Raw genomic sequence first — 109,494 nt, forward strand, 5'->3', positions numbered from 1 at the left:
TGCCGCGTATCGGCACCGAGACCTTCAGCCGTAAGGGGCTGCTCAATCCGGCCGCCATCCGCGCCTTCGCCGAGGAACAGATCAAGGCCTATGACATACGCTGCCCCGGCCCGATGGTGCGCGCCGGCGCGCTGTCCGGCGGCAATCTGCAGAAGGCGCTGCTCGCCCGCGAGTTGGCCTTCGATCCAAAGGTGCTTATCGTCTCGCAACCGACGCGCGGCCTCGACATCGGCGCTGCCCGCTTCATCCACGAAAAATTCCTGGCCATGCGCGCCAAGGGCTGTGGCATCGTCGTCATCGGCGAGGACCTCGAGGAGTTGCTGATGCTCTCGGATCGCATCGCTGTGATGTATGAGGGCCGCATCGCCGGCACGCTCGACAGCAAGGATGCCACCGTCGCGAGGCTCGGCCTCATGATGACCGGCGCCGGACACCCCGAGGAGGCGGCCTGATGTTTCGCCTCGAAGCCCGCACCTCTACACCCGCCTGGTTCAATCTCGCGCTGCCGCTGTTGGCCATCGCCGCAACGCTCATCCTGTGCAGCGGCCTGATCGCTATCGCCGGCGCCGGCGTGATCGAGGCCTATGGCGTGATGCTGTCCGCCTCGCTCGGCGACAGCTACGCCATCACCGAGACGCTGGTGCGCGCCGCCCCGATGATCTTCACCGGCCTGGCGGTGGCGATCGCCTTTCGCGCCAAATTCTGGAACATCGGCGCCGAGGGCCAGTTGCTCGCCGGCGCGGTGGCGAGCTGCTTCGTCGGCGCGATCCCGATGCCGGGCTACCTCGCCATGCTCTTGATGGCGCTGGCGGGCGCGGCCGCCGGCGCCCTCGTCGCGCTGGTGCCGGCGACATTGCGCGTGAAATTCAAGGTCGACGACGTGGTGAGCTCGCTGCTGCTCAACTCGGTCATCTATTACGCGCTGATGGCGCTGATCGAGGGGCCATGGAAGGATACCTTCAGCGGCTACCCGATCTCGCCGCCGATCGAGGATGCGGCCAATTTCCCGGTGCTGATCGAAGGCACGCGGCTGCATCTCGGTGTCGTCGTCGCGCTGATCGCTGCGCCGCTGTGCTGGTTCCTGATCGCCCGCACCACGCTCGGCTTCCGCATCCGCGTCACCGGCGAGAATCCGGAAGCGGCGCGCTATGGTGGCATCAACGTGCAGCGCGTGCTGCTGTCGACGGCGCTGCTCTCCGGCGCGCTGGCCGGGCTCGCCGGCGTCGGCGAGGTCGGTGGCGTGCACTTCCAGGTGATGAGCGACATCTCGCCGGGCTATGGCTATTCCGGCATCGTCGTCGCGATGCTCGCCAGGCTCAACCCGCTCGGCGTGGTGCCGGCGGCGATCTTCCTGGCCGCGGTCATGACCGGCGCCGAGGCGATGTCGCGCGCGACCGGCGTGCCGGCCTTCCTCAGCGACGTCATCCAGGGCACGGCCCTGCTTGCCATGCTGGTGGCGCTGCTCTTCACCGCCTATCGCATCCGCCGCGTGGGAGCTTCATCATGAGCGCGGTGTTCGAGCAGATCTTCCAGGTCGGCTTCCTTGCCGCCATCATCCGCATCGCCACGCCGCTCGCTTTCGCCACGCTTGGCGAAATGTTTTCCGAGCGCGCCGGCGTGCTCAATCTCGGCATCGAAGGCATCATGCTGTTGGCGGCGATGGCCGGCTTCACCGCCGCCAGCCTCAGCGGCAGCCTCTGGCTGGGCGTGCTGGTGGCCGTGCTGACCGGTGCCCTGATGGGCGCGCTGCATGCGCTGTTCACCGTGGCGCTGGGGCTGAGCCAGCATGTCTGCGGCATCGGTGTGACTTTGTTCTCATCCGGCCTTGCCTATTTCCTCTACCGGCTGATCTTCGGCCAGCAATCTGTGCCGCCCAGCATCGACGGCTTCAAGCCCGTGCCGATCCCGCTTTTCTCCGACATACCGGTGCTCGGCCCTGCCGTGTTCAACCAGTTCACGCTTGTCTATCTGGCGATCATCGCCGTCCCGCTCGCCGCCTTCGTGCTCTACCGCACGCCATGGGGGCTGTCGGTGCGCATGGTCGGGGAGAACCCGCGCGCGGCGGACTCGGCCGGCGTCAGCGTGATCGCCACGCGCTTCCAGGCGGTGATCCTCGGCGGCGCGCTGATGGGGCTTGCCGGCGCCTTCCTCACCATGGCGCAGTTCAACGCCTTCACCTTCGGCGTCGTCTCCGGGCGCGGCTGGGTGGCGATCGCACTGGTCGTGTTCGGCCGCTGGGATCCGTGGCGCTCGGCGGGAGCGGCATTGCTCTTCGCCTTCGTCGACGCGCTGCAGCTCAGGATGCAGGCCAGCGGCCTCGGCCACATCCCCTACGAAGCCTTCCTGATGCTGCCTTTCATCTTCACCATCGTCGCCATGGCGCTCATGTCGCGCAATGCGGTGGCGCCCTCGGCGCTGCTGAAGCCGTTTCGACGGGAGGAGCGGTAGCAAGGATTTCCTCGCCCCCGCAACGCGGGGGAGAGGTGGCCGCGAAGCGGCCGGAGAGGGGGCTGCGACGCTGATGATTTTCGCCGATCAACGCGAAGGCCGAGCCTTTCCCTCTCCCGTCTCGGCTTCGCCGAGCCACCTCTCCCCACTTTCGTGGGGCGAGGAACGCAGCCCGGAACGCCGTCAGATCGCCGTAAACGCGTTGTCCACAAACAGATGCGCGCCGTTGACGAAGCTGGATGCGTCGCTGGCCAGGAACAACGCGGCCTTGGCCACTTCCTTCGGCTCGCCGATGCGCCCCTGCTGCGCGGCCATCGCCGGATCCGAGACATCGACGCCGAGCTTGCCGAGGTCGGCCACCTCGCGCAGCCCGTGCGGCATGCGGATGAAGCCGGGGCAGACCGCGTTGCAGCGGATGTTGCGGTCGCGGAACTCTACTGCGATGGCGCGAACAAACATGTGGCAGGCCTGTAACGAAGGATTTTCAGCGCCTTGACCGGATCGCGCGGGTTCGGGCGCCAGCTGCGTCACGCGGATTTTGAGTATGAGAAACCCAGATCCGCCAAATTCTGAAAACGCATTTCCACAAATCGCCGAAAAATAGCAATCGACAAAGTCTACTAACTTTATAGATTAATGGCCGAGATGGAGGCCGATATGTCCTATATCCAGAACGCTCAGACCGTCCGCAAGGGACAAAGGCTGACTGCCGACCAGAACTGGAGGCCCGCCTATGGCGGCACCTTCGCTTATCTCGTCTTCGCGCTTGCGTTCGTGTTCACCGGCGCGGTGGTGCTGGGGCTGATCCCCTGACCGCAGATCCCTGACCTAATGGCGGCCGAGACCCGCCGTCAAAACAATCTGAGTTTGAGTAATCGGAGTGGAAAACTGGCCGGGCGCCAGGGTGCCGTCGTGCGCCTGCGTCTTGGATTGGTTCGAAGGCTTTGGAGCGGGGCAAGCCAACGTGATGGAGGAGATGGCAATGCCGATCGAGTTCACGCATGTTCCCGGGAAGCCTGCAAACAGCAGCTTCTTCTACGATTTCGCCGAAACCGCGACCAGATTGTCGCTGATCGAGGACGCCGGTTTCCGCAGGCTGGTGGTGGACGATCCGGCCGGACTGCTCACCAATATGGACATCGCCGCCCAGACGCTCGACCGCACCGGCTCGCTCGAAGTCGTGCTGACGCATTGGGCTGGCGTGATCGAGCCGACGGTGGCTGCAAGGCAGCTCGCTGCGCTCGATCGCAAAAGCGGCGGCCGCCTGTCGCTGCGCATGCTGAGCGAACCGCTGGAAGACAGCGACGCCGAGGCGCGGCCCGTCGGCCACGGCGTGGTGTGGCAGCGCATCGACGAATATCTGGTGTTGCTGAAGCGGCTGTGGTCGAACGATAGGCCCTTCGACCATGAAGGCGCCTTCTACAGCGTCCGCGGCGGCTTCGTGCCGCGCAAGGGCCCGCATGGCGCCGACCTCGCCATTCGCCTCGGCGGGCAGTCCGGCACGGCCTTGAAGGTCGCCGGAAAGCATGCCGATGTCTTCGAGCTGGCCGCCGGCTCGCCGGACGAGGTTGCGCAATTGATGCAGCGCGTGCGCGGCGCCGCGGCGGAGCATGGCCGCGCCGGCAGGTTGCGCTTCGCGCTGCCGGTCCGCATCCACCCGGACGGCTGGACGGGCACACCGGATCACAAGGCGGTCGAGATAGCCGGGTCGCCGCCGCGGGTCGCCCTGGCGCTGCTGCCCTACGCGGCGCTTGGCATCGAGGAATTCATGATCGGCGGCATCGACCGCGCAAGCGAGATCGCCCGTATCGGGCGCGAGACGATCACATTGGTCGCGAATTCGCTGGCGCGGCGCGAGGCTGAGGTTCGGCAACCGGGCGCGTTCGCCTCGCGCTCCTTTGCGGAACACCGCGCGGGCTGACGCGATTCCAGGAAAAGTATGAAGCGACAGGCTCGGCGACTTCGCCGTAGCCCTCCGTGCGGAATTGCGCCACGGCAGGGTCATCCCGCATCGGAGTAATCCAGGCCGTCCATCACGTAATCCGCGAACAGGAAGTCGCGGATGCCGGCGATCCGGCCGTTTTCCCAATCGATGAGGATGAAGTAGCGCGGCGGCCCGTCCGGGCGCTCCGGACTGGTGACCAGGATGGCGGGCCGGCCTTCGACAAGTCCGGTCGTGAAATGCCAATGCGTTTCGTCGGCATAGCGGCCGAAATAATTGCCGACATAGTCCTTGCCGTCGGCGCGCAGGCGGTTGACCAGTTCCAGCTTGACGTCCTCGGCCAGCAGGCCGCGCAAGGCATCGAAGTCCCTGGCGTTGAAGGCGGCCACATAGTCGCCGAGGCGCCGCATGTCCTGCCGGTCGAGGGCCGGGCGGGGCGACGCCATACGCGGCGCGGCTGCCAGCTTGCGCAGGCTCTCGCGGCCCCGCTGCAGCGCGCCCTTGATCGCCGTGTCGGAAGTTTCGAGGATTTCGCCGATCTCCTCCAGGCTGTGTCCGAGCACATCCTTCAGCACGACCGTGCACCGTTGCGCCGGCGGCAGTTGCATCAGCTCGGCAAGGCTCGCCTCGGCGGCGATGCGCGCATCCAGCGCCGAATTCTCGTCGGCGATCGTGTCGAGCTCGACCTCGCTTTCGCGCCCTCGCAAGCGGGCGCGCTTGCGCAGGAAATCGAGGGCCGCGTTGTGCGCGATGCGAAACAGCCAGGGCTCGGTCTTGTCGGGCATGTCGCCATTCCTGATCGCCACGAAGCCCTTGGCCAAAACCTCCTGGACGATGTCTTCGCCATCGATGACCGATCCGACCATCCGCGAGCAGTAGCGGTGCAGCTTGGCTCTCAGGCCGGCGGCCTCGCGCTCGAAGGCGCGAAGCCTGGCTTCCGTGGCCGCAACGGGATGGTCATGCGAACCGGTCACGCAGCCTCCTGGTCCTCGATCCCGCCAGTGTGGGAATAGGCGGTGTGGCCCGTCACGCTTTCGGTGGTCGCAATCTCCATGATCGTTCTGATGTAGCCGGCGAAGCGGGGATCACTGCGGAAGGCAGCGATGTCCTCGGCCGAGCGCCACCGCGAGATGTTGACCACCTTGCTGCCGTCGTCGCCGACGACCACGGACGACGACAGCGACCCGGGCTGCTTGCTGAAGAAGGTCCTTGTGCCCTCGGCGAGCGCCTTTGCCAGATCCTGCTGCCTGCCGGGCTTGGCGGTGAAGACGTTGATCAAGGTCACTGCGGTCGACATGGCTTGGCTCCGTTTGTCCTGATGGCGCAGGCCCTCGCGGCTCTCGCACCCGTTACGCCCCTCAAGACGAAGCCGGAACCGAAAACGGAACGGTGGCGCGAAAAAATTTCGATGAGACCCAAAATAGCTTCAGCGCGCAGCGCCTGCGAACTGCCGCAGCGCCGCGATGACGGCGGCCGAATCCGCCAGCGCGCCGAAGACGCCATCCTCGACCGTCACCATATGCAGCGCCGCTTCGTGCGCATACTGGTCGCCGCTGGCGCAGGCATCCGAAATCGTCAGGCACTGGAAGTTGCGGTCGCAGGCCTCGCGCAAGGTGGTGTGCACGCAGACATCCGTCGTGCAGCCGATGAACATCAGATGCGTGATGCCGCGCGCCCGTAGCACCAGTTCGAGATCGGTATAGGTGAAGGCGCTGTTGCAGGTCTTGTCGATGATGATGTCCTCAGGCTTCACGTCGATGTCGGCGCAGATCTGGAAGCCCGGGCCGGAGCGCAGCAGCACATCGGTGCCGTCGAGCCCTGCCCGCTTGCGGCGCCATTTCTCGTAAGGCGTCATGTCGGCCATGTCGGCGCGGTAGCCCTGCCTGGTATGGATGATGGTGAGACCGGCGGCGCGGGCCGCCGCGATCAGCCGGTTGACCGCCGGCAGGATGGCTCTCAGCGGCGACGGATCGTAGCCATTGCGGGCGAAGTAGCCGGTCGGCGACAGGAAATCCTCCTGGAGGTCGATCGCCAGCAGCGCCGTATGCTGCAGCTCCAGCCTGCCGTCATAGGGAAAGTCGAATGGTATCGCCTTGATCATCCGCGGTCTCCTTCTTCGGCATCGAGCATAGCCTGCCGCGCATGCGGCGAAAGCCCTGTGGTGGCCGCCGGTGCGCGCCCCGGAGCGATTGAACAGCGGCTTCGCCGGATTTGTTGGTCTGGATTTCGATCTTAATCTTGACTATCAAAGTCATGTTTTATACTCAGTCGGCAACCCTGGCGGAAAGCCGTGACCGAGGTGCGCACCAGCCAGCCGACAACCTGCCGGTTCGTGCCATGACAAAGCGAGGACGAGACTTGTCCCGGAGCGTTCTGTTCGCGGCGCTGGCCGCATCCGTGATTTTTTCGACTGGGATAGCCCTGGCACAGCAGCAGCCGACAGCACCGCCGGCGACTGGTCCGGCCGCGCCCGTCGCAGCCGCCACCAATCCATCGGTCACGGGCCGGACACTGGATGGAACCGCACCGGCGGAACAAGGCATCCAGCCGGCTCCGAGCGGCGCCACCGGCGAAGAGCCTTCTATCTCGCTGACACTGCCGCATGACCTGTCGCCCTGGGGCATGTTCATCAATGCCGACATCGTCGTGAAGGCGGTTATGGTCGGGTTGGCCTTCGCTTCGCTCGTCACCTGGACGATCTGGCTCGCCAAGTCGCTGGAGGTTTTTGGCGGCAAGCTGAAGGCCCGTCGCGCCGCCGATGCGATCGGCAACGCCGCGACGCTGATGCAGGCCGGCCGGGAACTTGGCCACAGCGGCGGGCCCGGCGCGCTGCTGGTGCGGGCGGCGGAAGAAGAACGGGCGCTTTCGGCCGGCGCGCTCGACCATGCCCCCGGCGACGGCTTGAAGGAACGCGTCGCCTCTCGGCTTTCGCGCATCGAGGCGGCAGCATCCCGGCGCATGTCGCGCGGCACCGGCCTGCTCGCGACCATCGGCTCGACGGCGCCCTTCGTCGGCCTGTTCGGCACCGTATGGGGTATCATGAACGCCTTCATCGGCATCTCGCAGGCGCAGACCACCAACCTCGCCGTCGTGGCGCCCGGCATCGCCGAGGCGCTGCTTGCCACCGCCATGGGCCTTGTCGCGGCCATTCCGGCGGTCGTCATCTACAACGTCTTCGCGCGCTCGATAGCCGGCTACAGGCAGATCCTCGCCGACGCCTCCGCCGGCGTCGAGCGGCTGGTCAGCCGCGACCTCGATTTCCGCACGGTGCCGCCGGCAACGGCCATGGTGGCGGAGTAACGGCGGTGGCGGCGCGCATTCGCGAGACGGTCGGAGACGATCTCGAGGAAAACCACGACATCAACGTCACGCCGTTCATCGATGTCATCCTGGTGCTTCTGATCATCTTCATGGTCGCGGCGCCGCTCGCCACCGTCGACGTCAATGTCGACCTGCCCGGATCGACGGCAACGCCGGCGCCACGGCCCGAGACGCCGCTGTTCCTGACGCTGAAAAGCGACCTAACGCTGGCGATCGGCAATGACGACGTGCCGCGTCAGGCCTTTGCCCCTGTGCTCGACAGCCGTACCAAGGGCGACAGGCAGACGCGCATCTTCCTGCGCGCCGGCAAGACGGTCGGCTATGGCGACCTGATGGAAGTCATGAACCTGCTGCGCAGCGCCGGCTATCTCAAGGTCGCGCTGGTCGGCCTCGAAACGACTGGCAATGCCGGAGGGCAGGCCACGTCCGGAACGCCTGCGACCGGCGCGAACCCCTCCCCGGCACGGGGTGGAAGCACGGCGCCATGACGGTCGCCGCCCTTTCCCACATGTCCCAGCTGCGCCGCGGCCCGCGCGAAGCCGGCCTGTGGGTGAGCGCCGCCGCGATCATTCTGGCCGCGCATGTGGCGGTGGCCTATGCGGTGCAGAACCTGAGTTTCGCCGAGACGCAGGATGGCGGCCCGCCGCCGGCGCTGGCGGTCGAGATGGCGCCGCTGGTGATCGCGCCCGCCATGCCGGAAGAGGCGGCGATGCTGGACACGGTAACGGCCGAGCCGCCCGATGCGGCGGAGGAGACGGAAAAGCCGGTCGAGGTAAAACCGGTGACCGATCCGGCGCCGGCGGTGGAACAGGCCGAGCCCGCCACTGAACAGCCAGCCGTTGTCGAAGACATGCAAGAAGCCGAGCAGGCCGAGTCGACGGAACAGGCCGTTGCCGCGCTGAGCGAGCAACCACCGCTGGACGAGGTCGTGCCCGACCCCGTCGAGGCGATCGCGCCGGATGTCGTCATCCCGTTGCCGCGGCCGAAACCGGTGGAAGCGGAGACGAAGGTGCAAAAGCCGGCCGAACCCAGGAAGAAAGCCGACAAGAAACCGGTCGAAAGCCCAAAGGAACGGGTCAGCAAGGAAAAGGCACCGCCACCCAGGGTCACGACCACCGCCAGCATCGACGCCAAGGCGGCGGCGAAGGCGGCCGCGCCACTCTCGTCGAATGCGGCGGCGCGTTCGAGTGTCGGCCCGTCGCGCTGGAATTCCAGCCTGGCGGCTTGGATCAGGCGGCACACCCGCTATCCGAGCGCGGCGCGCTCGAGACGGGCCGAGGGCACCCCGAGCGTGACCTTCACGGTCGATACGTCCGGCAGGGTGGTCTCTGCCCGGCTGGCGCGATCCTCAGGCGACGGCGATCTCGACCGCGCGGCCCTCGGCGCCTTGCAGGGCGCGTCGGTGCCGGCCCCGCCGGCCGAACTCGGCGCGCGCGTCACCCGCACCGCGCCATTCGTCTTCAGCCTGCTGGACTAGAGCAATTTCAGGAGAAGTGTGAGCGGTTAAGTTCGGCGCTTCGCCGTAACCTTCCGTCCGAAATTGCGTCAAAACAAGGAGATAATGCGGTTCGCCGTTTCCGTGAAACGGTGAAACGCACTAGGCCGGCGCGCCGGATGGTGATACGCGGCTGAACCGTTCAACTTTGCCGTGGCGTCCTGCCGCCGAAATCAGATCACGATGCTAACCCGCCGCAGTCTCCTCAAAACCGCCGCTGTCGCCGGTCTCGCCGGAACCGGCGCGGCAGCCATTGGCAGATTGACCGGCTGGGCGGCGCCGAAGCCCGAGCCGCTGATCCTGAAGACCGCAAGCATTCAGGCGCAACTGATGGAAGGCGCGCCGACGAAAAATGCGCTGACCTGGGGCGAGGCCGGCATGCCGCCGGTGGTCAGGATGAGAAAGGGCGAGCCTTTCGCCGCCCGACTGGTCAACGGCATAGACGATCCGACGACCATCCACTGGCATGGCATCCGCGTTCCCAACAAGATGGACGGCGTGCCGTTCCTGGTGCAGCCCTATGTCTATCAGGGCGACCATTTCGACTACGCGTTTTCGCCGCCCGACGCCGGCACGTTCTGGTACCACCCGCACTGCAACACGCTGATCCAGATGGGTCATGGCCTGACCGGCGTGATCGTGGTCGAGAATCCGAACGATCCGGTCTTCGATGTCGAGATGATCGTCAACCTGCGCGACTGGCGGCTGGGCGACGACGGCCAGTTCATCGAGCCGTTCAGGCCGCGCGACGCGGCCAAGGCCGGCACCTTCGGCACGGTGCGCACCGCCAATTGGCTCGACCAGCCGCAATTCGATGCGCCCGCCGGCGGTCTGGTGCGGCTGCGCGCGGCCATCACCGACGTCACCCGCATCTATGCCTTCCGCGTCGACGGCGCCGAGGCGACGGTCATCGCGCTCGACGGCAACCCGGTGCCGCAACGGTTCACGCCGGATGCCTTGCAGCTGGGACCCGGCCAGCGGCTCGAGCTTGCCATCCGCATGCCCGACGAGGAAGGCGCGATCGTCAGCCTGCGCGACGTCCGTGGCACCAAGCCGAAAATCCTGGCGACGCTGCGCTCGGTCGGCAAAACGCTCAAGCACGAATTGCGCGATGTCGGCCGGCTCGAAGCCAATCCGGTGGCGGAGCTCGATGTCGCCGGCGCCAGGCGCATTCCGCTGGCGCTGAGCGCCACGGCCGAGAACGTTGCGGCCGACAGCGTTTGCGGCTCGCTCGGCTACAGTTTCTGGGCGATCAACAAGGTGCCGTGGCCCGGCGACACGCCGGACCCGACCGCGCCGCTCGCCGAACTGAAGCTCGGCCAAAGCTACATAATCGACATGGAGAACCTCACGCCGCACGCGCACCCGATCCATTTGCACGGCATGAGCTTCAGGGTGCTGTCGTCATCGACCAGGGCCGTCCAGCCGCTGGTTTCCGACACCTATCTGATCCAGCCCAATGAGAAGGTCCAGCTCGGCTTCGTCGCCGACAATCCCGGCGACTGGCTGCTGCACTGCCACATCATCGAGCACCAGAAAACCGGTATGACGAGTTACTTCCGGGTGGCGTGAGCGTCTCATCACAACATTTTCGTGAGCGGCTTTGCGGGTTGATCCCGCTGCTCGATTGCCTAAGTAGGCAACTGGGCAGGCCGGGCGACACGCAACCCTAATCGACGGCATGACATCTTCGCGCATTCGAAAACTTGCCCTTCTTGCGGCAGGCATCCCCATCCTGTCATCCTGCGTCATCCCCGACGATACGTCGCGGCTCGCGAAGGAGGACGTCACCACTGCCGCGGCCCGCAAGGAATTGGTCGGACTGAGCGAAGCCGACATTCGCATGTGCGCAGGCTTTCCGAGCGCAACGGCCGACGTGGGGTCATCCGGCCAGATCTGGACCTATCAGCGCACCGTGCAACGCGGCAATCTCAGTATTGCTGTGCCGACGATGGCAGTGGGTGCGATCCCCGCGGTCGGAGGGTCGGTCAACGTCGCTCCGGGCGGCTATTGCAACACGCAGATCCGCATGCTCAACGGCCACGTCGCCGAGGTGGCCTATGCCGGTGACAACAACCTGCCGAACAGCCGCGATGCGCTGTGCGTCAGCACGGTGGACGCCTGCGTGGCTTACGCGCGCCAACACCGCCACAGCGCGCCGGCAGTCTCAAGATAGGCGGAGCACCACGTCGGGCGGATGCTTGCGGCGAAGCGTCAGCTTGGCTCTCGCCCGGCGCGGCGTCAATCGACGGCAGGATTCAGTCAGGCGCCGGAAGCATGTATGCTCAACGATACTGATTCTTCCGATCGTTTTTGGCTGGTCGATGTGAGAAAAATCGTCGCTGCACTCACCGTAGCTGTTGTTCTTGTCGTCGGGCTGCTCTTCCTTCTGCCCGCTCTTGTTTCAACCGACTGGGTTCGTGCCGAATTGAGCCGGCAACTGTCATCCGCGACCGGAATGACCATTCGGTTGGACGGGCCAGTCCGATTGTCGCTGCTGCCCAAGCTGGCCGTGGTCGCTGACGATATCTCGCTCTCGACCGGCACGGGCGACATCGCGATATCCGCTCCACGGTTCTCGACGTCGATAACGCTGTCGTCGCTATGGTCGAAGAAGCTTGAGATACAGTCTGTCGCGCTGGCGGATCCGACAATCGCGCTCAAGGCTTCGGCGAACGCGGCGGCGCCTTCGGAACCGAAGGTTCAGGCTGATCCGTTCGCGGCGATAGTCGATACGCTCGAGCGGCTGGCGATCAACCAACTGACGATAACGAATGGCAGCCTGACCTCAGGCGCGTCGACCGGCAACATCGCCACGGTGACGGCAATCGACGCCGATCTGAGGGTCCCGGATCTCGACCGGGAGACCTCGTTCTCATTGGCCGGCACCAGCAACGGCCGCCGCATCGAAATGAGCGGGAGCCTTTCCGCGCTGAGGCCGATCCTGAAACGGCTGCCGGCCGAGATCGCCATCGAGGCGCGGCTCGACCCGGCGCCGGTTCCCAAATTCTCTTCCTTGCACGCGAGCGGCGAGATCCAGCTCAACGGCAATGGCAGCTATCAGATCAAGGGCGGAAAGTTCGATATTGGCGACCAGAGCTTTCAGATGGACGCGCTCTTCCAGCCTGGGGCGCGGCATCACTTCTTCGCCGACCTGGCGGCGAAGCGCGTCGATATCGACGCCTTGAGCGATATTGGCAAGGGTGGCTCCAGCGCTGGCAAACCGGCCGGTTCCGCAGAGCCCGACCTTGCCATGCTGGCCGCTTTCGACGCCGACATCGGCGTTGCCATCGATGAATTGGTCGGCGGCAAGATACGGGCTTCCGACGTCCAGCTCGGTGCAACATTGCGCGACGGGCATCTCGAGGCAAAGCTGGAGCACTTCGGCCTCGACGCGGGAAACCTCACCGCGAAAGCCTCGACGGATGTCGGCCAAACACCTCCGACCATACGCGGCAATATTGCGAGTTCAGGGCTGGATATCGGCTCGATAGCGAAGCTGGCCGGACAATCCGTGCCGTTGTCCGGCAAGCTCACGGCCGATATGGGGTTCGCGTTTCGCGGACTCACGGCAGAGCGCATACGCAGCAGCGCAAATCTGCAGGGAACGATCGGGATTCGAGAGGGCAAGCTTCCGCTTGCAGCGCTCGCTGATGCGCAGGACCGAACGGCCAACGACATCACCGGGCTCAATCTCGACGCCAAGGTTCGCGATATCGGCAAGCCTGTCGATCTGACGGGCAAGCTCGCCTGGCGGGGACAGGCCGTGACCTTCAAATCCCAGCTCGCGCCCGCATCCTTTCTTGGCCGTGCCTCTGTTTCCGACGCATCCGGCCCGATCAGCCTTTCGGTTTCCTCCAAATACCTCGAAGGCAGCATAAGCGGCGTTGCCGGGGGTGGCGGCACGTTCAAGGGCCAGGTCTCGGCCACGTCGCCCTCGCTCGACAAGCTGATGCAATGGTTGGGACAAAGCGCGTCCCGCAGTCTGCAGGACTTTGCCTTCAAGGGCGATGTCGATGCCGGCCCGCAGCAATTCTCCTTCCAGAAGGCCACCGTCGCCTTGAACGGCGTCGAGGCGTCAGGGCAAGGCTCGGTGAAACTGGGGGAGCCTGTCACCATCCGCACGTCGCTCAATTTCGCGAAACTCGACTTTGCAGCGCTCGCCGGCGGCGGCGGGGCCGCCGCCGCCGGCAAACAGAAACCGGGCGGGGCAACCGACGCGCCGATCGATCTCTCCTTCCTCAAGGGAATTGACGCCAGGATCGAGGTCGCGGCGGACAAGCTCGGCTATGGCAAGGTTTTTGCCGGGCCGGTCGCAACCGTCCTGACGGTGGCCGACGGCAAGGCTCACCTGAGTGTGCCGCAAAGCCCCTTCTACGGCGGCACGATTGCCGCGGAAATGACCGCCGACGGCTCCGGCGACGCCGCTTCCCTGGACCTGAACACCGCAATCGCCGGCACGGCCGCGGCCCCCTTGCTCCACGATGCGGCGGCTTTTGACCGCATCGAAGGAACGCTTGATGCGACGGTCGCGGTTTCGGGCTCGGGAAAGACCACGAAGTCGCTTGCCCGTTCCCTCGGCGGCAAGGCGGCAACGAAATTCAGCGACGGCGCCTTCCGCGGCATCGACATAGCGGAGGTCTACAACAACCTGGTCGGGCTGCTCGCCGGAGGCTTCAAGCAGGATCAAGCCAAGAAGACGACATTCACGGAACTCGGCGCCTCATTCGCCATCGAGAACGGCATCGCGCAGACGACCGACATCAGCCTGCTGGGCCCGCTGGTGCGGATGGACGGCTCGGGCAAGATCGACCTCGCCGACCAGACGCTCGACATGTATCTCAACCCGCGTGTCATCGCTTCGCTCGCCGGACAAGGAGGCGACGTCGCGGTGAAGGGCATCGGGGTGCCGATTGTGGTCCAGGGTCCGCTGTCCGCCCCCCGTGCCTATCCGGACCTGAGCGCGTTGGCCAAGGACCCGCAGGGCGCGCTGGATATGTTGAGCCGCCTCGGGCTGCCGACCGGAAAACTGAAACTCGACAAGCTGCTCCAGGGCCAAACGGGCTCGAATGGCGACGGCTCCGGCAAGGGAGCGGCCGATCTGATCGACGATCTTCTGCACAACGCCGCACCCCGGCCCAAAACCCCGCCCGCCGCTCCGGAAGCAGTCGTGGCGCCGGACAACGGCAATACGGAAAACGCGGCGCCGCCGCCAACAAGTTCGGACGCCGGTGGCGGGACCGAAGCCGAGGCCGCCGCGCCGGCGGCGGAACCCGCCCCGGTCGACCCGCAAGCTACCCCTGCTTCGCCCGAAGCCCCAAAGAAAGGGGAAATAGACACGCTTCTCGATCAGCTGGCGAACTAGTTCCCTGACACAGAGGGGTGAAGCCGCCTCAACGTCGTCATTCTATGGCGGAGCAAGGAGCGAAGCGACGCGGCGCAGACCATAGAATCCATGCCGTGACTTGGAAGCGCTGCCACGGTACAGAATTTTGCTCCGTTGCACGCCTTGGCGAAGGTAACGGCATGGATTCCAGGGGCTTCGCGACGGAGCTTCGCTCCTGCTCCGCCCTAGAATGACGATCGCGATGGACGTTTCGGCCAATCGCCAAGGCATGCCACCTGCCAACGCAAACGGAGCCGACCGGTCAAAATCCCTGTGCAGTGCCACCTCCGCTCGCGGGACGGTATGAAAGACAGCACAGGCTCTCGTGACCTCAGCCTGACGCCGGCGCAAGACATGATCTGACGCTTATATGTGCAGCCGAAAATCAAAGTGATCTCGGCTGCCGCAAATCGCCCTCAAACAGGACGTTCTTCCGGCTTTTACCTGGAGACCTTGGAGAGGCTGATGAAACTGTCTGTTCTTGCCCTTGCTGGGACCATGCTGGCGGTGATGCCAGCGGTCCAGGCGGCGCCGATGATTGGCGTGCCGGCTCGAAATAGCTTGGTGCAGGAGGCGCACGTCACATGCGCCTATTTGACCGACGACGGCTACTGCGTGCGACCGCATAAGAAGCACAAGCACTGGAAGCGGGAGCGTTACTACCGCCCCGCTTACCGCACCTATGAGCCGCAGCCGCCGGATGAGGATTACTGGCGCTATCAGCGTCCTCGGCGGATTATCCGGGTCGTTCCAGACTACCCGCCGCAGGACGAAGACAATTGGGATGATTGGGACAATTGAGGCGTCCCGAGGCCGGGAGCCCTTCGCGGGCCGAGGCCTGCTTGCACGCCTCTCGACTTACAGTGGCCGGCATTCGGCGCCCAGGCGGCGCCTTTGCCGGCCCTCCACGAAGAGCGTTGCGCCCTACCGCTTCAGCGCGATGCTGATGCCGCTGAGATCGGCGTTGACCTGCAGGCCGACCTGCCTGCCGGTAAGCTCGAGCTGGGCGCCCTTGTCATTGGTCATGACGATCACCTGGGCGCCCTTGCCGAGCGCGCCGCCGCCGCCCGCAGCCCCATAGACTCCCGTCACATCGCTGGCGCGGCGGATGTGGCGCACGGTGCCTTGGAAATAGGTTTTGGACGCCCCGAAGGCGAGGCCGCCCGAGACGCCGCCGACCGAGATCGGATAGCGCTTGCCGTGGAAGGTCAGCGTGCCCTCGCCGCCGGAGCCGCCGATGAAGAAGGCGGCCTTGTAGACGGAAAAGCGGATCGTGCCGCTGTCGGCATGCGCGGCGCCGGCAATGCTCACGCCCGCGGCGGCGATTGCCGCCACCGCGACTGAACGGAACCTGGACAAAATCTGCATGATGAAAACTCCTCGAGCATCGCCGCTTACCCAGCCGGCGGGGGCATATCAGCTTCAAAAGTATAGCTGAACCGTCTTGCCCCGCCATTGGTTCCAAGCACGCGGCCCGAAATCCGGCGGTCACAAAATGCTGAGCGAGGAAGATTGAAGCCGACGAGGAGCACAAGCGTGTGCTGGCTGGTGGAGCTGAGGGGGATCGAACCCCTGACCTCATCATTGCGAACGATGCGCTCTCCCAGCTGAGCTACAGCCCCGTTCCAGCGGATGGGCTTGTATCGGTCGCGGCCGTTTGATGTCAAGGCGAAACGATGGCTTCGCGCCATGCGCCGAGGCCGGCGGGCCTTGCCGGCTCGCCGAGCCTGCGGGCTTGCCCGCTCGCCAAGGCCGGCGGCCCTTGCCCGCTCGCCACGCAATGGCTACATGTCGGCGACAATTTGGAGACCGGCATGATCGCCCTTATTCAGACCATCGTCATGGCGCTTGATATCTACTGGTGGATCATCATCGCCTCGGCGATCTTTTCCTGGCTCTATGCCTTCAATGTCGTCAACTCGCGCAACCAGTTCGTCGGCAGCGTCGGCAACATGCTCTACCGGCTGACCGAGCCGGCCTTGCGCCCGATCCGCCGCTTCATGCCCGATCTCGGCGGCATCGACATTTCGCCGATCATTCTCTTGCTGATCATTTTCTTCATCCGGCAGTTCCTGGTCACCACCGTCTGGTCCTGGGTCGTGACCGGCGGCTGATGAGCACGTCGTTTCGGCTGCGCGAGAACGGCATCGACCTTTACGTGCGGCTGACGCCGAAAGCCGCGCTCGACCGGATCGAAGGTGTCGAGACCACCGCCGACGGGCGCAGCCATCTCAAGGCCCGCGTGCGCGCCGTGCCGGAGAACGGCGCCGCCAATCAAGCGCTGGAACGGATGATCGCCAAGGCGTTGGGTGTTTCGGTGTCGACCGTTTCGGTGGTCGCCGGCGGCACATCGCGGCTGAAGACGCTGCGAATCCTGGGAGATGCGGCTGAGCTGGCGAAAGGCGTCGAGGGTATGATCGAGTAATCCAGAGTTTGAGATGCAGGCGGGACAGCGGCCCCCTCTGGCCTGCCGGCCATCTCCCCCGCTTGGGGGGAGATTGGCAGCTTCAACGCCGGCTCTTCTCAATCCCCCAGCGGCAGCTTCGGATCGTCGACCTTCAGCGTGTTCACGCTCTGCTTGATGCGGCGCAGATTCTCCAGCACTTTCGGCCCGCGCGATTCCGCCACCGTGGTGGCGATCATGTCGACGATGGCCAAAAGCGCGTAGCGCGACGAGGTCGGCTTGTAGATGTTGCCGTCCTCGACAGGCTGCAGCAGGATGACCGTGTCGGCGACCTTGGCCAGCGCCGAGTCCGGCGCAGTGATGGCGACGGTGGCGGCGCCATATTGCTGCGCGACCTCGACCGCCTCGATCACCGAGCGCGCATAGCCCGACACCGAGAAGGCGACCAGCGTCGTCTCGGGCGTCGCCACCGCGGCATACATGCGCTGCAGCTGGCCGTCGATCTGGGCGAGCGCCGACAGCCCCAGCCGGAACAGCCGGTTCTGCATCTCTGTCGCCATCATCGAGGAAATGCCGCCGGAGCCGATGCACAGCACATTGCCGGAACCGGCGATGCGCGCGGCGACATCCATCAGCGTCGTCATGTCGAGATTTTCGCTGGCGCGCTGGATTGCGGCGATCGCCGCCTCGGTAATCGCCGAGGCGATGCGCTGCTCGCGCGCGTCGCGGCTGAGCGGTTCCGGCGACAGATACTGGCCGCCGATGGCGATCGCCTGCGCCAGGTAGAACTTGAAATCGCGCAGGCCCTCGCAGCCGAGATTGCGGCAGAAGCGGGTGACGGTCGGCTCGCTGACGCCGACGCGCGCGGCAATCTCCGAAATGGCGGCCTTGGAGGCGAAATCGAGATCGGAAAGCACCAGCCCGGCCAGCCGGCGGTCCGACTTGGTGCCGTCCTGCGACATCAATTGCAGGCGGGTGATGATGTCGGCCGGGGTCTTCATCTCATCATCTCAGAGCGGCAGGCCCGTCGCCTTGTCGAACAGGTGGATGTTGCGCGGGTCGACGCTCACCGGCAGCCGGTCGCCCGGCTTCACCTGCAGCCGGTCGCGGAACACGGCGCGCACCGTGTCGTCGCCGACCGAGCCGTAGACATGCGTTTCCGAACCGGTGGGCTCGACGACATCGACCTTGATGGCGATGGCGTCGTCACCCGCGCCGACCATGAAATGCTCTGGCCGGATACCGGCCTCTACCGTATCGCTGCCGGACGCCGCCTTGCCGGCAAGCGCCAGCCGGCCACCGCCCTTAGTCTCGAACCAAGCCTTGCTGTCGGCGCTCTTCAGCGCACCGGAAACGAAACTCATCGACGGCGAGCCGATAAAGCCGGCGACGAATTTGTTGGCCGGCCGGTCATAGAGCTCCAGCGGCTGCCCGACCTGCTGGATGCGGCCGCGATCCATCACCACGATGCGGTCGGCCATGGTCATCGCCTCGATCTGGTCGTGGGTGACATAGACGATGGTCGATTTCAGCCGCTGGTGCAGCGCCTTGATCTCGGTGCGCATCTGCACGCGCAGCTGCGCGTCGAGATTGGAGAGCGGCTCGTCGAACAGGAAGACGGAAGGCTCGCGCACGATGGCGCGGCCCATGGCGACGCGCTGGCGCTGGCCGCCCGACAATTGCCGCGGATAGCGGTCGAGATAGGAGAAGAGGTTGAGCACGCCGGAGGCCTTCTTGACCTTGTCGTCGATCGTCGCGCGGTTCTCGCCGCGGATCTTCGGGCCGAAGCCGATATTTTCCGACGCCTTCAAATGCGGGAACAGCGCATAGGACTGGAACACCATGGCGATGTTGCGCTTCTGCGGCGGCAGCTCGTTGGCGCGCGTGCCGCCGATGACGAGGTCGCCGGAGGTGATCGTCTCCAGCCCGGCCAGCATGCGCAGCAGGGTCGACTTGCCGCAGCCGGACGGACCGACCAGCACGACGAACTCGCCGCTTTTGATATCGAGGTTGATGTCCTCGAGGATTTTGTGCTGGCCGAAGGATTTCGACAGGTTGCGGAACTGGACGTCGGTCATGGTCACGCTCCCAATATGTCGTCGATGAAAGGCAGGTAGCCGGCTGTCAGGCCGGCGTCCACGGGCAGCACGGCACCTGTTATGCCGGAAGCGCGCTCGGAAGCAAGGAAGGCTATCGCCTCGGCCACTTCGGAAGCGTTGACGATGCGGCCGAGCGGATAAAGCCGCTTGAGCCGGCCAAGGATCTCGGGGTCCTTGGCCAGGCGATGGTCCCAGGCGGCGGTGCGGATCGAGCCCGGGCAGACGACATTGGCGCGCAACCCGGCGCGGCCAAGCTCGACCGCGATCGATTTGGCATAGGCGTTGATACCGGCCTTGGCGGCGGCATAGGCCGGGTTGCCGAAATGCGCGACGGCGTTGACCGAGGAGACGAAGACAACGCTGCCCGAACCGCGCTTGGCCATCGCCTTGATCAGCGGGTCGGCGAAAGTCATCACGCCGGTCAAATTGAGGTCGAGCTCCTGCTCGATCCTATCAGCCGTCAGCGCCTTCAACGTTTCGGCCCGCGTCCAGCCGGCATTGTTGATCAGGATGTCGGGAACGCCGTCTTTGTCGAGCAGCACGGGGATAGCCGCTTCGATCGAGGCCCGGTCGAGCAGGTTGAAGACATGGCGCGAGGCGATGTGCGGACTGGCCAGCGCTTCCATCGACTGGTCGCAGCCAACGATGCGCGCGCCGCGCTCGGCCATGAGCTCGACGATCGCCGAACCGAGGCCGCCGCCGGCTCCGGTGACGACGATTGTCTTGCCTTCGAACTCGGCTTTCGAACCCACGCTGCCCGCTCCTCCACCCCTCATTTTAGGACGACAGGCTAGTCAAGCAAATGTAATTTAGCAACATGATTATCCGCTTGCGCGGCGTGAAATGATGGATAATGTAGGAAAGTAACATAAATCCTGTGCTCACAAGAGCCAGGCGCCAACGTGCATCAATGGGAGAAATAAGATGAGCCTCGCGAAATGGACTGCCGGCCTGTTGGCCGGAATGAGCATGCTGGCTTTTGCAGCACCCGCCGATGCCGGCGAGGTGCGCGTCACCGTCGCCGAATACAGCGCCAAGACCGGCCCCTATTTCGAGGAAGTGAAGAAGGAATTCGAAGCGGCCAATCCCGGCATCACCATCAAATATGAAGTGGTGCCGTGGGATGTGCTCTTGCAGAAACTCACCACCGACATCACCGCCGGCACCAATGCCGACCTTTCGATCATCGGCACGCGCTGGTTGATCGACTTCGTGCAGCAGGATGTCGCCGAGCCGCTCGACAGCTACATCAAGCCCGAGTTCAAGGACCGCTTCATCGACACCTTCCTGAAGCCCTCGATCATGGACGGCAAGACTTACGGCCTGCCGATAGCGGCTTCCGCGCGCGCCATGTACTACAACAAGGAATTGTTCGAGAAAGCCGGCATCGCCAAGCCGCCGGCGACCTGGACCGAGCTGCAGGAAGACGCCCGCAAGATCAAGGCCCAAGGCGCCTTCGGCTACGGCCTGCAGGGCAAGGAGATCGAGACCGACGTCTATTACTACTATGCGATGTGGTCCTTCGGCACCGAGATCCTCAACAAGGACGGCACCTCCGGTCTGAGCACGCCCGGCGCGCTCGAAGCCGCCAAGCTCTACAAGTCGATGATCGACGAGGGCCTGACCGAGCCAGGCGTCACCTCCAACAACCGCGAGGACGTGCAGAACCTGTTCAAGCAGGGCAAAGTCGGCATGATGATCACCGCGCCCTTCCTGTCCAACCAGATCAAGGACGAAGCGCCGAACCTGAAATACGGCGTCGCGGCCATCCCTGCCGGCCCGACCGGCGCGCGCGGCACCTACGGCGTCACCGATAGCATCATCATGTTCAAGAACTCCAAGAACAAGGATGAGGCCTGGAAGCTACTCGACTTCCTGTTCACCAAGGAGCAGCGCGCCAAGTTCACGCAGGGCGAAGGCTTCCTGCCGGTGAACAAGGAAGAGGCGAAGATGGATTATTACGTCAACAATGCCGACCTCGCCGCCTTCACCGCGCTGCTGCCCGACGCCCGCTTCGCGCCGGTCATTCCGGGCTGGGAGGAGATCGCCCAGATCACCTCCGACGCTATGCAGAAGATCTATCTCGGCGGCGACCCCGAGGCCGGCTTGAAGGATGCGGCGGCCAAGGCCGACGCCGTGCTGAAGAAGAAATAAGGGCGTATCTCCCTGCGCCCGTGGCGCGCTCCACCCCGTCGGGGCGCGCCACATCTTTCCCGATACCCGCAATCCGGAACGCGCGTGGCTATTCCGCGCCGGGCAAGCCGCAGCCGGATTGAGCCAAGCCGGCAAATCGGCGAAATTCATCCGCAAGTCCTATCCATCGCAACACGGTGCCATCCAGCCGATGCAAAGCCGGATCCTGCCTTACCTGCTGACGCTGCCCAGCCTGCTCCTGGCTGCGGTGGTGATCTTCTGGCCGGTCTGGGATCTTGTGCAGATCTCGACGCATGACGTGAACCGCTTTGGCCAGCTGCGCGATTTCAGTGGCCTGGCCAATTTCTGGGCGCTCGCCGTCGATCCCGATTTCGTCGCAGCACTTTGGCGCACCGGCCTATGGACCGTGCTGGTGGTCGGCGGCGCGCTGCTCTTGTCTATCCCGGTAGCAATCATCCTCAACACCGACTTCTACGGCCGCGGCATCGCCCGCGTCATCATCATGCTGCCCTGGGCAGTGTCACTGACCATGACGGCGGTGGTCTGGCGCTGGACCCTCAACGGCGAAAGCGGCATGCTGAATTCGGCGCTGATGAAGCTCGGCCTGATCAGCAAGAACATCCAGTGGCTGGCAAGCGCCGAGACCGCCTTCCCGATGCAGGTGCTGATCGGCATATTGGTGACGGTGCCGTTCACCACCACGATCTTCCTCGGCGGCCTTTCCTCGATCCCCGACGATCTCTATGAGGCGGCGGCGCTCGAGGGTGCGACGCCCTTGCAGCAGTTCCGCGAGATCACCTTTCCGCTCTTAAAGCCCTTCATCAACATCGCCATCGTGCTCAACACCATCTATGTCTTCAACTCCTTCCCGATCATCTGGGTGATGACGCAGGGCGGGCCGGCCAATTCCACCGATATTCTGGTCACGCATCTCTACAAGCTCGCCTTCCGCATCGGCAAACTGGGCGAGGCGTCCGCGGTGTCGCTGGTGATGTTCGCCATCCTGCTCGTCTTCACCATGATCTATGTGAGGCTGGCCATGCGGGAGCAGCGGGCATGACAAGTACGCTTACGACGGGCAAGCTCAAACGCACCATCATCGCCTGGCTGCTGCTGGCTCCATTGATCGTGGTGACGATCTTCCCCTTCGCCGTGATGTTCCTCACCGCCGTCAAGCCGCGCACCGAGGTGCTGACCCCCACCTGGTGGCCGAGCGAATTCCGCTGGTCGAATTTCGCCGACATGTGGGTGGCGACCGGCTTTGGCCAGGCGCTCACCAATTCGCTCTATGTCTCGGCGCTCGCCACGATCGGCGCCATCCTGATCTCGGTGCCCGCGGCCTACGCCATGTCGCGCTTCCGCTTTGCCGGCTATGGCGCGTTCCGCCAGTTCCTTTTGATCTCGCAGATGATCTCGCCGATCGTGCTGGTGCTCGGCCTGTTCAGGCTGATGGCCGCCTGGGGGCTGGTCGAGAGCACCACCGCGCTCGGCTTCATCTACATGGCCTTCAACGTCGCCTTCACTGTCTGGATGCTGCAGAGCTATTTCGACACCATTCCGCGCGACCTGGAGGAAGCGGCCTGGATGGAAGGCGCCGGCCGCTGGCTGACGCTGCGCAAGGTGTTCCTGCCGCTCTGCCTGCCGGCCATCGCGGTGACGGCGATCTTCACCTTCATCAACGCCTGGAACGAATTCGTCGTCGCGCTCACCATGCTGCGCAGCCAGGAAAGCTACACACTGCCGATCCAGGTCTTCTCGCTCGTCGCCGGCCGCTACACGATCGAATGGCATCATGTCATGGCGGCCACGCTGCTGGCCACCCTGCCGGTGGCGATCCTCTTCATCTGGCTGCAGCGCTACCTTGTCCGCGGACTGGCGCTTGGGGCCGTAAAATAAGCATCCACTACGGAGCGTTCATGCGCATCTTCACCGCCTCGCTGGCGACGGAAACCAACACCTTCTCGCCGGTGCCGACCGACCGGGCCTCGTTCGAGATGGCCTTCTATGCCGGCCCGGGAAAACATCCGGAGACGCCGACGCTTTGCTCCTCGCCGATCGTGGCTTTGCGCAAGCGTGCGGACAAGGAAGGGCTAACGGTTATCGAAGGCACCGCCACCTGGGCGGAGCCCGGCGGTCTGGTGCAGCGCCAGACCTACGAGGCGCTGCGCGATGAGATCCTCGACCAGCTCAAGGCCGCCTTGCCGGTCGATGCGGTGATCCTCGGCCTGCACGGCGCCATGGTGGCGCAAGGCTATGACGATTGCGAAGGCGACCTGCTGGAGCGTGTGCGTGCCATCGTCGGGCCGAAAGTGGTGATCGCCTCGGAGTTCGATCCGCACAGCCATTTGACGCCGAAGCGCGTCGCGGCTTGCGATGTCATGGCCTATTTCCTCGAATTCCCGCACACCGATTTCTACGAGCGCGGCGAGCATGTCGTCGAGCTCGGCCTTGCCGCGGCGCGGGGCGAGATCAAGCCGGAGATCTCGACCTTCGACTGCCGCATGATCCAGGTGCTGCCGACCAGCCGCGAGCCGATGCGCTCCTTCGTCGACAGGATCAAGGCGCTGCACGGCAAGGATGGCGTGCTGTCGGTCTCGGTCATCCATGGCTTCATGGCCGCCGACGTGCCCGAAATGGGCACGCGCATCCTCGTCGTCACCGACAACGACAAGGCGAAAGGCGACAAGCTCGCCGAAACGCTGGGGCGCGAGCTTTACGCCTTGCGCGAAAAGACCGCGATGACGATGCTGTCCGCCTCAGCCGGTATCGAACAGGCGCTTACCGTGCGCGCCAAGCGCCAGGACAAGCCGGCGGTGATCGCCGACATCTGGGACAATCCCGGCGGCGGCGTGCCGGGCGACGGCACCATCGTGCTGCGCGAGCTGCTTTCGCGTGGCGTGCGCAATGTCGGCGTGGCGACGATCTGGGATCCGATCGCGGTGACCTTCTGCCATGCGGCCGGCGAAGGCGCCGTCATCGACCTGCGCTTCGGCGGCAAGGCCGGCCCTCAGGCCGGCGAGCCGATCGATGCCCGCGTCACGGTGCTGAAGGCGGTCGCCGAAGGCTGGCAAAGTTTCGGCCCGAGCCGGGTGACGCTGGGGCCATCGGCGGTGGTGCGCATCGAAGGCACCGAAGTCGATGTCATCCTCAATACCAACCGCACCCAGACCTTCGAGCCGGACATCTTCTCCAACATCGGCATCGATCCGCTGTCGAAAGACATCCTCCTGATCAAATCGACCAACCATTTCTACGCCGGCTTCGAACCGATCGCCGCCGAGATCATCTATGTCGCGGCGCCGAGTTCCTATCCAAGCAATCCGGCGAAGACGGACTACAGGAAACTGAAGCGGGCGATATGGCCAAGAGTGGCGGATCCGTGGAGCGCTTCCCCTTCTCCCCCTGTGGGGTGAGAAGCGGTCCGCGTTAGCGGACGAAAAGCCAATTGCTTGGCTTTTCGAGCTTCGAACGCCCTGAGCCTGCGAAGGGCCGGGCGATGGCCGCGAAGCGGACGGATGAGGGGTGCTCCAGCGGAGTGAGGCGCTGGCGTTCCCTGGAACACCCCTCATCCGTCTCGGCGCTGCGCGCCGATCCACCTTCTCCCACAAGGGGAGAAGGGAGAAGGCCGCGCTACACCAGCCCCCGCTTCACCATCATCGCCTCGGGCGAGGGCATCTTGCCCCGGAACGCCGTGTACAATTCCTCCGGATCCTTGGACCCGCCCGCGGCGTAGATGTTCTTCCTCAGCCGCTCGGCCAGCTCGGGATTGAAGGCATCGCCCGTCTCCTCGAAGGCCGAGAAGGCATCGGCGTCGAGCACTTCCGACCACATGTAGGAATAATAGCCGGCTGAATAACCGTCGCCGGCGAAGACATGGCCGAAATGCGGGGTGCGGTGACGCATCGCGATCGTGTCGGGCATGTGCAGCTTTTCGAGCGTCTCGGCCTCGTAGCGCAGCGGCTCGGCCGGCGCGTCCGGTCGCGCGTGATAGGCCATGTCGATCAGCGCCGAGGCGGTGAACTCGACCGTGGCGAAGCCGGCGCCGAAGGTGCGGGCGGCGAGCATCTTGTCCAGCAGCGCCTTCGGCATCGGCTTGCCGGTCTTGACGTGCAGCGCGTGCTTTTCCAGCACCGCCGGCACCGTCAGCCAATGCTCGTAAAGCTGCGAGGGCAGTTCGACGAAGTCGCGGCTGACCGAGGTGCCCGAAACCGACGGCCAGGTCACGTCGGTCAGCATGCCGTGCAGGGCGTGGCCGAACTCGTGGAACAGCGTCTTCGCCTCGTCGACCGACAGAAGCGCCGCCTCGCCGGCCGGCGGCTTGGCGAAATTCATGATGTTGTAGATGACCGGCGTGGCCCCGTTGCCCAATTTGTAGCCGGACCGCAGCGCGCTCATCCAGGCGCCGGAGCGCTTGGAAGGGCGCGCGAAATAATCGGCCAGGAACAGGCCGCGTTCGCTGCCGTCGGCGTTCTTCACCACGAACGCGCGGGCATCTGGATGCCAAACCGTGACGCCCTTCTTCTCCTCGAAGGTGATACCGAACAATTTCGTGGCGACGTCGAAACAGGCGTCGATGACGCGCTCGAGCTGCAGATAAGGCTTCAGCTCCGCCTCGTCGAAGGCGAATTTCTCGGCGCGCAGCTTCTCCTGGTAGAAGCGCCAGTCCCAGGCGGCGAATTTCTCGTTGCTGCCGGCTTCGGTCGCCAGCCGCTCCAGCTCCTTCTGGTCGGCGGCAGCCTTCTCCAGCGCCTTTTCCCAGACCGGATCGAGCAGGTCATGCACCGCCTTCGGCGTCTTGGCCATCGTGTCGTCGAGCTTCAGCGCCGCGAAGGAGCCGTAGCCCAGAAGCTTCGCCTTCTCGGCGCGCAGCTTCAGCATGTCGCGCACCACATCGGTATTGTCCGTGGTGCCGCCGTTCTGGCCGCGCATGATGAAGGCGCGGAAGGCCGTCTCGCGCAGGTCGCGACGCTCGGAGAAGGTCGAGAACGGCTCGTAGATCGAGCGTGACAACGTCACCGCGTAGCGGCCCTTCTGCCCCCGCATCTCGGCGGCTTCGGCCATGGCGCTCTTCAAAAAGTCCGGCAGGCCGGCGAGATCGGCCTCGTCGAGGAACAGCGCCCAGTCGCGCTCGTCGGCGAGCACATTCTGGCCGAATCTGGTGCCGAGCGAGGAGAGCTCCTCATTGATGGCCGCGAGCCGCTTCTTGCCTTCGGCATCCAGTTTCGCGCCCGAGCGGACAAAGCCCTTCCAGGTCTTTTCCAGCACGCGCAGCGTCTCGGGATCGAGCTTGAGGCTGTCGCGCCGCTGATAGAGGTCGTCGATGCGGGCAAACAGCTCCTCGTTCATCGAGATCGCCGAGAAATGCCGCGACATCTTTGGCGAGATGTCGCGCTCCATCGCCTGGATCGTGTCGTTGGTGTGGGCGCCGGCCCGGCACCAGAAGATCGAGGACACGTGGTCGAGCGCCTCGCCGGCGAGCTCCAGCGCCGCCAGCGTGTTCTCGATGGTCGGCGCCTCGCTGTTGCCGGCGATCGCGTCGATCTCGGCCCGGTGCGCCGCCAGCGCCGCGTCGAAGACCGGGCCGAAATCATCGTCGCCGATGCGCGAGAAATCCGGCAGGCCGAGCGGCCCTTGCCAGACGGTCAGCGGATGGGCGGCGAGGTCGACGGTTTTTGACATGGGCAGATCCAACTGGGAGTTCGGTGAATTGAGAGGCGGGGCTGCCCCGGATGTAGGGCGATGCCGCGCATCGCGCAACTCGGGCCGCCCCCGAATATATTTCAGTAGGCGCTGCAATCCTGCGCGACCGCCGTCTGGGTGCTGGCGGCGATGCGGCCGCCGGCGACGGTGAAGGTCTCGCGCATCAGCGTGTCGTTGCTGGGGAAGTCGTAGCAGGCGAGCACCGTGGTCTCACCGTTCTCGCTCTTTTCGATGCGATGGCGGATCACGGCGCCCGCGACCGCGCCCTGCCATTCGTCGATCGAGGCGATGAAATCCCGCTTGGTCTGGACGACGCCGATGTCGTCGAGGTTCAAGCGCACATTGTCGGCAAGCAGCTCGGAAAGTTCGGTGCGGTCGGCGACCAGCAGCGCCGAATACCAGCGGTCGATGATGGCGCCGTCATCGGCGCTGGCGCGAACGATCGTGGACGCCAGCAACGCCGCCGCGAGAAAGAACCGCCACCAGCTCCGGTGCATCGCCCCTCCGTTACAGCTCCGGCCTCTCGAAATCGCCGGTTTCCTTGTTCATCACCCAGAGCTCCCCGGACGAGATGTCGAACCAGGCGCCGTGCAGCGTGAGCCTGCCCTTGCCTTCAAGGATCGAAACGCAGGGAAAGGTCCGGAGATTGGCGATCGAGTAGCGGACGGAAATCCGCTCCAGGGCGGTCTGGCGCTCGGTTGCCGTCATCATCGTGCTGGCGGCCACGGTCTCGGCGGCCGGCGCGATCAGGCTCATCCATTTGCCGATGAAGTCGCCGGGCGACAGTGGCGCGGAGTTGGTGTCGAGCGCGGCGCGGATACCGCCGCAGCGACCGTGGCCCATTACCACGATGTTTTTCACCTTGAGGCTCTGCACGGCGAATTCGAGCGCGGCCGAGGTCGAATGGAACTCACCGTCCGGCTCATAGGGCGGCACCAGATTGCCGACATTGCGCAGCACGAAGAGCTCGCCCGGCCCGGCGTCGAAGATTGCTTCGGGGGCGGAACGGGAATCGCAGCAGGCGACGATCATCGTTTCCGGCGCCTGGCCTTCCCGCGCCAGCGAGCGGTAGCGTCCGCTTTCGGCGGGATAGCGGCCGTTCATGAAGTTCCGATAACCGTTCAGCAGATGTTCGGGAAGATGGGGCATGGGCGGCTAGAGCCTTTCCGGGGTTGGAGACGGCAGCTCGTTGCGATCGAAAAAGGCTCTAACGGCAAAAGCCGGTCGCGGGCAATGCCGAATTGCGGATCGCCCGGTCGCAATCGCGATGCGACGAGAGCATGGTGCCGAAAAGTGTGAAGCGGTTTCGGGCGACATCATGCTCTATCTCTTTGACGCAGAGCCGGATGATTTCGGGTCGATTCGACCTGAAATCATCCGGCTCCAGCGTGGCTTGACTACGCCCAGATAGCCACCGGAATGCCGAACCGGTCGGTCAGCGGCGGATCGGGCGAAGGCCGCGCCTCCCCGCTGGCGATACGCCCGGCAATCAGCATCATGGCCGCGGCGTCGAGGAAGTCGTCGCTCGCCGCGCCTCGTGGCGGCGCCTGGTCGAGAAAGCGCCTGTCATAGCCACGCCGGCAAAGCAGCGCCTTGCGCTCCTCCATGCCGGCCGGGTTGACCGCGCCCTTGATCTTTTTCGGCAGCGCCATCGCCGTGCCGCCATTCAGCCGGCAGAACGCCACTTCCGGATGCGATTCGAAGATGCGGTGACGCAACTCCGGTCGCGCGATCAGCAAAGAATCGATCTCGCGGATCTTCGAGAAAATGCCGAAGGCCTGGATGGAAACGCCGCGCGGCGGGTCGGAGGTCTCCATCGCCACGGCGCTTGCCAGCCGATGCGCCGCGTACCAGGCCTCGATCGTGGTGAAGTCGCTGGTATCGGCATAGAGCGCCGCCCGCGAGGGAATGGCGAACACGCTCGATTGCCGCGCCCCGAGCAGCGGCCGCACCAGCGCCTCCGGTCCGCGCCCGCCTCTGCTCGAAAAATCCGGCAGGCCGATTGGCATGTCGACGGCAATCGTGGCATCGGGCAGCGCGTCGAGCAGCGCCTGGAAGCTCGGGAAGACCGAGACCGATGGCGGCTTGTCCAGTTCGCGATGGACGGCGATCCAGCCGGCCTTGCAGCCGTCGACGCCTGCGAGAGCGGGATGCAAATTAGTAGACGTTAGCATCCCGCTCTGTCTGTTTGCTTGGCCGCATTTCTGCGACGCCAAATTCCATTTGGCTGCAAAATGCTCGGTTCACGCCCGCTTGTCCCGCCCGGGATGCAGGAGATGGCGCAGTTGCACCATGGCCATCGGGTGCGACAGGCTCTGCGCATCGGTTTCGAGCTGCAGCTCGTCGCCGCCGCGCTTGGCGGTGCGGGCGAGGATTTCGTAGACGGCGGCGGTGGTCGATTGCAGCGCCTTGACCGGCGCCTGGCCGGAGAGAACGCGCGCCAGATAGACGGCGGCCGTCAGGTCGCCCAGCCCATTCGGCGGCTTCTCGATCACACGGTGCTCGGCAAGCAGCGCCTGGCTGCCGTCGAGCAGGAAGTTGCCGATGCCGCCCGCCATCATCGCGGGCGCCGAGGTCACCAGCATGGTCGAAGGGCCGGCATGCAGCGCCGCTGCCGTCACCGCCTTGATGTCGGGCAGCGGCGCGCCCGCCATCCATTCCAGCTCATAGCGGTTCGGCGTCGCGATATCGGCGATCGGCATCAATTTGTCGCGCATGGCGACTGCCGTCGGTTCCGGCACGTAGAGCCCGCCGGAATCGCCCATCACCGGGTCGCAGATGTAAAGCGCGTTCGGCGTCCTTTCCTTGACCGCGGCGACCAGCGAGGCGACCGCCTCGGCCTGGCCAGCTTCGCCGAGATAGCCCGACAGCACAGCCCGGACCTCGCCCAGCCAAGGCGCTCGCTCGAGATCGGCCATCAGCGCCTTGAACTGGTCGAGCGGTGGCACGATGCGCGTGGCCCGGCTGTGGCCAGGATGCCAGGGCAGGATGACGGTGGGCACCGCCCAGACCGGGAAACCCAGCGTCTCCAGCGCGAAGACGGCGGCGCGGTTGCCGACCGAGCCGCGGGCGACATGGCTGGAGATGACGATGACCGCGCGCGGCGCGTCGGTTTTTTCTGCGCTCATGAAATTCGGTTCCTAACCGCCAAGCGTGGCGGCATACACCAGCCAGGCCAATAGCCCAATGGCAATGACGAAGCCGAGCGTTCGGCCAATGCGGGTTCCCCAGTATTCGATGGGATCGGTGCGGTCGGCGTCGGCGGCGGTGACACGGTCGCGCGCATCCTTCGCCGTGCGGACGATGAACGACGCGCCGCCCGGCGCCGTCTCACGCGCCACGCGTTCTAGGATGCGGCGCGATTCGGTCTCGTCGTCCCGGCGCTCGGCCATGGCAATTGCCCTTTCCTGCCCGCAGCTTAGAGCAATTCCAGGAAAAGTGCGAAGGGTTAGGTTCGGCGGCTTCGCCGTATCCTTCCGACCCGGAATTGCGTCAAACAAAAAGACAGATTCCTGTTCGCTCGACCATTCACAGTGGCTCGCGGCCGAGCCGGAGCAGCGTCATCAGCCGGACATTTTCTTACGCGTGGATTGTGGTAATGCTTCGCCTGCAACTTCTATCGAGGGACCAATCATGATCACCGAGCGCCTCTCACTGCCCTCCCCCTTCCGCAGCCTGCCCGCCTTCCTGATGATGGCTTTCGTGCTGCCGCTGCTTGCCGGCTGCGGCTACAACACCATTCCGACCGCGGAAGAGAACGCCCATGCGGCCTGGAGCGAGGTGCTCAACCAGTATCAGCGCCGCTCCGACCTGATCCCCAACCTGGTCGAGACGGTGAAGGGCTACGCCTCGCATGAGAAGGATACGCTCGACGCGGTCGTGGAGGCGCGCGCCAAGGCAACGCAGATCACGGTGACGCCGGAGACGCTGAAGGATCCCGAAGCGCTGAAGAAATTCCAGGATGCCCAGGCCGGGCTGACCAGCGCGCTGTCGCGGCTGATCGCGGTGTCGGAAGCCTATCCCGACCTCAAGGCCAACCAGAACTTCCTCGCGCTGCAGGCGCAGCTCGAAGGCACCGAGAACCGCATCGCCGTTGCGCGCCGCGACTACATCCAGGCGGTCAGGGACTACAATCTGACGCTGAAGACCTTCCCGTCGGTGTTGTGGGCGACCTTCTGGTTCCGCGGCAACGAGCCCTTCGCGAACTTCACGGTCGATGAGGACAAGATGCAGGTGCCGAAGGTCGATTTCGGCACGAGCACCACGAAGCAGGGCGGCTGAGCCTCGGCTGAAATTTAATCGAGCCCATCAGCGTTGCGTTCCTTCGCCCCCCTCTCTGTCCTGCCGGACATCTCCCCCTCTAGGGGGGAGATTGGCAGTTCCGCCGACGGCGCACACCCTGCGACGCTGACGATTGGCGAAGGCCAAGGTGCCGTCCAATCTCCCCCCTTGAGGGGGAGATGTCCGGCAGGACAGAGAGGGGGGCCTCGCACCAACCTTTCCTTCGTCGGCGTTTTGCTCGCCCTTCTCCTCCTCCCCCTCACCGCCCTCGCCGCCGACCTTCCCGCGCTGACCGGCCGCGTGGTCGATAATGCCGGCATCATCGATGCCGGCACGCGCGCGGCGCTGACTCAAAAGCTCGCGGACTTCGAAACCAAAGGCTCCGACCAGATCGTCGTCGCCACCATACCCAGCCTCGGCGGCGAGGAGATTGAACCTTACGCCAACCGGCTGTTCCGCTTCTGGAAGCTCGGTCAGGCCAAGGAAAACAACGGCGTGCTGCTGCTCGTTGCGCCGAACGACCGCAAGATGCGCATCGAGGTCGGTTACGGGCTGGAAGGCACCCTGACCGACCTGCACACCAAGCTGATCATCGAGAACGACATGGTGCCGGCCTTCCGCGCCGGCGATTTCTCCGGCGGCATCACCAAGGCCGTCGACGACATGATCATGGTGCTGGAGGGCAACCCGGAGGAACTGGAGGCGCGCGGCAAGCGCAACGAGCAGGCGCCGTTCAACTCCGACGATCTGTTCTTCGCCATCTTCATCACCATCTGGGCGCTGATCTTCTTCGGCGGCATCGCGATGACGGTGCTGCCGCCGATCTTCGGCCAGAAGATTGGACCCGGCCGCTACCGCTGGCTCGGCATGACCTTCGAACCCGGCCGGCGATCCTCCTCGTCGAGTGGCGGCGGCTGGTCGTCGGGCGGCGGAGGTTGGTCGTCAGGGGGTGGCGGTGGCGGGTTTTCCGGCGGCGGCGGCTCGTCCGGCGGCGGCGGCTCTTCGGGAAGCTGGTGAGGCACCATGGCAACGCGACCGATCAGCGCCGAGGACCATGACCGCATCGCCGAGGCGATCCGGACGGCCGAATTGAAGACCGGCGGCGAGATCTACTGCGTCGTCGCTCGGGCCAGCGACGGCTACTTCTTTCCGGCCGCGTTCACGGCGACGATCGGCCTCTTCGTCGCCAGCCTTGCCGTCGCCTATGGGCTGGAGGCCTGGTGGCTGTCTATCCGCGTGCCGCATTTCGTGCTGGCGCAAATGCTGGCGCTGGCCTCGATGCTCGCCTTGCTGTGGCTGTGGCCCACCTTGCGCATTCATTTCGTGCCGCGAAGGTTGCGCTATCAGGCCGCGCACGCCAATGCGATGAAGCAGTTCCTGGCGCGCAACGTCCACCGCACGCAGGCCCGCACCGGCGTGCTCATCTTCGTCTCCATCACCGAACGCTATGCCGAGGTCGTCGCCGACTCCGGCATCGATGCCAAGGTCGGCCAGCATGTCTGGGACGGCGTGGTGCGCGAGCTGACGAGACATGCCGGCGACGACCGACTGGCCGACGGCTTCGTCAAGGCCATCGGTACGGTCGGCGCGGTGCTCGCCGAGCATTTCCCGGTCACCGAAGGCGACACCAACGAACTCGACGATCATCTCGTCGAAATCTGACTAGTTCCCGCATTGGGATCTCTTGACCGGTCGGCTCTGTTGCGTCGGCAGGCGGCATGCCTTGGGGATTGGCCGAAACGCCCATTGCGATCGTCATTCCAGGGCGGAGCACGAGCGAAGCTCCGTCGCGAAGACCCTGGAATCCATGCCGTTACCTTCGCCAAGAAGTGCAGCGGAGCAGAATTCTGCACCCCAGCAGCGCTTCCAGGTCACGGCATGGATTCTATGGTCTGCGCCGCGTCGCTTCGCTCCTTGCTCCGCCATAGAATGATGAGGTTGGGATGGCTTCAATCAATCTCCGGCGTTTGCGCTGATTTCACGGAAATCAACGCCTTGTCCGCCTACGCCCTTCGGCTGTGCGAAAGCGTCGAAGGGCCATGGCTGACTCTTTGCAATCGGGCGATGCGGGTTTATGGTTAACCAATCATGAACACGCTGACGATCGATATCCGGAAGGCAGAGCCGCGCGACGCGAGCGCCATCGCCGAGGTGCACCAGCAGGCCTGGCGCGGCGCCTATTCCGGCATCATCCCGCACCGCACGCTGACCTCGATGATCAACCGTCGCGGCGTCGACTGGTGGGCCAACGCGATTCGCCGCGCGGCCACCGTGCTGGTGGTCGAGATCGGCGGAACGGTCGCCGGCTATGCCACGATCGGCAAGAACCGCGCCCGCGAGCTCCGCCAGCAGGGCGAGATCTATGAGCTCTATCTGCGTCCCGAATATCAGGGCATCGGGCTCGGCAGCCGGCTGTTCAAGGCGGCCAAAGCCCGTCTGGCCGACCACGGCCTGCGCGGCCTTGTGGTGTGGGCGCTGGAAGACAATCACAACGCCCTGGCCTTCTATGCCGGCAATGGCGGCCGCGATATCGCCGAGGGCGTCGAGGTCTTCGAGCAGAAGGCGCTTAAGAAAGTGGCTTTCGTCTGGAACGACTAGCGTCGCCTAGGTTACAGGCCATCACAAACTGTGCTCTTCCATTAGCGTCCCGCACTATTCGACGCATTGCACCATGACGTTTCGCCCGCTATCGGTCTTTTCAATCGAGAGAGGGATTTAGCCATGCGTATCGAAGCGATTGCCACCGGGAAGAACCCGCCTGACGACGTCAACGTCATCATCGAGGTGCCGATCGGCGGCGAGCCGATCAAATACGAGATGGACAAGGAGGCGGGCACGCTCTTCGTCGACCGCTTCCTGCACACCTCCATGCGCTATCCCGGCAACTACGGCTTCGTGCCGCACACGCTGTCGGGCGACGGCGATCCGATCGACGTTCTGGTCTGCAACACGCGCGCGCTGGTGCCGGGTTGCGTCATCAATGTGCGGCCGATCGGCGTCTTGATCATGGAAGACAATGCTGGCCAGGACGAGAAGGTGATCGCCGTTCCCTCGCCCAAGCTGACGCTGCGCTACGAGAACGTCACCGAATACACCCACCTGCCCGACATCACGCGCCAGCAGGTGCAGCACTTCTTCGAGCACTACAAGGATCTCGAGCCCGGCAAATGGGTCAAGATCGAGGGCTGGCACGATTCCAAATACGCCAAGAAGATGATCGTCGACGCGATCGAGCGGGCCAAGGCCGCTAAATAGCGCTACCGAATAGCCTTCTCGCCGCCGGCCGCCGTGATCACGCCCACGATGATCAGCCCGGTCAGCAGCAGCCGCACGCCGGCGCTGACGCCGAAGGTGTTGAGCATGGTCAGCAGCAGCACCAGGAACAGGCCGGCGCCCCAGACGCCGGGCACATTGGCCTTGCCGCCGGCGACCGAGGTGCCGCCGATGACCACGACCGCGATCGAGGCGAGCAGGTATTCGTTGCCGATATCGACATTGGCGCCGCGGAAATAGCCGGCAAGCAGCGCCCCGTCGATGCCGCCGAGCGCCCCGCACAGTGTGTAGGTGAGGAAGCGGATGCGGCCGACATGGACGCCGGCAAGCCAGGCAGCGCGGATGTTCTGGCCGATCGCCAGCACCGAGCGGCCGTAGATCATGCGCTGCAGCGCAAGTGCGGCGCCGATGGTGAACACCACCGTCAGCATTGCCAGCACCGGAATGCCCAGCACCTGCCAGTTGGTGAAGTCGGCAAAGCCCGGCGGCGGCTTGATCTGCAGGCCGCGGCCATAGCTGATATCGACCGACTGGATGATGAAGCTCGCCGACAGCGTCGCGATGATCGGCGGGATGCGCAGCGCCCAGATCAAAAGGTAGTTGATGGCGCCGATCGCCGCGCCGCAGGCGAGTGCTGCAAGCAGACCGACGACGATCATCGAATCGCTGCCGCCCATCACCTTCATGGCGACGGCACTGGCCAGCCCGATATTGGCCGGCAGCGACAGGTCGACATTGCCGGGCCCCAGCGTGATGACGAACATCTGGCCGACGCCGACGATGACGGTGAACACGGCAAGCGAAAGCGCCGCCGTGACCATGCCGCCGGCGCCGTAGCCGCCGGTGAAGGCGATCGTCGCCAGCCAGACGACCAGCGCGCCGACGAAGGACCAGATCCAGGGTTTTTCAAGCAGCGTCCGCACGGAGGTCATCGCTTACCGCTCCCTGCGGCTGATCAGCACGCGCGCCGCCAGCACGATGATCAGGATCGCGCCGTTGGCGGCCACCTGCCAGTCGGGAGGAATGTGCATGAAGGTCAGGAGCGGCGAGGCGGCCAGCGCCAGCGTCAGCGCGCCAAGCACGGCACCGATCGGCGACACCCGACCGCCGACGAACTCGCCGCCGCCCAGGATGACGCCGGCGATCGACAGCAGCGTATAGCCATTGCCGATATTGGCGTCGGCCGAGGTGGTGATGCCGATCAGCGCCATGCCTGAAAGCACGCCAAACAGCCCGGTCAGCGCGAACAGCGCGATCTTGGTCCTGAGCAGCGACCAGCCGGCGCGCCTCAGCGCCGCGGCGTTGCCGCCGGAACCGCGCAGGATCACGCCGTAGGAGGTGCGCATCAGGCCGAAATGCACGACCGCGGCGATGATCAGCGCGGCAAGGATCGGGAACGGGATATAGGGCGGCTTGAAGGACATGATCGAAAGCAGCCAGTCCGGCGCCTTGCCGCCGGGCTTGGGCAGGACCAGGATCGCAAGCCCCTGCCAGACGAAGCTCATGCCGAGCGTCACCACGATGGACGGCAAATTGCGCAGGTGGATCAGCGCGCCGAGCAGCGCATAAACGCCGATCGAACCGATTAGCACGACAATGCCGAGGAGCGGCGCATCCCTCAGCCATGTCGCGGTAACGCAGCCGACGAAGCCGACGAAGGTCCCTATCGACAGGTCGAGCTCGTTGCCGGCGATGACGAACATCTGCGCGATCGTCGCCAGTGCGATCGGGATCGCCAGGTTGAGCATCAGGTTGAAGCCGAAATAGCTGATGGCGCGCGGGTTAAGCCAGGCAATCGCGATCAGCACCAATGCCAGCGACAAGGCCGGCAAAAGACCGCGCAGCATGCGCGCCCGGGCCGCGCTGCCGCGTGGTGAGGATTTCGGGAGCGTGCCGGGAGCGATCGCGGTCATCTCAGGCCGCATCGCCGAACGAGGACTGGATGATCTTTTCCTCCGTCAGCTCGTCGCGCCGCAGATTGGCGACGATGCGGCCGTTCTTGAAGACATAGACGTGGTCGCAATTGTCGAGCTCTTCAGTCTCGGTGGTGTACCAGAGAAAGGTGCGGCCCTTGGCGGCCTCCTCCCGCACGAGGTCGTAAACTTCGAGCTTGGTGCCGATGTCGACGCCACGCATCGGGTCGTCCATCAAGACGATCTCGGCGTCGGAGCCGAGCGCGCGGGCAAACAGCGCCTTCTGCTGGTTGCCGCCCGACAGAGAGAAGATGTTGTTGTTCATGTCCGGCGTGCGGATGCCGATCTTCTGCTTCCAGAACTCGGCGAGCTCGGCCTCGCGCTGCGGCGAAATCAGCAACCCGTTGCGCAGCCGGGCCAGCGAGCGGATGCCGATATTCTGCGCGATCGACCATTGCGAGAAGATGCCGTCCGACTGGCGGTCGCCGGCGACCAGCGCTACCGGCGCGGTGACCTCGATGCCGGCCCTGACGCGGGCGGCGGCCGCAAAGATCGCCAGGAGCAGGTCCGTCTGGCCATGCCCGGCAAGGCCCGCGAGGCCGATGATCTCGCCGGCGCGGGCGACCAGCTCCTTGTCGTCCTGCTGCCTGGCGGGGCGAGCGCGAACCCGCAATGCGCCGCCCTCGGCCTTCCGGATTTCGGCCGCGGCCTTGTGATGTCCCTCGGCGCCGCCCATGGCGGCGACGAGCTTGTCGCGATCGAAGGCATTGGCGGCATCCGCCGCGACCACCTTGCCGTCGCGCATCACCACGATGCGGTCGGCGTTCTGCAGCACCTCGCCCAGCACATGCGAGATCAGGATGCAGCTGCCGCCGGCCGCCACGAAGCGGCGCACAAATGAAAGCAGCTGGCCCGCCGTGTGCGCATCGAGCGAGGAGGTCGGCTCGTCGAGGATGACCAGATGCAGCGGCTCGCGGGTCAGCGTGAAGGCGCGCGCCACCTCGACCATCTGCCGCCTTCCGATTGATAGGTCGCCGGCAATGTCGTCCGCCGAAATGCCGTGGTCCGGAAAGATCTCGTCGAGCTTGGCGCGGATGAGATCGGCGGCCTTGCGCCGCCAGCCGAAACCGGTGAGCGAGGGATGGTTGATGCGGGTGTTCTCGGCGATGCTGAGATTGGGGCAGAGCGACAGCTCCTGGAACACGCAGCGTATGCCGAGTTCGAGCGCGCGCGCCACCGAATAGCTTGCTTCCTGATTGCCGCGCACCGCGATCTGCCCGCCATCCGGCCGCAGCGTGCCGGCCACCATATGCATGAGCGTCGACTTGCCGGCGCCGTTGTGCCCGACCAGCCCGACGCATTCGCCGGCGCCGACATGGAAATCGACGCCGTTAAGCGCTCGAACGGCGCCGAAATGTTTTTCGGCGCCGTTCAGTCTGACGATGTCTGCAATAGCCTGGAGCATCCTCAACGATATCCGGTTGGCGATGCGGCTGGCAACGTCACGCCGCTACTGCTTGATGTTGGCCTTGATCGCCGCGATAGCCTCTTCCTGCGTGTATTCGTGGGTGGCGACGCCGCCTTCCTTGATTTTCGGCAGCGCGGCCTCGAAATCATCCTGGGTGAAGGCGAGATAGGGCACCAGGAGGTCGTGCGGGATGTCCTTGCGGCCGTCGAGCACCTGCTGCGCCACCCAGAAGGCCAGCGTCGACACGCCGGGCGCGATCGAGGCCGACCAGGTCTTGTAGCCGTCCTTCTCCTTCTGCTCCTTCCACCACTTCAGCTCGTCCTGCCGGTTGCCCATGATGATGGTCGGGCGCGGCTTGCCGGCGGCGGCGAAGGCCTGGGCCGCGCCATAGCCGTCACCGCCCTGGTCGACGATGCCGACGACGTCCGGCAGCGAAGGCAGGATGGTCGCCACCGCTTTCTGCGCGGTCGTCTGGTCCCAGTCGCCCGTCACCGAACCCACGATCTTGAACTCGGGATGGGCGGCGACGCCTTCGAGGATGCCGGCATGGATGGCATCGTCGATCGAGGTGCCTGCGAGACCGCGGATTTCCAGCAGGTTGCCGCCCTTGGGCTGGAACTTGGCCATCTGCTCGACTTCCTGCTTGCCCATGTCCTTGAAGTCGACGACGACGCGGTAGGCGCAAGGCTCGGTCACGATGCCGTCGAACGAGACCACAACGATACCGGCATCGCAGGCCTGCTTGATGGCGCCGTTGAGCGCATCGGGCGAAGCGGCGTTGATGACGATGGCGTCATAGCCCTGCAGGATCAGGTTCTGCACCTGGGCGGCCTGGGTCGGCACTTCCTTGTCGGCGGTGGTGAAGACGTCCGCCGCGGCGACGATCTTGTCCGCGACCGCTTTCTTGGTGACGATGCCGTAGCTGTCGAGCATCGCCTGGCGCCACGAATTGCCGGCATAATTGTTGGAGAAGGCGATCTTCTTGCCGCTGGTGTCGGCAAGCGCGGTGCCCGAGGCGAGCATCGCCGCGAATGCACTCAGTACGAGCAGTTTTTTCATGTCGGTTCCTCCCGAGGTTGCTGGTCTTGACGGATGGTCGTAACGCGAATTGCCTGTTTTTTATCTATTGTCAGACAAATTCAGAGGAACCGCAAGCTGTCAACTGCAAAGCATTGGCGCTGCCCGATCAACTTGCGGTGGGGCGATTGAAAAGACGGCGACTCCTGGTCTAGGAACGCGGCAGGAGAGAGAATTTGATGGCAGTGACGCCGACCGTTGCTAAAGGCGCGCCCGGGATTCCGGCGCGTTGGACGTCGAGCGCCAAAAGCGGCGCCGGCACCGCGCTTTCGGCAAAAAGCCCGCTCTGGTTCACCATCAGCCACGGCATTCTGAACGAGATCTATTATCCGCGTCTCGACAGCGCCTGCACGCGCGACCTGGGGCTGATCGTGACCGGTCCCGACGGCTATTTTTCCGAGGAGAAGCGCGATGCGGCCCACACCGTCGAACCTTTCGAGGACGGGGTCCCCGGCTACCGGCTGACCAACACCGCTTCCGATGGCGCTTACCGGATCGAGAAGCGCATCGTTACGGATTCGAAACGACCTGTCCTGCTGCAGGAAACCAGTTTCACACTCCTCAAGGGCCAGGCTGCCGATTACCGCGTCTACGCGCTGCTGGCGCCGCATCTCGTCAACGCCGGCATGGGCAACACCGCATGGATCGGCGAGCACAAGGGGCAGCGCATTCTTTTCGCCACCGGACGCGGCGTGTCGCTCGCGCTCGCCTCCTCCTTGCCCTGGGGCGCCAGCTCGGCCGGCTATGTCGGCTTCTCCGACGGCTGGCAGCAACTCCATGACAATGGCGCGCTCGATGCCTCCTGCCAGGCGGCCGAGGACGGCAATGTCGCGCTGACCGGCGAGATCGGTTTTTCGGCCGGCAACACCACCGCCTTGCTGGCGATCGGATTCGGCGCTTCGCCGGAAGAAGCCGCCGACCTTGCGCTAGCAAGCCTGGAACAGGGTTTCGAACCGGCGACGAAAACCTATGTCGAGAACTGGCGGAAATTCCAGGCGGGGCTCGAAAAACTCGACCGTCACGCCGCCTCCGGCCTGAACACCTACCGCGCCAGCACGGCGGTGCTGGCAACGCATCTGTCGGTCGCAAGGCCCGGCGCCGCCGTCGCCAGCCTGTCGATCCCCTGGGGTTTCAACAAGGGCGACGACGATCTCGGCGGCTATCACCTCGTCTGGCCGCGCGACCTGGTCGAGACGGCGGGCGGTTTCCTCGCCGCCGGCGACGGCAGGCAGGCGCTGCAGATCCTCACCTATCTGCGCTCGATCCAGCAGCCGGACGGTCATTGGCCGCAGAATGTCTGGTCCGACGGCACCGCTTACTGGCCGGGCATCCAGATGGACGAATGCGCCTTTCCGCTGCTCTTGGCCGACGCCTTGCGCCGCGCCGGCCATCTGCCGCGCGCGATGCTCGCCGACTTCATGGCCATGATGGAGAAGGCGGCCGCCTATGTCGTGCGCAACGGTCCGGTCACCGGCGAGGATCGCTGGGAAGAGGATGCCGGTTACAGCCCCTTCACGCTCGCCGTGGAAATAGCCGCGTTGCTCGCCGCCGCCGACATGCTGGACGCCTGCGGCAAAAGTGAGCCGGCAAATTATCTGCGCGAGACCGCCGATTGCTGGAACGACCAGATCGAGCGCTGGACCTATGTCACCGGCACCGAGGCAAGCGCCAAAGCGGGCATCGAAGGCTATTATGTCCGCATCGCACCGCCCGATGAAGGCGGCGCTGCATCGCCGAAGGACGGCTTCGTGCCGATCAGGAACCGGCCACCTGGCGATACCGACAAGCCGGCCGAGGCGATCATCAGCCCGGACGCCCTGGCGCTGGTGCGTTTCGGGCTAAGAGCCGCCGACGATCCGCGCATCCTGAACACCGTCAAGGCGATCGACGCCGAGCTGCGCTGCGACCTGCCGCAAGGACCGCTCTGGTACCGCTATACCGGCGACGGCTATGGCGAGCATGAGGACGGCGCGCCCTTCGACGGCACCGGCCGGGGACGGCCGTGGCCGCTGCTAGCGGGCGAGCGCGCCCATTACGAACTGGCCGCCGGCCGCAAGGACAAGGCGGCGCAACTGCTGGAGACTTTCGAACGCTCGGCCGGCGTGGGCGGCCTTCTGCCGGAGCAGGTCTGGGATCGCCCCGACATACCGGACCGCGAATTGCGGCTGGGCGCCCCTTCCGGCAGCGCCATGCCGCTGGTCTGGGCGCATGCCGAGCACATCAAGCTGTTGCGCTCGCTGCGCGACGGCGCCGTCTTCGACCTGCCGCCGCAGGGCGTCGAGCGCTATATCCAGGGCAAGACGGTCTCGCCGCTGCGGATCTGGCGCTTCAACAACAAGATCCGCTCCATCCCTGCCGGCAAGGCGCTGCGCGTCGAATTATCGGTGCCCGGCGTCGTTCATTGGAGCAGCGACAAATGGCTGACCGTGCAGGACAGCAGGACGGCCGAAAATGCGTTCGGCGTCCATCTGGTGGATTTGCCCGTTAACCGGCTGCGGCCGGGATCCACCGTCGTTTTCACTTTTTTCTGGCCCGAGGCGATGCGTTGGGAGAATGTCGACTTCAGCGTCGGCATTGACGCCCAACCGTGATCCAGTAGGGCCATTATACTTCTCTTTCCTCAAGCAATCGGGATGAAACCATGCAGATCGGAATGATGGGACTGGGCAGGATGGGCGCCAACATGGTGCGGCGCCTGATGCGCGACGGCCATGAATGCGTCGTCTACGACATCAATTCGGCAAGCGTCGCCGGCATGGTCAAGGACGGCGCTGTCGGCGCGGCCTCGCTGGAGGAATTCGTCGGCAAGCTCGCCAAGCCGCGCTGCGCCTGGCTGATGCTGCCGGCCGCGATCACCGGCAAGATCGTCGACCAGGTCGCGGCGCTGATGGAGCCGGGCGACATCATCATTGACGGCGGCAATTCCTATTATCACGACGCCGTCGACCAGGCGGCGAAGCTGGCTGTGAAGGGCATCAACTTCGTCGATGTCGGCACCAGCGGCGGCGTCTGGGGCCTCGAGCGCGGCTACTGCCTCATGATCGGCGGCCCCGACGAGGCGGTGAAGCATCTCGATTCGGTCTTCGCCACGCTGGCGCCGGGCGCCGATGCCGGCGCCAATCCGCCCAAGGATGCCGGCACCGCACCCTTCGGTTATCTGCATTGCGGGCCGAGCGGCGCCGGCCATTTCGTCAAGATGGTGCATAACGGCATCGAATACGGCGTCATGGCCGCCTACGCCGAAGGCATGAACATCCTGAAGTCGGCCAATGCCGGTAAAAGGCAGCGTACCGCCGATGCCGAGACCAGCCCGCTGGAAAACCCGCAATACTACCAGTTCGACGTCGACTTGCCCGCGGTCGCCGAGGTCTGGCGACATGGCAGCGTCATCGGCTCCTGGCTGCTCGACCTTACCGCCGGCGCGTTGAAGAGCGATCCGGCGCTGGTCCAGTTCGGCGGCCGCGTCTCCGATTCCGGCGAAGGCCGCTGGACGCTGAAGGCAGCGATCGACACCGGCGTTCCGGCGCCGGTGCTGTCGTCGGCGCTGTTCGACCGCTTCTCATCGCAGGGCGAATCGCAGTTTGCCGACAAGCTTCTGTCCGCCATGCGCTATGCCTTCGGCGGCCATCTCGAAAAGAAGACCGGCGCGTGAGGGGAGAGACGGCATGAGCCAGGAGAGGTCCGACACGCTGGTGCTTTTCGGAGCGACCGGCGACCTTGCGCACAAGAAGATTTTCCCGGCGCTCTACCAGATGGTCTCCAAGGGGACGCTGACCGAGCCGGTGATCGGCGTCGCCTTCGATCCTTGGGAACTCCCCAAACTGGTGGACCGGGCCCGCGACGGCATCGTCACCGCGCTTGGCAGTGTCGACGACAAGGTCTTTTCCAAGCTCGCCTCGCTGCTGCGTTATGTCAGCGGCGACTACCGCGACGGCGCGACCTTCGAGAAGCTGAAGACGGCGCTGGGTTCCGCGCAGCGGCCGCTGCATTACATGGCGGTGCCGCCGACCATGTTCGAGACGGTCGTGCAAGGCCTGGAGCAGTCCGGCACCGCGCGCGGCGCGCGGCTGATGGTGGAAAAGCCGTTCGGCCACGATCTGCAGTCGGCGCGCTGGCTGAACCGCGTGCTGCATCTGGTGTTCGACGAGCAGTCGATCTTCCGCATCGACCACTATCTCGGCAAGGAAGCAATCCAGAACCTGCTCTATTTCCGCTTTGCCAACTCCTTCCTCGAGCCGATCTGGAACCGCAACTTCGTTGAGAGCGTCCAGATCACCATGGCCGAGGATTTCGGCATCGAGGGCCGCGGCAAATTCTACGACGATGTCGGCTGCATCCGCGACGTAATCGAGAATCACCTGCTCAACATCCTGCTGCTTTTGGCCATGGAGCCGCCCGTCGGCCGCTCGGCCGACGATTTGATCGACGAGAAGGTGCAGGTGCTGCGCGCGATCCGCACGCTGACCAAGGACGATGTCGTGCGCGGCCAGTTCGATGGCTATCTGGCCGAACCGGGTGTGCGGCCGAACTCGCCGGTCGAGACCTTCGCCGCGGTGCGCTTCTTCGTCGACACCTGGCGCTGGCGCGACGTGCCTTTCTTCATCCGCGCCGGCAAGAACATGCCGGTACATTGCACCGAGGTGATCGTGCGGATGAAGCGGCCGCCGCTCGACGTCTTCGATCCGATCAAGCCGGACGACGCCAATTATGTGCGCTTCCGCATCGACCCGCAGGTGGCGATCTCGATCGGCGCCCAGCGCAAGGTCCCCGGCGACGACATGATCGGCGAGCAGGTTGAGCTGACCGCGCTCGACGACACCAAGGGCGACATGCCGCCCTATGAACGGCTGATCGGCGACGCCATGAACGGCAACGGCCAGCTCTTCACGCGCCAGGACGCGGCCGAGCTTGCCTGGCGCATCGTCGGCCCGGTGCTCGGCGACACCGCGGCGCCGGCAATCTATGCGCCCAAGACCTGGGGGCCGGCCGATGCCATGAACGGCTTCGGCCCGCCCGACGGCTGGATCAATCCGACGAAGTAGTTTCGGGAGGACAAGATGGCGAAAGCAGCAAAAACCGCCGCGGCGAGCAGCGATCCGATCGTGCTCGCCATCGATGTCGGCGGCTCGCATGTGAAGATCCTCACCAGCGCCGGCGGCGAGATGCGCCGCACCCCGTCAGGGCCGAGCCTGACCCCGGACCAGGTCGTCGCTTCGGTCAAGAAGCTGGCCGAGGGCCTGGACTACGACGTTATCTCGATGGGCTATCCCGGTCCCGTGCGCGACAACAAGCCCTCGCTCGACCCCTTCAATCTCGGCAAGGGCTGGAACGGCTACGATTTCAGCGCCGCCTTCGGCAAGCCGGTGAAGCTCGTCAACGACGCGCTGATGCAGGCGATCGGCAGCTATGATGGCGGCCGCATGCTCTTCCTCGGCCTCGGCACGGGCCTTGGCGCCGCCATGATCATCAAGAATGTCGGCCAGCCCATGGAGCTTGCCCACCTCCCTTACAAAAAGGGAGCGAGCTTCGAGGATTATGTCGGTGAGCGCGGGCTGGAGAAACGCGGGAAGAGGAAGTGGCGCAAATACGTTTTCGACGTGGTCAACAGGCTTCGCGCCGCCTTGCAGCCCGATTACATCGTGATCGGCGGCGGCAATGTCGACAAGCTCGATGAATTGCCTGAAAAATCCCGGCGCGGCGACAACACTCGCGCTTTCGAGGGTGGATTTCGTCTATGGCGCGACAAGGCGCTGATCGTCTGATATTGTTACATTTCAGTATAATTGTTCAAAACAGCGTGTATTGACACGACAAAACGTTGCGTCGCGCAGGTTTGCCGACTAGGAATTCGCCGGCCTGTGGCCCCCGCGGCTTTCCGAATTCGCAAACAATGCCCGCAGCGCCTTGACATTACACACCGCGAAAACCGGATCGTTTTCGCAGCCTTGCGGCAGAAATGGAGGGACTACGTGGACGAGGACACCAGCACAGCCAAGGAAATCGACCTGCTCGAGCTCACCGCTCACATCGTATCGGCCTATGTCGCGAAAAACCGCTTGCCCGCTGCGGACCTGGGCGGACTGATCGCCAGCGTCGCCTCCTCGATCGGCGGGATCAGCCAGCCGGCGGAGCCCGCGGCGCCCCCGCCGGTCCCGGCCGTCAATCCCAGGCGCTCGGTGACACCGGACTACATCATCTGCCTCGAGGACGGGAAGAAGTTCAAATCGCTGAAGCGTCATATCGGCGTGCATTTCGGCCTGACTCCCGAGGCTTATCGCACCAAATGGGGCTTGCCGGTCGATTATCCGATGGTCGCTCCCAACTATGCGGCCTCGCGCTCGCAGCTGGCCAAATCGATCGGCCTCGGCCGCAAGGCGGAACCGGAACCGGTGAAGCCCGCCAGGGGCAGGAAGGCCAAGGCGACGGTCTGAAATAGCGCGCCTGCACCAATGGTTTAAGGAAGCCTGCCGAGGAATCGACCTTGGCAGGCTTCCTGCTTTTATGGCTTGGTTACTACCGGAGATTGGGGGGCAGGCCATGAACTACGCCAGGATGCTGATCGAGAAGGAAGCGCCGGAGGAATACGGCTACGACCGCATCCGCTACAACCTCTCCGAAAGCTCCATCGCCGACCAGAAACTCTCCAACATCGGCCTGGCCTTGCCCGACCTCACCCTCTTCTATGGCGAGCATCGCGGCGACAAGGCGTTGCGCGCGTTGATCGCCGGGCAGGACAAGGGCGTTTCCCTCAACGATGTGCTGGTGACCGCCGGCGCGGCCGGCGCGCTGTTCATCATCGCCACGTCACTGCTCTCACCCAGCGACCATCTCGTGGTCGTTCGGCCGAACTACGCCACCAACATCGAGACGCCGAAGGCGATCGGCTGCGCCATCTCCTATGTCGACCTCGATTTCGACCAGGGCTTTGCCGTCGACATCGAACGCGTCACGGCAGAGATACGGCCGAACACCAGGCTCATCAGCGTCACCTGCCCGCACAATCCGACCGGCACGATGATGACACGCGCCGACCTCGACGCGCTGATTGCGCTTGCCGAAAACCGCAAATGCCGATTGCTGGTCGACGAGACCTATCGCGACCTCTCCTATGGCGAACGCCTGCCCGCGGCGGCCTCGCTCAGCCCAAGCGCGATCAGCGTCTGCTCGCTGTCCAAGGCGTTCGGCATTCCGGGCATCCGCATCGGCTGGCTGATAACCCGCGATCCGGAGCTGCAGGAAACATTCCTCGCCGCCAAGGAGCAGATCGGCATTTGCGGCAGCGTCATCGACGAAGCGATCGCCCGCACCGCGCTCGAACGCCGTGACGCCTTTCTCGGCTCGCTGCTGCCGGACATGGCCAGGCGCCGCGACATCGTGCAGGCCTGGATCGACGGCGAGCCTCTGGTCGACTGGGTGCGGCCACAAGGCGGCGTCGTCGGCTTCCCGCGGCTCAACGTCGATGCCGGCTTCGACCTAGACAAGTTCTACACCAGGCTGCTGGAGGAACACGGCGCCTATGTCGGTCCCGGCCACTGGTTCGAGATGCCGAAACGCTTCTTCCGTCTCGGCTTCGGCTGGCCGAAGGAAGCGGAGCTGCGCGGCGGGCTGGCGGCCATCTCGGCCGCATTGAGGGGCTGAGCAGCCATCCGGGAGAAAATTTCGATTTTCTTTGATCCGGCGCGGATTTTTTGCGCGCGCTGGAGGGCGAACTGGGCTAAAGGGTTGCGGCCGGACCAGCGCCCACCGTGGAAGTGCCCCGCCGGCCATTGTCGCAAAGGGGCCCTTGAATCATGACCGTCGAAGCAACGTCTCCAGACCCGCGTTACGCAGCGTTCCGGCACCGGCCGTACCTCAGCTACTGGACGGCGCGCTTCCTCACGACTTTCGCCACCCAAATCGTCTCTGTCGCGGTTGGCTGGCAGATCTATGACCTGACGCGCAATCCCTTCGACCTGGGCATTGTCGGCATCGTCCAGTTCCTGCCTTCGCTGCTCCTGGTGCTTATCACCGGCGTGGTCGCCGACCGCTTCGGCCGCCGTTTGATCATGACATTGTCGTCGTTCGTCGAAGCCGGCTGCGCGCTCACGCTCCTGTTGCTGACGCTGCGCGGCCTTGGCGGCCCGCTGCCGATCTTCGTCGTGCTCGCCGTGTTCGGTGTAGCCCGCGCCTTCTACGGGCCGGCATCGTCCTCGCTGGTCGCCAATCTCGTGCCGCAAGAAGACTTCGCCAACGCGATTGCCTGGAATTCTTCCGCCTGGCAGACGGCGACCATCGTTGGCCCGGTCGCCGGCGGCCTGCTTTATGGCCTTTCGGCTGAAATCGCCTACGCTACCGCGGCGGTCCTGATGCTTGTCGCGGCGCTGCTTGTCTTCACCATCCCGAAGCCCGCGCAGCAGACTGCTACTGACAAGCCGACAATGCAGACACTGTTCGCCGGCTTCGGCTATATCTGGGGCGAGAAGATCGTGCTCGGCGCGATCTCGCTCGACCTCTTCGCCGTGCTCCTGTCCGGCGCCTCGGCGCTGCTGCCGGTCTACGCGCGCGACATATTGGAGCTTGGCCCCTGGGGCCTCGGCCTGTTGCGCTCGGCGCCGGGCATCGGCGCCATCTGCGTCGCCGTCTGGCTCGCCGGCCATCCGATCCGCGACCATGCCGGCAAGATCATGCTGGGCTTCGTCGCCCTGTTCGGCGCCTTCACCGTGCTGTTCGGCGTCTCGACCATCACCTGGCTGTCGATCGCAGCACTTGCCTTGCTCGGCGCCACCGACATGTTCAGCGTCTATATCCGCGAGACGCTGATCCAGCTCTGGACGCCGGACGAGGTGCGCGGCCGCGTCAACGCCGTCAACCAGGTCTTCGTCGGCGCCTCCAACGAGGTCGGCGAATTCCGCGCCGGCACCATGGCGGCGCTGATCGGCACGGTTCCCGCCGTGGTGATCGGCGGCATCGGCGCCATCGCCGTCGCCGGCCTGTGGGCCTATCTGTTCCCGGCGCTGCGCCAGGTGCGGCACCTCAACAGCCGCAACTGATCGAGTTCTTAATCTGGGCCGCTGGATTCGACGCAGTCGGCCCAGGCGGCTTACGCCGACATCCGTTGACGGATCGCCACGCCCGCCAAAGTTTCGCCCGTGGCAGCGTGAATGGCTTCACGGTTCGAGCGCTCCCGTTTGTTACTATTCGCCAGCCTGACGATCAGGCGACGATTGGGGGCAATTGCCATGTTTCGTTCCGGACGCACGTTCTGGTCAGATCAGGTTTTGGCTAGGTTGATCATCCTGCTTGTCGCGCTGACTGCCTCGCCGATCGGCGGCGCCAGGGCGCAGGAAGTCGAGACGGTTCGCGTCGCGACCTTCAACGCATATCTGCTCTCGCCGATCTTCAAATGCGCCAACCCGAACTTCGCTGACTGCCTCGTGCAGATTCAGGGCCAGACCGAAAAACAGGCCGAGCATCTGGCCGACACGATCCTGAAGGACACCGACCGCTTCGACATAATCGCGATCAACGAGGCATGGGACGAGGATGCCAAGCAAATCCTCATCGACAAGCTCAAGCCCGTCTATCCGAATTATGTCCGCAAGATCGACGCTGCGCTGCTGAAGGTGCGGCCGCAGGCCATTGTCGACGCAATCACCAGTCTCGATCCGGCGGCTGCCGTGGCGATCTATGGCGAGCCGGTCGAGAAGATCGACGGCGAGGACAGCGGCCTGATGCTGTTCGCCAAGAGCGATTTCAAGTTCATGCCGCTGCCCGACGACAGCTTCAAATGGGGCAAGCACGACGGCGAGACACTGGATGCGGCGACTGACGAGGTCGGCTTCACCCTCTACGACCATTGCGGCGGTGTCGACTGCCTGTCGGGCAAGGGCGCGGCGATCGTGCGGCTGCTGCATCTGCCTTCGCAAAGCAACTATACGGTCGTCTTCACCCACATGCAGGCCGACTATTTCGAGAAGAGCCCGGCCGAGCTGCATGCCGACGCGCGCGATGCGCAGTTCGACCAGATCGAGAAGCTGATCGAGACGACGCTGTCGCCATTGACGCCAGCGCAGCGCAAGCGCGAGCGCGTTCTGGTGATGGGCGACATGAACGTGCCGCTGTTCCACCCGCCGACAGGCGAATGGGCGCGCCGCTTCGCCACCCCCGGCACGTACTGGACGTCCCAGCACTATGACAGCTGGGCGGCGACCAACAGCGCCGATCCCGGAATCTCCAACTACATCGACGGCGAGCGCTACGATTACATTCTCGCCGCGCCGAAGCCTTATCTGAGCGGCGGCATCGAGGGACCGATCTGCGTTCAGCACGTGACCATCCCGGTCGATTTTGTCGACCTCGAAAGCGACCACAATCTTCTGACCGCCGACCTCAACCTCGGCAATAATTTCTGCAGCCCGTCGATCGCCTATCCGGTCAATCTGACGACAAGGAAGGGCCCGGACGGCAAGCCGCAGGCCGAAGAGCTGATCGACTTCAGGAACGGCCAGGACGTCACCCAGATCCGCTATCCGGGTTCCATGCAATGGTTCCATGTCGTGCGCCAGGACGCCGGCAGCTATTCGATCGGACCCGACAATCCGGACGTCAACATCGACATCTACCAGCCGTCCAACATGACGACGCCGATCTCCAGCTACTATGGCAGCACCAGGACCGTGCAGGACGGTGAGCACATTTTCACCGTCCATACCTATGCCTTGCCCAAGGAGTTCTTCATCCGCGTGACTGGCAAGGACCGCAGATGGCAGGGCAACTATGCGCTGCTGGTGCGCCGCCACACCTGCGCGACCAAGGAAGAGGCCTGTCCGCTGCAGCCGGGCGAGCCGCCGCAATTCGCCTCGCTGACCGAAGCCGGCAGCCTGCTGGGCAGCCAGGACGAAGCCTGGTTTCGCTTCGACGTCGTCGGCCAGGCCGACAGCGGCGCCGACCAGACCGTGACGCTGACAGCCGATGGCCTGCCCGATCCGAGCCGCTACAAGGCGACGCTGGAGGAGTTCGACAACCCGCATGGCGGCGAGCCGCCGATCGCGGTCTCCGGCACCAGCCGCATCGTCAGCGACGCCATGGGCGACGGCACGCATGGCTATCTCGTCATCCATCAGGCGGCCGCAGGAAGCCAGGCCGTGCGGGTGCGCGCCTCGATGCAGACCACGGTGCGCAATCTCGAGCTCAAGGCGCTGATCTGCGAGGACGAGACCAATCCCGAATTCGGCTCCGACGACATCTTCACGCAATTGTCGATCGACAGCCGCACCATCCGCTTCCCGCCTGGGGGCGAGGTCGAGTTCGACTGCGACGACTCCGCCGACCAGAAGGACTGGGCGCGCTTCGGTAGCACGAACCTGACCTTTGTCGACCACGCCGGGATGAAGGTGTTCGAGCAGGACGACACCAGCCCCAACGACCCCAGTCATGCCAACGAGTTTCCCGACCTGCCGCCCGGCGCCAGTTCGCTCGACGGCGTGCGCAACCCGCTGATCTGGAATTTCGAAGGCGGCCGCTATCGGCTCAACTACGAGCTGACGATGAGAAGGAACGAACCGGTGGCGGCAGCGCCGTAGTGGGCGCTTCGCTTGCGGTTCGGCTAATCAGAAAAGCTGACGCTCACGCCGCGCTGCCGAAAATACGCCTGCATCAACTTGCGACCGGCGCGGTTGTTCTGCACCAGCCTGGTCGGATCGAACACCGCCTGTTTCTTCCCCTCGCGTGCCAGCGCCGCCTTGAGTGTCGCGATATGCGCGTCGATGTCGGCATTGTCCGCTCGGAGTGAGGCATAGATGCTTTCGGTCGCATCGGCCACGGTAAGTTCGCTCACAGCTGTCGTCCTTTGGTTGGTTGGGCGGCGCATAACACAGATGGTGGCTGCGCCGATACGATTTTTGTTCCTCGCGTTTTGAGGGGACGGTTCTATTTTGGACAGGCCTAACAGGAGGGTTACGCTGTGAAAATACGCACGACGACGCACAATCATCCCGGAGAACCAGGCGTCATTCTGCTGGATCAGCCATTGGCGAGCATGATCGTGGCTACCGACATTCGCGATGGCAAAACGACGCTGTTCGGAACGGTCGATCTGCAGGTGAACTATTCCGGCAAGTACGACATCAGGGTTGAATTGTCGCCGGACGAGCTCACGCGCGTCTACCAGCTGCTCGTCAAAAATCTCCTCGAGAAAATACAGAACCTGACCGCTGAACCGACTCCTTGAAGTTCTTTGACCCCCAGGGGAGCAGCGCGGAGTTTGCCGTGGCGGTATCACCTACCCTTTGACGATCTCCGTCACGCAGTGGACATAGTCCATCCGATGGCCTTCGGGGGCGCGCGCGACGTCGGCTTCGTACGCGCTGTAAAGATCATCGACGATCGCGGAACGGTCGGCCGCGGGACGCGAAGGATCGAGCGCGTTCGCAAAGACGGTTTCCGACCAGGAGCGGAGCGTCGGCACATAGGCCCTGGCGAAGGTCTGCGCATTGCCATGGACCCGGAAGGCCTCGGCATAGGGGCACGGCGTCACCATGGTGAAGATGTTTTCCAGCCTCAGTCCGGCCTGCGACACCGGCGAAGCGGGATCGCGGAAGGGTGCCGCGAACTCGTCCGGCGTCTTGTAGAATTGCTGGAACGTCGCGTTGACATATTCCGTCTCGCTGATCCGCCCTGCCCGGGCCAGATCGCGCCAATGGCGCGCGAAGCCGTCGAACATGTCGACCCCGGTCGTGTGTCCGAGATAGCGCCCTTCCTCGTCGACGCAGAAATTGGCCAGCGCCAGCCTGCCGCCGGACCTGAGCTCGCGCGCCCTGGCGAGCAGGATCGTCTCCCAGTCGCGCAGCCCCTGGGCGCGAAACTGCGCGCGCTCGGCCTCGGTCGCGCCGACCGCCTGGACGTGATCGGCGATCATGCAGGGCCGCTTGCTGATCCAGTGCATCGCCGTGGCGGAAAAGCCGAACGAGAGCGAATTGTCCGGTAGGATCTGGCGGTAGAAGCTGGTGCCGCTGCCGAAGATGTAGAGCCCGGGCGTCTCGGCCAGCGGGACCTCCGTCGAGGTGCCCAGCAGCCCCTGGCTCAACCTGAACAGGGTCGAGAAGTCATTGTGGGGCAGGTCGGTATAGGTGATCGATATCGCCCGGTTCGGCTCCCTCTCACGAACGGCGCCGACCAGCCGCCGCATCATGTCCATCGAGGTGCCGCCGTCGGCCGCGCCGAAATCGGCAACGGCGAATGGCTGGCCGTCGGCCAGCCGGGGCATCCCGGCGACGGCCTTGACGACGAGATCGCCGACCTTGTCGATGACGTATTTGGCGCCCACGGTGTTGGCCGAGTAATAGCCCGCCCCACGCATGGCGATCTTCTGGCCGTCGGCTGCACTCATTTTTTTCTCCCCTTATTCGTCGTCCACCCGGCCGCCGCCGGCACCACGCACGCGCGATCGCTCGCTTTCCGGCACATAGGTTTTGCCGGCGAAGGAATTGAGCGCCGCGAGCGTCCGCTCATTGGTCGCGCCGCGCCGGCCCGTGGCCGGCTGCTCGATCTCGGCCCGGTGTTCGACGACGACATCGGCGCGCGTCACCGGCCCCACGGGCTGCGCGACGCGCATCGCCGAACGGCGCAGCATTGCGTCGAGCCAGACAGGCAGGCCGACATTGATGATCGTCAGCGGCAGCGCGCTCGCCGGAAGCGGATCGTCAAGCAGTAAAGCCGCGGTGCGGATCGGGCAAAGCGGCGTTTCGGCAGGCATGTCCGTCTCGCCTTTTCGCCAGCGCGCCGCGCGGGCAGGATCGGGCGCCGCGAAGGACTGCGCGTTTTCGGCGAGGCTCAGCATGGCCTCGCCCCAATTGTCGTTCTCGGCCGCGATCCGGCGCGCCGCGCGGCCGATATCCTCGGCCAGTCCCCATGAAAATCCGGCGCCGCGCGCCGCCTTGGTGCTCAGCGTTTCCACCTCGTTGAGCGACAGGTCGATCACGCGGCCTCTCCTGCCGGCGCCATCGTGGCGACATCCTCGATCAGCGGCTCGCCGCTGAACAGCGCGATCCGCAGCCAGCGGTCGGAGCGCGGATCGAAACTGCGCGCGCCGAAGAAAGCCAGCTTGGCGCGCAATATGTCGACGGGCCGCAAGTCGGCGCCGATCAGATTGTCGTGGATCTCGGCATAGGGGAATTTCGCGACGATCTGGGCGCGCCGCACCGCGTGGCGCCATTCCGGCCGACGCAGCAGGAAGTCGGCGACACTGGCCGAAGCTGGCTCCTGCGCCAGCGCGGCCGCAAGGCTGAGCGCGTCGCGCGCGGTTGCGAGCGGCTGTTCGAGCTCAGCGCCGTCCTCCTCGAAACGCTCGCCGAGCCGGGGCTCGAGCTTCTCCGCCGACACATACCAGAAGCGCGCATTGGCGGACGGTTCGGCGAAGTCGACTTTTCCCGCCCAGGAATAGCTATCGAGAAGCGCCTGGCGAAGCGAACCGCAGGTGACGCTGCCGTCGATCGCATGTCCAGGCGTCTCGTCGGCCTTCATCGTGTCGCCGAGTTCGTCGACCAGCGCGCCATGCGGCTCGAGGATCAGCGAGACGCAGGCTTCCTGCCCTTCGAGCGAAAACTTGTCTTCCGCGAAGCGATAGACCGCATCCCAGGGCGGTGCTTTCGCCAGAAGCCGGTCGAGGTTTTCGGCCAGCGCGTCGAGATCGGCGGCCAGCGACCGGGTTGCGGCGGCCTGGCGGTCGTCGTCGCTGTGCCAGCGGGCCACGCGCTGCCGCAAATCGGCGAGCGCTTTCGAGAAAATGTCTCGTTCCGCCGCACCGGCATGCGGTTCGGCGCGAACCCGCGCGAGCGCGGTTTCGCGGGCGAGGAACCAGCTATGCGTCAAGAGCGGATGGCGAACGAGGAACGGAGCCATGCCAAGCCCCGTCGCATTGCCAACCCCGAGCGCCCGGCGCAATTCCGGCGCCAGGCTCGCCGCGCCGGCCGGATTGCGGCGACAGGCGATGTGATCGACCAGGTCGAGCGTGAAGGACCGTATCAGCCAGACGGTGAGCATCTCGGCCTGAAAGGATCCGGCAAGCTCCGGGCGTGCGGCGATCTCGTCGCGGTCGGCGATGCCGAACTTGCCGTTGCCGTAGACGGCCGTGGTGCGCAGCAGATAGCCGACACCGAGCAACTGCTCCTCGTCCGGTTGTCGCCCTTGCGCCAGCACCGCCACGACGTCCTCGAACAGCCGCACGCTTTTGTTGGCACGCGCCAGCACGAGTTCGCTTCTGGTGTAGCGGCCTGCCTCCTGCAGCGGCGCATTTGCCTCCAGCCGCGCGACTTCGGCGGCGTCCGGCAATCCGTCGTAAAGCACGTAGCTCGTGTCCCAGGCTTGCGCGATCACCCGGTCGGACCGCTTCTCGTCGTCGAGCGGCGTCGAGAAGGCGACCAGGCTGTAGGTCCTTGCCGGCGTCTCGACCGCATAGACCGCGCGCCCGAACCCATTGTCGTCCAGGTCGAACCGGTCCTTGCGCACCCGCCATTTCTCCCGGGTGGCGCGGCGGATCAGCTGGCGCAGAAAACTGAGACGTGTCGGATGCGCGGCGCCCAGCCGCTTAAGGCGCATGACGACCTCTGGCGGGCGCAGCGCGATCGCCGTCATGCGGCGATCCCGGCCAGCTTTTCGAGCGCGGCAAGCGTCTCGGCCGCCACCTCGATGCCGTCCTTGGTGTTCTGTTCGCGCGCGCCAAAGCGTCTTGTGCCCGGAAGCCTCGCTTCGCCGACAAAGGCGCCGGCAATGGTTTCCAGATTCCCCGCAAATGCCCCGGCCGAGGTCGCATCGGGCGAGATTGCCAGGAAGAACTGGCCGGTTCCAGGCGGACCTCCGGCGGTGCCGGAGAAGGGGCTGGCGACAAGCCCGGGATTGGCTCCCGTCAGGCATGCGGCGAAGACCTCCACCAGCAATGCTGAGCCGACGCCCTTGTAGCCGCCCGCCGGCGCCATCGTGCCCTTCAACGCCTCGCCGGCATCGGTGGTCGTCTCGCCGCTCGCGTCGAAGGCCCAGCCGGGAGGGATCGGCTCGCCGGCGCGGGCGCGCTTGATGACCTCGCTCTTGGCGACGACGCTGGCGCTCTGGTCGATGACGAAGCGCGCGCCGCCCTGCCCGTCCGGGACCGCCAGCGACCAGGGATTGGTGCCGAGCGCCGCCTTGCGGCCGCCCCAGGGCGCGATCGAGGCCGGCGCGTTGGTGAACCCCAAGCCGACAAGGCCGGCCTGCGCGATGTTTTCGGTGTGATAGCCGAGCGCGCCGCAATTGTAGGAATTGCGGACGGCAAGCGCCGCGACACCTTGCGTGCGGGCTGCCTCGATCAGCGCCGGCAGGCCAAGGGCGATGGCCGCATGGGCGAAGCCGTTGCCCGCATCGACGGCAACGACCGCCGGAGCCGGCCGCGTCAGGCGCGGCTCGGCCAGCCCCAGCACCTTGCCGCAGGTCAGATGCTCGCAATAGGTCGGCAGATACATCAGCCCATGCGATTTCAGCCCGTCGCGTTCGGCAGCCGCGACGGCTGCGGCGAGCGCACCAGCTTGGCGCTCACTGGCGCCGTGCCGCACCAGCGCCGTACGAGCGAGCGTTTCGATGCTGGCTTGCGTCAGGCGCGTCATCCCCTCACCCACCAATCATGCCGCCGCATAGCCGAACTCTCTCTCGCCGGCCTGCGCCTGCTGACGAATGCATTCGATGAAGCGCAGCGACGCCGGCTGCAGATTGCGGCCCTCCTTGGCGATCCAGCCGACGGTCCGGCTCGAACGCGGGTCGGCAAGCGGCACGAAGCGCACGTCGTGGCTGCTCTTCCAGCGGCAGAGCCGCGGCAGGATGGTGACGCCGAGCCTCGCCTCCACCATCGCCAGGTTGGAGCTCACATTGGTCGCGGTGAGTTTCGAGCCGGCGGCAAGCGCCTCGGTCTCGGCAAGCCCGAGTGCCGCGGCCGCGCCATTGCGGATGAAGCTTTCACCTTCGAGCTGCGCCCATTTCAGCGGACGCTTCGATTTTGCCAGGGGATGATCGGCCGGGCAGACGAAATCGAGCGGCTCGTGGAACAGCGGCTCGAAACTGAGCTGCGGCCGCTTGCTGGCAAGCACGCACAGCCCGACCTCGACCATGCCGTTTTCGACCGCGTCGACGATGGCGCTGGAATCGCTGTCGCGGATGTGGATGTCGAACCGGCTGCCCTCGGCGCGAAGCTGGGCGATGGCGCGCGGCAGCAAGGTCACGGCGACCGAAGGCACGCTGGCCACGTCGCAGCGTCCCTGCCGGTCCGCCGCATAGCTGGTCATCGCCAGGCAGGCGCGGTCGTAATGCGCGATCATGGCGCGCGCCTCGTCGAGCACGATACGGCCGACTGGAGAAAGCGCGCCCTTGCGTTCGCTCTCGAACAGCGGCGCGCCAATGTCGTCTTCCAGCTGCTTCAGGGTCATCGACACCGCCGACGGGGTACGGCCGATCTGATCGGCGGCGGCGCGCACGCCGCCGGTCTCGCAGACCGCGACGAAGCTGCGCATGCCGGTCAGGCTGATCGTTTTCGTCACTGTTAAGCTTGCCTGAACATTTGTGCCAAAAATTGAGCTTGATTGAAGTTCACAGCATTGATTAGGTCGTTGTCAACCGAATTTGATGCAGGTCGAACCCGATGCTGAACGGTCAGAACTTCGTTGCAGGCGAATGGCGCGACGGCGCCGACTGGGTCGAGGACGTCAATCCGTCGGATGTGACCGACATCGTCGGGCGTTTCGCGCAGGCGCGGCTGTCCGACATCCATGACGCCGTGGCGGCCGCGCAAAACGCGCAACGGGAGTGGGCGGCGGCCGGGCTCGAAGCGAGAGCCGCCGTTCTCGACGCCATCGGCCGCGAATTGATGGCGCGCTCGAGGGAGCTTGGCGAACTGCTGTCGCGCGAGGAGGGCAAGACGCTTCCCGAAGGTGTCGGCGAGGTCTATCGCGCCGGCCAGTTCTTCACCTATTTCGCCGCCGAGGCGCTGCGTAATCTGGGCGCCTCGGCCGATTCCGTCAGAGCCGGCGTGGATGTGCTGATCGAGCGCGAGCCGCTCGGCATCGTCGCCGTCATCTCGCCCTGGAATTTCCCCATCGCCACCGCGTCCTGGAAGATCGCGCCGGCGCTGGCCTTCGGCAACGCCGTGATCTGGAAGCCGGCCAGCATCACCCCGGCCAGCGCCTGGGCGTTGACCGAGATCATCAGCCGGCAGGCACTCCCGAAAGGCTTGTTCAACCTCGTCATGGGATCGGGATCGACGATCGGCCGCGAGCTTGCCGCCAATGCCGACATCCAAGGGCTGAGCTTCACCGGCTCCGGCGCCGTCGGTTCCGGCATCGCGGCGCTCGCCGCCGCGCGCTTCGTGAAGCTGCAGCTCGAAATGGGGTCGAAGAACCCGTTCGTGGTGATGGACGATGCCGATCTCGACCGTGCCGTCGACCTTGCCGTGAACGGCGCCTTTGGCGGTACGGGCCAGAAATGCACGGCGGCGTCGCGGCTGATCGTCCACCGGCCGATCCATGACGCCTTCGTCGAGAGGCTGCTGGCGAAAACCGAAGCCCTGAAGGTCGGCCATGCGCTTGAGGCCGGCGTCCAGATGGGACCGGTCGTCAGCGCCGAGCAGCTCTCGGCCAATCTCGATTATATGACGCTCGGCATCAGCGAAGGAGCAGAGCTTGCGACCGGCGGCGAAGCGCTCGATCTCGCGCATCGGGGCCATTACATGGCGCCCGCCGTGTTCCTCAACGGCCGCTCCCGCACGCGCATCAACCAGGAGGAGATGTTCGCGCCGATCACCTGCGTCATTCCAGCCGACGATCTCGACGAGGCGATCTTCCTTGCCAATGACACGCCCTACGGGCTGACGGCCGGCATCGCCACGCGCTCGCTGGCGCGTGCGACGAAATTCCGCCACGCCTCGCGCTCCGGCTGCGTCATGGTCAACCTCGCGACAGCCGGCACCGACTATCACGTGCCGTTCGGCGGCGTTCGCGCCTCGAGCTACGGCCCGCGCGAGCAGGGCCGCGCCGCGGTCGAGTTCTATACCCAGGTCAAGACGTCCTACATCCACGCGGGCGCGCCCGAATGACCAACGCTGCGCCGCAAGTGCTCATCGACGGGCTGCAATACTGCAACTGGTCGCGCGAAATTTTCGAGGAGATGCGCCGGGGCGGGCTGACCGCGATCCACGCCACGGTCGGCTATCACGAAGGTTTTCGCGAGACGGTGCGTCACCTGGTCGACTGGCGCACTTGGCTTCGCGACAATGAGGACCTGATCCTCCTGGCGCGCGATGCCGGCGACATCGAGCGGGCGCGGGCCACCAACCGGACAGCGATCCTGCTTGGCCTGCAGAACCCGATGCCGATCGAGGACGACATCGGCCTGATCGAGATGCTCTTCGATCTCGGCATCCGCTTCATGCAGCTCACCTACAACAACCAGTCGCTGCTCGGCTGCGGATGGATGGAACAGGAAGACAGCGGCGTGACGCGGATGGGGCGCGAGGCGATCGCCGAGATGAACCGGCTCGGCATGATCATCGATCTGTCGCATGCCGGCGAGCGGACCGCGCTGGAAACGATCGCGCTGTCGCAGCGCCCGGTGGTCATCAGCCATGCCAATCCGCGCTGGCTGCGCGACAGCAACCGCAATGTTTCGAGGGCCGTCTTGCAGGCGCTGCGCGAAAAGCAGGGATTGCTCGGCCTGTCGCTCTACCCGCTGCACCTTCCGAACGGCTCGGACACGACGCTGGAGCAGTTCGGGCAAATGGCTGCCGAAGCGGCCGGTATCATGGGAGCGGATCATCTCGGCATCGGCTCGGATCTTTGCCAGGACCAGCCCGACAGTGTCGTGCGCTGGATGCGCGAAGGCCGCTGGACCCGCGAGCTCCAGGCGACCGCGAGCTTTCCGCCGCAGCCGTCCTGGTTCAGATCGAACCTCGATTTTCCGAAACTCTCGGCAGGCCTTCTCTCGGCCGGATTCGCCGAGGCCGAAACCACGCTGGTCCTCGGCGGCGCCTGGCACCGTTTTCTCCAGGCCAGCCTGCCTTCGGCCCGGGATTCGCAGGCAGCGAGCAGATAGGCTCGCGGTCAGGTAGGCGCAGGCCGGGTCAAGCTCAGCCGTTCAGGGCAATCGGGCTTCGCTCTTCCGACGGCCCCTAGTTCGGCGCCTCACCGTGCTTTTCGGCGTCTCGACCCTCGCTTGGCTGTCGATCGTGGCGGTCGCTCGGCATGATCGAAGATGGGCTGCAGCAGCTTAATTTCATGGTAAAGTGGCGATGCTTCTGGGGAAACTTTGATGGATTTTGACGACCTAGTCGAACAAGTTGCCGCTCCCGAAAAGAGAGCCAGCAAGGTCGCCGATGGCATCGAGCATAAGATGCACGAGGGTGCCGTGATGGTGGCCTATGCCACCCACCTCCTGCGGACGACGGAAGCCAACCATGTCCGCATCCATCCAGATGGAGAGCACGGCAAGAGGTTCGACTTCACCGGTTGGTTGGCTCGACGCGGCTTCGATAAGGCAACGTCCACCGGTACGACAACATACGGCGGCGAGTATCGGCACGAGAACGGATGGAGGATCACCATCCATCCCAGTTCTGGAAAAGGGGACGTTGTAGCCGAGGTCGGCAACCATACCGTCTCGGCCGAATGCAAGGGCGGCATAATAAATACCCGCCACGCCGGCCAGGTGTCTCGGCTTTACAAAGGGCTTTGCGAGACTGTTGGCTTACTGATGGCAAGCGAAAACCCTGGTCGCCAAGTCGCTGTTGTCCCCTATACGGAGAACACTCTGAGACTTGCGACCAGGATGGCACCGCGGTGCGCACGAGCAGGCATCGAGATCGCGCTAGTCGGTAGTCGAGGCGAGGTCACGGACGTGGTGGCCACCAGTGGTAGGTAATGAGATCCCTGAAAACCTTGCCTTCCTGCATTCTGGCGAAGAAGTCGCGCGAGGTAAATCTATCGATTTCATCGAGAGACAGGAAGACCTTTTGCGGCACGTTGGCATGATCGAGACGATCATGGACCTCCTGCAGTTCTATCGTATGGACTACGCTGAAAAGGACGAGAACCAGCTTATCATAAAGCTATTGGGCGCTCGGATTTTTAATGCACAAGGGGCTGCCCTGAAGCTCATCCTGAGCGGCTACTATCAAGCTGCCGGCCTCCAAATCCGAGACATTCTTGAGACCGCATTTCTCCTTGATTACTTCAGCACTGATGACGCGTTGATCCAGCGCTGGAAGTTGGTGTCAGAGCAGGAGCGGACGAAAGAATTTGGTCAAGCCAAAATCCGGCAGGTGCTGGACGATCGTGACGGCTTCACCGAAAAAAGGCGTATGGAGCACTACAAGCTCCTTTCCTCGATCGCTGCGCACCCAACATTTGCAGGTTTCGCGATGCTTCGGCCGACACCTGAAGCTGACGCGCATATGGGACCATTCTATGTGCCCGAACTTCTGACGGCGACCCTCCAGGAATTGGTCAAAGTGACCGTGGCAGCGTGGGAGAATTTCAAATGGTTCTTCAAGCCCGAAACGATCCCGCAATACCGCGCCACTCTTCGATACCTTGAGACCAGCATGGAGTGGATCGAGAAGACCTACGAAAAGAAGGTGGACCGACGCGACATTGAGGCCGTGCGGTCTATCTTGGAAGCTCTAGAACGCCAAGAAAAATAGCTCGAGTTCTTGGATCACTCGTGAGGCTTATCGGCTGCGACGCCTGGAAGCCGAATTCCGAATCACGTCCATAGGCCCGCGCAGCGCGAACGGCTGTCCACGCCTTGGCTCCCATTCAGGTAATTAGGGTTTACCCTACCCCACGGCCGGCTTGCCGAAGATCAGTCCCAGAAATTCGCTCAGCCAGCGCTTCAGGTGAATGTCCCAGATCAGCCGGCCGCCCAAGTGGTCGCGGCCGGGCTGCGCGCCGGGCAATTCGAAGCGATGCGCGCCGCGCACCACCCAGCGCTGCATCATCACCCGGGTCAGCTCGCCATGGAACTGGATACCCCAGGCATTCTCACCGTAACGGAACGCCTGGTTGGGATAGGTCTCCGCCGTGGCCAGCAACGTCGCTTCCTTGGGCAGCGAAAAGCCCTCGCGGTGGAACTGGTAGACCATCTCCGGCCAGTGCAGCAGTTTCTTGCCGGCGTCAGTCGCCTTCAGCGGATACCAGCCGATCTCGACCAGGCCCTCGCCATGGCCCTCGACCCTGCCGCCGAGATGGTTGGCCAGCATCTGCGCGCCGAGGCAGATGCCGAGGAACGGCCGATTCTCCTTCAGCGGGATTTGCAGCCAATCGGTCTCGCGGCGGACGAACTCGTCCTCGTCATTGGCGCTCATCGGTCCGCCGAAGATAACCGCGCCGGCGTGATCATCCAGCGTGCAGGGCAATTCGTCGCCGAGCGGCGGCCGGCGGATGTCGAGATCGAAACCTTCTTCCAGCAGCATATGGCCGACGCGGCCGGGGCTCGAATTCTCCTGATGCAGCACGATCAGGATTTTGGGTCTCGGCCTCGGTCTGGGTGGCATGGAAGGCGAAGGGTCCTGTTATTCGTCGCTCGACTTGCCCCGTGCGCCGGGCACCTCGGCCGCCGCCTTGCGGCGCGCCTCGATGCGGTCGTGACGCTCGACGCCGATCAGTTCGGCGACCCGCCAGACCGTGTTGTCCTCCAGTTCGTCAAGCTCGCCATCGGCATAGACGATTTCCCACATCAGGCCGATAAAGGCCTTGCGCGCCTCCGCGTCGAGCTCGCGCTTGAGCACGCTGGTGAAGGCGTAGAGGTCGATCGCCTCATTGTCGGCGCGCTCGCCGGCCGCGGCCAGTGCGTCGAGCTCCTCGCCGCTCACCGAATAGGTCTCGGCCAGGATCTGCTTGAACCGCTCCCATTCCACGTCCTGGCGCACGCCGTCGGCGTTCATCACATGGTAGAGCAGCGCCGAGGCCGCGACGCGCGGATCGTCGGCGCTCGGCCTGGTCTCGCCGCCGGCCGGCAGATCCCTCAGGAAGGACAACACACGCTCGAACATCGACACCTTTTCCCTGCCCACCAAAACCCGGCCCCAGAACACAGCTTTAGAACAAACGAAAGCGGCGCGGCGATTTATCCGCTTCTTCTTCCGGCGCGACGCCTGGATCGTCCGGCAGAGGCGGCAACTCCGAACCCTGGCCTATGGTTTCCGCCTCACCGACGGTTTCGGCCACCGCCTTATCCTTCTCGCCGCCATTCGCCGATACCGGCTCTTCGACGGGCGCGTCGGCAACGATGTCGATCGCCTTTTCAGCGGGTTCGGCCGGCGGCGCGGCGGTGATTGCCGGCACGGCAACATCCGTGTCGCTGTCGATCAACTGGCCAAGCCGCTCCATCGGCGCGCGCCAGGTGAAGGCGTCGAGCTTGCCGGTGACCGGCGACACCGGCGCCCAGCGCTCGGAGATGACGCCGTCCGCCACCCAGGCCGGATCGCGCGGCGCGCGCACGGCTTTGGACAGCAGCTGCCGCACCTTGCCCTGGTCGCCGGTCTCGGCTTCCTCGATATCGGCGAGCAGAAGATAGGCGCCCTCGCGGCGATCCATGCGGATCGCGGCCTCCGCTTCGCGCCGCGCGGTGGCGAAATCCTGCGCGTCGAGCGCCGCGCGCGCCACGGCCATGGACGATTCGGCGTGGTTCTTCTTCAGTTCCTGTAGCTTCCTTGCCCGGTTGAGGCGATCGAGCACGGCGTCGCCCGGCCTGGCATGGGTGTAGAGCTCGGCGATGTCGGGATGCGGCTCGGCCTTCCACGCGGCTTCCAGAATCTTGGAGCCCTTGCGCACGTCGTTTTGCCGGATAACCAGATCGGCGGCGATGACCGCCGCCGGCGCGAAATCGGGCGCCAGCTTGTTGGCTTCGAGCGCCGCGGTGCGGGCCGCGTTCGGGTCGCTGTCGACCAGCGCCTGCGCCTTGGCGGTGAGCAGCACGGCGCGGCGGCGGTTGGCCGCGTCGCGCTCGATCTGCCGCGTCGATTTCTGCGCCTCGACCAGCTTCAGCGCGCCGTCCCAGTCGCCGCGTTCGGTCAGCTCTTCGAGCGTCGATTCCGCTGCCCAGGCGAGCTGCGGCGCGACCGCCGCCGCGCGGCCGGCATAGTGGCGCGCGGCATTGCGGTCGCCGAGGCGCTCGGCCTCGAGATAAAGCCCGCGCAGACCGAGCAGCCGCATCTCCGGATCGTCGAGCATGCGCTCGAATTTCTCGCGCGCGCCCTTGTGATCGCCTTCGAGCAGCGAGGCCTGGGCGTCGAGCAGGTTGATCAGCGGCTCCTGATCGGAGCTGATCAGCTTCACCGCTTCCTTGGTCTTCTTGCGCGCCAGCGCGCCGTCACCGGCGCCGGCGGCGATCATGCCCGTCGACAGCGCCTGGTAACCGCGATCGCGGCGGCGCACGCGGAAATAGCGCGAGATCGTATAGGGGCTGTTCCACAGCGACTTGATCAGCCACCAGACGATCATCACTGCCGCGACCACGGCGACGATCGCCACCGCCGCCACCATCAGCGTGACCTGGTACTGGTAGCCGTTGAAGGTGACGAGCATGTCGCCCGGACGGTCGGCCAGCCAGGCAAAGCCCAGTCCCAGCGCGAAGACGACGGCGAGGAAGACGAGGAGGCGGATCATCTTTTCGTCCTCACGCCTTCGTCGCGCCGGCAATCAGCGCTTCGAGCTGCTTCTCGACCTCCAGCCGCGCCTTCAGTTTGCCGGCAAAATCGGCGCCGGCCGCCTTTGCCGCGTCGGGCAGCGTGTCATACTCGCTGAGCGCCTTGGCGTAGTCGCCCTGGTTGATCGCCACTTCCATGCGGGCCACGGTTTCCGGCGCGCCCTTGCCTTCGACGGCGCCGACCGGCCGCACTTTGACCAGCGATTCCGCGCTCGACACCAGGCTCTGGAAGAACCCGGCATTCTGGTCGACGGGCTTTGCCGCCTCGATCATGGCATTGGCGGCGGCATCGGCTTCCGAAGCGATGGTGGCGCGGGTCGGCACGCCCTTCTCGGCATAGGAGCGCAGCGCCGCGAGCTCAGGCGCATCCGGCGCGATCGCAGCGAAGGTGTCGAGTTCGGTCGCGAATGGCGCGCCGCGGTCGAGAGCCGATTTCAGCGCCGAGGCGGCAATCGCCAGTGCGATCTTGGGCTGCGCGGCCTGCGCCTCGACCTTGCCGGAAAGCTGCGACACGGATTGCTCCAGCGCCGTGACCCGGCCGTCCTCGGCCTTGGCCGCGTCACCGGTCGATTTCACCAATGCGTCGAGCCCGGCGATCTTCTCGTTGAGCGGACCGAGATCGACGGGCGCCGCGTTACCGTTCTTCTGCAGGTCGGCGAGGGTCGTCTCGATCTGGCCGACCTTGTCGCCGAGCGCCTTGAGGGCCGTGCCGTCGCCGCTCTGTCCTGCGGTGGATTTCAGCGCCGCGATATCGGCCTTGACCTGCTCGAGCGCCGAGGAAAGACCGTCGACCTTGGCGGACGCCCCGGTGTCGCCGCTTTCCTTCAGCGCCGCGATTTCGCTCTTCAGCGAAGCGAGCTCGCCATTGACGCCGTCGAGCGATCCGCCGCCCGACCCCGGCGCGCCGAGCAGGCCGACCGACTGCAGCAGGCCGGCGCCGGCAAGCGCGATCACGCCGCCAATGACGCCCGCGGCGATGGCGTTGACGCCGGTCTTGCGCGATTGCTGCAGCACGCGATCCTCACCCCGTGTCTCGCTTGATTTCGTTGCCGAAGCGGCAACGCCGGCAGCGGACGCGTCCTCGAAATTGTACTCGAAGCCCTTGGCCTGGCTCTTCGGGGCATCGGAGCCGCCGGGATACGGCGCCTCCGGCTCGTCCTTGCCGGCCTCGGGCTTGTCGGCCGCTGCCTGCGTGGCGTCGCTATGCTCCCACGGCTCGATATCGGCCTGCTCGGCATGGATCGGCTCTTCTGGCGCCTCCGGCTGCGAAGCGACGGCGGCCTCTTCAGCCTTCGCCTCGTCGGTCTGCGCGGCATTGGCCTCGGCCTTGGCGGCATCCTCGTCGGTGATTCGCGAGACGGCGCCGGGCTCGAGTTCGATGGTCACCGGCTCGCGCCGGGTCTTCGAATGTCGCATCTTCGGCGTCTTGACCATGCTTGGGCTCCGCGAACTGGCTTGAGGATGGTTCAAAGGGTCCAGGGGATGCTCTAGCACATCACCAAGCGGTGAAAAGGGGCGGTGTGATGACGCGGCCTAGCGCGGTTGCGACAAAAGCGCGAGAAGCGCATCCTCATCCGGTTGCAGCGCGATCTGGATCCTGCGCCCAGCGACCCTGTCTAACGGCTCGGCGACGCGCGCGGAGAGCATCAAAAATTCCGTTTTTTCAAAAAGATGCTGCAAAGCCGGCCGGGTTATCAGCTTGACCAGCGCGGCGCTGGCCTTGACCGAATAAAGCAGCGCGGCCTCGACCGGATGGTCCGAGAGGCGGGCGACCACGTCGGCATCGCCATAGTCGATCCCGACCGTGTCGTAAGTCTCGATCGCCTGGACATGCGCGCCGGCCGCCGCCAGCCGTTGCTCGAATCCCGGGAAGCGGATGCGGCCGCACAAATACACGATTGCCTTGCCGGCAAGGCCGCCGGCGATGGTGTCGGCCAGCGCCTCGGCATCGCCCGGACCATCCGTGACGGACACAAATCCCGCTGCGCGGCAGGCTTCGGCCGTCCTTTTTCCAACCGCGTGGCAGGGCAGGTTTGCAAGCGCCGCGATTAGCGCCGTCGGCGCATGCCGCACCGCATTGGCGCTGGTGACGGCGACCGCGACGGGATCGCCGCCGATGGTCACCTCGGCAGGCAATGCGCTCGTCTCCGTCAGCGGCAGCAGGACGGGCTGAAATCCCAGGGTTTCGAGGCGTCGTGCCGTGCGCGACGCGCCGGGCTCCGGCCTCGTCACCAGGACGCGGACCATGTCAGGCCCAGCCGTCGAAGAATTTAGCACCAGCCCTGGCGCGAACCGTCCGCGCGGCATCGAGGCCGATCTCGGCAGCGTCCGCGGCCTCGCCTTCCAGCCGGACCTCGTGCGATTCCGTGCCGTCGGGTGAGATGATCAGCCCGGTGAAGGACAGTTTCTCGCCCGATACCGTCGCATGGCCGGCGATCGGCGTGCGGCACGAGCCGTCGAGCGCGGCGAGGAAGGCGCGCTCGCACGCCAATGCCTGGCCCGTCGGCACGTGATGGATCGCCGCCAGCATTCTCTCGACATCGCGGTCGCCGATGCGCGTTTCGATGCCGATCGCGCCTTGCCCCGGCGCCGGCGGAAAATCCTCCAATGACATCAGGTCGGTGACGACATGTTCGAGCCCGAGCCGCTTCAGCCCGGCATAGGCGAGGATGGTGCCCTCGGCGACGCCCTCGTCCAGCTTGCGCAGCCTGGTCTGCACATTGCCGCGGAACATCACCACCTCGAAATCCGGCCGCATGCGGCGAAGCAGCGCCTGGCGGCGAAGCGACGACGATCCGACGGTCGCGCCATGCGGCAGGTCGGCGATTCGCTTCACGGTCTTGCCGATGAAGGCGTCGCGGGCGTCCTCGCGCGGCAGGAAGGTGGTAAGCTCCAACCCGCCGGGCAGCACGGTCGGCATATCCTTCGACGAATGCACGGCGATGTCGATGCGGCCGTCGAGCAGCGCTTCCTCGATTTCCTTGGTGAACAGGCCCTTGCCGCCGGCCTCCGACAGCGGCCGGTCCTGGATGCGGTCGCCGCTGGTCGAGATCGGCATCACTTCGAATGCCTGCTCGGGCAGCCCATGCGCCTGCATCAGCCGCGCCCGCGTCTCATGCGCCTGGGCGAGCGCCAGCGGGCTGCCGCGTGTTCCGATTTTCAAAGTTTGCATGGCGCGCGGTCCGTGATAACCCCCGTCGTTGACCGAGGTCTGTCGAGATTCAGGTCAGGCCGAGCCGAAAGTGGTGGCTTCCGAGAACCGGAGCGGAGCGTACTTAAGTACGTGAGCGCCGGAAGCGCAGAAAGCCGCCACTTGCAGGCCGGCATCACCTGAATATCGACAGACCTCCGGTGACACAATCTTTATGGACAGCGACCAATTGATCCGCGTTCTGGGCATTGAGACGAGTTGCGACGAGACGGCGGCCAGCGTGGTGGCGCTGGACGGCACCGCTGCGCCCGAAATCCTGTCCAATATCGTGCTCAGCCAGATTGAGGAGCACGCGGCCTTCGGCGGCGTCGTGCCCGAGATTGCCGCGCGCGCCCATGTCGAGGCGCTGGACGGCATCGTCGAGGCAGCACTTGCCGACTCGTCCGTCTCGCTCGACGAGGTCGACGCGATCGCCGCGACGGCGGGACCGGGTCTGGTCGGCGGGCTGATCGTCGGCTTGATGACCGCCAAGGCGATCGCCGCCGCCGCCGGCAAGCCGCTGATCGCCATCAATCACCTCGAAGGCCACGCGCTGACGGCGCGGCTGACCGACGGTCTCGACTTCCCCTATCTGCTGCTGCTCGTCTCCGGCGGCCACACCCAGATCGTCGCGGTGCGCGGCGTTGGCGACTACCAGCGCTGGGCGACCACCATCGACGATGCGTTGGGCGAAGCCTTCGACAAGACCGCCAAGATGCTCGGCCTGCCCTATCCCGGCGGACCGAATGTCGAGAAGGCGGCCACCAGCGGCGATCCCCGTCGTTTCGCCTTTCCGCGTCCGATGAAGGGCTCGGCGCAACCGGATTTCTCCTTCTCGGGCCTGAAGACGGCGGTGCGCCAGGCGGCAACCGCCATCGCGCCGCTGAGCGACCAGGACGTCGCCGACATCTGCGCCTCTTTCCAGGCGGCGGTGGCCGACGCGCTGGGCGACCGTGTCGGCCGCGCCCTTGCCCGCTTCCGCCAGGAATTCCCCGGCCAGGCAAAGCCGGCGCTGGTCGTCGCCGGCGGCGTTGCCGCCAACCGCACGATCAAGGCGACGCTTGAAACGCTTTGTTCTGAAGCCGGCTTCGCCTTCATCGCGCCGCCGCAAAAACTCTGCACCGACAACGCGGCGATGATCGCCTGGGCCGGCATCGAGCGGCTGCGCGCCGGCATCGCCGACGAGAACACCGCCGATTTCGTGCCGCGTTCGCGCTGGCCGCTGGACAGCGTTTCGGCACCACTGGTCGGCTCTGGCCGGCGCGGTGCCAAGGCATGACCGCGAAGAGATCCGCAAGCTGCTGGCGCGTGGCGGTGCTGGGCGGCGGCGCCTGGGGCACGGCGCTGGCGCTTGCCATGCTGCGCGCCGGCCATGATGTCCGGCTCTATGCGCGCGACACCGAAACCGTCGCCGCCGTCGCCCGCGGCGAGAACCCGCGCTATCTGCCCGGCATCAGGATCGCGCCCGGCATCGCGGCCACCAGCGATATCGCCACGGCGCTCGACGGCGCCGACTGCGTGCTTGCGGTCACGCCGGCGCAGTCGCTGCGCGCGGTGCTGGCTGCCGCCGCCGGCCACGTGCCGAAGGGCGTGCCGCTGGTGCTTTGCGCCAAGGGCATCGAGCGCGATACCGGCGCGCTGCTCTCGGCGATCGTCGCCGAAAACCTGCCCAACAATCCGGTCGCGGCGCTGTCCGGTCCGAGCTTCGCCAGCGACGTCGCGCGCGGCCTGCCGACGGCCGTGGTGGTCGCTGCCCGCGATGGCGATCTGGCGGCAGAGCTCGCCGCCCGCTTTTCGGCGGAAAACCTGCGCTGCTATTCCAGCGACGACCTGATCGGCGTCGAAATCGGTGGCGCGCTGAAGAACGTCTTTGCCATCGCCGCCGGTGCCGTCACCGGCGCCGGGCTTGGCGCCAGCGCCCAGGCTGCCATGGTGACGCGCGGCTTCGTCGAACTGCGCCGCATCGGCGCCGCCTTCGGCGCCAGGCCGGAGACGCTGATGGGCCTTTCCGGTCTCGGCGACCTCTTGCTCACCTGTTCGTCAGCGCAGTCCCGCAACTTCGCCTACGGCCTGGCGCTCGGCCAGGGCAAGCCGCTTGCCGGCCTGCCTCTGGCCGAAGGCGTGCCGACGGCGGGCATTGCCGCCCGCATCGCCGCCGAGCGCGGCATCGAAGCGCCGATCATTTCCGCCGTCGCCGCCATCCTCGACGGCAAGGTGACCATCGGCCAGGCCGTGACCGCGCTGATGACACGCCCGCTCAAGACCGAAACCGACATCTGAACCCTCGGAGTGAAAAAATGCTGTTTGCGTTGATTTGCAAGGACAAGCCCGGCAGCCTGCAGCTGCGCGTCGACACGCGGCCGGCGCATGCGGCGTTCCTGGAAGGTCTGATCGGCGAAGGCAGGCTTGCCTTTGCAGGTCCCTTCCTCGACGCCGACGGCAAGCCGGATGGCAGCCTGGTGATGATCGAGGCGCCCGACATGGCTGGCGCCCAAGCCCTGGCTGCCGCCGATCCTTATGCCAAGGCCGGCCTGTTCGAAAGCGTCCAGATCCGTCCGTGGAACTGGGTGTTCCAGAAGCCCGCCGGCGCATGATCGTTCGCTGCTCTCGCCGCGGCAAGGGCGAGAGGGTAAGCATAGATGGGAACGCCATGCGTGGCGGCAAGCGATGGGACAAGAGATATGAACTACTGGCTGTTCAAGTCCGAACCTTCGGTCTTTTCCTTCGAGGGGCTGAAGGCCAAGGGCAAGGCCGGCACGCAATGGGACGGCGTGCGCAACTATGCCGCCCGCAACAACATGAAAGCGATGCAGATCGGCGATCTCGGCTTCTTCTATCACTCCAATGAGGGGCTCGACATCGTCGGTATCGCCGAGGTCTGCGCGCTAGCGCACCCCGACACCACCACCGACGATCCGCGCTGGGAATGCGTCGACATCCGCGCCTTCAAGGACGTGCCGAAGCCGGTGACGCTTGAACAGGTCAAGGCCAATCCCAAGCTCGCCGAGATGGCGCTGGTCCGGCTTGGCCGGCTTTCCGTGCAGCCGGTGACGCCGGCCGAGTGGAAAGAGGTCTGCCGCATGGCCGAGCTCAACCCGGCACCGTGACGAAGCTCACGCCGAAGAGCGCGAAAAAGTTCATCCTCGACAACACGGCGCTAATGGCGCCGCCGCATGTGCCGGAAGTCATTTTGCATCTCGCCGACGAGGCGCATGAATTGTGGCTGCGCACCGAGGAGGAGCTGGCCGCAATTGGCTTGCCCCCGCCCTTCTGGGCTTTTGCCTGGGCCGGCGGCCAGGGTCTCGCCCGGTATGTACTCGACCATCCCGAAACCGTGCGCGGCAGGCGCGTGCTCGATTTCGCCTCCGGTTCAGGCCTCGTCGCCATCGCCTCAATGAAAGCCGGCGCGAAGCAGGTGATCGCCGCCGACATCGACCCGTTCTGCGAGACGGCGATCGCGCTCAACCTCGAAGCCAATGCCGTCGAAGGGCAATTCCTCGGCGCGGATCGCGTCGGCTCCGACGACGGCTGGGACGTCGTGCTTGCCGGCGACGTCTTCTACGACAAGGCTTTCGCCGACAGCTTGCTGCCCTGGTTCGCCAGCCTGCGGGCGCGCGGCGCCGAGATCCTCGTCGGCGATCCGGGCCGAGCCTACCTTCCCAGGGCCGGGCTGGAATCGCTCGCTGTCTACCACGTTCCGGTGACGCGGGTGCTGGAGGATGCCGAGGTCAAGCGCACGACCGTCTGGCGCCTTGCTTGACGGGATGAGCGAACAAGCGTTCCATCGCATTTCGATCTGGAGGGGAAAGCATGGATTTTTCGGTCGTGAACTGGCTGGCGGTGGTCGCCGCCGCTGTCGTCGCATGGTTGTTCGGTGCCGCCTGGTACATGGGCTTGAGCAAGCCCTGGCTGAAGGCGGCCAAGCTCGACCCGGCCACCATGAAACGCTCGACCGTTCCGTTCGTCGTCAGCTTCGTCGCCGAGCTGATCATGGCGCTTGTCCTGACACTGGTGGTGGGTGCGATAACCGGCGGCGAGCCGAACCCGATCGCGGGATTGCTGTTCGGCTTCGTGCTCTGGCTCGGCTTCATCGCCACCACGCTCACCGTCAACCATCGCTATGAAGGCTTCGGCTGGGCCCTGACGCTGATCGATGCCGGCCACTGGCTCGGCGTGATGCTGATCATCGGCGCCGTCATCGGCTGGTTTGGCGCGCCCGCCGCGCCCGCAGCTTGAGGCGGGTTGAGATTCAGGTCAGGCCGAGCCGAAAATGGCGGTTTCTGAGAACCGGCCTACGCCGGCCGTAGCCTTCATGGAGCGGAGACCCTTATGAGGGCTTCGGCCGGCGAAGGCCGGAGCGGAGCGTACTTAAAGTACGTGAGCACCGGAAGCGCAGGAAACCGACTTTTGCAGGCCGGCCTCACCTGAATATCGACGCGCCTTCACGTCGGCGTCCTTGCCGCTTCCTCGGTAAGCCATTCGCGGAAAGCGACGACGCGCGCGTCGTCCTTCACGGCCTCGGGATAGACCAGGAAATAGGCAAAGTCGGGCGCCACCTTGATGCCGAGCTCGAAAGGCTGCACCAGCCGTCCTTGCGAGAGGTCGCTGGCGACCATGGCGAAATCGGCCAGCGCCACCGCGTTGCCGTCGAGCGCCGCCTGCGTGGCGTCGGTCGAGGACCTGAACACCAGCGTGCGGCTGTCGTCGAAATCGTCGACGCCGGCCGCCTGCATCCACATACGCCAGTTCGGCCATGTCACGCCCTGCCGCGACCATTCGATGTGAGCGAGCGTATGGTTGAAGAGATCGCGTGGCTCCTTCAGCGGCGGACCTGACGCCAGCAGCGCCGGGCTGCAGACCGGGATGATGATGTTTTCGAACAGCCGGTGCGCGGCGAGCCCCGGATATCTGCCGGTGCCGAAGCGGATGCCTACATCGACGTCGTCGAGGTCGAAATCCCGGACATCGTAGGTGATGTCGAAGCGCAGCTCGATGCCCGGCTTCTGCTGGCGGAAGTCGTCGACCCGCCGCATCAGCCATTTCGTCGCGAACTGCGCGTCGAGCGTCACCTTCAGCAGTGCCGTGCCGCGCGTCATCTTGCGGGCGCGGCTGACGGCGCGGTTGAGCAGGTCTAGCGCATCGACCGAAGCCTCCAGCAACACGTTGCCCGCTTCGGTCAGCCGGATGGTGCGGCTGGTGCGCGTGAACAGCACCAGATCGAGCTGATCCTCGATTTCCTTGATCTGGTGGCTGACCGCCGCCGGCGTCAGGCCGAGCTCGTCGGCGGCGCGGGTGAAGTTGAGATGCCTGGCGGCCGCTTCGAACGTCCGCAGCGCACGCGTCCCGGGCAGCAGCTTGGCCATGCGATCCCCAAATAAAACTTGATGATCAGAAAAGAACTACTCGTTTCCCGTTTGTTTTTCAATCCGGCATGATGGCTTCATCGAAACACCATCAAACCGGATTTGACATCCGGAGAAACACGGATAGAGCCATGTCTGATATCGCCCTGAAGTCCTGCACCCCCCTGGAATCCCCCTCCGGCCTCACCCTTTGGCTGCGTTCGGCGCGCGATTGGCTGCGCCAGGCCCGGGTCGCCGCCCGGCTGCCCCATGAGTCGGTCGAAGACCTCTCCGACAGCCAGTTGCGCGACATTGGCGCCGAACACCGGGACGTCTCAAAGACAATGGACCGGGAGCTTCGCGAGATCGGGCTGCTCGGCACGGGTTGGCAGAAACCGGGAAAGAGGCAGTAGGGATTAGGCAGTAGGCAATAGGGACTAGGCAGTAGGGCAGGCGGACGCATCCCCCTACTCCCTACTCCCTACTCCCTACTCCCTACTGCCTATCTAACCACCCTCACCACCGTCCTATTCGACAGCAACGGAAGCAACCTCGCCATGGTACGCGCCGTCACCGCCACACAGCCTTGGGTCGGGGTGAAGCCCGGCCGGGCCAGATGGAAGAAGATCGCGCTGCCGCGCCCGCGCCGGCGCGGCGCGATGTTCCAGTCGAGCACCAGGCAGACATCGTAGAGCCGGTCGTCGCGCTTCATCCGCTCATGGCTCGCGCCATAAGGGATCTTCACCGGCCGATTGTAGTTGCGGTCGTCCGGCACCTCGCACCAGCCGAGATCCGGACCGACCGGCGCCATCGGCACCTTTGTCCTGCGCCCGCCCGGAAAATGATCGCCCCGAAAATAGCCTGACAGGATGCGCATCGACGCCAGCGGCGTCGCGCCATCCCCTTCATGCTTGTTGGCGGTGACGCCGCTGCGCCCCAGGGCGCAGGGAAACACCGTTTTGCCGGCTTGCAGGAAGCCCTGCGCGGGGTTGCCGGGCCGTGCGCGCACGACCAAAACCCTCAGGCCTTTCGGCAAAAATGCGCCCGCCTCATTGCGCGCGCGTTTTTTCTTGTATGATTGTGTCACGGAACAAATCACTGTGATCGGCTGTTGCGCCGGTGAGCTTCCGCATAAATGGGGGGAGGTCAACTGAATATTCTTTTTAAAACAACGGATTGATCCATGACATCACGCACCATCCTGATCGTCGATGACGACGACGACCTGCGCGCCACCCTGGTTGAGCAACTGGCGCTCTACGAAGAATTCGACGTCCAGCAGGAATCGACCGCCGCAAAAGGCGTTGCCACGGCGCGCGGCGGCGTCGTCGACCTGCTCATCATGGATGTCGGCCTGCCCGACATGGATGGCCGCGAGGCGGTGAAAATCCTGCGCAAGGGCGGCTACAAGGCGCCGATCATCATGCTGACCGGCCATGACACCGATTCCGACACGATTCTGGGTCTCGAGGCCGGCGCCAACGATTATGTGACCAAGCCTTTCCGCTTCGCCGTGCTGCTTGCGCGCATCCGCGCCCAGCTTCGCCAGCACGAGCAGAGCGAGGACGCCACCTTCTCCGTCGGCCCCTATACGTTCAAGCCCAGTCAGAAGCTGCTGATCGATCCGCGCGGCGCCAAGGTGCGGCTGACCGAGAAGGAAGCCTCGATCATCAAGTATCTCTACCGCGCCGACCAGAAGGTGGTGACGCGCGACGTGCTGTTGGAAGAGGTCTGGGGCTACAATTCCGGCGTCACCACGCACACGCTGGAGACCCACGTCTACCGGTTGCGCCAGAAGATCGAGCGTGATCCTTCCAATGCCGAAATTCTTGTGACAGAAAGCGGCGGCTACAAGCTGGTTCCTTAAACATTTCATGATCTAGAGCAATTCCAGGAAAAGTGTGAGGCGGTTTTCCGTCCGGAATTGCGTCAGAACCAACAGAATGAGCGGTCGGGGCGGGACCGCTTCGGGTACGATCCTGATACTGGAGGGTGATGGATCGGCTCGATGGATGCCTCGCACGGTGTGCAGGCTGTTAGTGTTGGAGCGTTTCTCGCGCGTCCTTTTAGAACGCGCCGCTCCAAAGGAGGGACTGGACTGACCGCTCGGGGACACAGCTAGGATGGCGCTGGATGACGACATCCAAATCCTGTCCAGCGTGAAGCTTTTCCAGGGCTTCACGCAGGAACAGCTGCGCCTGCTCGCCTTCGGCGCCGAGACCACGGTGCTCCAGGCCGACCATAAGCTCTACCGCGAGGACGACGTCGCTGACTCTGCCTACATTGTAGTCAGCGGCTTGATCGCACTCTATCGGGAGCTGGGCGGTGAACGCGTCCCGATCGGTACGGCAGGCCCGGGCACCATGCTGAGCGAACTGGCGCTGATCGCCGACACCAACCGGCTGACCAGCGCCTCCGCCGCGGTCGATTCGGAAGTGATCCGATTGAGCCGCAAGATGTTCCACCGAATCCTGGAAGAATATCCGGAGATCGCTGTGCTGCTGCATGAGCGCATCCTGGAGGAGTTCCAGCAGATGATCGCCCGCATTGAGAAACTGGCGCCGCGATTTACGGGTTAAAGCATGTCTCCCGAAAGTGGGCCCGGTTTCGGGACAAAGACATGCTTAAAATCAAAAACTTAAAGCAGGTCGCGTGAATTCTTTTTCACGCGACCTGCTTTAGGTCGACGCCAAGTACCGGTCCAGGTGGTCGGCCGTCTCACGTCCTCCCGCACGAAGACCCCGGATCGGGCGACCCGGGGTCTTTCGCGGAGGGGTTATTTGTTCAATTTCGCCTGCAGCGCGTTGACGTCATCCGTCGTCATCTCGCCGTCGGTCGTCACCTTGCCGTCGACGATCTTCCACAGCCGGAATGGCCCGGTGATGTCGCCATATTTGTCGAAGGAAACCGGGCCAATGACGCCTTCATAGCGGATCGGCTTGCCATCCTTGATCAGGCCGAGTGCCTTGGCGAATTCCTCCTTGCCGGCATAGATCGGCGTGCCCGTCGGATCGACCGCCTTGTAGATGGCGTCCTTGATCTTGGCCGGGTCGTCCGAACCGGCGATGGCGATGGCAAGCCCGACAATGGCGCCGGCGTCGTAGGAGCGATCGGCGGCCGGGTTCGACGGCTCGATGCCGGAGAACTCCTTGTAGTTCTTGTTGAAATAGTCGGTCGACGCGGTAGGGCTGGTGCCGGAGGAGGTGCCATAGGCGTCCTTGAGATAGTCGGCCCCAACGGAATCGATGAAATCGGGGCTGTTCATACCGTCATTGAGCAGGAACTTCTGCACGCCGCCCTGCGAGATCCAGGTGCGCGCAACGGTGGCGCCGTCGACCGGCGTGCTGACGAGATAGAGCCCGTCCGGTTCGCCGGCCATCGCCGCCGTCACTTCCGAGGCATAGCTCGACTGCTTCTCGTTGTAGGGCGTGTCGGAGACGATGGTGCCGCCGAGCGCCTTATAGGCGCGCGAGAACTCGGCCACCATGTTGACGCCGAAATCGTTGTTGACGTGGATGATCGACAGCTTCTTGAAGCCCTTGTCGATGGCGTATTTGGCGGCGGCCACGCCCTGCAGCGCATCCGAGGTGATGGTGCGGAAGAAGATACCGTTGGTCTTCCCGTCGCGGCCGAGCGCGGTCAGCGTCGGCGAGGAGGACGCAGGCGACACCTGGACGATCTTGGCCGGCGCGGTCACCGAAGTGAGGATCGGGATCGAGACCGAGGAGATGATGCCGCCGATGATCACAGGCACTTTCTTGACCTGCACGAGCTGGGTCGCGGCGTCGACCGCGACATTGCCCTGGCTCTGGCTGTCGCGCGTGTCGGTCGCGAGATCACAGCCGCGCACGCCGCCTGCGGCATTGATGTCGCGAAAGGCCATCTCGACCGACTTGGCGCCGGCCTGGCCGTACTCGCCGGCCGGGCCGGTCAGCTCCATGACAAGGCCCACGGTGATCTTGCAATCGGCGGCGTGAGCCACACCCGCCAACGTGATGAGAGCGAGCGCGCTGGTGAGTTTCAGTATCGTGTTTCTCATTGTTGTTCCCCTTGAGTTACTCGACTGTGGTTTGATCTCTTGAGCCTGTTCAGTGTTCCGGCACCTGCAGCCAGGTCTCATGCAGATGTCGCCATTCGACGCCGTTGGGCGCCGATGAACTGGTAGTGAAGACGGCGCTCGACTGGCGGCGGCTGCGCTTGCCGTCGCGAAGCTGCGCCTCGACATAGAGGACGACGATCGTGTCGTCGGTCTGCCAGCCGGGTTGGATATCCTCGATCGAAATCGCAAAGCCGTCGTCGCAGGTGGCGCGGCTTTGCCTGACATGGTCGACGACGGCGTCGCGATCGAGGACCGCACCGCTCGGCGCGACCATGGTCAAGCCTTCGCCCATGACGGCTTCGAAACGTGCGAAGTCGACAGTGTCGGCGCGCGCGGCGACGAACCAGTCGACGAAGAAGCGGTGCAGGTCGACGATCTCGGTGCTGGCGCGGGAAAACAGCGAGGCCTCCTGGCTCATGGCGCTCATACCCGGCCTGCGTTCAAATTGTAGTGCATGATCGAGCCGTGGCGGCCATAGCGGTCGCGCTCCAGCGTGTAGACGTCGCCTTCGAGACCGGGGCTTTGCGCGATCACCGCCCCGATCGCCGCCTTGTCTTCAAGGCTCAGTTGCACGTCCATGATTGCCGCATTGGCAAGCGCATGCGCCTGGTTGCGGGCGCCCACGATGACGGCCGCTACCTGCGCTTGTTCCAGCACCCAGGCGCTGGCGATAGTGGCGATGTCGACGCCATGGCGATCACCGACAGTCTTCAATGCCCGCAGCAATTGCTGGAAAAGGTCCCAGCCGCCGAAATCATCGATGATCAGCTTGTATTTGACCAGCGAACGGTTTTCGAGCGGCGTCGCCGGTTCGGCAGCGCCAAGCCATCGATCGCTGAGGAAGCCGCCGGCGACGGAACCGTAGCAGAGGAAGCTGACGTCGTTCCTGGCGGCAAGAGCTGCAAGGCTGCCCGCCGGCCGCTGATCGAGCACGGAATATTGCAACTGCTGACTGACCAGCGGAATGCCCGCCGCGAGAATCTCGGCGAGCCGCGGCGTGTCGAAATTGGTGGCGCCGAGATTGCGGACCTTGCCCTCGCGGCGCAGTTCGTCGAGCCAGGCCATAGCCTCGACATAGCGAGGTTGCGCATAGTCCCACCAGTGGAACTGCACGAGGTCGATGCGCTCGGTCTTCAGCCTGCGCAGCGACTGGTCGACGATTCCCCTGATATAGTCGCGGCTGATGCCGGCCAGCCGCTCAAGGTCGGGCACCAGCTTGGTGTGCACCTTCATCCTGGCGGCGGCATCGAGGCCGCGTTCGTTGGCAAGCCGCAGACGCGTGGCGCCGATCAGTTCCTCGACGCCGGTGTAGATGTCGGCGCAGTCATAGGTGAAGATGCCGGCGTCGAACGTGGCGATAAGATCGGCCACCGCCTGCTCACGGTCTATCGCGCCATGGCCGCCGGCCAGTTGCCAGCCGCCGCGAATGACGCGCGAGATGGTGTAGCCCGAGGCGAGTTCGAAAGTCTTGGCGGTCATTTGTGCTCCGTCTCCCCCGGCAGCGGCACAGCTGTCGTTTCGGCATGGCTGAACCGCCGCTTGGCCACCCTGACGATCCTGAGCCGGCTGGCGCAGTTCGGATCGGGACAGGCGATCTCGGCGTCCGACGTCATCCAATCGTTGGCGTGTGTCGGCCGCTGCTTGGCCGCGAGCAGCGGCAGCACGGCGGCAATGGAATAGATCGAAAAACCCTGCCCCGCCGGCAGCGACAGCATCTCGCCCTTCAGTTCGAAATAGTCGCCGGCCTTGGCACCGCAATAGATCGGCTTGCCCTCGGGGATGACTGCCTCGACGCGAAGGTCGAAGAGCTCGAAACTGTCGTCGCGCCCGGCCATTTTCAGGTCTCCACTCGCGTGAAGGTGACGTCGCAGGCGCCATTGCGGCGAATGACGCCGCAGGCGGCAGCGAACTGTTCCCGTTGCTCCGGCAACACCTGTGCTACGACGCTTCCAGCGAGCCACCCGATCGGAAACAAGAGCCGCGCGCCCTGCCCGTAGAACAGGCCGATGTCGAAGATCGCGTCAGGATTGCCGCCCCACATGCGCGGCGGCACATAGGAGAGCACGATGTCGCCGGGCTGGGGCGTCAGCGTCGCATTCTCGGCCGGCAACGGCTGGGCATAGAGCTGGCCTTCCAGATGCGACGGCGGCACCGGACAGGAGATTTCAGGACCGGTCCACATCGCGTGGATGCCGGCGACCACGCGCGGCTCCTCCAGATAGCTCCAGAGAAAGGCAGCATTGCCCGGCGCCTTTTCCGGCAGCAACAGCGCCGTCGCCGACAGGCCCGAACGTGGCTCGGTGATTTTTATGGCGCGCTTCGTCATGTCACTCCGTTCGGGCCTTGGATTGCAGCTTGTCGCGAAGGAAGGCAAAGGGCCGACTGATGTCGGCCACCAGTGCTTCGCGCGCGGCCTGCGCGTTCTGCGCCGCAAGCGCGGCGACGATGCTGCGATGGTAGTGCGCGGTGTCCACTTCGCCGGCTTCGGAAAAGGCGTAGATGGCGACGCGAATGCATGGGCCGGATTGCAGCCAGAGACTCTCTATCATCGGTATCAGCACTGCAGACCCGCAGGCACGGTAGATTTCGAAGTGAAAGCTCTGGTTGAGCGTAACCTCGCGGTCGACATCCTTCTTGTGCTTCAGCGCCCGGACCTCGTCCCATTCGCGCAGCAGGGCCTCGACGGTCGCGATTCCACGCGGCCCCATCCGCGTTGCGGCGAGCGAGATCGCCTCCCCCTCGATCAGGATGCGCACGCGCAGCAGGTCGTCGATCCGCTCCAGCGTGATAGGCGGCACGCGCACCGAGCGGTTGGGCAGCGCCTCGAGCGCTTTTTCCGTGATCAGCCGTCCGAGCGCCTCGCGCACCGGCATGGTCGAGGTGACCAGCGCATCGGCAAGTCCGCGAATGGTCAGCACCTGGCTTGGTTCGAACAGGCCGCCAATCAGAGCGCGGCGCAGCTCCGAATAGACGCGATCCTGCACAGTCTCGCGGCCGACCGGCGCAAGTTGCGCGGCGAAAGCGTCATTGTTCCGCTCCACGGCTGCCTTGTGCATGCGCTCCCGACTCCAGCCTTTTTGGCCGACCTGCCTGTTTTCGGCTTGCGGAGAAAATTAAAGCTGATTAGCGTGATCAAAGCAAGTGTGATCACATATCAAAATCAGGAACGATAAACGCTTCCGGCCCGAGGGACTGATGGGTGAGACAGTGAAACGGCACGGGCCTGGAACTCAGGAGCCGGTGCTGGCGGCAAAAAACGTCGTCAGGCGCTTCGGCGGGCTCGTCGCCGTGAACGATGTCTCGTTCGATGTCCGCCCTGGCGAGATTCTGGGCCTGATCGGCCCCAACGGCGCGGGGAAGACGACAATGTTCGACCTGCTTGCCGGCAGCATCCTGCCATCCAGCGGAGAGATCTATCTGGGCGGTCTGCCCGTTTCCGGCGAGGCCGCGCACCGCCGCATCGGACGAGGCCTCGGCCGCACGTTCCAGATCCCACGGCCGCTTCCCAACCTGACGCTGATCGAGAACGTCATGCTTGCCGCGCAAGGGCAGACCGGCGAACGGCTGCTTGCCAATTTCCTCACGCCGTGGCGGGTCGCCGCCGAGGAGAAAGCCGCTAAGAAGAAAGCCGCCGAGCTGCTGGAGCTCGTCTCGCTGACCCGTCTGGCGTACGAGCCGGCTCGGGTGCTTTCCGGCGGCCAGCGCAAGTTGCTTGAGCTCGCCCGTGTGATGATGGCCGATCCGGCGATCATCCTGCTCGACGAGCCGGCTGCCGGCGTCAACGCGACACTGCTCGAAGTCATCATCGACCGTATCCGCGATATCAACGAGAGTGGCATTACCTTCCTGTTGATCGAGCACAACATCGACATGGTGACGCGGCTTTGCCACCGCGTTCTGGTGATGGCGAGCGGCGAACTCCTGTGCGAGGGCACCGCCGACGAGGTGGCGCGCGACCCACGCGTCATCGAGGCCTATCTCGGGGGTGTGGCATGACCGAACCCGTGCTTGACGTCAGCGATCTCGAGGCCGGCTACGAGCCTGGCGTGCCGATCGTGCGCGGCGCCTCGATCACCGTCAACAAGGGCGAGATCGTCGTCGTCCTCGGCCCGAACGGCGCCGGCAAGTCGAGCCTGATCAAGGCCATCGCCGGCCTTGTCCCGATCAGCCGGGGCAAGGTGCTGCTCGACGGCAGGGACATCACCACGGCGCCCGCCCACACCATGGTCCGCCTCGGCCTTGCCTTCGTGCCGCAGACCGAAAACGTCTTTCCGCGGATGTCGGTGGAGGACAATCTGAAGGTCGCCTGCGGGATCCTCGAACGACGCCAGGCGCCCGCCCGCATCGACGAAATGTACGCGGCCTTTCCCGACCTTCTGCGCCAGCGGTTGACCCCTGCCGGCAACCTCTCGGGCGGACAGCGGCAGATGCTCGCGGTGGCGCGGGCGCTGATTGTCCATCCCAAGGTGCTGGTGCTGGACGAGCCCTCGGCCGGGCTGTCGCCGAAATTCGTGTCGACGGTGTTCGAGATGCTTTCGGCCATTCGCAAGTCCGGCGTCACCATCCTGCTGGTCGAGCAGAACGCCAAGGCAGCGCTCGCCATCGGTGATCGCGCCTATGTGCTGGTCGAAGGCAAGGAACGGCACGAGGGGGCTGCCTCGACGCTGTGGAACGATCCAGTCGTCGCGGAGCTCTATCTCGGCCAACGGCCGCTTCAGAAGGACAGCGCAAGACGCACCGAGACGGGAGGCGCGGCATGAGCCTGCAATTCGTCGTCGACGGGCTGCTCACCGGTTCGATGATCGGACTTGGCGCCATCGGCGTGACGCTGACCTATTCCATCCTGCGCTTCTCCAACTTCGCCCATGGCGATTTCATGGCCTGGGGCACCTATGCGACCTTGGCCGTCGTCGGCGCCATTGCCGCCATGTTCGGCAAGGTGGCGCCGATCGCGCCCTTGTCCTTCGGCTGGCCGCTCATCGTTGCGCTGGTCGCCGGCATGGCATTTACGGCCCTGCTAGCGCTGCTGCTCGACAAGGTGCTGTTTTCGCGACTGCGCAAGCAGGAGCAGGCGATCATCGTGGTGATGGGAAGTTTCGGCGCCTCGATGGCTCTCAGAAGCCTGCTCGAATTCATCTTCACCTCGCGCCCAACCTATTTCAGCCGTGCCATCCAGATCGCGATGCCGGTCGGCTTCGGCATCCGCATCACCCCCGATCAGATCGCACTGCTGCTGCTGACCGCCGTGCTTGTGCTTGGCGTGCACCTTTTGACGACACGCACCCAGACCGGCCGCTCCATGCAGGCGATGAGCCAGAACCCGGCGCTAGCCCGCATCGCCGGTATCGACGTCGCCAGCGTCGTGCGTGTCACCTGGGTCATCGGTGCCGCACTCGCCTGCGCCGCCGGCGTGATGATCGGCGTCCTGGTGCAGATCCGCCCGCTGATGGGCTTCGACATGCTGCTGCCGATGTTCGCCGCCGCCATTCTTGGCGGCATCGGCAGCATTCCGGGCGCCGTGCTCGGCGGCCTGATCATCGGCCTCGCCGAAGCCTGCGCGGTACAGTTGATCGGCGCTGAGTGGCGCGCCGCCGTTTCTTTCATCATCCTGATGGCAGTGCTGATCGTGCGCCCCATCGGGCTCTTCGGGGTGCGCGAAAGATGATCGATCTGGTGGGCTACGGCGCCTTCTTCCTGACGACGGCATTGATCTTCTCGCTGATCACGCTGGGCCTCAACCTGCAATGGGGGCTGACCGGCCTGTTCAATGTCGGCCTCGCCGGCTTCGTCGCCATCGGAGCCTACACCTCGGCGCTACTCACCACGCCCGACGACCCCGCGCGGCTGGGCGGCTTCGGCCTGCCGATCCTCATCGGCTGGCTGGGGGCGATGCTCGTTGGTGGGGTTGCCGCGGCGCTAACCGGCATCGCCACGCTGCGGCTCAGATCGGATTATCTGGCTATCACGACTTTCGGTGTCGCGGTCGTCGTCCAACTGGTCGCGCTCAACGCGCAGAAGCTCACGGGTGGTCCCTTCGGCATCGGCTTCATCCCGCGACCCTTCGGCGACCTCGCCGAAACGCCGTTGCTCTTCAATCTGTCGAATCTGGCTATCATCTCAACCGTGACGCTCGCCGCATATCTGGCGCTCGAACATCTGACGCGCAGTCCGTGGGGCCGCGTCCTGAAAGCCCTGCGCGAAGACGAACGCGCCGCAATCTCGCTCGGCAAGAGCGCGCGCTTCTATCGTGTCCAGGCCTTTGCCGTCGGCGGCGCGATCATGGCGCTTGCCGGCGCGCTCCAGGCGCATTTCATCGGCTTCATCGCGCCCGACAATTACCTGTCGATCCTCACTTTCCAAGTCTGGGTGATGCTGATTGTCGGCGGCTCCGGGAGCAATGCCGGCGCCGTTGCAGGCAGCGTGCTGGTCTGGGCGATATGGGCAGGCTCGGGCGCGCTCACCAGCGTGATCTTCGCGCCGGAGCAACAGGCACGAGCCGCATCTCTGCAAATCGTCGCCATCGGCGTTATGCTGTGCGTCATCCTGCTGGTTCGGCCAAACGGCCTGTTCGGTCAACGGCCAGGGCAGGTTCGTTTCGGCAAAAAGGCGAAGGTCATCGCCGGCGAGAGCGGGTCCTGAACGCAATGGCGCGGCAGGAGGCGCTTTCCCTGTGGCACGCGGTCAGCCGCGATCGCCATCCCCGGCCAATGCTGGAAGACAGGCTCGATGTCGACCTTGCCATTGTCGGCGGCGGTTTCACCGGCCTGTCGAGCGCGCTGCATGCCGCCGGCAAAGGCCTTTCGGTTGCTGTCCTCGAAGCCGAAATCATCGCCTGGGGCGCGACCGGCCGCAACGCAGGCTTCGTCGTGCCGAACTTCGCCAAGATGGATCCGGACGCCATAGTGGCGCATCTCGGCGCGCAGCTCGGCGAGCGGCTGATCGGGTTCGCCGCAGGCAGCGCCGACCTCGTGTTCAACCTGATCGAGCGCCATGGCATCGCCTGCGACGCCGTGCAGAACGGCTGGATACAGGCGGCGCACTCACAGGCTGCTCTCGGAACAATACAATCCCGCGCCAGGCAGTGGGAGGAGCGCGGCAGGCCGGCGGTGATGCTGGACAGTCAGCAGACCGAAGCGTTGACCGGCGCGCGAGGCTATGCCGGCGGATGGATGGATCGCTCTGGCGGCGTGCTCAATCCGGTTGAATTCGCGCGCGGCCTGGCCGATGCGGCCGAAAAAGCCGGCGCGCGGATTTTCGAGCGCGCGCGCGTCACCTCGATCGACCGTGCGTCCGATGGCTGGACGCTGACGACGCCGTCGGGTCCAGTCCGTGCCGGCAAGGTGCTGATCGCCACCAACGCCTATGGCGGAGCGCTCAACCCGACACTTCAGCGGACCTATTTTCCGCTGAAGGTTTTCCAGATCGCGACACGGCCCCTGCCGTCGAAGATGCGTCAGCGCTTGCTGCCTGGAGGGCAGGGTTTCTCCGACACCCGACGCAATCTCATCACCTTCCGCTTCGATGCCCGAAATCGGCTGATCAGCGGCGGCATGCATGTGGTGGGCGCGGGCGCCGACACGCGAGTGCCACAGACAATCTGGCGAAGACTAGCGCGGTGTCTGGAGCTGCCTGACTTGCCGCCGCTCGAGTATAGCTGGTCGGGGATCGCCGCCGTCGAACCGGATTTTCTGCCGCATCTGATCGACCTCGGCCCAGGTCTGATGGCGGCCCGCGCCTGCAATGGGCGCGGCATTGCCATGACCACGGCCATGGGCAAGGTGCTGGCCGACTGGGCGGCTGGGACAGAAGGCCGCGACCTACCGCTGCCATTCGCGCCGCCGGCGCCGATCCCGTTCCACAGCCTGTTGCGCTACGCGCCCAACATACTGCTGCCTTGGAGCATGTTGCGCGACCGGCTGGATCAGGCTGGTTAGGGCAGGTTCCGACCAAAAGATCGCTGGATTGTGTTTCAGGGCCAAATTCAAACCATCGCCTCATTTCGACAGATGGAAAGGCAGATGGTCCGCGATACCTCGAAGGACGGACAGTGAGGGAAATCGGCTCGCAGCGAAGTTCAGGCTGAAAGCCGGTCCAAGTTGGAGCCGGCTCTTTATGTCTGTCCGATGACCGTTATTGGGCGGCTTGTTTCTGACGACTAACGTCCACTTGGCGGCGCAAAGCAGCCGTTCGCTTCGCGGAAAACGTACGTCGACAACGGGGCAACCATACCGTTCCCTGGTCTTTTGTAGATCCGGGACAGGCCAACTCGTGGAAAATATCAAAGCGTTTCCGAATGTACGAAAACGCTCAGGCGGCCGACGAGACCATTTCTCCGGATCATCTGCAGCGTCAGGCGGATGCAGCACCCTACCCGGCCAAGCAGGCCGGCCGCAACCGGGTGGTGCTTCACAGACCGGAGTCTGTCGCGCCAAAATATTCGGTCGACACGATGATGCCTCGATTAGGCCGCGGGCGCGTAAATCCGCGCGGCGTTAACCACGACAGCATCCAGTAGCGAACTCCCACGCCGGTTTCCCGTTTCTGAACCATGGAAGGTCGCGGAAAAGCTGGATTCCATTACCGTTCTGAAACATCTGGCACACGAAGATCGGGGAACGTACCTGCGAGCTTTGTTGGCCGCACTTGGCGGCGCGCCAAGATAGCTTGCCTGAAGCGCTTTTATGGCACCGGCCGGAGCTCGATCGTCGGAAGCAGCATGAAACCATCGGTCGAGCCGGCAGACCGCGTCAGCGACCTCATCAAATCCATTCGTAAGGGGCGATTGGAAGGCAGCGGAGACTGCAAACCACAATCCTCGTCTCGAGAGAACCTTACGAGTCCGTAAGGTCGTTTTCCATAAGCCGCAGTCACCGGCTTAGGTTCCTCGGGTGATCTTATCCAACCCTAGCCGTATGCGCTGGCCTTCCGCGAAAGCCAACGCATACGATTCCAGTTCGAATGAGCGGGTGAGTTCTTGCTGGTCTTCCACCACGAGGACGAGCCATTCGTCGCTGGCTTTCACCACCTCGACGCGAGCTGACATCTTGGGTCTTATCGGAATGACGTTATCCATCGCATGCTTCCCGAGAAAGCAATGGGAACGTCATGTTTTATAAGTCGGGAAAATTGGGCATTTCAACTGAATTTTTCGTGCGTGTGCTGCGCAATGAAAGAGCCCGCTCTTCTGGCGTGGGGCGGGCTCTTTGTCGGGACCTCCTAAGGAAAGCCGGCGTCTCCCATCTTTGCGGTGAAAGGCGACAATCCATCCCGACGCGGCGCGCTCTAGGTTGGAGAGAAGATGCGCCGTCCAATGAATCAACATGAGCTGAGAACAAAGGTTCCGACCCCATCAGCTCACTCATGCAGAATCGCTAAAATAGCTTGTGCAAATGACTCCTTTGAGGTCGCCGAGTTCGGCCTGTCGGTTCATTCTGATCGCGCGGCGAACTCCGATTCGCCGGGCCGGCGCCAGGACACTCTCCCAACAGGCAACAGGCGCCGGTCACCTATCAAGGGCTCTCCGGCGCGGCGGCCCTCATTGGCCGGTTGCTTGAAGCTGGAAGTCCCGCATCCAATATCTTCCGAATGGCGCCGCGAGCGCTATTCGACACGTTGTGGATGTTTGCTTCTAATGCATGTCGCGCAAAAGTGACCTCGGTTTTGCGGCAACGACATGCATCAAACAAAGGACCTAAAGCGCGTCGCCTGAATCCGTTTCAGCGCGACGCGCTTTAGCCGCCGCAGAGCGGCCGAAACTAAGCGGAGGAAAGTATGGCAGACATTTTTGAACCGCCGGTGCTGGTGGACGACCCATCTTTCGGCATGAGGGCGATCCGGAATGCGATGGACGCGATCGAGTTCCTCGAAGAGTGGCCTTTCGAACAACGAAGCAAGTTGCATGCATGCGCCTGCGAGGCCTGCTGCGCCGCGTATGATGGACGCGGTGAGGCCGACGTGGCTCGGAAAGCGTTTATTGCATGGGCACGCTGGGCGGGCATCCGCGCCTGTGGATCGGCGATGTTCGATGGGGTGGAACGGAGCGGCGTCGTCGAATTGTTCTGAGAAAGACCTCGGCCTCAAACAGCCACTCCTGTTTGGGCCCGGCTGGGCAGGATAATCCGGCAGCACGTAAGTCGTATCCCCGGCAATACCGAGATAGCCCTTATCTATTTCGATGCCGATAAAATAAGAGGACCTGCTTCACAAGCCACCACCGGACCTGCCCGAGCCCATGACAGAGTCTAGCGACGTCCCTCCCCGGCAGGAGGGTGAGGCGAGGCAAAGCGCTACCCCCGGCCCCAGAACTGGCGGATGATCACCTCCTACTGATCCATGGGACTTTAGTCCGATGGCTGCGCGCATTGGTCTCAATCGACCTTCGCAGTGAAACATCAAAGCCGGAACGACATTGCTTTGGTGGATCGCTGAGAACGGCCCCTATCGGCGGCTCTGCCGGTCTCGCATCGGCATTGGGCAAGGGGCACATATAATGGAGGTATCGAATGAAGACGATGATCACCAATTCTATCGCCGGCCTGTTGCTCTTGTCAGGCATCAGCGTCGCAATAGCGGATACGGTGGTTCTGGCACCTGAACAGGAGACGACCATCCGCGAGTATGTGAAGAAGGAGCCTCTTGCCTCGATCAAGTTGCCAGGCGTGGAGTTGAAGATCGGGAGCACGGTGCCGGAAAAGGTCGAGCTGCATAAAGTACCCAACGTGACGTACGAATACACCGTGATCGACAATCGGACCGTGGTCGTCGATCCGAAAACCCGTACCGTCGTCAAAGTTCTCGACTGAAAGGCGAACCCTGGCGGGAGCGCAATTCGGCGCCCCGCCATTTATTCGGAGTTCGCAACATGTTTGGAACTGACGCTCCTACAAACTGAAGGGCAAGCGCAGGATAAATCTCCCCGAACATAGGTGCGATTATCGATCGCAAGCTCTTCAAGCGGGCGCAGGCATCTGGGGCACGCAGTTTGCGCGCCCGAGCTGGATACAGGCTGAGCAGAGAGCTGCGGCTGTGGAGCGACGTGGGTCACGACTGGGGTTATGGCACCTGATTGGGCCTCTACCCGGACGACCAGCTTCCAGAGACCGTCAACGAAGTCGCCCGGGCTGCGGCGTGCGGGCCGCAACCCAGGCGTCGATGCATCAACTCTTGATGTCAATGCGCTTGACTTGCGACTGTGCCTTCTCGCTCTTCGGCAAGGTGACAGTCAGCACGCCATTCCTGAAGCGCGCCTCCACCTCGTCTTCCTTGACCTCGTAGCCGACCGGGATGCGGCGCTCGAACCGGCCATAGTAGCGTTCGGAGAACTGCCTATCCTTGTCGTCCGTCTCGGAGCGTTTCTCGCCCCGCAGCGTCAGCACGCCGTCGTCGAGCAGGACCTCGATGTCTTTCTGTTCGAGGCCCGGCACCTCGGCGGTGACCTTGATCTCCTTCTCTCCGTTGGAGATCTCGACGCTCGGCCAACCGGCGCCGAGGGCGGAGACACCGCCGAAAGACGGCAAACGGCTGTCGAAGCCGCGGAAAACATCGTCGAACAGGCGGTTTACCTCACGATGCAGCGACAGGAACGGATCGCGTTCGCCGTCGTGGAACACGCTTGGAAGCTGGTTGCCGTTGCTCCGGCCCCAGGGGATCAGATCACGGACACTCATAATTTCCTCCTCTCTGTTGAAAAGGCTTCCTATTGCGCCGGGCAATGTGCCCGGCGCTTGCGCGAGTGCGCCGACAAGAGACACTCAGGCGGCGTGCTTTTCGGCTTCGATCTTCTTCATCGCGCCTTTGGGCATCGCCTTGTCGGCTGCGATCTCGATCCGGCGCGGTTTCATCTCTTCCGGAATCTCACGCTTCAGGTCGATCGTCAGCAGGCCATTCACCAGGCTGGCGCCGACGACCTTCACATGATCGGCAAGCTCGAAGCGGCGCTGGAATGCGCGACCGGCGATGCCTCGATGCAGGTATTCACTCTTATCCTCGCCGGCTTTCTGGCCTGAGACCATGAGCATGTTCTGCTCCTGGGTAAGGTCCAGTTCGTCCTGCGCGAAGCCGGCCACCGCCATAGTGATGCGGTAGGCGTCTTCGGCGGTCTTGGCGATGTCGTAGGGTGGCCAATTGTCGACGGTTTCGATGCGGCTCGCCGTTTCGAGCGCGTTCAACATTCGATCGAAACCGATGCTCGACCGGAACAGCGGAGTGAAGTCAAAATTGGTTCTCATAGCTACATCCTCCATTGAGCAACATAGATACGAGGCGCGCCAAGGAAGCGGCGCCCCTTGACCTTGCCAGTCTCTCAAGCACCGGCAAAATCGATCTGGGAATTCAACACCGGAACGTCAAGACCCGGCCGCGAACCCGCCTTCAAGGTCGTGAAAAAGTCACCCTTTTCGTCTGCATCCAGGCGAGCAAATGATGAAGTGAAGGCGGCCGCACGACACGACCGCCTTGCGGCGCTGATCTTCACTGGAGCGCGATGACCCCGTCGACAGCCCGCCATTCTGAGGGCCTAATGAGCCGATGGTGGGCGACCCGGACGGAATGCAAGGCGCCCGCCAGTTCGCGTTCCCAAAAGCCTAGAAAGCCCCTCAGCGCGGGGAAATCCGGGGCGAGATCATAATCCTGCCACACGTAAAGCTGGAGCAGGCCGGGATGGTCGGGCAGATGATAATGGATCTCGGCAGTGGTCAAGCCGTAGCCGTTCATCTGCAAGCGGAATTCCCTGCTGACCGCGTTCGCCATCGCCTTCTGCGTCTCACGCGCTCAGCCGATCGATCAACTGCGGATGGTCGTCATCGGCAGCGCCGCTGGGCGGCGGGGCGAGCGCATCAAGCCGGCGCAACGCATCCATGATGTCGTCGAAGGAGACCGGCCGCCCGGTGCCCGGCGGCTGGCGCAGTGCCGGCATCGATTCCACGGCGCAGGCGTCGGACGCCCAGGACGAAAGGATCGCCCGCTTTTCCCATATGTCGAGCGAGCCGTCCTCCAGCACATCCCGCGGGTGCTGAAAATGGCTGGCCGGCGACAGCAGCCGATCGAGGGAAAGGTCTGATATTTCGGGAGCAAGGGAAGGGATGATCGGCGAAAGCGTCTGTCGGTTCATTTCTGTCCTCCGTCTCCAAAACTCCTTGTTTCGGGGTGCAACTTCTCAGCGGCCCCGGCGGTGCCGATAATTTTGTTCAGCTCAATCGCGAATTCAAGTCTCTCATTTCGTCGACGCGACCCGAATTTACCGCATGTTTTCAGAGCAGTAGCACTCAACATTCGAGAGTGCCAAAAAATTTTCACCCCCCTCTTGAAAGTGAACGGAGGCAAAATTAGCTCGACATGCGCGCGACGCCGAAAGGGTCGCGTGAGCCCCGCTCCGGTCCTACCGGCCCGGAGCGGAGGAACCTCAAAAATCTGTTTGTCCTGAAGGAGAACGATATGACGTTCCGTCCATTGCATGACCGTATCCTGGTCCGCCGCATCGAAGCTGAAGAGAAGACCGCCGGCGGCATCATCATCCCCGACACTGCCAAGGAAAAGCCGCAGGAAGGCGAGGTTATCGCCGTGGGCCCGGGCGCCCGCGACGAGAGCGGCAAGCTCGCGCCCCTCGACGTGAAGATCGGCGACCGCATTCTGTTCGGCAAATGGTCCGGCACCGAGATCAAGCTCAACGGCGAGGACCTGCTCATCATGAAGGAAAGCGACGTGATGGGCGTGATCGAGCAGGTCGCGACGCTGAAGAAAGCCGCCTGACCGGGGGCTTCGATCGAACCGCAACCCAGTCAAAGACAACTGCCTAGAAAAGGAGTGATCCAATGGCTGCCAAGGAAGTCAAATTCCATTCCGACGCCCGCGAGCGCATGCTGCGCGGCGTCAACATCCTCGCCGACGCGGTGAAGGTCACGCTTGGTCCGAAGGGCCGCAACGTCGTCATCGACAAGTCGTTCGGCGCTCCGCGCATAACCAAGGACGGCGTCACCGTCGCCAAGGAGATCGAGCTCGAGGACAAGTTCGAGAACATGGGCGCGCAGATGGTCCGCGAAGTTGCTTCGAAGACCAATGATCTCGCCGGCGATGGCACGACCACCGCTACCGTTCTCGCCCAGGCGATCGTTCGCGAGGGTGCCAAGGCGGTGGCTTCCGGCATGAACCCGATGGACCTCAAGCGCGGCATCGACAAGGCGGTGGACGCGGTCGTCACCGAACTCAAGACGAATGCCCGCAAGATCACCAGAAACGACGAGATCGCTCAGGTCGGCACCATCTCGGCCAATGGCGATGCCGAAATCGGCCGCTTCCTGGCCGAGGCTATGGAAAAGGTCGGCAACGAGGGCGTCATCACCGTCGAGGAAGCCAAGACCGCCGAGACCGAGCTGGAAGTCGTCGAAGGCATGCAGTTCGATCGCGGCTATCTCTCACCCTACTTCGTCACCAACCAGGACAAGATGCGCGTGGAGCTCGACGAGCCCTATGTGCTGATCCATGAAAAGAAACTTGGCAACCTGCAGGCGCTGCTTCCCGTGCTCGAGGCCGTGGTGCAGGCCGGCAAGCCGCTGCTGATCATCGCCGAGGACGTCGAGGGCGAAGCCCTGGCTACGCTCGTCGTCAACAAGCTGCGCGGCGGGCTGAAGGTTGCCGCCGTCAAGGCTCCGGGCTTCGGCGACCGTCGCAAGGCCATGCTGGAGGATATCGCCATCCTAACCGGCGGCACGGCCATCAGCGAGGATCTCGGCATCAAGCTGGAGAACGTAACGTTGGCGATGCTCGGCCGCGCCAAGAAAGTGGCCATCGAGAAGGAGAACACTACCATCGTGGACGGCGCCGGCAAGAAACAGGAAATCCAGGGCCGCGTCACGCAGATCAAGGCGCAAATCGAGGAGACCACCTCCGATTACGATCGCGAGAAGCTGCAGGAGCGGCTGGCCAAGCTCGCCGGCGGCGTCGCGGTGATCCGTGTCGGCGGCGCGACGGAAGTCGAGGTCAAGGAGAAGAAGGACCGCGTCGACGACGCGCTGCATGCCACGCGCGCCGCGGTCGAGGAAGGTATCCTGCCTGGCGGCGGCGTTGCCCTGCTCAGGGCGGCCAAGGCGCTCGACGCCGTTGCGGTCGACAATCCCGACCAGAGATACGGCGTCGACATCGTGCGGCGGGCGATCGAGGCTCCGGCGCGCCAGATCGCTGAGAATGCCGGATCGGAAGGCTCGATCGTCGTCGGCAAGCTGCGCGAGAAGACCGACTTCGCCTTTGGCTGGAACGCCCAGACCGGCGAATATGGCGACCTCTACACGCAGGGTGTGATCGATCCAGCCAAGGTAGTGCGCACCGCGCTTCAGGATGCCGCTTCGGTAGCAGGACTGCTCGTCACCACGGAGGCCATGGTGGCCGAAAAGCCGAAGAAGGAAGCCGCCCCCGCCATGCCCGCCGGCGCCGGCATGGACTTCTAAAACGCAGACGTCGCCCGCTCCCGGTCCGGGGAGCGGGCGCTTGCGACGGACAAGATGGGAGAAATCTATGGACACGATAAGCGGGTCGGTTCCGGGACCGACGCATCCGGCAAGCGAATTCCTCGCCTACGAAGCCGAATGCCGCAACGCGCTGAAGCCGCTACTGGCAGGCTTGCTGGACACCGCCGAATCCGTCGGATGGAACCGGCGTACTGTCGCCTCGACGTTGATGTTTTTGGCGGCGCAGCATGTGTCAGCGGAAACGTCTGGACGAAGTTGACCGGGACGGGCCAGCCTCGGCTTCTATCGCCTCGGGACGACGTTTCATGATCGCGGATGGAGGAGGATAGCCATGATTGCGGGACGATTGCGCGAATGCCTGAAAAGACTGAGATGGGGCGCCGCCGACTTGGCAGAGGAACTTGACTATCCGCCGAGCGAGGTGGCTCGCTGGCTGGACGGTAGCGCCCAGGTGCCGCTTGCCGTCGCCGCGTGGCTCGAGGCATTGGTGAAGGCTCACAAGGCGCTGCCGCCGCCAGGACTGGCCCAGTCGGGATCCGTGTTGCTGGCTTGGCCAATGGAGCGGTTGGCTGTCCTGAGTTCTGAGACCGACACAACAAAGCATGAAGCGTCGAAAGGGATTGTCCTTCGACCTTCCTATCCGCGTCGCCACGCCGTCGCAGGTAACCGTCGCGCCGGCGGGATGGCGGCACAGTCGAAAGGAGCTTCAGACAATGAAACACGACCACTTTAAGGAAGCGGTTACCATCCTCGTCGGCATGGGCCTGCCGGTGAGACTTGAGACGGTGATGCAAGCCTATGCCGTGCTCCAGGACTGGCCTGCCGCGACCAGGAGCAATGCCCATGCCATTGCTCTCAATGCCTGCAAGGCTGGCCTTGCCGGCGATATCGAGCCCGAAACAGTCAGAGCAACCCTCGTTGCCTTCGCCCGTCGTCACGACATCCTGGTGCCGGATATCGTTTCGCTGGCGCCGGCGGCACTGGCGGGCAAACCTGCCACCACAAGCAGCAACAGCTGAAAGACTGGAAACGCAGCACCCAAGGCAACCCATATGCTCCGTGTGATCTCATATGGCCTTGCGAACCGTAGCCGAACGGAGGGACCACGCCGCATGCTTTGGCAGCGTCGCGCCACCACGTCCTTCCATTCAAGTCTTAGCTGACGTTCGCCGTCGCCAGAGCCGGTCTCGTGTCGACGATGCAGCGATAACCGCTTCCGCCGTCTGGCAATTCAGGCTGTCAGCCATCGGCCGCTGCTGTGGCCGATTCAGGCGAAAACCGCACTCCAAGAAAATGTCTGGAACGGGCCGGAAGCGAACTGGCAGCATAGCGTGCGAAACCGGCCCGAAGGTGCTCTTCTATCCTAGTGGTCCGCGGCGCCTTACCCAAGCGAGGCGCCTACGCCCTCTGAACGCGGCGAATCCGAATACTCCGCCTCCTGGCGGTTTGCGATCGAGACGATCCAGGCGCGAAGCTCCGCGCCATGAGGCTTTTGCAGCGCCGATCGATCCCAGGCAAGGAAATAGGGATCGGGCAGTCGAAGGGGGACGTCGAATGGCACAACCAGCCGACCGGAGGTAATGTCGTCCTTCGCCATCGACAATTGCGCCAGGACGAAGCCGCGACCGTTGATGGCTGCGTCGATGGCCGCGCTAGACAGCGAGAATGCAACCTCGCCCGATGTCTTGCGGTATTTCGCGCCGATGCTTGCCGCCCACTCGCTCCAGGTCGGCGGCGAGCGATGCTCGCGTGCCCATTCGATCGCCAGCAATGGCCGTTCGAGGATGTCGACCGGCTTGCGCAAAGGTAGCCGCTCCAGCAGCGCCGGCGAGCAGGCCGGCACGACCCAGTCGGTGAATAGTTCGACATAGTGGTCGTAGCCACGATTCTTCGCGCCATAGGAAATGCGAAAGTCGAGCTGCTCGTCGCCGAAGCGCGCCTCGGCCTCGGCGCCGATCAGGCGCACTGTGGCGCCCAAATGATGCGCCTGCCAGTCGAAAAGCTGAGGCGCCAGCCACTTGCTGGCGAGCGAAGGCAGGCACGAGACAGTCAGCGCGCTCTCGGTGCGCGCCCGTTCGAGCAGTTCTCCGGCGCCCCGGATGCGATCGAAGCCCTCTGACACCGCCGAGTGGTAGAGCCGTCCCCAAGAGGTCAGCGTGAGTATCCTGCCGCGGCGCTCCAGAAGTTGCACACCGAGAAATTCTTCCGTCTTGCGGATCTGCTGGCTGACAGCGCCGGGCGAAACGCCGAGCTCGTAGGCAGCGCCCGTCACGCTGCCCAGACGTCCGAAGGCTTCGAAGGCCTGTATCGCGCGCAAGGGTGGCGAGGTTCTCACGATATATGTTTCCGAGGCTTTGTTTTAGTTTTTCTAAAATAGAAGCCAGCTGCAAGCGCTTTTTGCACCCCCTCCGCGACACTAGAACTTTTCCCGAAGGATCGATATCTCGGAGAGGAAGCGGCCATGTTTCTCAGGAATTGCTGGTATGTCGCCGCTTGGGATCACGAGGTTGGCTCCAATGAGCTGAAGCCGGTGAAGGTCCTCGGCGAGGACATCGTCCTGTACCGCAAGACCGACGGCGCCGCCGCCGCCCTCGAAGATGCCTGCCCGCACCGCAAGCTGCCGCTGTCGATGGGCCGTATCAAGGGCGACGATGTCGAATGCGGCTATCACGGCCTCACTTTCGATTGCACCGGCACCTGCACCCGCGTTCCAGGCGCGGAGAAGATTCCGCATGTGGCACAGGTGCGCAGCTATCCGATCGCCGAGCGCTACGGCCTGCTCTGGATCTGGATGGGCGAGGCTGGCAAGGCCGATCCGGCCAAGATCTTCCAGGTCGAGCATTGGGGCGACCCAGCATGGGGCGTCAATCGCGGCGAGTCGATGATGCTCGAATGCAACTACCTCTACATGACCGACAACCTGCTCGACCCCTCGCACGTCGCCTGGGTCCACCAGAGCTCGTTCGGCAATGCCGCCGCCGAGGAGGCCCCACTCGAAACGACCGTCGGCGAGGACGGCGTCACCGTCTGGCGCTGGATGGTGGATGTTGAGCCCGCGCCATTCTACGCACCCTATCTCAAGTTCCGTGGCAAGTGCGACCGCAAGCAGCATTACGAGGTACGCTATCCAAGCCACGCCATCATCAAGGCGATCTTCGTGCCAGCCAACACAGGCGGGGAGGACAAGCCCCTTCATGAAGATGTCTTCCTCATGGACAGCTACAACTTCATGACTCCTGTCGATGGGAACCACACCAGGTACTATTGGTTTCAGATGCGCAATTTCGCGCCCGACGACGAGGAGATCTCGCGCCAGTTCGCCAAGTCCGTGCGTGGAGCCTTCGACGAGGATCGCGTGGTGCTCAACGCCGTGCACAAGGGCATGGCCGACATGCGCACCCCGAATCTCGACCTGAAGATCGACGTCGGTCCGCTGCGCTTCCGCCGCAACCTGGCGAGGCTGATCGCGGCTGAGGAACAGCAGCTGGCGGCCGCCGAATGAACGCCTACGCCGCGCCCGTCAGCGCAGGCCGGAGCGGGTTTCGCGAACTTAAGGTGGTGGCCAAGGTGCGTGAAAGCGCAACCATAAGCTCCTTCCACCTGGAGCCGCTGGAACCAGCAGGTTGGCGGCCTTTCGAGCCTGGCCAGTTCCTTGTCTTCCGCATACCAGTCCAAGACGGCAACGCGTTCGTGCTCAGGAATTACAGCGTGTCGTGCTCGCCGCGGCGGCAGGGCAGCTACCGCATTACCGTCAAGCGCGAGGCTGCACCGAGCGCCGATGTGCCCGACGGCGTCAGTTCCTGCTATTTGCATGATCATGTCGAGGTCGGTGACGTCCTGCTGGCCGAGGGGCCGCGCGGCGATTTCACGCTCGATGGCGAGAGCAAGCGGCCGGCGGTGCTGCTGAGCGGCGGCGTCGGACTGACGCCACTGGTCGCGATGCTGCATGCCCTGGCCGCCACAGAGCGGAAGGCGTTCTTCATCCATGCCAGCGACAATGGCGTCGTGCACGCCCTGCGCGACGAGGTCGAGGAGGTCGCCGCTTCTCGATCAGATATGACGGTGCATTTCTGCTACCGCTTCCCGACCGAAAAGGACAGGATCGCCGGCCGCCACCACAGCGAAGGTGTGGTGACGCGAGAGCTATTGCAGCGGCTGCTGCCGCTCGACGACTACGATTTCTATCTTTGCGGCCCTTCGCCCTTCATGCAGGCCGTGTATGGGATGCTGCGTGGGCTCGGGGTTCCCAAGCAGCGCATCAGCCACGAGTTCTTCGGTCCGGCAACCCTGCTGGAAACACCAGCCAAGGCGGCGCCGGTCGAGCTGCAGCCGACGGCACGGGCGGTTTCGGACGAAGCTCCGACGGTGGAGTTTCGCAAGTCGCGCCGCACTGTGGTTTGGGACGCGACTGCCGAATCGCTGCTCGCTTTTGCGGAGGATCAGGGCCTTTCCCCCAAATTCAGCTGTCGCGCCGGCGTATGCGGCACCTGCAAGTCGCGCCTGATTTCCGGCGAGGTCGATTACTTCGAGGAGCCGTTGGACGAGCCGCCTGCCGGCGAAGTCCTGTTGTGCTGCTCCAAGCCAAGAGGATCGGTCATCCTGGACATTTGACCGGGCGGAAGCCCGTTAAAGTACGCACTCCCTCAGAGAACGGAAGCTTCGGCGTGGACAATTCGGTCAAAAGCGGCTCGCAAAACGGCTTGGCATTCAACCCCAACGTCGCTGCCCTGCCGCCCTACAATGCCGGCATGAATATCGCGGTCGCCCGTTCGATCTCGGGGCGCAACGACATCGCGCGTCTGGCCAGCAATGAAAATCCGGACGGGTGCTCGCCGGCCGTCCTCGCGGTGCTCGCCTCGCCGACGCTCGAGCCATGGCGTTACGCCGACCCCGCCTGCGCAGCTCTGCGTGCCGCCCTCGGGCAGAGGCTGTCGATCCAGCCGGACACTATCGTTGCCGGCAACGGTTCGGAGGAACTGATCGCCGCGGTGTCGCGCGCCATGCTTGTTCCAGGTGTGGGCGTGGTCACTGTGGTTCCGAGCTTCGGGCTGCACGAGATCGAGCCGCTGGCGCAGGGCGCGGTCGTGACAAAAGTAGCGATGACCGACGATCTCAGCTTCGACATAGCGGCACTCGAGCAGGCTGTCGCCAGCGGTCCCCGCGTTGTCTTCCTGTCCTCACCGTGGAATCCCGTCGGCCCTGCGCTCGATCGCAAGTCGCTGGATCGGCTGATTGCAGCGGTGAGACCCAGCACGTTGTTGGTGCTGGACGAAGCCTATTTCGAGTTCGCTGACGGTTCCTGTCCCGACGGGCTCGAAGTGCTGCGCTCAAGCGACATTGCCTTCGTCGTGCTGCGCACCTTCTCCAAGGCCTACGGACTGGCGGGACTACGCGTCGGCTATGCCATCTGCTCCGACGCCGAACTGGCGCGCGTTGTGGCGGCGGCCAAGACGCCCTTCAACGTCAACGCCGCGGCGCAGGCTGCTGCCATCGCGGCACTCAGCGACGAGGCGTGGATGCGTGCATCGGTCGCTCGCCTGCGCAGCGAGCGAGCTCGCGTCGGCGCCGCCCTCGAAGAGCTTGGTTTCCGTGTCGCGTCCTCCCAGACGAATTTCCTGTTCTTCGATTGCGGCCGCGACAGCGCGGCCCTGGCGAGCGCCTTGCTTCAAGAAGGCATCATCGTCAAGGCATGGCGTGAAAGAGGCTACGAAGCCTATACACGCCTCACCATTGGCTCACCCGCCGACAATGACCGCCTGATCGGCGCGCTGGCAAGGATCGCGCGTCAATGAACGGCCAACACGTCAGCCAGGCGAGATTGCAACATGCTCCTCGGGCAGTCCCGCATGCGCTTCTCGACGACCTCGGCGCCGTCGTCGGCGCGCAGCACTTGCGAACCGGCGCAGCCGCGGATGTCGATCCCGGCACCAATCTTGAGAATTTGGCCGCCGGCATCATCGTCGCACCCGCCACAACCGACGAGGTTGCCGCAGTGATGCGCTTGTGCAGCCAGTATGCGGTGCCGGTCGTTGCCCAGGGGGGACGCACAGGATTGGTCGGCGGCAGCATTTCAAAGCCCGGCGAGATCGTGCTTTCGCTTGAGCGGATGAACCGCATCGAAAGGCTGGACGCCGTCGAGCACACGGCCGTTGTGCAAGCCGGCGTCGTTTTGGAAAATCTGCAGAAGGCGGCTGCCGAACACAGGCTCGAACCGGGCATCGATCTTGCGGCGCGCGGTAGTGCCACCATCGGCGGCATGATCTCGACCAACGCCGGCGGGGTCATGGCCTTCCGCAACGGCGTCATGCGCCACCGGGTGCTCGGCCTTGAGGCGGTCCTGCCGGATGGCAGCGTCTATTGCGATATGACCCGGGTGGTAAAGAATGCCGCGGGCTATGACCTGAAGCATCTTTTCATCGGCGCGGAAGGCACGCTCGGCGTCGTAACGTGCGCGGTGCTCAAACTCGATCCCATGCCGTGCGCGACGGCAACGGCGCTGTTCGGCCTGCCGTCGGTCAAGGCGGCGCTGGACCTCATCCGCTTGGCGCTCGACTGCGAAACGGGCGAGCTTCGCGCGGCCGAGGCGTTGTGGCCGTCTTTCATCGATCTCACAGCTGCCGCGCGTGGCTGGTCGGAGCCCGACTTCGAGCTCGGCCGGCCGATCTATCTTCTGCTGGGGCTTGGCGGCGCGCGCGAGGAGGCACTGCGCGTCGAGTTCGAAAAACTCTTCGGCGATATTCTGGATCGCCATCCCGGGACGACCGGCATCCTCGCCAGCTCGAAGCGACAGGAAGAGGCGCTATGGGGACTGCGTGAGGACACCGAGGTCATCTATCGAGCACATCCGGCGGCGCCTTCCTACGACGTGTCGGTGCCGCTCTCGGAGATCGACGGATATGTCGAGAGAATCCTCGCGGGGCTGGCCGGTATCGACCCTGAATTGAAACCGTACGTCTTCGGCCATCTCGCCGATGGGAACCTGCATATCGTGCTCAACCGCGGCGGACCTCTACCGGCGGCGCTCGCGGCGGCCGTAGAGGCGGTGCTGTACGCCGATCTTGTCGCTCTTGGGGGCTCATTTTCGGCCGAGCACGGCGTCGGTTCCAAGCGCATCCACTCGCTGCTCGCCACCGCCGACGAGACCAAGCTGAAGCTGATGAGACGCGTCAAAGACACGCTCGACGGCCATTCGCTGATGAACCCGGGAAAGGTGTTGCCGCTTGCATCGCATCCCATCAACGACAGCAGCCGGAACGGAGTGGAAGCCCATGCGTGATGTAGCCGCGGCGCGCTCCTATTCGGTCGGCTTTGCCGAGCTTCGCCAGCGCTTCCGCAACGCGGCCCAGCGCGCCGGTGCCGAGCTGACGGAATACGTGCATCCCCTCCACGGCCCGGCCGGGGAGGTGCTGGCCACCGACGTCGCCTTCATCGGTCGTCGCAGCGCGCCCAAGGTGATGGTGCTGATCTCGGGCACGCATGGCGTCGAAGGCCAGTTCGGTTCGGCCTGCCAGACGGCCTGGCTGGAGGAGAATGCGCCGTGGCGGCTGCCGGACGATACGGCAATCCTCGCCATTCACCTCATCAACCCCTGGGGCACGGCCTGGTCGCGCCGCGTCAACGAGGACAATGTCGACCTCAACCGCAATTTCATCGACTGGCAGGCCGCGGCGCCGAAGAACGAGAAATACGCAGATCTACATGCGGCGCTGGTCTGCCATGAATGGGAAGGCCCCGACCGCATCCGGGCCGACGAGGCACTGGACGCAGCAAGGAAGCGGCTCGGCGGCCATGCCGGTATCGCGCCGATCGTGGAGGCCGGTCAGTACCAGTTTCCTGACGGTCTATTCTACGGCGGTGCGGGACCCGTCTGGTCGAACCGCACGCTCAACGACATTCTGGCCACATTCGCCGCGCAGGCGCGTCACGTCCTGGTCTTCGACATGCACACCGGAGCTGGCCCCTATGGCTATCCCGCGCTGCTGTCGGTCGCCGAAAGCGAGCATGACGGCCTGGCATGGGGCAAATCCGTGTTCGGCCCGGCGCTCTCGGTGGTGCTGACCGGCAGGGACGCCAAGACGGACACCGGTATCGCCGCGACAGCGACAGGCTATGTCTCGGCGGCCGTTCGCAAGGCGCTGCCCGACGCGCGCGTGCTGCCGCTGGTCGTCGAGTGCGGCACGCTGGACGGCGCCACGGTCATGGACGCGGTGCAGGCCGACAACTGGCTGCATCTCTACGGCAAGGTCGATTCCCCGCTCGGACAGCGCATAAGGGCTACCTTGCGCGCCGCCTTCATCCCCGAGGATGCCGACTGGCAGTGGAACTCGCTGGCAACGAGCCTACGCTATTTCGATCGCGCCTTCGCCGATCTCAAGGCGGTGGACGCCGCCATCGACGACAAGCCGCGAACGGCCGCGCCATTCGCCGTGACCAGCATCGCCCAGCCACATCCCGCGGCCGTCGCCGTGCGGCTTAGGCCGGCCGTCGAGATACTCGACCTCCACAAGAGCTTTGGTCAGGTCGAGGTGCTGAGCGGCGTCAACCTCTCGGCCAGCGCGGGCGAGGTGGTGTCGATGATCGGTTCGTCCGGTTCCGGCAAGAGCACCTTCCTGCGCTGCATCAACATGCTTGAGCAGCCCAACGGCGGCCGCATCATCGTCGACGGCGAAGAGATCAGGATGAAGAAGACCGCGGACGGACGCTCTCATCCAGCCGACATGCGGCAGGTGGAGCGCATCCGCGCCCGCGTCGGCATGGTGTTCCAGAGCTTCAACCTGTGGCCGCACTTGACGGTGCTCGAAAACATCATCGAGGCGCCCGTTCACGTGTTGAAGGAGCGCCGTGAAGAGTCCGTCGAATACGCCCATGCGCTGCTGAAAAAGGTCGGGCTGTCCGACAAGCACGCCCAATATCCCGGCCAGCTGTCTGGAGGCCAGCAGCAGCGCGCGGCGATCGCCCGCACGCTCGCCATGCGGCCCAAGGTGATCCTGCTTGATGAGCCCACGTCCGCGCTCGATCCCGAACTGGTCGGTGAGGTCTTGCGCGTCATCCGCCAGCTCGCCGAGGAGGGCAACACCATGATCCTCGTGACGCACGAGATGCAGTTCGCGCGCGAGGTGTCGCACAAGATCCTCTTTCTCCATCGCGGCAAGGTGGAGGAGGAGGGAGCGCCGGCGGAGCTGTTCGCCAATCCGCGCTCGGAACGCCTGCGCCAGTTCCTGGCTCGGACGCTCTGACCGTGGCGCAATCAAGAAGCAACAGGGCGTAAGCCCGATGCACACCCACAAACGCCAACCATGGGGAACTCAATGAAACTGAAAATCTTGTCACTGCTCGCCTTCCTCGCGGTGGGAATGAGCAGCTCTTACGCCGGAGACGAACTCGCGATCGGCACCGAGGGCGCCTATCCGCCTTGGAGCATGGCCGATGCCTCCGGCAACGTCACGGGCTTCGATGCCGATGTCGGCGCCTTGTTGTGCGCCAAGCTCAACAAGAAGTGCCACTTCGTCGTGCAGGCCTTCGACGGCCTGATCCCGGCGCTGAAGGCAAAGCGCTTCGACGTCATCATCTCGGGCATGTCGATCACCGCCGAGCGCAAGAAGGAAATCAACTTCAGCGTCGGTTACGCTGAGCTCGCCAACATGTTCGTGGCGCCGAAGGGTTCCGACCTCGCCGGCATCAAGGACATCGACACGCTGCTCAAGTCGCTCGACGGCAAGAAGGTTGGCGTGCAAGCCGGCACCACCCATGCGCATTTCCTCGAGAAGCGCGCGCCCAATGCCGATCTCAGGACCTACGACACCCTCGACCAGATGCAGATCGACCTCGCGTCCGGCCGCATCGACGCTGCCTTCGCCGACGCTTCGGCGCTGCAGGACTTCCTCGACAAGCCGGATGGCAAGAACTTCCAGTTCGTCGACGTGAAGATCAAGAGCAGCTTCGATCCGTCGCTGGGTGAAGGCATCGGTGTTGGTATCGCGCAGGACAACACCGCGCTGAAAGCCGACATCGACAAGGCGCTGTGCGAGCTGATTGCCGATGGTTCGGTCGGCAAGGCGAGCGAGAAGTGGTTCAAGTCCGACATTTCTCGCCCCTGCAAATAAGCACCCCGAGGCGACCGTCCGCGAAGCGAGGACGGTCGCCTCGACTAGGTCCGGAGGCGGCAATGTCGCCGTCCGGGCGAAATTGGCATCGGAACGCTTGGGCCACGCAATGGAATTTGGTCTTTGGCAGGTGTGGGAAGGTGGCTGGGTCAGCGCCATCATGCGCGGCGCGGCAATCACCATTGCCGTGGCTATTGCCGCCATGGTGGGTGGCTTCGTCGTCGGCGTGATCTGCGGCCTGATCAAATGGGGGCGCGTGCGTCCGCTGACGTATGTCGTGGACGGCTACACGGCGCTGGTTCGCGGTGTACCCGAATTGCTCATCATCTACCTGCTGTTCTTCGGTTCGGTCGAGTTTGTGACGCGGGTGGCGACGGCCTTCGGCTATGCCGGCCTTGCCGACAGCGGCTATGCTTTCGTCATCGCGGTCATCGCCATCGGCTCGATCTCGGGGGCCTATTCCACCGAAGTGGTGCGCGGCGCGCTCGCCGCCATCCCGCAAGGTCAGATCGAGGCGGCCCGGGCGCTGGGCATCCCCGGCGTCCGCATCTTTCGCCGTATCATCCTGCCGCAGATGCTGCGCATCGCAATCCCAGGGATGAACAATGTCTGGCAGGTCACCATCAAGGACACAGCCCTCGTCTCGGTGGTCGGCCTTCAAGAGTTGATGCGAACGGCCTTCATCGGCTCCAACACAACCCGCCATCCCTTCATCTTTTATCTCATCGCGGCGGTGGTGTATCTCGCGATCACACTGATTAGCCAGGCCGGCGTCGACCAGGCCGAACGCATGCTCAGGCTTCGCGCAAGGAAGTGATCCGATGGACCTCGAACTCATCCAGCAGGCGGTTCCGGTGCTGTTGAAAGGGCTGAAGGTCACCGCGATCCTCACCGTCCTGTCGGTGCTGATCGGCTTCAACCTCGGCCTGGGGCTCGCCATGATGCGCCTGTCGTCGAACAGGCTCGTTTCCGGTTTTGCCAAAGGCTACAGCACGGTCTTTCGCGGCACGCCGCTGCTGGTGCAGATCTTCCTGTTCTATTATGGCCTCGGCCAACTCTCCTTCGTCAAGGACAACGCGGCACTGTGGTGGGTGGTCAGCGACGGCGCGCGCTGCGCGGTGCTGGCGCTGGCACTCAACACGGCCGCCTACACGTCGGAGATCCTGCGCGGCGGCTTGCTGTCGGTGCCGACGGGTCTGGTCGAGGCAGCGCAGGCCTGCGGCATGTCGCGCGCCTTGCGCTTCCGCCGCATCGAGTTTCCCCTCGCGATCCGCCAGGCGTTGCCTGCTTATGGCAACGAACTGGTCCTGACGCTGAAGGGCACCAGCCTTGCTTCCACAATTACGGTCCTGGAAGTCACTGGCTACGCGAAGCGGTTGATGAGCCAGACCTTCGCAGTGTTCGAGATATTTGCCATCGCCGGAGTGTTCTACCTGGCGATCAATCTTCTACTGATCACCTTAGTGCGTCTGCTGGAGCGCTATCTCAATCGCCACCAGTCGCAATGAAAATGTCCGCTTGCGGGAAACATCGCAGTCGACGTCGCCCGATCGAGCCGCGACAGTGAAGCGTTGGCGTAGGCTGGCGAAGCAAGCGGGGCTCAGTCGAAGAAGCCCGCGTCCTCTTCCTTGAGATACTTCCGGGCGGCTTCGGCGTCGATATCGAGACCGAGCCCCGGCGCTTCCAAGAGGTCCACCATGCTGTCCTTCACGATCTGCTTCGGCAGACCGATGACCAGATCCTCCCACCAAGGGTCGGAGGCGCTCGGATATTCGAACGCGATGTAGTTGGCCGGCAAGGTGGCGCAGACGTTGATCAGCGCGCCGAGGCCGAGCAGGCCGTTCGCCGTGCCGTGCGGCGCCATCAGGATCGAATGCATATAGGCGTGCTCGGCGACCCATTTGAGCTCAGCGATGCCACCAATATCGGCCGGATCGGGGCCGATGACGCGCACCGCCTGCGTCTCGATCAGCTCCTTGAAATTATGCCGCAGGTAGATCTGCTCGCCGGTATGGATCGGCGTCGAGGTGGAGGTGGTGAGCTCGCGATAGGCCTGCGGATTGACCCACGGCACATAGTCGCCGGTCAGCATATCCTCGAGCCACATCAAATTGTACTTTTCGACGGCGCGGGCGAATTTGATCGCATCGGGCAGCATCCAGCCCGGGCCGCAGTCGAGCGCCAGGCTGACCTTGTCGCCCAGCACCTCCTTCATCGCGATCACGCAGTCGAGCATGTGGTTGAAACCGCGCTCGCTGATCACGCCTTGGTCCATGGCGCCGTGATAGCCGGCCTTCTTCTGCGTCACGCCGTAATGGAAGCCATCGACGCTGTCCTTCATGTTGGAGTGGAACGAGATGCCCTGCTTGACCATGAAGAAGTTCTGCGGCTGCTCCATCATCCATTTGACGTCGGCGGCATAATCCTCCGGCCGGTCGCCCGTGCGCTTGCGGCGGATCGAGCCGTTGTAGACGCGCACCTTGTCGCGCACCTTGCCGCCAAGCAGTTTGTAGACGGGCACGCCCGCGGCCTTGCCGGCAATGTCCCACAGCGCGTGCTCGATAGCGCTCACCGCCGCGCCATAGGGCTTGAACGAGCCGCGCTGGCGGATCTTCAGCATTACCCGCTCGACATCGGTCGGGTCCTCGCCGATCAGCGCCTCGCGGAAGTGCAGCACGAAGGGTTTCAGGTAGGTCTTTGTGTATTCGACTTCGCCCAGCCCATAGAGCCCCTCGTCGGTCACGACGCGGACGATCGGGTGCTTGCCGATGACAGCGCAGCGCAGGTCGGTGATCTTCATGGCGCAGTCCTATTTCACAGACGAGAAAGCTGTCGGCGTGAGCAGCTGGCTGCTGATATTGGCGATGATCTGCCCGTCGCGCTGAGACTCGTCCACGGCCCTGTGCCATGCCGGATCGGCGACGAAAGCCGCCCATTTCGCCTCACGCTCGGCCATCGATTCCCAGGCGAGGAAATAGGTGAGGCGATTGCTGTTTTCGCCGATCGCCGTGGTGAAAAACCCGGCCTGGCGGATGCCATGCCTCTCCCAGATGGCCAGCGTTTGTTCGGAAAAGCGCTTGAGCAAAGCCGGCAGCCTGCCCGGCAGGCAGTCATAAATACGCAGCTCGTAGATCATGGTTTCGTCCGTTTCTTTCTTCGCCTCTCCCTTGGGAGAGGTCGATACCAATGGTCGGTCGTTGGCCCTCTAAATCTTGGGGAATGAGGCAGGGGGCCGGGCTAACTCCAGGTCCGGTCCCAGCTATATTCATTGTCCCAATGCTCGGTGGATTGCCATATCCCCGTGACACCGGGCTGCAGATGCTGGCTGATCACCTCGTCGACGACGTCGTCGATCCCCAGGCCCGGCTTGTCCGGAACGGTGATGAAGCCGTCCTTGACGAGCGGCTTGGGAAGGCCGGTGACGATATCGTCCCACCAGTCGACATCGACGGAATGGTATTCGAGCGCCATGAAGTTCTCGGTCGCGGTCGCGACATGGGCCGCAGCCATCGCGGCGATCGGACTTTCGGCCATGTGGATGGCCATGGCGACGCCGTGGTCCTGCGCCATGTCGCCGATCTTCTTGGTCTCGAGGATGCCGCCGCTGGTGAGCAGGTCCGGGTGGATAATGGAGAGGCCACCGCTCGCAAGCAGCGGCTCGAAGCCCTCCTTGAGATAGATATCCTCGCCGGTGCAGATCGGCACCGAGGTCGCCTGCTGCAGCTGCCGGTATTGCGCGGTGTACTGCCAGGGAATGACGTCCTCGAGCCATGCGGGGACATATTTTTCGATGCGGCGCGACAGGCGGATCCCGTCCTGCAGCGAGATGTGGCCGACATGGTCAATGGCTAAAGGGATCTCGTAGCCGATGACCTCGCGAACCTCGTGGATATACTGCTCGAGCAGGTCGATGCCCTTTTCGGTGAAATGCAGGCCCGTGAACGGATGCTGCACATTCTGCGCATCGTAGGCGAGATTGCGGGCCTTGCGTTCCTCCAACGAGCCGCCGCGGCCGCGCGGATTGCCGCGAAGCTCTTCGAGCACGCCGGCGGGCGCGACAACCGCGCCCGGGACATGGGCGATCTGCATCAAGCCGAGGTCCATTTTGAGGAAGGTGAAGCCGCGCTCCATGCGCGCCTTGAGGCGCTTGCCGGTCTCGGTGCCGCTCGGCTTCTCGGCGTCGGTGTCGCAATAGACGCGCACGTGATCGCGAAACTTGCCGCCGAGCATCTGGTAGATCGGCACGCCATAGGCCTTGCCGGCGAGATCCCAGAGCGCGATCTCGACCGCTGACACGCCGCCGCCCTGCCGCCCATGGCCGCCGAACTGTTTGATGCGGCGAAACAGACGGTCGATGTCGCATGGGTTCTCACCGAGCAGCCGGCTCTTCAGCATCAGCGCAAAGGTGGCGCTGGCGCCATCGCGCACCTCGCCAAGCCCGACGATGCCCTGGTTGGTGTAGATTTTGAGAAGCGCCGAGGTGAATGGCGCGCCGACGATCTCGGCCACCCGCATGTCGGTGATGCGCAGCTCGGACGGATTGGAATTCGTGTTCACCCGATTGAGGGCCTCATCGGCTCCGCCGGTCTTTGGCATGACTTATCCTCGTTCTGGTCGATAGGGTTTATGCCCCGCCCTTGCCGACTTGGAACGCCGCTAGCCCAGCTCGATCTCGTGGGCCTGCAAATAGTCACGGTTCATCTCGACGCCGAGGCCAGGCTTCGATGTCAGCTTGAGGTTGCCGTTCGAAACATCGAGCGGTTTGTCGATGAGGTGATCGTATTTGGAGAGGTCCCACTCCGAGGTTTCGAGCTTGTAGAAATTGGGAACCGTCATCATCACCTGCGCCCCCGCGACCACGTTGATCGGTCCGGCGGCGTCATGCGGCGAGACCGGCACGTAGTAGGCTTCGCACAGGGCGGAAATCTTCTTGAGCTCGGTGATGCCGCCGGTCCAGGTGACGTCCGGCATGATGTAGTCGGCGAGCTTGCCCTCGAGCACCGGCACGAAATCCCACTTGGTGTGGCCGCGCTCGCCCCAGGAGATGGGGGCGCTGACCTTGTCGCGCACCTGCTTGAGGGCATTGAGGCTTTCGGGCGGGCACGGCTCCTCGAACCAGTCGATCTGGCCCGCCTCTTCGAGGCTGCGGCAGAGGCGGATGGCGGTCGGAACATCGAAGCGGCCATGCGCGTCGATGAGAATGTCGACATCGGGCCCTGCCGTCTCGCGGATCAGGGCCGTGAGCTCGGCGGCTTCGCGCTCGTCCTTGCGGGTCATGCCGCCGTCGAGGTAGCCGTCGCGCCTTTCGCGGGCCACGCCGTCGACGCTGGGGCCTTGGTGGGGAAACGGATCGAATTTGAGCCCGGTGTGCCCTGACTCGACGATGTCCTGGATTTCGCGGACCACGGCCTCCTTGCCGGTGAACTTGGCCTGGTTGGGATGGGTGTAAAGAGCGATCTCATCGCGTACCGGGCCGCCCAGCAACTCGTAGATCGGCTTGCCGAGGACTTTGCCGCGGATGTCCCAAAGCGCAATGTCGATGGCGCTGACGCATTCGACCGCGGCGCCGCGACTGCCCATATAGGTGAAGCTGCGGAAGATCTTGTGCCACAGATGCTCGATGCGCGCCGGATCCTCGCCTGCGACGGCTAGCCCGATCTGGCGCAGGATCGTGCACAGCGCGCGGTTGGCGAGCTTCGTCGTGGTGGTGATCTCGCCCCAGCCGCTCACTCCCTCGTCGGTCGTCACCTCGACGAACAGATACTCGCCCCAATAAGACGCATCGGACTTGATCAGCCATGGCCGAATGCTCGTGATTTTCATCTGAACTATCCTCTCTGAAATGGCCAGGCTGACGATGTTGCGGATGCGCTACCCCGCCCGGGCGGCGCTGCGCGCGCGCATATGTTCCAAGACATGTCGGCCGGAACCCTCGACATGGCGAGCAATGAGCTCGGCCGCCTTGTCGGCCTCTCCCGATTTCACGAGCGCGATGAGTTCGCGGTGCTCGCGGATGATCGCGGCGCGACGGGCAAGCGTGAAATTGAAACGCCGGCTGACTGCCCGCAGCACCTCGCGATGCTTCCACCAGAGCTCGGCGGCGTGGCGGTTGTAGTGCCGCTGGTACATCACGGTATGGAAAGCGGTATCCAGCTCGCTGTGCCTCAACGGATCAGCGAAGTTGTTCTCTTCGATCAGGCCCTGGAGACGTTCGAGCTCGGCGATGTCCTCCTCGGTCGCCATTCCCACAAACCAGCGCGTCAGGGCGGGCTCGATGAGAACGCCGATCTCGTAGATATCGCGCACGAAATCCTGATCTATGGGTCGGACGCGCGCACCCCGGTTGGGAATGAAGGTGACGAAGCCCTCGCCGCGCAACAGCTGAAGCGCCTCGCGCACGGGGTTGGTCGAGGTGCCGTGACGGCGGGCGAGATCGGTGACCACGAGCCGCTCGTTGGCAGCCAGCCGTCCCTCGATGATGTCTTCCCTTATCTGCTCGTAAAGCGAGGCGCCCTCGCTTGATGCCCCGAGAGCGTCAATCCCCTCGGGTGGCTCTGCTTTGAAATCGCTCGTTTCCGCCAAGGCCGTCCCCCTTAGTCCAATACACGATCTGACCGATATCATGCACATCTTCGACAAACAATGTACGATTTGTTGCGTTGACAGCTATTCTGCGATCTGAAAACGTATAAAGTGATCGAAGGGATACATTAGGGCGGAGGAATATCCCGACGATCGAACGACCAAGGACCGCTTGCCTCGACGCAGAGCGGCATGGGAGAACCTGGAGGAGACTTATGAGGAGGATCACAGTCGGCGGTGCCGTTTTGCGCGGCGCTGTCTCCACTGCTTTGACGATATCGTTGATGTCCGCTTCGGCGCTTGCCGCGCCGCCGGTCGACCTGAGCAAGTGGTCGCCGGAATATGTGCGTTCGATTGCCGGCACGCAGGATTTTGACACGGCGGGCGATTGCGCCAAGGTCACCCCGCTCGACTACAAGGGGCGACTGACATTCTGGTACCAGGGCGTGTTCGAGGGCGACCCCGACCTCCTGCGCCAGTACTACAAGGATTTCTTCGCTACCTTCCGCAAGACCTACCCGAACATCCAGCTCGAGGAACAGGCCCTCACCTACAACGACCTGCTCGACAAGTTCCGCACCGCGCTCCTTGGCAATGCCGCGCCGATGGCGGTCCGCCTGCAGATCCTGGGCGGAACCGAGTTCGCCTCGAAGGGCTATCTGCAGCCGCTCAAGCCCGAGGACGTCGGCTATTCGACCGAGGATTTCTGGCCCGGCGCCATGAAGGCGGTCACCTGGGACGGCGTGACCTACGGCATTCCGACCAACAACGAGACGATGGCTTTCATCTGGAACGCCGACATCTTCAAGCGTGCGGGCCTCGATCCGAACAAGCCCCCGGCAACCTGGGACGACGTCGTCAAATATTCCAAGCAGATCCACGACAAGCTCGGCATTGCAGGCTACGGCCTCGTGGCGCGCAAGAATGCCGGCAACACGCCCTACCGCTTCATGCCGCAGCTGTGGGCCTATGGCGGCGGCGTCTTCGACGAAGCCACCGCGAACCCCACCTACAAGGACATCGAGCTCAACAGCCCGCAGAGCAAGGCGGCGCTGCAGGCTTCCTACGA

Annotated in this window: 116 protein-coding genes, 1 tRNA gene and 1 pseudogene (2 of these 118 cut by a window edge); 67 read left to right on the forward strand and 51 right to left on the reverse strand. The window is 64.3% G+C overall.

What is annotated here, in order from left to right; translation table 11 throughout:
• The 3 genes in view from RFM52_RS11575 to RFM52_RS11585 are tightly spaced (each overlapping or abutting the next) and all read left to right on the forward strand, a layout consistent with a single transcriptional unit that may run on beyond the window.
• A protein-coding gene (locus tag RFM52_RS11575; protein ID WP_320297538.1) for an ABC transporter ATP-binding protein crosses the window boundary here: on the forward strand, positions 1-452 show its end. It extends 1,069 nt beyond the left edge of the window; only the last 452 of its 1,521 coding nucleotides appear in the window; its start codon lies beyond the left edge, outside the window; it ends in the stop codon at positions 450-452.
• On the forward strand, positions 452-1,507 hold the full coding sequence (locus RFM52_RS11580) for an ABC transporter permease (RefSeq protein ID WP_320297537.1): 1,056 nt from the start codon (positions 452-454) through the stop codon (positions 1,505-1,507). The genes RFM52_RS11575 and RFM52_RS11580 overlap by 1 nt, the downstream gene beginning before the upstream one ends.
• Entirely contained in the window at positions 1,504-2,448 is a 945-nt protein-coding gene (locus tag RFM52_RS11585; protein ID WP_320297536.1) for an ABC transporter permease, read from the forward strand. The genes RFM52_RS11580 and RFM52_RS11585 overlap by 4 nt, the downstream gene beginning before the upstream one ends.
• Before the next feature lie 183 nt (positions 2,449-2,631).
• Here the strand turns inward: RFM52_RS11585 and RFM52_RS11590 are convergent, their stop codons facing one another.
• Entirely contained in the window at positions 2,632-2,970 is a 339-nt protein-coding gene (locus RFM52_RS11590; RefSeq protein WP_320297642.1) for an SDR family oxidoreductase, read from the reverse strand.
• A 135-nt stretch (positions 2,971-3,105) separates the two neighbouring features.
• Between RFM52_RS11590 and RFM52_RS11595 the strand changes: the two genes are divergently transcribed.
• Complete coding sequence (locus RFM52_RS11595; RefSeq protein ID WP_320297535.1) at positions 3,106-3,261, forward strand: hypothetical protein; 156 nt, start codon at positions 3,106-3,108, stop codon at positions 3,259-3,261.
• A gap of 169 nt (positions 3,262-3,430) precedes the next feature.
• Positions 3,431-4,369, forward strand: coding sequence for an LLM class flavin-dependent oxidoreductase (locus RFM52_RS11600; protein ID WP_320297534.1), 939 nt, complete (start codon positions 3,431-3,433; stop codon positions 4,367-4,369).
• 80 nt (positions 4,370-4,449) lie between these two features.
• Here the strand turns inward: RFM52_RS11600 and RFM52_RS11605 are convergent, their stop codons facing one another.
• The 3 genes from RFM52_RS11605 to RFM52_RS11615 all read right to left on the reverse strand — a co-directional run bounded on the left by RFM52_RS11605 (position 4,450) and on the right by RFM52_RS11615 (position 6,491).
• Positions 4,450-5,364 (reverse strand): sigma-70 family RNA polymerase sigma factor, encoded by a 915-nt coding sequence (locus RFM52_RS11605; protein WP_320297533.1) that lies wholly within the window; start codon positions 5,362-5,364, stop codon positions 4,450-4,452.
• Positions 5,361-5,687 (reverse strand): antibiotic biosynthesis monooxygenase family protein, encoded by a 327-nt coding sequence (locus RFM52_RS11610; RefSeq protein WP_320297532.1) that lies wholly within the window; start codon positions 5,685-5,687, stop codon positions 5,361-5,363. Before RFM52_RS11610 ends, RFM52_RS11605 begins: the two co-directional genes overlap by 4 nt.
• Before the next feature lie 129 nt (positions 5,688-5,816).
• Positions 5,817-6,491: a cysteine hydrolase family protein gene (locus tag RFM52_RS11615; RefSeq protein ID WP_320297531.1), complete on the reverse strand. Its 675-nt coding sequence runs from the start codon at positions 6,489-6,491 to the stop codon at positions 5,817-5,819.
• Between the two features lie 257 nt (positions 6,492-6,748).
• On the opposite strand from RFM52_RS11615, the gene exbB reads away from it, so the two are divergent.
• The 7 genes from exbB to RFM52_RS11650 all read left to right on the forward strand — a co-directional run bounded on the left by exbB (position 6,749) and on the right by RFM52_RS11650 (position 15,393).
• Positions 6,749-7,690 carry a tonB-system energizer ExbB gene (gene exbB, locus RFM52_RS11620; protein ID WP_320297530.1) on the forward strand — a complete coding sequence of 314 codons (942 nt, stop codon included), beginning with the start codon at positions 6,749-6,751 and terminating at the stop codon, positions 7,688-7,690.
• Positions 7,691-7,695: 5 nt separating this feature from the next.
• Entirely contained in the window at positions 7,696-8,199 is a 504-nt protein-coding gene (exbD, locus tag RFM52_RS11625; protein WP_320297529.1) for a TonB system transport protein ExbD, read from the forward strand.
• Positions 8,196-9,188 (forward strand): energy transducer TonB family protein, encoded by a 993-nt coding sequence (locus RFM52_RS11630; RefSeq protein ID WP_320297528.1) that lies wholly within the window; start codon positions 8,196-8,198, stop codon positions 9,186-9,188. The genes exbD and RFM52_RS11630 overlap by 4 nt, the downstream gene beginning before the upstream one ends.
• Positions 9,189-9,383: 195 nt before the next feature.
• A complete protein-coding gene (locus tag RFM52_RS11635) occupies positions 9,384-10,778 on the forward strand; it encodes a multicopper oxidase family protein (RefSeq protein ID WP_320297641.1) in 1,395 nt (464 codons plus the stop codon).
• A gap of 109 nt (positions 10,779-10,887) precedes the next feature.
• Positions 10,888-11,382, forward strand: a complete 495-nt coding sequence (locus RFM52_RS11640; protein WP_320297527.1) for a hypothetical protein — start codon at positions 10,888-10,890, stop codon at positions 11,380-11,382.
• Positions 11,383-11,487: 105 nt separating this feature from the next.
• On the forward strand, positions 11,488-14,571 hold the full coding sequence (locus tag RFM52_RS11645) for an AsmA family protein (RefSeq protein WP_320327846.1): 3,084 nt from the start codon (positions 11,488-11,490) through the stop codon (positions 14,569-14,571).
• A gap of 486 nt (positions 14,572-15,057) precedes the next feature.
• The gene (locus RFM52_RS11650) at positions 15,058-15,393 is read left to right on the forward strand and encodes a hypothetical protein (protein ID WP_320297525.1); all 336 of its coding nucleotides are present in this window, start codon (positions 15,058-15,060) and stop codon (positions 15,391-15,393) included.
• 123 nt (positions 15,394-15,516) lie between these two features.
• Here the strand turns inward: RFM52_RS11650 and RFM52_RS11655 are convergent, their stop codons facing one another.
• Together RFM52_RS11655 and RFM52_RS11660 are read right to left on the reverse strand one after the other, a co-directional pair.
• Complete coding sequence (locus RFM52_RS11655; protein WP_320297524.1) at positions 15,517-15,960, reverse strand: lipid-binding SYLF domain-containing protein; 444 nt, start codon at positions 15,958-15,960, stop codon at positions 15,517-15,519.
• A gap of 178 nt (positions 15,961-16,138) precedes the next feature.
• Positions 16,139-16,214, reverse strand: a tRNA-Ala gene (locus tag RFM52_RS11660).
• Between the two features lie 192 nt (positions 16,215-16,406).
• Between RFM52_RS11660 and RFM52_RS11665 the strand changes: the two genes are divergently transcribed.
• Positions 16,407-16,706: a YggT family protein gene (locus RFM52_RS11665; protein ID WP_320297640.1), complete on the forward strand. Its 300-nt coding sequence runs from the start codon at positions 16,407-16,409 to the stop codon at positions 16,704-16,706.
• Positions 16,706-17,017: a DUF167 family protein gene (locus tag RFM52_RS11670; RefSeq protein WP_320297523.1), complete on the forward strand. Its 312-nt coding sequence runs from the start codon at positions 16,706-16,708 to the stop codon at positions 17,015-17,017. The genes RFM52_RS11665 and RFM52_RS11670 overlap by 1 nt, the downstream gene beginning before the upstream one ends.
• 98 nt (positions 17,018-17,115) lie before the next feature.
• Here the strand turns inward: RFM52_RS11670 and RFM52_RS11675 are convergent, their stop codons facing one another.
• Genes RFM52_RS11675 through RFM52_RS11685 form a run of 3 tightly spaced genes read right to left on the reverse strand, consistent with a single transcriptional unit; the run spans position 17,116 to position 19,847 of the window.
• Complete coding sequence (locus tag RFM52_RS11675) at positions 17,116-17,997, reverse strand: MurR/RpiR family transcriptional regulator (protein ID WP_320297522.1); 882 nt, start codon at positions 17,995-17,997, stop codon at positions 17,116-17,118.
• Positions 17,998-18,006: 9 nt separating this feature from the next.
• Positions 18,007-19,074 (reverse strand): ABC transporter ATP-binding protein, encoded by a 1,068-nt coding sequence (locus tag RFM52_RS11680; RefSeq protein ID WP_320297521.1) that lies wholly within the window; start codon positions 19,072-19,074, stop codon positions 18,007-18,009.
• A gap of 2 nt (positions 19,075-19,076) precedes the next feature.
• Positions 19,077-19,847 carry an SDR family oxidoreductase gene (locus RFM52_RS11685; protein ID WP_320327847.1) on the reverse strand — a complete coding sequence of 257 codons (771 nt, stop codon included), beginning with the start codon at positions 19,845-19,847 and terminating at the stop codon, positions 19,077-19,079.
• Between the two features lie 172 nt (positions 19,848-20,019).
• On the opposite strand from RFM52_RS11685, the gene RFM52_RS11690 reads away from it, so the two are divergent.
• From RFM52_RS11690 to RFM52_RS11705, 4 genes are all read left to right on the forward strand, one after another.
• Entirely contained in the window at positions 20,020-21,249 is a 1,230-nt protein-coding gene (locus RFM52_RS11690; RefSeq protein WP_320297519.1) for an ABC transporter substrate-binding protein, read from the forward strand.
• Between the two features lie 190 nt (positions 21,250-21,439).
• Complete coding sequence (locus RFM52_RS11695; RefSeq protein WP_320297639.1) at positions 21,440-22,309, forward strand: carbohydrate ABC transporter permease; 870 nt, start codon at positions 21,440-21,442, stop codon at positions 22,307-22,309.
• Positions 22,306-23,145, forward strand: coding sequence for a carbohydrate ABC transporter permease (locus RFM52_RS11700; RefSeq protein WP_320297518.1), 840 nt, complete (start codon positions 22,306-22,308; stop codon positions 23,143-23,145). Before RFM52_RS11695 ends, RFM52_RS11700 begins: the two co-directional genes overlap by 4 nt.
• Positions 23,146-23,165: 20 nt before the next feature.
• Positions 23,166-24,662, forward strand: coding sequence for a M81 family metallopeptidase (locus tag RFM52_RS11705; protein ID WP_320297517.1), 1,497 nt, complete (start codon positions 23,166-23,168; stop codon positions 24,660-24,662).
• Between the two features lie 217 nt (positions 24,663-24,879).
• On the opposite strand, the gene RFM52_RS11710 is transcribed toward RFM52_RS11705, so the two are convergent.
• From RFM52_RS11710 to RFM52_RS11735, 6 genes are all read right to left on the reverse strand, one after another.
• A complete protein-coding gene (locus RFM52_RS11710) occupies positions 24,880-26,928 on the reverse strand; it encodes a M3 family metallopeptidase (RefSeq protein WP_320297516.1) in 2,049 nt (682 codons plus the stop codon).
• A gap of 101 nt (positions 26,929-27,029) precedes the next feature.
• A complete protein-coding gene (locus RFM52_RS11715) occupies positions 27,030-27,446 on the reverse strand; it encodes a nuclear transport factor 2 family protein (RefSeq protein WP_320297515.1) in 417 nt (138 codons plus the stop codon).
• A 10-nt stretch (positions 27,447-27,456) separates the two neighbouring features.
• On the reverse strand, positions 27,457-28,098 hold the full coding sequence (locus RFM52_RS11720; protein ID WP_320297514.1) for a carbonic anhydrase: 642 nt from the start codon (positions 28,096-28,098) through the stop codon (positions 27,457-27,459).
• A gap of 248 nt (positions 28,099-28,346) precedes the next feature.
• Positions 28,347-29,123, reverse strand: coding sequence for a DUF429 domain-containing protein (locus RFM52_RS11725; RefSeq protein WP_320297513.1), 777 nt, complete (start codon positions 29,121-29,123; stop codon positions 28,347-28,349).
• A gap of 69 nt (positions 29,124-29,192) precedes the next feature.
• On the reverse strand, positions 29,193-30,077 hold the full coding sequence (gene pdxY / locus RFM52_RS11730; RefSeq protein ID WP_320297512.1) for a pyridoxal kinase PdxY: 885 nt from the start codon (positions 30,075-30,077) through the stop codon (positions 29,193-29,195).
• Between the two features lie 12 nt (positions 30,078-30,089).
• The gene (locus RFM52_RS11735; RefSeq protein ID WP_320297511.1) at positions 30,090-30,341 is read right to left on the reverse strand and encodes a hypothetical protein; all 252 of its coding nucleotides are present in this window, start codon (positions 30,339-30,341) and stop codon (positions 30,090-30,092) included.
• A 241-nt stretch (positions 30,342-30,582) separates the two neighbouring features.
• Here RFM52_RS11735 and RFM52_RS11740 point away from each other — a divergent pair, with 241 nt between their 5' ends.
• The 5 genes from RFM52_RS11740 (at position 30,583) to ppa (ending at position 34,485) form a co-directional block, all read left to right on the forward strand.
• A complete protein-coding gene (locus RFM52_RS11740; protein ID WP_320297510.1) occupies positions 30,583-31,230 on the forward strand; it encodes a LemA family protein in 648 nt (215 codons plus the stop codon).
• 168 nt (positions 31,231-31,398) lie between these two features.
• Positions 31,399-32,247, forward strand: a complete 849-nt coding sequence (locus RFM52_RS11745) for a TPM domain-containing protein (RefSeq protein ID WP_320297509.1) — start codon at positions 31,399-31,401, stop codon at positions 32,245-32,247.
• A gap of 6 nt (positions 32,248-32,253) precedes the next feature.
• On the forward strand, positions 32,254-32,892 hold the full coding sequence (locus RFM52_RS11750; protein WP_320297508.1) for a TPM domain-containing protein: 639 nt from the start codon (positions 32,254-32,256) through the stop codon (positions 32,890-32,892).
• 426 nt (positions 32,893-33,318) lie between these two features.
• A complete protein-coding gene (locus tag RFM52_RS11755) occupies positions 33,319-33,828 on the forward strand; it encodes a GNAT family N-acetyltransferase (RefSeq protein ID WP_040991512.1) in 510 nt (169 codons plus the stop codon).
• 123 nt (positions 33,829-33,951) lie between these two features.
• The gene (gene ppa / locus RFM52_RS11760; RefSeq protein WP_320297507.1) at positions 33,952-34,485 is read left to right on the forward strand and encodes an inorganic diphosphatase; all 534 of its coding nucleotides are present in this window, start codon (positions 33,952-33,954) and stop codon (positions 34,483-34,485) included.
• Between the two features lie 2 nt (positions 34,486-34,487).
• On the opposite strand, the gene RFM52_RS11765 is transcribed toward ppa, so the two are convergent.
• From RFM52_RS11765 to RFM52_RS11780, 4 genes are read right to left on the reverse strand one after another with little or no spacing between them, the layout of a single operon-like run.
• Positions 34,488-35,435 carry an ABC transporter permease gene (locus RFM52_RS11765; RefSeq protein WP_320297506.1) on the reverse strand — a complete coding sequence of 316 codons (948 nt, stop codon included), beginning with the start codon at positions 35,433-35,435 and terminating at the stop codon, positions 34,488-34,490.
• A 3-nt stretch (positions 35,436-35,438) separates the two neighbouring features.
• Positions 35,439-36,416, reverse strand: coding sequence for an ABC transporter permease (locus RFM52_RS11770; protein ID WP_320297505.1), 978 nt, complete (start codon positions 36,414-36,416; stop codon positions 35,439-35,441).
• A gap of 1 nt (position 36,417) precedes the next feature.
• Complete coding sequence (locus tag RFM52_RS11775; RefSeq protein WP_320297504.1) at positions 36,418-37,881, reverse strand: sugar ABC transporter ATP-binding protein; 1,464 nt, start codon at positions 37,879-37,881, stop codon at positions 36,418-36,420.
• A 45-nt stretch (positions 37,882-37,926) separates the two neighbouring features.
• The gene (locus RFM52_RS11780) at positions 37,927-38,943 is read right to left on the reverse strand and encodes an ABC transporter substrate-binding protein (RefSeq protein WP_320297503.1); all 1,017 of its coding nucleotides are present in this window, start codon (positions 38,941-38,943) and stop codon (positions 37,927-37,929) included.
• Between the two features lie 197 nt (positions 38,944-39,140).
• Between RFM52_RS11780 and RFM52_RS11785 the strand changes: the two genes are divergently transcribed.
• The 7 genes from RFM52_RS11785 to RFM52_RS11815 all read left to right on the forward strand — a co-directional run bounded on the left by RFM52_RS11785 (position 39,141) and on the right by RFM52_RS11815 (position 47,990).
• Positions 39,141-41,552: a glucan 1,4-alpha-glucosidase gene (locus tag RFM52_RS11785; RefSeq protein ID WP_320297502.1), complete on the forward strand. Its 2,412-nt coding sequence runs from the start codon at positions 39,141-39,143 to the stop codon at positions 41,550-41,552.
• A 50-nt stretch (positions 41,553-41,602) separates the two neighbouring features.
• Positions 41,603-42,613 (forward strand): phosphogluconate dehydrogenase (NAD(+)-dependent, decarboxylating), encoded by a 1,011-nt coding sequence (gene gnd / locus RFM52_RS11790; protein WP_320297501.1) that lies wholly within the window; start codon positions 41,603-41,605, stop codon positions 42,611-42,613.
• A gap of 13 nt (positions 42,614-42,626) precedes the next feature.
• Positions 42,627-44,003: a glucose-6-phosphate dehydrogenase gene (zwf, locus tag RFM52_RS11795; protein WP_320297500.1), complete on the forward strand. Its 1,377-nt coding sequence runs from the start codon at positions 42,627-42,629 to the stop codon at positions 44,001-44,003.
• 15 nt (positions 44,004-44,018) lie between these two features.
• Positions 44,019-44,723 (forward strand): ROK family protein, encoded by a 705-nt coding sequence (locus tag RFM52_RS11800; RefSeq protein WP_320297499.1) that lies wholly within the window; start codon positions 44,019-44,021, stop codon positions 44,721-44,723.
• A 207-nt stretch (positions 44,724-44,930) separates the two neighbouring features.
• Positions 44,931-45,392: a Ros/MucR family transcriptional regulator gene (locus RFM52_RS11805; RefSeq protein WP_320297498.1), complete on the forward strand. Its 462-nt coding sequence runs from the start codon at positions 44,931-44,933 to the stop codon at positions 45,390-45,392.
• A 106-nt stretch (positions 45,393-45,498) separates the two neighbouring features.
• Positions 45,499-46,599 (forward strand): aminotransferase class I/II-fold pyridoxal phosphate-dependent enzyme, encoded by a 1,101-nt coding sequence (locus RFM52_RS11810; RefSeq protein WP_320297497.1) that lies wholly within the window; start codon positions 45,499-45,501, stop codon positions 46,597-46,599.
• Between the two features lie 152 nt (positions 46,600-46,751).
• On the forward strand, positions 46,752-47,990 hold the full coding sequence (locus RFM52_RS11815) for an MFS transporter (protein WP_320297496.1): 1,239 nt from the start codon (positions 46,752-46,754) through the stop codon (positions 47,988-47,990).
• A 50-nt stretch (positions 47,991-48,040) separates the two neighbouring features.
• Here RFM52_RS11815 and RFM52_RS11820 read toward each other — a convergent pair whose 3' ends face one another.
• Entirely contained in the window at positions 48,041-48,181 is a 141-nt protein-coding gene (locus RFM52_RS11820) for a hypothetical protein (protein WP_320297495.1), read from the reverse strand.
• Positions 48,182-48,218: 37 nt separating this feature from the next.
• Here RFM52_RS11820 and RFM52_RS11825 point away from each other — a divergent pair, with 37 nt between their 5' ends.
• Entirely contained in the window at positions 48,219-50,522 is a 2,304-nt protein-coding gene (locus tag RFM52_RS11825; protein ID WP_320297494.1) for an endonuclease/exonuclease/phosphatase family protein, read from the forward strand.
• A gap of 23 nt (positions 50,523-50,545) precedes the next feature.
• Here the strand turns inward: RFM52_RS11825 and RFM52_RS11830 are convergent, their stop codons facing one another.
• Positions 50,546-50,809 (reverse strand): hypothetical protein, encoded by a 264-nt coding sequence (locus RFM52_RS11830; protein WP_320297493.1) that lies wholly within the window; start codon positions 50,807-50,809, stop codon positions 50,546-50,548.
• A gap of 93 nt (positions 50,810-50,902) precedes the next feature.
• Here RFM52_RS11830 and RFM52_RS11835 point away from each other — a divergent pair, with 93 nt between their 5' ends.
• Positions 50,903-51,169, forward strand: coding sequence for a hypothetical protein (locus RFM52_RS11835; RefSeq protein WP_320297492.1), 267 nt, complete (start codon positions 50,903-50,905; stop codon positions 51,167-51,169).
• 51 nt (positions 51,170-51,220) lie between these two features.
• Here RFM52_RS11835 and RFM52_RS11840 read toward each other — a convergent pair whose 3' ends face one another.
• The 5 genes from RFM52_RS11840 to RFM52_RS11860 are packed head-to-tail and all read right to left on the reverse strand — an operon-like array spanning position 51,221 to position 56,495.
• Positions 51,221-52,327 (reverse strand): class I SAM-dependent methyltransferase, encoded by a 1,107-nt coding sequence (locus RFM52_RS11840; protein ID WP_320297491.1) that lies wholly within the window; start codon positions 52,325-52,327, stop codon positions 51,221-51,223.
• A gap of 12 nt (positions 52,328-52,339) precedes the next feature.
• Positions 52,340-52,918, reverse strand: a complete 579-nt coding sequence (locus tag RFM52_RS11845) for a DUF3726 domain-containing protein (RefSeq protein WP_320297490.1) — start codon at positions 52,916-52,918, stop codon at positions 52,340-52,342.
• Entirely contained in the window at positions 52,915-54,570 is a 1,656-nt protein-coding gene (locus RFM52_RS11850) for a hypothetical protein (RefSeq protein WP_320297489.1), read from the reverse strand. Before RFM52_RS11850 ends, RFM52_RS11845 begins: the two co-directional genes overlap by 4 nt.
• Positions 54,567-55,571, reverse strand: a complete 1,005-nt coding sequence (locus tag RFM52_RS11855) for an Ldh family oxidoreductase (RefSeq protein ID WP_320297488.1) — start codon at positions 55,569-55,571, stop codon at positions 54,567-54,569. The genes RFM52_RS11850 and RFM52_RS11855 overlap by 4 nt, the downstream gene beginning before the upstream one ends.
• A gap of 15 nt (positions 55,572-55,586) precedes the next feature.
• Positions 55,587-56,495 carry a LysR family transcriptional regulator gene (locus tag RFM52_RS11860; RefSeq protein WP_320297487.1) on the reverse strand — a complete coding sequence of 303 codons (909 nt, stop codon included), beginning with the start codon at positions 56,493-56,495 and terminating at the stop codon, positions 55,587-55,589.
• 101 nt (positions 56,496-56,596) lie between these two features.
• On the opposite strand from RFM52_RS11860, the gene RFM52_RS11865 reads away from it, so the two are divergent.
• From RFM52_RS11865 to RFM52_RS11880, 4 genes are all read left to right on the forward strand, one after another.
• On the forward strand, positions 56,597-58,045 hold the full coding sequence (locus RFM52_RS11865) for an aldehyde dehydrogenase family protein (RefSeq protein ID WP_320297486.1): 1,449 nt from the start codon (positions 56,597-56,599) through the stop codon (positions 58,043-58,045).
• The gene (locus tag RFM52_RS11870) at positions 58,042-59,040 is read left to right on the forward strand and encodes a membrane dipeptidase (RefSeq protein ID WP_320297485.1); all 999 of its coding nucleotides are present in this window, start codon (positions 58,042-58,044) and stop codon (positions 59,038-59,040) included. The genes RFM52_RS11865 and RFM52_RS11870 overlap by 4 nt, the downstream gene beginning before the upstream one ends.
• Before the next feature lie 216 nt (positions 59,041-59,256).
• Positions 59,257-59,865 carry a hypothetical protein gene (locus RFM52_RS11875; RefSeq protein ID WP_320297484.1) on the forward strand — a complete coding sequence of 203 codons (609 nt, stop codon included), beginning with the start codon at positions 59,257-59,259 and terminating at the stop codon, positions 59,863-59,865.
• Positions 59,855-60,646: a hypothetical protein gene (locus RFM52_RS11880; RefSeq protein ID WP_320297483.1), complete on the forward strand. Its 792-nt coding sequence runs from the start codon at positions 59,855-59,857 to the stop codon at positions 60,644-60,646. Before RFM52_RS11875 ends, RFM52_RS11880 begins: the two co-directional genes overlap by 11 nt.
• Before the next feature lie 135 nt (positions 60,647-60,781).
• Here RFM52_RS11880 and RFM52_RS11885 read toward each other — a convergent pair whose 3' ends face one another.
• The 6 genes from RFM52_RS11885 to hemC all read right to left on the reverse strand — a co-directional run bounded on the left by RFM52_RS11885 (position 60,782) and on the right by hemC (position 66,823).
• A complete protein-coding gene (locus tag RFM52_RS11885; RefSeq protein WP_320297482.1) occupies positions 60,782-61,498 on the reverse strand; it encodes a glutamine amidotransferase in 717 nt (238 codons plus the stop codon).
• An 18-nt stretch (positions 61,499-61,516) separates the two neighbouring features.
• Entirely contained in the window at positions 61,517-61,996 is a 480-nt protein-coding gene (locus tag RFM52_RS11890; RefSeq protein WP_320297481.1) for a tellurite resistance TerB family protein, read from the reverse strand.
• A 46-nt stretch (positions 61,997-62,042) separates the two neighbouring features.
• Positions 62,043-63,611, reverse strand: a complete 1,569-nt coding sequence (locus tag RFM52_RS11895; protein ID WP_320297480.1) for a heme biosynthesis protein HemY — start codon at positions 63,609-63,611, stop codon at positions 62,043-62,045.
• A 10-nt stretch (positions 63,612-63,621) separates the two neighbouring features.
• Positions 63,622-65,085, reverse strand: coding sequence for a COG4223 family protein (locus tag RFM52_RS11900; RefSeq protein ID WP_320297479.1), 1,464 nt, complete (start codon positions 65,083-65,085; stop codon positions 63,622-63,624).
• Between the two features lie 99 nt (positions 65,086-65,184).
• The gene (locus RFM52_RS11905; protein ID WP_320297478.1) at positions 65,185-65,898 is read right to left on the reverse strand and encodes a uroporphyrinogen-III synthase; all 714 of its coding nucleotides are present in this window, start codon (positions 65,896-65,898) and stop codon (positions 65,185-65,187) included.
• 1 nt (position 65,899) lies between these two features.
• A complete protein-coding gene (hemC, locus tag RFM52_RS11910) occupies positions 65,900-66,823 on the reverse strand; it encodes a hydroxymethylbilane synthase (protein ID WP_320297477.1) in 924 nt (307 codons plus the stop codon).
• A 211-nt stretch (positions 66,824-67,034) separates the two neighbouring features.
• Between hemC and tsaD the strand changes: the two genes are divergently transcribed.
• The 6 genes from tsaD to RFM52_RS11940 all read left to right on the forward strand — a co-directional run bounded on the left by tsaD (position 67,035) and on the right by RFM52_RS11940 (position 71,077).
• Positions 67,035-68,120 (forward strand): tRNA (adenosine(37)-N6)-threonylcarbamoyltransferase complex transferase subunit TsaD, encoded by a 1,086-nt coding sequence (gene tsaD, locus RFM52_RS11915; RefSeq protein ID WP_320297638.1) that lies wholly within the window; start codon positions 67,035-67,037, stop codon positions 68,118-68,120.
• A complete protein-coding gene (locus tag RFM52_RS11920) occupies positions 68,117-69,121 on the forward strand; it encodes an NAD(P)H-dependent glycerol-3-phosphate dehydrogenase (RefSeq protein WP_320297476.1) in 1,005 nt (334 codons plus the stop codon). The genes tsaD and RFM52_RS11920 overlap by 4 nt, the downstream gene beginning before the upstream one ends.
• Before the next feature lie 17 nt (positions 69,122-69,138).
• Positions 69,139-69,435, forward strand: a complete 297-nt coding sequence (locus tag RFM52_RS11925) for a YciI-like protein (RefSeq protein WP_320297475.1) — start codon at positions 69,139-69,141, stop codon at positions 69,433-69,435.
• Between the two features lie 87 nt (positions 69,436-69,522).
• The gene (locus RFM52_RS11930) at positions 69,523-69,948 is read left to right on the forward strand and encodes an EVE domain-containing protein (RefSeq protein WP_320297474.1); all 426 of its coding nucleotides are present in this window, start codon (positions 69,523-69,525) and stop codon (positions 69,946-69,948) included.
• Positions 69,945-70,601: a class I SAM-dependent methyltransferase gene (locus RFM52_RS11935; protein ID WP_320297473.1), complete on the forward strand. Its 657-nt coding sequence runs from the start codon at positions 69,945-69,947 to the stop codon at positions 70,599-70,601. Before RFM52_RS11930 ends, RFM52_RS11935 begins: the two co-directional genes overlap by 4 nt.
• Before the next feature lie 50 nt (positions 70,602-70,651).
• Entirely contained in the window at positions 70,652-71,077 is a 426-nt protein-coding gene (locus RFM52_RS11940) for a DUF1761 domain-containing protein (RefSeq protein ID WP_320297472.1), read from the forward strand.
• Positions 71,078-71,283: 206 nt separating this feature from the next.
• Here RFM52_RS11940 and gcvA read toward each other — a convergent pair whose 3' ends face one another.
• Complete coding sequence (gene gcvA / locus RFM52_RS11945; RefSeq protein WP_320297471.1) at positions 71,284-72,204, reverse strand: transcriptional regulator GcvA; 921 nt, start codon at positions 72,202-72,204, stop codon at positions 71,284-71,286.
• A gap of 131 nt (positions 72,205-72,335) precedes the next feature.
• Here gcvA and RFM52_RS11950 point away from each other — a divergent pair, with 131 nt between their 5' ends.
• Complete coding sequence (locus RFM52_RS11950; RefSeq protein WP_320297470.1) at positions 72,336-72,596, forward strand: hypothetical protein; 261 nt, start codon at positions 72,336-72,338, stop codon at positions 72,594-72,596.
• A gap of 89 nt (positions 72,597-72,685) precedes the next feature.
• On the opposite strand, the gene RFM52_RS11955 is transcribed toward RFM52_RS11950, so the two are convergent.
• Entirely contained in the window at positions 72,686-73,282 is a 597-nt protein-coding gene (locus RFM52_RS11955; protein WP_320297637.1) for a L,D-transpeptidase family protein, read from the reverse strand.
• Positions 73,283-73,366: 84 nt separating this feature from the next.
• Here RFM52_RS11955 and RFM52_RS11960 point away from each other — a divergent pair, with 84 nt between their 5' ends.
• Both RFM52_RS11960 and RFM52_RS11965 read left to right on the forward strand, forming a co-directional pair.
• Entirely contained in the window at positions 73,367-74,050 is a 684-nt protein-coding gene (locus RFM52_RS11960) for a response regulator transcription factor (RefSeq protein WP_320297469.1), read from the forward strand.
• Between the two features lie 256 nt (positions 74,051-74,306).
• Positions 74,307-74,762 carry a cyclic nucleotide-binding domain-containing protein gene (locus tag RFM52_RS11965; RefSeq protein WP_320297468.1) on the forward strand — a complete coding sequence of 152 codons (456 nt, stop codon included), beginning with the start codon at positions 74,307-74,309 and terminating at the stop codon, positions 74,760-74,762.
• A 197-nt stretch (positions 74,763-74,959) separates the two neighbouring features.
• Here the strand turns inward: RFM52_RS11965 and RFM52_RS11970 are convergent, their stop codons facing one another.
• The 6 genes from RFM52_RS11970 to RFM52_RS11995 are packed head-to-tail and all read right to left on the reverse strand — an operon-like array spanning position 74,960 to position 79,338.
• Complete coding sequence (locus RFM52_RS11970) at positions 74,960-76,222, reverse strand: ABC transporter substrate-binding protein (protein WP_320293747.1); 1,263 nt, start codon at positions 76,220-76,222, stop codon at positions 74,960-74,962.
• A 49-nt stretch (positions 76,223-76,271) separates the two neighbouring features.
• On the reverse strand, positions 76,272-76,700 hold the full coding sequence (locus RFM52_RS11975; protein ID WP_320293780.1) for a DUF4440 domain-containing protein: 429 nt from the start codon (positions 76,698-76,700) through the stop codon (positions 76,272-76,274).
• 5 nt (positions 76,701-76,705) lie between these two features.
• Positions 76,706-77,761, reverse strand: a complete 1,056-nt coding sequence (locus tag RFM52_RS11980; RefSeq protein ID WP_320293746.1) for an aldo/keto reductase — start codon at positions 77,759-77,761, stop codon at positions 76,706-76,708.
• Positions 77,758-78,117, reverse strand: coding sequence for a TIGR04076 family protein (locus RFM52_RS11985; RefSeq protein WP_320293745.1), 360 nt, complete (start codon positions 78,115-78,117; stop codon positions 77,758-77,760). The genes RFM52_RS11980 and RFM52_RS11985 overlap by 4 nt, the downstream gene beginning before the upstream one ends.
• A gap of 2 nt (positions 78,118-78,119) precedes the next feature.
• Entirely contained in the window at positions 78,120-78,608 is a 489-nt protein-coding gene (locus RFM52_RS11990; RefSeq protein ID WP_320293744.1) for a DUF3830 family protein, read from the reverse strand.
• A 1-nt stretch (position 78,609) separates the two neighbouring features.
• Positions 78,610-79,338, reverse strand: coding sequence for a GntR family transcriptional regulator (locus RFM52_RS11995; RefSeq protein ID WP_320293743.1), 729 nt, complete (start codon positions 79,336-79,338; stop codon positions 78,610-78,612).
• A 139-nt stretch (positions 79,339-79,477) separates the two neighbouring features.
• On the opposite strand from RFM52_RS11995, the gene RFM52_RS12000 reads away from it, so the two are divergent.
• The 6 genes and pseudogenes from RFM52_RS12000 to RFM52_RS12025 form a co-directional block, all read left to right on the forward strand.
• On the forward strand, positions 79,478-80,278 hold the full coding sequence (locus RFM52_RS12000) for an ABC transporter ATP-binding protein (protein ID WP_320293742.1): 801 nt from the start codon (positions 79,478-79,480) through the stop codon (positions 80,276-80,278).
• Positions 80,275-81,042 carry a branched-chain amino acid ABC transporter ATP-binding protein gene (locus tag RFM52_RS12005; protein WP_320293741.1) on the forward strand — a complete coding sequence of 256 codons (768 nt, stop codon included), beginning with the start codon at positions 80,275-80,277 and terminating at the stop codon, positions 81,040-81,042. Before RFM52_RS12000 ends, RFM52_RS12005 begins: the two co-directional genes overlap by 4 nt.
• Positions 81,039-81,947, forward strand: coding sequence for a branched-chain amino acid ABC transporter permease (locus tag RFM52_RS12010; protein ID WP_320293740.1), 909 nt, complete (start codon positions 81,039-81,041; stop codon positions 81,945-81,947). The genes RFM52_RS12005 and RFM52_RS12010 overlap by 4 nt, the downstream gene beginning before the upstream one ends.
• Positions 81,944-82,921 carry a branched-chain amino acid ABC transporter permease gene (locus RFM52_RS12015; RefSeq protein ID WP_320293739.1) on the forward strand — a complete coding sequence of 326 codons (978 nt, stop codon included), beginning with the start codon at positions 81,944-81,946 and terminating at the stop codon, positions 82,919-82,921. Before RFM52_RS12010 ends, RFM52_RS12015 begins: the two co-directional genes overlap by 4 nt.
• Entirely contained in the window at positions 82,918-84,216 is a 1,299-nt protein-coding gene (locus RFM52_RS12020) for an NAD(P)/FAD-dependent oxidoreductase (protein WP_430699220.1), read from the forward strand. The genes RFM52_RS12015 and RFM52_RS12020 overlap by 4 nt, the downstream gene beginning before the upstream one ends.
• A gap of 377 nt (positions 84,217-84,593) precedes the next feature.
• Positions 84,594-84,797 (forward strand): annotated as a pseudogene (locus RFM52_RS12025) (hypothetical protein); the annotation flags it as partial.
• A gap of 360 nt (positions 84,798-85,157) precedes the next feature.
• Here the strand turns inward: RFM52_RS12025 and RFM52_RS12030 are convergent.
• On the reverse strand, positions 85,158-85,355 hold the full coding sequence (locus RFM52_RS12030; RefSeq protein WP_320293737.1) for a hypothetical protein: 198 nt from the start codon (positions 85,353-85,355) through the stop codon (positions 85,158-85,160).
• Positions 85,356-86,053: 698 nt separating this feature from the next.
• On the opposite strand from RFM52_RS12030, the gene RFM52_RS12035 reads away from it, so the two are divergent.
• Both RFM52_RS12035 and RFM52_RS12040 read left to right on the forward strand, forming a co-directional pair.
• Complete coding sequence (locus RFM52_RS12035) at positions 86,054-86,344, forward strand: DUF982 domain-containing protein (RefSeq protein WP_320293736.1); 291 nt, start codon at positions 86,054-86,056, stop codon at positions 86,342-86,344.
• A 440-nt stretch (positions 86,345-86,784) separates the two neighbouring features.
• Positions 86,785-87,084, forward strand: a complete 300-nt coding sequence (locus RFM52_RS12040; RefSeq protein WP_320293735.1) for a DUF1236 domain-containing protein — start codon at positions 86,785-86,787, stop codon at positions 87,082-87,084.
• A 354-nt stretch (positions 87,085-87,438) separates the two neighbouring features.
• On the opposite strand, the gene RFM52_RS12045 is transcribed toward RFM52_RS12040, so the two are convergent.
• The 4 genes from RFM52_RS12045 to RFM52_RS12060 form a co-directional block, all read right to left on the reverse strand.
• Positions 87,439-87,948 (reverse strand): Hsp20/alpha crystallin family protein, encoded by a 510-nt coding sequence (locus RFM52_RS12045; protein ID WP_320293734.1) that lies wholly within the window; start codon positions 87,946-87,948, stop codon positions 87,439-87,441.
• A gap of 84 nt (positions 87,949-88,032) precedes the next feature.
• Positions 88,033-88,509 carry an Hsp20 family protein gene (locus RFM52_RS12050; RefSeq protein WP_320293733.1) on the reverse strand — a complete coding sequence of 159 codons (477 nt, stop codon included), beginning with the start codon at positions 88,507-88,509 and terminating at the stop codon, positions 88,033-88,035.
• A gap of 241 nt (positions 88,510-88,750) precedes the next feature.
• On the reverse strand, positions 88,751-89,029 hold the full coding sequence (locus tag RFM52_RS12055; RefSeq protein WP_320293732.1) for an usg protein: 279 nt from the start codon (positions 89,027-89,029) through the stop codon (positions 88,751-88,753).
• A gap of 13 nt (positions 89,030-89,042) precedes the next feature.
• Positions 89,043-89,390 (reverse strand): hypothetical protein, encoded by a 348-nt coding sequence (locus RFM52_RS12060; RefSeq protein WP_320293731.1) that lies wholly within the window; start codon positions 89,388-89,390, stop codon positions 89,043-89,045.
• Positions 89,391-89,713: 323 nt separating this feature from the next.
• Between RFM52_RS12060 and groES the strand changes: the two genes are divergently transcribed.
• The 5 genes from groES (at position 89,714) to RFM52_RS12085 (ending at position 92,759) form a co-directional block, all read left to right on the forward strand.
• Positions 89,714-90,028, forward strand: a complete 315-nt coding sequence (gene groES, locus RFM52_RS12065; protein ID WP_320293730.1) for a co-chaperone GroES — start codon at positions 89,714-89,716, stop codon at positions 90,026-90,028.
• A gap of 62 nt (positions 90,029-90,090) precedes the next feature.
• Positions 90,091-91,719, forward strand: a complete 1,629-nt coding sequence (gene groL, locus RFM52_RS12070) for a chaperonin GroEL (RefSeq protein ID WP_320293729.1) — start codon at positions 90,091-90,093, stop codon at positions 91,717-91,719.
• Positions 91,720-91,786: 67 nt separating this feature from the next.
• A complete protein-coding gene (locus RFM52_RS12075; protein WP_320293728.1) occupies positions 91,787-91,999 on the forward strand; it encodes a hypothetical protein in 213 nt (70 codons plus the stop codon).
• Between the two features lie 72 nt (positions 92,000-92,071).
• Positions 92,072-92,473, forward strand: a complete 402-nt coding sequence (locus RFM52_RS12080) for a helix-turn-helix domain-containing protein (RefSeq protein ID WP_320293727.1) — start codon at positions 92,072-92,074, stop codon at positions 92,471-92,473.
• Positions 92,454-92,759: a DUF982 domain-containing protein gene (locus RFM52_RS12085; protein WP_320293726.1), complete on the forward strand. Its 306-nt coding sequence runs from the start codon at positions 92,454-92,456 to the stop codon at positions 92,757-92,759. Before RFM52_RS12080 ends, RFM52_RS12085 begins: the two co-directional genes overlap by 20 nt.
• Positions 92,760-93,121: 362 nt before the next feature.
• On the opposite strand, the gene RFM52_RS12090 is transcribed toward RFM52_RS12085, so the two are convergent.
• Entirely contained in the window at positions 93,122-94,075 is a 954-nt protein-coding gene (locus RFM52_RS12090) for a LysR substrate-binding domain-containing protein (RefSeq protein WP_320293725.1), read from the reverse strand.
• 126 nt (positions 94,076-94,201) lie between these two features.
• Here RFM52_RS12090 and RFM52_RS12095 point away from each other — a divergent pair, with 126 nt between their 5' ends.
• From RFM52_RS12095 to RFM52_RS12130, 8 genes are all read left to right on the forward strand, one after another.
• Positions 94,202-95,242, forward strand: coding sequence for an aromatic ring-hydroxylating dioxygenase subunit alpha (locus RFM52_RS12095; RefSeq protein WP_320293724.1), 1,041 nt, complete (start codon positions 94,202-94,204; stop codon positions 95,240-95,242).
• Positions 95,239-96,351, forward strand: a complete 1,113-nt coding sequence (locus RFM52_RS12100; protein ID WP_320293723.1) for a 2Fe-2S iron-sulfur cluster-binding protein — start codon at positions 95,239-95,241, stop codon at positions 96,349-96,351. The genes RFM52_RS12095 and RFM52_RS12100 overlap by 4 nt, the downstream gene beginning before the upstream one ends.
• A 53-nt stretch (positions 96,352-96,404) precedes the next feature.
• The gene (hisC, locus tag RFM52_RS12105; protein ID WP_320293722.1) at positions 96,405-97,532 is read left to right on the forward strand and encodes a histidinol-phosphate transaminase; all 1,128 of its coding nucleotides are present in this window, start codon (positions 96,405-96,407) and stop codon (positions 97,530-97,532) included.
• A 149-nt stretch (positions 97,533-97,681) separates the two neighbouring features.
• A complete protein-coding gene (locus RFM52_RS12110) occupies positions 97,682-99,016 on the forward strand; it encodes an FAD-binding oxidoreductase (protein ID WP_320293721.1) in 1,335 nt (444 codons plus the stop codon).
• Positions 99,009-100,976 carry a DUF2817 domain-containing protein gene (locus RFM52_RS12115; RefSeq protein WP_320293720.1) on the forward strand — a complete coding sequence of 656 codons (1,968 nt, stop codon included), beginning with the start codon at positions 99,009-99,011 and terminating at the stop codon, positions 100,974-100,976. The genes RFM52_RS12110 and RFM52_RS12115 overlap by 8 nt, the downstream gene beginning before the upstream one ends.
• 72 nt (positions 100,977-101,048) lie before the next feature.
• Positions 101,049-101,843, forward strand: coding sequence for a transporter substrate-binding domain-containing protein (locus tag RFM52_RS12120; RefSeq protein WP_320293719.1), 795 nt, complete (start codon positions 101,049-101,051; stop codon positions 101,841-101,843).
• A 109-nt stretch (positions 101,844-101,952) separates the two neighbouring features.
• Positions 101,953-102,660: an ABC transporter permease gene (locus RFM52_RS12125; RefSeq protein ID WP_320293718.1), complete on the forward strand. Its 708-nt coding sequence runs from the start codon at positions 101,953-101,955 to the stop codon at positions 102,658-102,660.
• 4 nt (positions 102,661-102,664) lie between these two features.
• Positions 102,665-103,351, forward strand: coding sequence for an ABC transporter permease (locus RFM52_RS12130; RefSeq protein WP_320293717.1), 687 nt, complete (start codon positions 102,665-102,667; stop codon positions 103,349-103,351).
• Positions 103,352-103,443: 92 nt separating this feature from the next.
• On the opposite strand, the gene RFM52_RS12135 is transcribed toward RFM52_RS12130, so the two are convergent.
• From RFM52_RS12135 to RFM52_RS12155, 5 genes are all read right to left on the reverse strand, one after another.
• The gene (locus RFM52_RS12135; protein WP_320293716.1) at positions 103,444-104,643 is read right to left on the reverse strand and encodes a mandelate racemase/muconate lactonizing enzyme family protein; all 1,200 of its coding nucleotides are present in this window, start codon (positions 104,641-104,643) and stop codon (positions 103,444-103,446) included.
• 9 nt (positions 104,644-104,652) lie between these two features.
• Entirely contained in the window at positions 104,653-104,979 is a 327-nt protein-coding gene (locus tag RFM52_RS12140; protein ID WP_320293715.1) for an NIPSNAP family protein, read from the reverse strand.
• 101 nt (positions 104,980-105,080) lie between these two features.
• A complete protein-coding gene (locus RFM52_RS12145) occupies positions 105,081-106,439 on the reverse strand; it encodes a mandelate racemase/muconate lactonizing enzyme family protein (protein WP_320293714.1) in 1,359 nt (452 codons plus the stop codon).
• Between the two features lie 60 nt (positions 106,440-106,499).
• Positions 106,500-107,666 (reverse strand): mandelate racemase/muconate lactonizing enzyme family protein, encoded by a 1,167-nt coding sequence (locus RFM52_RS12150; protein ID WP_320293713.1) that lies wholly within the window; start codon positions 107,664-107,666, stop codon positions 106,500-106,502.
• Positions 107,667-107,714: 48 nt separating this feature from the next.
• On the reverse strand, positions 107,715-108,425 hold the full coding sequence (locus tag RFM52_RS12155; protein ID WP_320293712.1) for a GntR family transcriptional regulator: 711 nt from the start codon (positions 108,423-108,425) through the stop codon (positions 107,715-107,717).
• A 215-nt stretch (positions 108,426-108,640) separates the two neighbouring features.
• Here RFM52_RS12155 and RFM52_RS12160 point away from each other — a divergent pair, with 215 nt between their 5' ends.
• A protein-coding gene (locus RFM52_RS12160) for an ABC transporter substrate-binding protein (protein ID WP_292316210.1) crosses the window boundary here: on the forward strand, positions 108,641-109,494 show its 5' portion. The gene runs 628 nt beyond the window's last position; only the first 854 of its 1,482 coding nucleotides appear in the window; its start codon is at positions 108,641-108,643; the stop codon falls past the right edge of the window.

The sequence above is a fragment of the Mesorhizobium humile genome (genome assembly GCF_033977215.1).
Taxonomy (GTDB): domain Bacteria; phylum Pseudomonadota; class Alphaproteobacteria; order Rhizobiales; family Rhizobiaceae; genus Mesorhizobium; species Mesorhizobium humile.

Excerpts from the sequence above, each read along its gene's own strand:
- zwf (WP_320297500.1), top strand. The coding sequence starts at position 42,627 with ATGAGCCAGGAGAGGTCCGACACGCTGGTGCTTTTCGGAGCGACCGGC.
- RFM52_RS11820 (WP_320297495.1), bottom strand. The coding sequence starts at position 48,181 with ATGGCAATTGCCCCCAATCGTCGCCTGATCGTCAGGCTGGCGAATAGT.
- RFM52_RS11930 (WP_320297474.1), top strand. The coding sequence starts at position 69,523 with ATGAACTACTGGCTGTTCAAGTCCGAACCTTCGGTCTTTTCCTTCGAG.
- RFM52_RS12085 (WP_320293726.1), top strand. The coding sequence starts at position 92,454 with ATGAAACACGACCACTTTAAGGAAGCGGTTACCATCCTCGTCGGCATG.
- RFM52_RS12145 (WP_320293714.1), bottom strand. The coding sequence starts at position 106,439 with ATGCCAAAGACCGGCGGAGCCGATGAGGCCCTCAATCGGGTGAACACG.
- RFM52_RS11700 (WP_320297518.1), top strand. The coding sequence starts at position 22,306 with ATGACAAGTACGCTTACGACGGGCAAGCTCAAACGCACCATCATCGCC.
- RFM52_RS11600 (WP_320297534.1), top strand. The coding sequence starts at position 3,431 with ATGCCGATCGAGTTCACGCATGTTCCCGGGAAGCCTGCAAACAGCAGC.
- RFM52_RS11870 (WP_320297485.1), top strand. The coding sequence starts at position 58,042 with ATGACCAACGCTGCGCCGCAAGTGCTCATCGACGGGCTGCAATACTGC.
- RFM52_RS11725 (WP_320297513.1), bottom strand. The coding sequence starts at position 29,123 with ATGCTAACGTCTACTAATTTGCATCCCGCTCTCGCAGGCGTCGACGGC.
- RFM52_RS11765 (WP_320297506.1), bottom strand. The coding sequence starts at position 35,435 with ATGACCTCCGTGCGGACGCTGCTTGAAAAACCCTGGATCTGGTCCTTC.
- RFM52_RS11975 (WP_320293780.1), bottom strand. The coding sequence starts at position 76,700 with ATGAGCCAGGAGGCCTCGCTGTTTTCCCGCGCCAGCACCGAGATCGTC.
- RFM52_RS11995 (WP_320293743.1), bottom strand. The coding sequence starts at position 79,338 with ATGCACAAGGCAGCCGTGGAGCGGAACAATGACGCTTTCGCCGCGCAA.
- RFM52_RS11670 (WP_320297523.1), top strand. The coding sequence starts at position 16,706 with ATGAGCACGTCGTTTCGGCTGCGCGAGAACGGCATCGACCTTTACGTG.
- RFM52_RS11655 (WP_320297524.1), bottom strand. The coding sequence starts at position 15,960 with ATGCAGATTTTGTCCAGGTTCCGTTCAGTCGCGGTGGCGGCAATCGCC.
- RFM52_RS11895 (WP_320297480.1), bottom strand. The coding sequence starts at position 63,611 with ATGATCCGCCTCCTCGTCTTCCTCGCCGTCGTCTTCGCGCTGGGACTG.
- RFM52_RS11585 (WP_320297536.1), top strand. The coding sequence starts at position 1,504 with ATGAGCGCGGTGTTCGAGCAGATCTTCCAGGTCGGCTTCCTTGCCGCC.
- RFM52_RS12030 (WP_320293737.1), bottom strand. The coding sequence starts at position 85,355 with ATGGATAACGTCATTCCGATAAGACCCAAGATGTCAGCTCGCGTCGAG.
- RFM52_RS11705 (WP_320297517.1), top strand. The coding sequence starts at position 23,166 with ATGCGCATCTTCACCGCCTCGCTGGCGACGGAAACCAACACCTTCTCG.
- RFM52_RS11815 (WP_320297496.1), top strand. The coding sequence starts at position 46,752 with ATGACCGTCGAAGCAACGTCTCCAGACCCGCGTTACGCAGCGTTCCGG.
- RFM52_RS12095 (WP_320293724.1), top strand. The coding sequence starts at position 94,202 with ATGTTTCTCAGGAATTGCTGGTATGTCGCCGCTTGGGATCACGAGGTT.
- RFM52_RS11875 (WP_320297484.1), top strand. The coding sequence starts at position 59,257 with ATGGATTTTGACGACCTAGTCGAACAAGTTGCCGCTCCCGAAAAGAGA.
- hemC (WP_320297477.1), bottom strand. The coding sequence starts at position 66,823 with ATGCAAACTTTGAAAATCGGAACACGCGGCAGCCCGCTGGCGCTCGCC.
- RFM52_RS11750 (WP_320297508.1), top strand. The coding sequence starts at position 32,254 with ATGGCAACGCGACCGATCAGCGCCGAGGACCATGACCGCATCGCCGAG.
- RFM52_RS12005 (WP_320293741.1), top strand. The coding sequence starts at position 80,275 with ATGACCGAACCCGTGCTTGACGTCAGCGATCTCGAGGCCGGCTACGAG.
- RFM52_RS11905 (WP_320297478.1), bottom strand. The coding sequence starts at position 65,898 with ATGGTCCGCGTCCTGGTGACGAGGCCGGAGCCCGGCGCGTCGCGCACG.
- RFM52_RS11595 (WP_320297535.1), top strand. The coding sequence starts at position 3,106 with ATGTCCTATATCCAGAACGCTCAGACCGTCCGCAAGGGACAAAGGCTG.
- RFM52_RS11775 (WP_320297504.1), bottom strand. The coding sequence starts at position 37,881 with ATGCTCCAGGCTATTGCAGACATCGTCAGACTGAACGGCGCCGAAAAA.
- RFM52_RS11675 (WP_320297522.1), bottom strand. The coding sequence starts at position 17,997 with ATGAAGACCCCGGCCGACATCATCACCCGCCTGCAATTGATGTCGCAG.
- RFM52_RS12150 (WP_320293713.1), bottom strand. The coding sequence starts at position 107,666 with ATGAAAATCACGAGCATTCGGCCATGGCTGATCAAGTCCGATGCGTCT.
- RFM52_RS12100 (WP_320293723.1), top strand. The coding sequence starts at position 95,239 with ATGAACGCCTACGCCGCGCCCGTCAGCGCAGGCCGGAGCGGGTTTCGC.
- RFM52_RS11800 (WP_320297499.1), top strand. The coding sequence starts at position 44,019 with ATGGCGAAAGCAGCAAAAACCGCCGCGGCGAGCAGCGATCCGATCGTG.
- RFM52_RS12050 (WP_320293733.1), bottom strand. The coding sequence starts at position 88,509 with ATGAGAACCAATTTTGACTTCACTCCGCTGTTCCGGTCGAGCATCGGT.
- RFM52_RS11580 (WP_320297537.1), top strand. The coding sequence starts at position 452 with ATGTTTCGCCTCGAAGCCCGCACCTCTACACCCGCCTGGTTCAATCTC.
- RFM52_RS11780 (WP_320297503.1), bottom strand. The coding sequence starts at position 38,943 with ATGAAAAAACTGCTCGTACTGAGTGCATTCGCGGCGATGCTCGCCTCG.
- RFM52_RS11960 (WP_320297469.1), top strand. The coding sequence starts at position 73,367 with ATGACATCACGCACCATCCTGATCGTCGATGACGACGACGACCTGCGC.
- RFM52_RS11840 (WP_320297491.1), bottom strand. The coding sequence starts at position 52,327 with ATGAGTGCAGCCGACGGCCAGAAGATCGCCATGCGTGGGGCGGGCTAT.
- RFM52_RS11755 (WP_040991512.1), top strand. The coding sequence starts at position 33,319 with ATGAACACGCTGACGATCGATATCCGGAAGGCAGAGCCGCGCGACGCG.
- RFM52_RS12045 (WP_320293734.1), bottom strand. The coding sequence starts at position 87,948 with ATGAGTGTCCGTGATCTGATCCCCTGGGGCCGGAGCAACGGCAACCAG.
- ppa (WP_320297507.1), top strand. The coding sequence starts at position 33,952 with ATGCGTATCGAAGCGATTGCCACCGGGAAGAACCCGCCTGACGACGTC.
- RFM52_RS11610 (WP_320297532.1), bottom strand. The coding sequence starts at position 5,687 with ATGTCGACCGCAGTGACCTTGATCAACGTCTTCACCGCCAAGCCCGGC.
- RFM52_RS11640 (WP_320297527.1), top strand. The coding sequence starts at position 10,888 with ATGACATCTTCGCGCATTCGAAAACTTGCCCTTCTTGCGGCAGGCATC.
- RFM52_RS12120 (WP_320293719.1), top strand. The coding sequence starts at position 101,049 with ATGAAACTGAAAATCTTGTCACTGCTCGCCTTCCTCGCGGTGGGAATG.
- RFM52_RS12115 (WP_320293720.1), top strand. The coding sequence starts at position 99,009 with ATGCGTGATGTAGCCGCGGCGCGCTCCTATTCGGTCGGCTTTGCCGAG.
- RFM52_RS11985 (WP_320293745.1), bottom strand. The coding sequence starts at position 78,117 with ATGGCCGGGCGCGACGACAGTTTCGAGCTCTTCGACCTTCGCGTCGAG.
- RFM52_RS11850 (WP_320297489.1), bottom strand. The coding sequence starts at position 54,570 with ATGACGGCGATCGCGCTGCGCCCGCCAGAGGTCGTCATGCGCCTTAAG.
- RFM52_RS11665 (WP_320297640.1), top strand. The coding sequence starts at position 16,407 with ATGATCGCCCTTATTCAGACCATCGTCATGGCGCTTGATATCTACTGG.
- RFM52_RS11950 (WP_320297470.1), top strand. The coding sequence starts at position 72,336 with ATGTCTGATATCGCCCTGAAGTCCTGCACCCCCCTGGAATCCCCCTCC.
- RFM52_RS12140 (WP_320293715.1), bottom strand. The coding sequence starts at position 104,979 with ATGATCTACGAGCTGCGTATTTATGACTGCCTGCCGGGCAGGCTGCCG.
- RFM52_RS11940 (WP_320297472.1), top strand. The coding sequence starts at position 70,652 with ATGGATTTTTCGGTCGTGAACTGGCTGGCGGTGGTCGCCGCCGCTGTC.
- RFM52_RS12075 (WP_320293728.1), top strand. The coding sequence starts at position 91,787 with ATGGACACGATAAGCGGGTCGGTTCCGGGACCGACGCATCCGGCAAGC.
- groL (WP_320293729.1), top strand. The coding sequence starts at position 90,091 with ATGGCTGCCAAGGAAGTCAAATTCCATTCCGACGCCCGCGAGCGCATG.
- RFM52_RS12035 (WP_320293736.1), top strand. The coding sequence starts at position 86,054 with ATGGCAGACATTTTTGAACCGCCGGTGCTGGTGGACGACCCATCTTTC.
- RFM52_RS11920 (WP_320297476.1), top strand. The coding sequence starts at position 68,117 with ATGACCGCGAAGAGATCCGCAAGCTGCTGGCGCGTGGCGGTGCTGGGC.
- RFM52_RS12125 (WP_320293718.1), top strand. The coding sequence starts at position 101,953 with ATGGAATTTGGTCTTTGGCAGGTGTGGGAAGGTGGCTGGGTCAGCGCC.
- RFM52_RS11630 (WP_320297528.1), top strand. The coding sequence starts at position 8,196 with ATGACGGTCGCCGCCCTTTCCCACATGTCCCAGCTGCGCCGCGGCCCG.
- RFM52_RS11735 (WP_320297511.1), bottom strand. The coding sequence starts at position 30,341 with ATGGCCGAGCGCCGGGACGACGAGACCGAATCGCGCCGCATCCTAGAA.
- RFM52_RS12000 (WP_320293742.1), top strand. The coding sequence starts at position 79,478 with ATGGGTGAGACAGTGAAACGGCACGGGCCTGGAACTCAGGAGCCGGTG.
- RFM52_RS11885 (WP_320297482.1), bottom strand. The coding sequence starts at position 61,498 with ATGCCACCCAGACCGAGGCCGAGACCCAAAATCCTGATCGTGCTGCAT.
- groES (WP_320293730.1), top strand. The coding sequence starts at position 89,714 with ATGACGTTCCGTCCATTGCATGACCGTATCCTGGTCCGCCGCATCGAA.
- RFM52_RS11690 (WP_320297519.1), top strand. The coding sequence starts at position 20,020 with ATGAGCCTCGCGAAATGGACTGCCGGCCTGTTGGCCGGAATGAGCATG.
- RFM52_RS12060 (WP_320293731.1), bottom strand. The coding sequence starts at position 89,390 with ATGAACCGACAGACGCTTTCGCCGATCATCCCTTCCCTTGCTCCCGAA.
- RFM52_RS11890 (WP_320297481.1), bottom strand. The coding sequence starts at position 61,996 with ATGTTCGAGCGTGTGTTGTCCTTCCTGAGGGATCTGCCGGCCGGCGGC.
- RFM52_RS11710 (WP_320297516.1), bottom strand. The coding sequence starts at position 26,928 with ATGTCAAAAACCGTCGACCTCGCCGCCCATCCGCTGACCGTCTGGCAA.
- RFM52_RS12010 (WP_320293740.1), top strand. The coding sequence starts at position 81,039 with ATGAGCCTGCAATTCGTCGTCGACGGGCTGCTCACCGGTTCGATGATC.
- pdxY (WP_320297512.1), bottom strand. The coding sequence starts at position 30,077 with ATGAGCGCAGAAAAAACCGACGCGCCGCGCGCGGTCATCGTCATCTCC.
- gcvA (WP_320297471.1), bottom strand. The coding sequence starts at position 72,204 with ATGGCCAAGCTGCTGCCCGGGACGCGTGCGCTGCGGACGTTCGAAGCG.
- RFM52_RS11615 (WP_320297531.1), bottom strand. The coding sequence starts at position 6,491 with ATGATCAAGGCGATACCATTCGACTTTCCCTATGACGGCAGGCTGGAG.
- RFM52_RS11865 (WP_320297486.1), top strand. The coding sequence starts at position 56,597 with ATGCTGAACGGTCAGAACTTCGTTGCAGGCGAATGGCGCGACGGCGCC.
- RFM52_RS11900 (WP_320297479.1), bottom strand. The coding sequence starts at position 65,085 with ATGGTCAAGACGCCGAAGATGCGACATTCGAAGACCCGGCGCGAGCCG.
- RFM52_RS11695 (WP_320297639.1), top strand. The coding sequence starts at position 21,440 with ATGCAAAGCCGGATCCTGCCTTACCTGCTGACGCTGCCCAGCCTGCTC.
- RFM52_RS11645 (WP_320327846.1), top strand. The coding sequence starts at position 11,488 with ATGCTCAACGATACTGATTCTTCCGATCGTTTTTGGCTGGTCGATGTG.
- RFM52_RS11720 (WP_320297514.1), bottom strand. The coding sequence starts at position 28,098 with ATGCCCCATCTTCCCGAACATCTGCTGAACGGTTATCGGAACTTCATG.
- RFM52_RS11680 (WP_320297521.1), bottom strand. The coding sequence starts at position 19,074 with ATGACCGACGTCCAGTTCCGCAACCTGTCGAAATCCTTCGGCCAGCAC.
- RFM52_RS11830 (WP_320297493.1), bottom strand. The coding sequence starts at position 50,809 with ATGCGCCGCCCAACCAACCAAAGGACGACAGCTGTGAGCGAACTTACC.
- RFM52_RS11785 (WP_320297502.1), top strand. The coding sequence starts at position 39,141 with ATGGCAGTGACGCCGACCGTTGCTAAAGGCGCGCCCGGGATTCCGGCG.
- RFM52_RS12080 (WP_320293727.1), top strand. The coding sequence starts at position 92,072 with ATGATTGCGGGACGATTGCGCGAATGCCTGAAAAGACTGAGATGGGGC.
- RFM52_RS12055 (WP_320293732.1), bottom strand. The coding sequence starts at position 89,029 with ATGGCGAACGCGGTCAGCAGGGAATTCCGCTTGCAGATGAACGGCTAC.
- gnd (WP_320297501.1), top strand. The coding sequence starts at position 41,603 with ATGCAGATCGGAATGATGGGACTGGGCAGGATGGGCGCCAACATGGTG.
- RFM52_RS12015 (WP_320293739.1), top strand. The coding sequence starts at position 81,944 with ATGATCGATCTGGTGGGCTACGGCGCCTTCTTCCTGACGACGGCATTG.
- RFM52_RS11810 (WP_320297497.1), top strand. The coding sequence starts at position 45,499 with ATGAACTACGCCAGGATGCTGATCGAGAAGGAAGCGCCGGAGGAATAC.
- RFM52_RS11770 (WP_320297505.1), bottom strand. The coding sequence starts at position 36,416 with ATGACCGCGATCGCTCCCGGCACGCTCCCGAAATCCTCACCACGCGGC.
- RFM52_RS11980 (WP_320293746.1), bottom strand. The coding sequence starts at position 77,761 with ATGACCGCCAAGACTTTCGAACTCGCCTCGGGCTACACCATCTCGCGC.
- RFM52_RS12040 (WP_320293735.1), top strand. The coding sequence starts at position 86,785 with ATGAAGACGATGATCACCAATTCTATCGCCGGCCTGTTGCTCTTGTCA.
- RFM52_RS11855 (WP_320297488.1), bottom strand. The coding sequence starts at position 55,571 with ATGACGCGCCTGACGCAAGCCAGCATCGAAACGCTCGCTCGTACGGCG.
- RFM52_RS12135 (WP_320293716.1), bottom strand. The coding sequence starts at position 104,643 with ATGAAGATCACCGACCTGCGCTGCGCTGTCATCGGCAAGCACCCGATC.
- RFM52_RS11990 (WP_320293744.1), bottom strand. The coding sequence starts at position 78,608 with ATGACGAAGCGCGCCATAAAAATCACCGAGCCACGTTCGGGCCTGTCG.
- RFM52_RS11650 (WP_320297525.1), top strand. The coding sequence starts at position 15,058 with ATGAAACTGTCTGTTCTTGCCCTTGCTGGGACCATGCTGGCGGTGATG.
- RFM52_RS11715 (WP_320297515.1), bottom strand. The coding sequence starts at position 27,446 with ATGCACCGGAGCTGGTGGCGGTTCTTTCTCGCGGCGGCGTTGCTGGCG.
- RFM52_RS11970 (WP_320293747.1), bottom strand. The coding sequence starts at position 76,222 with ATGAGAAACACGATACTGAAACTCACCAGCGCGCTCGCTCTCATCACG.
- RFM52_RS12130 (WP_320293717.1), top strand. The coding sequence starts at position 102,665 with ATGGACCTCGAACTCATCCAGCAGGCGGTTCCGGTGCTGTTGAAAGGG.
- RFM52_RS11740 (WP_320297510.1), top strand. The coding sequence starts at position 30,583 with ATGATCACCGAGCGCCTCTCACTGCCCTCCCCCTTCCGCAGCCTGCCC.
- RFM52_RS11965 (WP_320297468.1), top strand. The coding sequence starts at position 74,307 with ATGGCGCTGGATGACGACATCCAAATCCTGTCCAGCGTGAAGCTTTTC.
- RFM52_RS11925 (WP_320297475.1), top strand. The coding sequence starts at position 69,139 with ATGCTGTTTGCGTTGATTTGCAAGGACAAGCCCGGCAGCCTGCAGCTG.